The sequence below is a fragment of the Longicatena caecimuris genome (genome assembly GCF_004341945.1).
GTDB classification, from domain to species: Bacteria; Bacillota_I; Bacilli_A; order Erysipelotrichales; family Erysipelotrichaceae; genus Longicatena; species Longicatena caecimuris.
The window spans coordinates 1-115,343 of sequence record NZ_SMBP01000002.1; the positions used below are offsets into that span (position 1 = coordinate 1).

Here is a 115,343-nt window from a genome sequence, read left to right on the forward strand (position 1 = left end):
CTCACGATATGAAACTTGCAAGTCGCTCTTGGGTTCGTCGATAACTACGCCCCGAGGGATTTTCACCCTAGATATGTGGCATGCCCGCCACACATAAAAAATGCCATGCATTCACATGACATTTCTATAATATATGAGTATATAATTTTAAAACTATCAACTATGACAATTATGAATGGTCATAACGGCTCATATACAAAATCTAACATGGCGATATGATTATACTGCTTCTTCCCGCACCTTACCACAGATTGGATAATTCGCACAGCTTGGATTACAAGCCTTCTCAGCAGTCAAGCGTAGTTTAGCAGGTACCAAAGCAGTAATTTCATCATCATCATAACCAACCACAAAACTATTTTCATTAATCATAATCGGACGTTTTAATATAGATGGATTTTTCTGAATGATGCTGACAAGTTCCTTCACGGATAAATCATCTACATCCCGATGCAGTTCCTGAAACGCTTTACTACGCGTTGAGATAATATCTTCCGTTCCATTCTCTGTACGCTGTAATAAATATTTGATTTCATCTTCTTTTAACAACGTCGTGAAAATGTTTTTTTCTATGAATTTCATATCATTATCTTTCAGCCATTGTTTCGCCTTACGGCAGCTGGCACATCCAGGTGAGGTATACAAGATAATCATAAACAACGACCTCCTTTTTCTTTACTCTATCATTATAACGAATTGTTTATTAATAGAAAAGTTATTTTTGGATAATTTTTATTTTTCCCATTCCTTATACTTACCAGCTATCAATACGCTCCATCAATATTTGAAATACCCTAATTCTGAATTTTTTCCCTCTTCCTTCACCATATGAACAGCGCTATATCTCTTCTTTTTTTATATTTTCGCACATTACAACAAAGTTATTAGGCATAGCAAGTAGAATACCTCATGTTTGTGACTATACATGTTCAGAAAAAAATCACGAATCCTAAAGGATGAGAGTTATCTTTATGCTGACTGCTGTAGGCAAAGTATCTGAATTTAATGGTGCAACTAAAAAAGGTAGGCATATAAAACACTTCTTGCATCTGTACTATTTTTTATTTAACCTCTTGTCAAGTTTTCTCAATGATAGTATGATATACAGGAAAAGTACATGCGATGAAGAAGGTATAGTAAAATACAGAAACTGTTTATAGAGAACTGATGGTTGGTGTAAATCAGTACAGCCTGCTATTTGAAATGGAACTTTGGAGCATATTCCTTTAAGGAATCGGTGTCACCGTTATCGACAGAGTGATTCATCATAAAGAAGATGAATAAGAAGGCTGGTACCACGCATGCATCATGCGTCCTTATTGGGTACCTTTTTTATTTTAGGAGAGGATATATATTATGAAAAGAATGTTAAGTGGCATTAAACCAACCGGGCGATTAACACTTGGAAATTATATCGGAGCCATCCGTAACTTTGTCGCCTACCAGGATGATTATGAAATGTTTGTTTTCATCGCTAATATGCACGCCATTACAGTTGCCCAAGATAAAGCGGAATTAAAGAAAAATACCAGAGATGTCATTGCCCTGTATCTAGCATGTGGCCTGGATCCTGAAAAAACCACCATTTTCCTGCAGAGTGATGTACATGAACATGCCGAATTGGGTTGGATCATGACTTGTAATTCCTATATGGGAGAATTACAACGCATGACACAATATAAAGATAAGACTGCCAAGGGCGAGACCGGAATAACAGCAGGACTGTTCACATATCCTTCCCTTATGGCTGCGGATATCTTATTATATGATGCTGATTATGTTCCTGTAGGAGTTGACCAAAAACAACATGTCGAGTTAACCAGAAATCTAGCTGAACGCTTCAACAATCGTTATGGAGATACCTTTACCATTCCAGAACCTTTAGTCGCAAAGGTTGGTGCCAAAATTTATTCCTTACAAGATCCAACAAAAAAGATGTCTAAATCTGAAGATAATCCAAAAGGTACGATTGATTTGCTAGATGAGCCTGCAGTTGCACGTAAAAAGATTATGTCAGCTGTTACAGACTCTCTTGGCATCATTCAATATGAACCAGAAAAGCAGCCAGGCATTGCCAATTTACTGACGATTTTATCTTCTTTAAATGGCGAAGAAATTGATCATATCGTAGCTCGTTATGAAGGCAAAGGATATGGAGAATTGAAAAAGGAAGTTGGACAGGCTGTATTTGACTTTTTAACGGAATTGCAAATAAAGTACCATGAAATCATAAAAAGTGGTGCTGCTGAAAAAGTTATTAAAGAAGGTAATGAGAAAGCCAGCTATTTTGCGCATAAAAAATTAATGAAAGTAAAAAAGAAAATCGGTTTCCAGATCTTCTAAATAACCATTTTCCTGCTGTCGTACATGTAAACACCCTAATGTATCATGAAAAGGGGCACATGAGCGACAGCTTTTTTACTGGCATAAAAACAAAAAATATGTATAGAAACAAACCGTGTATCAAACAAATAGTGAACCAAAAGAAACCCTCTTGTATTTACACAATTTGCAAAAGATGCTAAACACGATGCATTCACCTGTAATAGGTAAATAATAAAGTACACAGCTAGCTGCAACATAAAAAAAGCTGATATTCATATAGGAATATCAGCATGGCTCTATTTACATTTTAATGATTCCCATAAAGAAACAGGCTAAGACAACAACGCCTAGAACAATACGATAATAGCCAAAGATCTTAAAGTCATGTTTCTTAATATAGCTCATCAAGAAGCGAATAACGATGACAGAAACGAGAAAGGCTACGATCATGCCCGTGCATAAGATTGCTAATTCAGCACCAGTAAAGGATAAACCAAATTTCAGCAATTTTAATAAGCTTGCGCCAAACATGACCGGAATTGCTAAAAAGAAGGTAAATTCTGCCGCAATTGTTCGACTGACCCCAATCATCAAGCCGCCTAAAATAGTTGCCCCGCTGCGTGAAGTTCCCGGAAAGATAGCTGCAATTAACTGGAACACGCCAATCTTAAGTGCGTCTACATAACTTAGTTCCTGCAAACTAGTCACTCTTGCCCGTTTATGACGGTTACGATTTTCAATAATAAGAAAGGCAATACCCACCAACACCAGCATTGTCGCTACGACCACTGATGTATACAGATATTTCTCCAAGATGTCATCAAATGCGATACCAACGATGGCAGCCGGGATACAAGCAACCAAAATTTTGCCCCATAAGTTCATGATATCATAGCGGATAAAAGGACGATTCTTATTTTTAAAGTTAAAAGGAAATATTTTATTCCAATACAGTAAAACGACCGCCAAAATCGCCCCCAGTTGAATGACTACCAAAAAAACATTCCAGAAGTTTTCTGATACTTTCATGGGAAGAATTTCTTCAAACAGGATCATATGGCCGGTAGAGCTGACGGGCAACCATTCTGTAATGCCCTCAAGGATTCCATATAGCGCAGCTTTTAAGATTTCTATAAACATGTTTTTCTCCTTTTAGATTTTTTTCATACTACCGCAAATTGCCATAAAACGCAAGTCGATAGTATCGTTTTTTTATAACGATTTTGTAAGGTTTTTAGGCCTTTTCCAAATATGCCCGCACCATTTCTTTAAACAATGTACCTCTGACCTCATAGTTAGGAAATTGATCATAGCTGGAACATGCCGGCGATAATAAAATGATATCTCCACTTTGGGCCTTGGCGATTGCGGTATGCAATGCCTCTTGCATTGTTTCAACAGTTTCCACATGCGTGAAAATTGGTTTAAATTGCTCTCTAGTTTCACCAAATGCGATACAGCATTTTACCCGATCATCATATTGTTTTAAATCTAGAAAGCTGATGCCTTTATCATGTCCTCCCGCTAACAGTAGGATATTTTTATCAAAGCTGCTTAAAGCTGCGGTAACTGCATGTGTATTTGTTGCTTTACTATCATTATAAAATTTAACCCCATCTTTTTCCCCAATATATTCTAAACGATGTTCGACTGGTTGAAAACTAGCAATCGTCGCTTGAATATCCGCTAAAGACACACCAAGCTTATAGGCCATACAGGCAGCGACCATCGCATTCGATAAATTATAATCACCGACAATAGGAAAACGGCTTTCTTCAAACAGCATGAGATCATGTAGCCATACCTTGCCATCTTTGCGATACAGATCCACATCTTGACGCGTTAATGAAAAATCAATAGTGGTACAAGGAATATTTTTCGCATAGGCAACTACTGTAGGATCGTCGACATTTCTTAAAAACCAGTCCTCTTTTTGACAATTTTCATATATCCGCATCTTGCTTTCATAATATGCTTCAACTGATGGCATATAATCCAAATGATCTGGTGCTAAATTACAGACAACGCTGACCTCTGGTGCAAAAGTTTCAATACCTAACAACTGAAAGTTGCTAAGTTCTAATGCCACATATTTTTCTTCCTCTTCAAAATCATAGGCCAAAGCGGATAATGGAAAGCCAATATTGCCTGCGACAATCGCATTCCCTTTTCTCTGCAGCATTTCATAGAGCATAGTCGTAATCGTGGTTTTGCCATTTGTGCCAGTAATCGCTCCATAATGAAAATGCGATGCATAACGATATCCGATTTCTACTTCGGTTACTATTTTAACTTGATGTTGAACAAAGTAGTTTACAAATGGCACTGTATATTTGATACCGGGATTTTTTACAATAAACGCGTAATCCTCGCGTTTTAATATATCCGGATGACCTTTTTCATAAACTTGGATACCACGTTCTTGCAATTCAGCTTTTTCTTTAATTTCCTGCATATCCGTGATGATGACAGCATAACCATGACGATTTAACAGTTTGGCTACGGCAACACCACTTTTGGCAGCACCGATAACTAATACACTTGGTTTCATATTACAGCACCCCCAGCCATAATCCAACAACCGCAAAGATTAAGCCGATACACCAAAACATCAATACGACATTGGTTTCCTTCATACCACCTAGTTCAAAATGGTGATGCAAGGGAGACATCCGAAATACACGTTTTCCGGTCGCTTTAAAGCTGGTTACCTGAATAACCACACTTAATAATTCCATCACAAAGACTCCGCCAATCAGCACTAACAAAATTTCCTGTTTCAGAATCATCGCACTAGCTGCCAACAAACCGCCAATGGCCAAAGAACCCGTATCACCCATAAAAATTTTGGCAGGATGAATATTAAAGCGTAAATAACCAAGCAAGGCACCACTTACCGCTAATAGAAACATCGCCAGATCATTGTTTTTTTGTAATAAAGCAAAGATGACAAATGGTGCAATGGCAATTAAGGAAGTTCCTGCACATAAGCCATCCAGACCATCTGTTAAATTCACCGCATTACTTTCACATGTAAACATAAAGAAAATCAAGATGAAATATAAGAACCCCAATTCCAGTGTCATATGGAGTACAGGAATCTGAATCGTAGTTTTTGCTATCTGGGTATAAGCAAAATAAAAGATTACTGCTAACACACTTTGCATCAAAAACTTCATGGATGGTTTTAAGCCATCGTTATTCTTCTTTACGACAATTAAGAAATCATCGATAAAGCCAATCAAAGCATATCCTAAATAGGCGAAGACGACAATGAGCATTTCTGGTGTTAGAAAAGCCTTATAGTTTAAGATGGCCATGACCAATATAGGCACTAGGACAAACACGATGCCGCCCATGGTTGGTGTCCCGGTTTTTGCCATATGGCTTTTTGGACCTTCCTTACGCACACTTTGTCCAAATTTAATTTTATGTAGAAACGGAATGAGCTTGGGCATTACCAACAGTGTCAATACCAAGCTACATCCGAATGCAAGTAAATATTTTATTTCCAAAATAGTTCCTCCTTCGCAAAACGTTTTCTTACACAGTCCGCATCATCGAAGGGGTACATCCTGCCTTCCACATCCTGTGTCTTTTCATTCCCTTTTCCAGCGATTACTATTATATCACTTTCTTTTGCTATTTTAATAGTGTATTTTATCGCAAAATAGCGATTTTCTACTACCTCATAATTTTGATAAGTGGTCTTACACATATCCAAAAGGATGGTAGATAGTGATTCATGACGTGGATTATCACTTGTAAAAATCGCCATATCACTATATTTACAAGCTGCATCTGCCATTAGTTTACGTTTGCTGCGATCACGCTCACCACCACATCCGACGATAATATAGAGCTTTCCTTGACAAATAGACCGTGCGAATTCCATTAATTTTTCCACAGCATCCGGTGTATGTGCATAATCTAATAAGACCGTATGTTTTTTTCCTTTCATCAATTCCATACGCCCACTTACATATGGAAGATCTTGACAGCTGGCAATCAGTTGTTCATAGGTGATATTAAGCATATGGCACAGGGCAATAGCTTCGGTTGTATTATAAACATTCATCTTGCCCAACAAAGGAATAACAAAAGAATATCCATTGATTGTAAAGATGGCGCCTTGTTCACTAAGATGCATATCCTCAATGGTGAAATGGGCAGCATCAAAGCCGATAGTTATGAGTTTAGCATCACTTAAGTGCTGTAATTTCATTAAATAAGGAAAATCCTTGTTTATGATAATAAAGCCATCTTTTTTCAAATAACGGCGTAACTTAAATTTTGTATACATATAATGTGTACGCGTGAAATGATAATCCAAATGATCTTGTGTAATGTTTGTATAAACAATAGCATCATAACTCATAAAACAAATACGATTCTGATCAATTGCATGCGAACTCACTTCCATAACAATATGCGTAAAGCCTTGTTGAATTGCTTCTTTTAGTAGATTAGCTAAAGTGAAAGAGTCCGGTGTAGTGTTTGGAATCGCTTGTATATGTTGATTATCATCTATCTCATGGGTGCCAATGCGAAAGGTTTTTTTCTGTTGTTTCCGTAAGATATGTGTGATGATACAGGCAACACTGGTTTTCCCACTCGTTCCACTGACACCAATCACACACAAGTGTTTACACAAATCACCAAAGTATAATTCAATCAGTGCTTGTGCAATCGCTTCTACATCTTCACACGCATAGACTTGTTCTTTTTCCTGATGAGATGTTGCTTCTACTTTTTGTCCATTTTTTCGCCATTTCCTTTTTTTATCACATAATACAACTGCGCCTTTTCGTAAAGCATCATCTATATAAGCAGCGCCATCATGGGTAATCCCTTTTCGACAGACAAACAGCCAATCTTTTTTAACTTTGCGACTATCATCACTGACACCTTGCAAGATGCGTGTGTCATCACATGCGATATGAAGCATGCCTAATAGTTCATTTAACCTTGTCATCGCCAAGATAGATCCAAACCTCCCCACCTTCTGCCGGAAGGGTCGTTCCATCTACCGGCATTTGTTCAAGTACGGTATCTCCCTCACCAAGAAAAGTGAAGGTCACACCTTCCTGCTGCACATCTTTTTTCTTTTTCCCAACAAAATTTTTAACTTTGATATTTTCAGTCTCTGGCCAAATTAACTTTTTGGGTATCTGTTTTTCCGCTTTTTCCACTTTTAAATAAGGAAGAATATCTTCATAACAAGATTTCGCAATTGGCGCAATGACCGTACCTCCATATAAAATATCATTTTGTGGACTATCGGCAGCAATATATAACACGATTTGAGGATCATCAATAGGTGCTGCGGATAAAAACGATAGAATATAATTACTTGTGGAATATACTCCATTTTCCGCTATCTGTGCTGTTCCAGTCTTACCACCTATCTTATAGCCTTCCATATAGGCAGGTTTTCCTCCCCCATTTGCCACAACGCTTTCTAATGCATAGCGCATAAGTTTACTTGTTTCTTCACTGATTACCTGACGTTTCTTGGTAGGTTTAAATTCTAGTATCGGATCATGGGTAATGGGATCATTAATGCTTTTGGTAATGTATGGTGTATACAAAGTGCCGCCATTGACAACTGCCGAAAAAGCCGTTACCAATTGAATCGGTGTTACACTCAGTCCCTGGCCAAAAGCAACTGTAGCCTGTTCTAGCTCACCCATCACTTCTTTTTTGAACATAATACCTTTACTTTCCCCCGGCAGATCAATGCCGGTCTTTTGTCCAAAACCAAATTTAGTCACATACTCATATTCCCTATCCAAGCCCATACGTCGTGAAATTTCCACAAAGCCCGGGTTACTTGAGTTTTCTAACACTTGAAGAAAGGTCTGATGCCCATGACCGCCTGCTTTCCAAGATTTAATGCGGGCACCGCCAACCATCTCATACCCCTTATCATCATAAGTGTCTTTAAACATATCATATAATTTCAATTCCAAACCACTTGCGAAAATCACGGATTTGAAAGTAGAACCTGGTTCATAACTTTTCCAAATCGGCAAATTCCGGTTGTAAACATCACTGGAATAATCTTTATAATGATTTGGGTCAAAATCTGGTTTTGATACCATAGCAAGCACTTCTCCTGTTTGCGGATTCATTGCTAATGCCAATGCTGACTTAGGATGATAACGTTTCATCAAATTATTCATTTCTCGTTCCACGATATCCTGAATTTTGGCATCTATTGTCAATTGTACATCCATGCCCCTACCGGGAGCTTCATAAGTTTCCTGATACAGTTCTACTTTATGCCCTTTCGCATCAAAAGGAATATTCAATCCTCCACTTTTGGCTGATAAAATATCATTATATTGTAATTCCAAGCCTGCCAGCCCCTGATTATCAATACCGGTAAACCCCAATACCTGAGCCAAATAGTTATTATTCGGATAGTTACGCAAAGAATCTTGTACCAGATAGACACCTTCCAAATCCATGGCCTCTAACTTGCGTGCTTTCTCATCACTAATCAACCGACCTTCTGGTTGGATTTTCTGTGTTGAGACATGTTTCGTAATTTTTGTTTTTATGGTTTTTTCGTCTGCGTTTAACACTTGTGCTAATTGTTTTGCGGTTTCATCAGGATGCTTAATCTGTGCCGGTACGACCATAACCGATGTCGATGGTATATCATGGGCCAATACCTTCCCTTGTTTGTCTAAGATAGAACCCCGCAAACCGGCAACGGTAAAATCACGTTCCCATAAATCCAATGCCTTCTCCATGATATCCGTATGATGAAAGATCTGTTCATAGCCCAGTTTTCCAAGGATGCAGCCAAAAATTACAACAGCGCATAGAAAGATGATGGAAATCCTTGTTTTGACCTTTCCTCGTATCATACACTCACCTCATTGCAGTGTATGCCTATTTCAGCAAAAACATGTCTTTGTTGTTTTACCTTCTTAACCATATCGCATTTTCATGCACCCTTATGTAACTATGTGCTCTTAGTACCATCTTGCATGATACAGTTTAAAACTTACCAATCCTGCAACAGCATCTATGCTAAACATGATGAAGGTGAAACATAGCCGATAGCCATATTCTTTCTTTATCATTTGTTTCTGTTTCAAACATTAAAAACAGTGATTCCTCTTTTAACGATTTACATAGATAAATCTTTTCCAAAGAGAAATCACTGTTTTTTTATTTCATCTTGACTTTAATAATCGTATCCTTACTAATGGTTTTCCCCGTCTTAACATTCTGAGAACGCACACTGCCGCTTCCTTCCATCTGTACCTCAATATGAGTCAGATTCCAAAAGGCAGTAATATCTTTTTTTGTCCAACCTTTCATATTAGGCATAGCGATTTTCGCCCCATCACTCAGCAAAAACATACGTTGATTGCTCATAATAGCATCTCCAGCTTTCGGAAATTGTGCTACGATACTATTTCCATTGCCAATAACAACGGTATCTATATCCATTTCCTTTAATTTCTGTTTTGCATAACGCAATGTGTGATTCACTAAAGATGGCATTGTATACTCTTTCCATTCCACATGATTTTGTTTTTTTGTTTCCTGATTCTGTCCCTCTTCCCCTGTAATGTTTTCCGCAACTAAAGCAGCCTTCATCACTTCTTTAAAAGGATCACCGGAATAGCTTAAATACTCAGAACTTTCAAACGCATAATAAACCATGACTTTGGGATCATCTGCCGGCGCCGCTGCCATAACAGAGTTCGTATAAATATCACCATACTGCCCGTGTTCATTGGCGATCTGTCCAGTACCGGTCTTTGCGACAATAGAAACATCGTCCATCCTATAACGTATATGACCAGTTCCCATTTTATCGTCAATTACCTGTTTCATAAGTTTCTTTACATAATCTGCACTCTTTTTTGAGATTGGCTGTCCTACTTGCTTTGTGTCATACTGTTGAATCGTTTTGCCACTGCTGGCATCAATAATACGTTCCACCACATATGGCCGCACCATCTTGCCATCATTTAAAATTGCTGTATAAGCCTGTGCCATTTGCAAAGCTGTTACAGAAATACCTTGACCAAAACCAGTATTCAGCTTTTCTGAAGCATAAGTAAAGTTCATATTTCCTTTACTGTTTTCCACAAAAGGAATATCAACTTTTTGATTAAATTTAAATTTATTCAATACATAATCCTGATAGATGCTTGGATCCATATATTTAGTAAGCAATTCACATATAGCGATATTACTGGATACAATAAAACCTTTATCAAATGAAATCGTGCCATAATTCTTGTTTAATGCATCATAAATCGGCTGAATACCGCCTACTTTTGTAGCACTTCGATAAATTTTTCCTTTTTCATCTGTACCAAAATAAAAGACCCCACTATCATATTTTTTATTATATGGATAATTACCGCTATCTAATGCGGCTGCGTAAGTAATGCCTTTCATAACCGAACCTGGTTCATATAAGTATTGACTTGGTACATCCAGATAATCTTTTATATCGCGCTTATTTAAGTCAAAACTCGGTAAACCAGCCCAGCCTAGCACCTTACCTGTTTCCACTTCCATGACCAGTCCCCAACCACGATCGGCTTTAACTTCTTTCATCGTTTTTTTCAGACTGCTTTGTAAAGCAAGTTGTACATTGCGATCTAGGGTAAGATACACATCATTTCCATTCTTCGCATATTTTTTCGTATATTTTGTTCCTGGTAAAATATTGCCATTGGCATCTTTTTGGTAAACCTCTATACCGTCTTCTCCTTGTAAAAAAGTATTCAACGATTTTTCCAATCCCATCTGTCCTTCGATTTGACCGCTTTGTTCATTATATTGTGCATAACCGATTAAATGCGAAGCAAATGTGCCCGTAGGATAACTGCGTTCCACTGACTTGGTAAATGTAATACCAGGTAATTCTAATGCTTCAATGCTCTCTTTTACACTTTTGGAAAGATTTTTTCCTTTTGTTCCTAGTTCAGTCTGATATTGTTTATTATCAATTGCATTTTGTAAGATATCACGTATAGAATCTTCCTTCATATCTAGCTTTGGTGCTAGTAAACGCGCCGTCTTATCCACATTTTTTACATATGCCGGCACATTGCCGATTCCTTTGCGACTTTTATCCAAAATCGCAACAAGCGTATAGGTATCTTCATCCTGTGCGATTACTTCTCCACCGCGATCATAAATCGTCCCCCGGTTTCCTTTTAATACCGTTGTGTTAGAGATATCGGGTTCTTTAAAATCTTTTACATTGACACCACTACGAAAATGCTTCTGCGTCACCATAGTAAAAAGCACATTTGATAAAATGAGTGTTGCTATTACCATCATGATGATTAGCAATCCTGCCAATGTACGATTACTTCTTCTAGGATTCATAGTCATCCACCTTTACTCATTGTTCTTCTTGTCCTCATCCCCCATGACAACGACCTGATCCTGATTCGTTTTAATGCCATCTTTTTCTGCCATGCCTAATACACGTTCACGATTTTCTAATTTATTTACTTCGTTTTCTAGACTACTAACAGTTTCTTTTAAGGTTGTTGCTTTTTCTTCTACCTTACTAGCTTCAATGGAAAGGTTATAGTTATACGATTTCAATCCGATACGCGCACCTAAAAATAACAGCACTGCCAGTGTCAACAGCAGTGTTGCCACACCTTCGATACGGAATCTTCTTTTTCGTTTTACTAATTTCGCCTTTGCCATTGTTACTTACCTTATCCTTTCTATAATTCTTAATTTCGCTGAATGACTGCGGTTGTTTTCCATCAGTTCTTCTTCTTGCGCGGTAATTGGTTTTTTGTTGATGAGTTTATAGGGCGCTTCTTCCATATCACTTGGTAAGATAGGAATGCGCTTGTCATATTGCTTAGGACGACTTGCTGTTTGGAAAGCCTCTTTTACGATACGATCTTCCAACGACTGAAAACTGATCACGCAAATTCGTCCATGAGGATTCAGCATTTGCAAGGCCTCTTGCAACACTTCTTCTAATTCCCGTAATTCATCGTTTACGGCAATCCGTATCGCTTGAAACACCTTTTTCGCAGGATGTCCTTTCTTATTCAGTACCTTTGCCGGAAGTGATGCCTTAATAACATCTACCAATTCAAAGGTTGTACGAATTGGTTTATCTATGCGTTTCTTTTCAATATTGCGCGCAATCTGTTTAGCAAACGTCTCTTCTCCATAGGTATAAAAAATCTTTACTAAATCTTGATAGCTCCAAGTGTTTACGATCTCATAAGCATTTAATGCCTGACTTTGATCCATTCGCATATCCAATGGAGCATCAAAACGATAAGAAAAGCCGCGTTCTGCTTCATCGAATTGGGGAGAACTTACTCCTAAATCCAGTACCAAACCATCAATTCTATTTACACCATAAGCCGAAAGTTCTTCTTTCAGATGAGAGAATGGGCTATGGATGCATGTGAAGTTATCTGCCACCTGCAATAGTCTTGGTGTCGATTCTTCAATCGCACTGGCATCACGGTCAAATGCATATAAGTGACCGTCAGGAATTTGTTTCAAGATCTCACAACTGTGTCCTCCTCGACCCAGCGTTCCATCCACATAAATGCCATTATGTTGTATATGTAGTCCTTCTATGCTTTCCTGCAGCAAGACACTGTAATGTTTGTTCATAATAGAAACTCCGTAAGATTTTCCGCAATCTCTTCAAATGCAGCATCACCATCTTCATCCAGTGGTTCCCAGCGCTCTTTGGACCAGATTTCCACATGGTTAGCAGCACCGATGATACGGCATTCTTTTGTCAGATCCGCAAGTTTGATTAATGAGGATGGGATTAAGATCCTTCCCTGTGCATCAATTTCACATTCTGCCGCTTTGCTTGTCATCATACGTACAAACATGCGGGCATCTTTCTTGGTGGATGGCAATTTCATCAGCTGTTCATAAATGAGCTGCCATTGTTCCTTTGTATAAATACTTAAGCAGCCGTCTAAACCGCGTGTGATGATGAGCGTATCGCCTAGTTCTTCACGGAATTTTGCCGGAATGATGATACGCCCTTTTTTATCAATATTGTGTGCGTATTCACCCATGAACATGACGTTTACCTCCACTTTCCACCACTTTGTGCTACTTTACTCCACCATTATATCGCTTTTTATGCTATTTGTATAGATAATTTCTAACTTTTATTTGTCGCTTTTTTACAAATGCTTACAAAATCTCCTTTCTTTCCAGTTTTTTCTGAGTATCTTATGTGGCATATAAGTTGAAATACGCAAGAAGCAGATGAATTCTCTCTTACATCATTTGTAAAACGAATTGCTTCTCAACAACATTTCTGTTTTTCTTATGCTTAACGCCGCAAAAAAAGCCATGGTGTTCCATGACTTTATCATTTTATTTCATTTCATCTTTTTTACTCCGACAAAACGATTCAGGAAAAAAAGTAACATTATATTTCATCAGCAATGCACAAGCAAATCCACACAACGCCAAATTGACAAGGTATAAGGTATATAGAAAACAGCAAAAGGTAGGATGCAAGCAAGACATCATGTAACGCCTCATAGGTCATAAAATTAATGGTGCTTCCTACAATCCATAACATCGATATATACAGAAAACGACTAAGTTTTATTCGTTTTCTAAGTAACAACCATTACGATAACTTTCTAGTACATAATTTTTCTAAAGCATGTTGCACATAAGGAGCATCCTCATCATTGATCAAAGCCATTAATGTATCTCCGGTAAATAAGACAGTATCTCCCTTAGGAATAATTTCGGCATTTCCTCGATGAATGCTGATAATCAGACATTTGCCCGGCCAGGCAATATCACTGACCTTTTTCTCACATACCTCGCTGCCGATTTCAATTGCGGCTTCAACGATATGTTTCTTTCCTTGAAACGCATCTAAATTCACACCATTCTTCCATAAAAGCTTATGCAATAAACTTTCATAAATGGGATCACAATTCAATATATTGGCCGTTAAGTAAGCACATAAGGAAACTAGCGCTAAAGGTAATAAATGCGTCAAAGTGCCACTCATTTCCGCAATCAAAATAATACCGGTAATCGGTGCTCGTACGATTGCCGCAAAGAAAGCAGCCATGGCCATGATAATAAAGTTTGCCAGATACATCTCAGGAATCTGAAAATACTGTATGGCGATAAGGCCATAAATGGCTCCTACAAAACTGCCGAGCACCAACAATGGGAAAAAGATGCCACCCGGTGCTCCACTGCCAAAGCTAGCTAAAGAAAAGATAAATTTTACTACCAGCAATAAAATCAAGGTTTTTAAGAGCAATGGCTCTTTTCCACTTAACATCTCGATCATCGTATGCCCACTGCCTAACACTTCAGGAAGGATGAGCATAAGCACACCGGCAATCATTAAAGGAATCAAAACACGATAATGGGCTTTTAGTCTTGGCACTTTTTCATACCAATCCTGAAACTTTAACGTCATCTTATTATATAGGACACCACATAAACCACAAATGATGCCTAACAACAGAATGCTTCCATAATAGCCTAATGGTAAAGTTTCTGTGACTACAAAATGAAATGCCGGTTCTAAGCCAAACACATATTGTGATAGAAAATCACCGGTAACACTGGCACACATGACCGAAACTAAAACAGAAACGGAAAAGTTTTTATGTACCTCTTCCAAGGCAAACATGACACCTGCCAAAGGCGCATTAAATGCCGCACTAAGTCCTGCCGCTGCACCACAAGTCAATAATAATTTTTCTTCCATCTTCACGCGATGAAAAATACGTGACATACCCTTGCCACCCATCGCTCCTAATTGAATACTTGGTCCTTCTCGCCCTAACGATAACCCTCCAAAAGCACATAAGGTCCCAGCAACAATTTTATAAGGCAATATTTTATACCATTTTTGATCAAGAAACGAAATGATTTCTCCTTCCACCTGGGGGATACCACTTCCTGAAATCAATGGTTCTTGTTTTAAACACCAGCCAATCAAAACACCAAGCACTAACAAAAAGAGAAACCACCCTATAATATAGAGAAGGTTATCCCAAATCACGGATGCCATAAAGGCAATAAACTGTTCCGCATAGCCTAATAGCAAACGATAGATAATGGCGATCAATCCGGCAAGTAATCCACAAGCCAAGCCTTCCATGATCAACACATATTTAAAATTTCCTTCACTCTCTAAAATATGACGAGTACTGCCCTTCTCCTTTTTCATGTTACTCCCTCTTTCCAATTACATAAAAAGTATAGCATTATCTTTACATAGTGACAAATACAAATCTTTTTCTCCTATGCAATGTGCTTTAGGAACACATATCTCATAAAACTTTTCCTTATCATCAAAAAAGACTTATCCCACACACTTTGATTACGATCATATGTGGTGATAAGCCTTTTCTATGATTTTCCTGTTGTTGCTTGTTTCTAATCGTATATGATTCAGCTTTTTAAAATAAGGACATCTGATTTTCTTCCTGTAAACCTTCTAAAACCCCCATCGACTCCAGTTTTTTAATCAGCGTACCACTTAAGGCGGTTCTTCGCTGTAAATCCTCTTTGGATAAGAATGCCCCATTCTTGCGAGCTTCCACAACAGTATCCGCAACACTTTCTCCCAAGCCATCAATACTGGTGAAAGGAGGAATAATGTAGTTAGGTCGTTCTGGATCGACAATAAAATCACGACTGGCGGAACGCATTAAATCAATATTAGCGAAATAATAACCACGCAATGTCATTTCCAATGCCAGCTCTAAAGTATTATAAGTATCCTTATCCTTCTTGGTGACATCCTTTTTCTGCGCGTTGTCATGCAACTTAAAGTCAATTTCCTGCATCTTTTTACGAATGGATTGTTCTCCCTTGATCATTGTTTCAATATCATATGCATCACAACGAATACTAAAGAACATACAATAGTAATATTGCGGTTCATGCACCTTAAACCAAGCAATGCGGATGGCCATCATGACATAGGCAACGGCATGGGCTTTCGGGAACATGTATTTGATCTTTTTACAAGATTCAATATACCAGTCTTCCACCCCGTTTTCTTTCATCTCCGGTATCCATTCATCCTTCAGTCCTTTTCCTTTACGAACACTTTCCATGATCGTAAAGGCCAGTTTTGGACGCAAGCCCTTGTGCAATAAATACACCATGATGTCATCACGACATCCGATTACGCTCTTCAATGTACAAATACCATCATCAATTAAATCCTTGGCATTGCCTAACCATACATCTGTACCATGAGATAAACCGGATATTTTCAATAATTCATCAAATGTGGTTGGACGTGTTAACTCCAGAATTCCACGAACAAACGGTGTACCGAACTCCGGTAAGCCGGCAGCTCCGGTTTCTTCGGTATTCTTACTAGTATCTATTTTTAATGCATCCACCTTAGAGAAGATACTCATGGTTTCTGGATCATTCATAGGAATGGTCGTTACATCAATTCCGCTCATACGCTCCAACATCTTCATCGCTGTAGGATCCACATGACCAAGGATATCAAATTTCAAGATATTATCATGAATCTGATGGAAGTCAAAATGCGTCGTCTTCCATTCCGCATACGGGTCATTGGCAGGATATTGTACCGGTGTAAAATCATGCACATCTAAATCCAATGGGACGACGACGATGCCACCTGGATGTTGACCGGTCGTTCGTTTGACGCCTTCACAACCTTTTGCTAAACGCAAGATCTGGGCATTGCGCATACTGCCTTCAATTCCCATTTCTTCCTCATAGCCTTTCACATAACCAAACGCCGTTTTTTCGGCTACCGTACCAATCGTACCGGCACGATATACATGGTCTTCACCAAACACTTCTTTGGTATAGGCATGGGCATTGGGCTGATAATCACCGGAGAAATTCAAGTCGATATCCGGCACCTTATCACCTTCAAAACCTAAGAAGGTTTCAAAAGGAATATCGTGTCCATCACCGCGAATTGTTTCTCCACAATTCGGACATTCAATATCTGGTAAATCATAGCCATTTAACACACTGCCATCGGTAAAGAACTTTACATAATGGCATTTCGGGCAGACATAATGAGGTGCTAAAGGATTTACCTCAGTAATCTCTGACATCGTAGCGACAAAGCTAGATCCTACCGAACCTCGCGAACCTACCAGATATCCATCATCCAAGCTCTTCTTTACCAATAAATGAGAAATATAGTAAACCACATAATAACCGGCGCCGATGATACTATCCAATTCTCGATTTAAGCGTTTCTCCACGATATCCGGTAAGACAGGACCATATTTCTTATGGGCATTTTCAAAACAGATTTCTCTTAGCTTTTGATCAGAACCTTCAATATCCGGTGGATATAAAGCATCCTTAACCGGACGTATCACTTCAATCTGATCCGCTATCGCCTTGGTATTCTTAATGACCATATCATAAGCACGCTGTTGACCCAACCAAGCATATTCTTTTAACATTTCATCCGTGGTACGCAAATGCTGATCCGGGCTTTTAAACTTGCGGCGACGTTCCTGATTGTAAATATATAAGGCATGGCGCATACCGCCAATCGCCTGAGAATTGATATAAATGTCACGAATCAGCTTTTCATTAGGATGCACATAATGCGCATCACTAGTTGCCACGACGATTTTTCCCATCTCTTCTGCCTTTTCCACGATGGACAGCAAGATTTCTTTTAACCGCGCTTCATCTACGATAGAATTGCGTTCAACTAAGAAACGATAGTTGGCAAGTGGCTGTATTTCGATGTAGTCATAAAACTGCATGACCTCCGCTAACTCTTTTTCACTGCGCGTCTGGGCCATGTCAAAAACTTCCCCATTCACACAGGAAGAGCCGATCAATAAATTGCCGTTCACCCGGCGCTTTTCTATTTCTTTACGAATGATGCGCGGTTCTGCGACAACATTTGCTGTACTTTTACGATTATAGCTTAAATATTCCGTATGCGAGAGTGTAATCAGCTCAAACAATTCCTTTAAACCTGCCATGTTTTTCGCAAGGATAGTCACATGCTTATCTCTGACTTTATTAAAACAATCAGGATCTTGCATATCTTGTAACTGTTTCAAGGTTTTGATATGCTTTAGATCATTTAACATATGCATAAAGACCTGAGCCAACACTTCAGCATCATAATCAGCACGATGGGCTACATCTTCATCATAGCGAATACCATACTGACGTGCCAGATTGCCCAAGCGATAACCTTTGCGATCCATCATACTGCGGGCCAGATCCAAGGTATCAATGACCGGATTCATTAATGGCTTACGGCCGATACGTTCTAATTCCGCATTTAAGAAGCCATAGTCAAAGCTGGCATTGTGGGCAACTAAGATACTATCACCGATAAATTCCAGAATCTCATCGACACATTCCGCAAACGGTTTGGCATTCTTCATGTTTTCTTCTGAAATATTGGTTAATTCAGTTGTGAATGCACTTAAGGCAATCGGTGGTTTGACAAACAGCTGTAAGCTTTTGATGCAGGTGCGATCTTTCATGATCTGCCCGCCAAACTCAATGATATGATCAAAGCGCGAAGATAAACCGGTCGTTTCTAAGTCGAATACACAATAGGTTCCCTTTTCCAGTTCCGTGTCATCCCCATTGCGCACGATCTGTAACATAGGGTCAACCATATTCATTTCCACACCATATAAGATCTTCATCGGTGTTTCACGTTTCTTGTTAATGCCATCAACCACCGTCTGTGCAGTAGGAAATGCCTGAACAACACGATGATCAGTCAACGCAATCGCATCCCAGCCCCATTCATTCGCTGTTTTGATATACTCACTGATATCACATACTCCATCCATTTCAGATAGCTTCGTATGTACGTGTAACTCTACACGCTTTTCTTCTGCTTCATCCACACGTTTGACTTCAGGTACCTTCTGGATCACATCCGGCATAAAGACCAGTTCACGAGAATAGGAATCAAACTCCACCCGTCCATATGCAACGACACAATCTCCAGCACCGATTTCATTAAGAACTTCTTTTGTGATAGAACCACGTTCAAAACGCTTCATGATGATGGCATCATCGTCATCCGCAATCCACAGTGTCTGAATATCCTTGCCATTTCGTAAAGTTCTTACTTCACTGTCAAAGATCTTCCCATGGATGCGAATATCATGACATTCTTCACTAATGTCATGAATGGAAAAGGGCACATACCCATCTAAGCCCTTTTTCTTTTTAGGTTTAAAGCTATAGGCTTTTTTCTCTTCATATACTTGTGTCGGCTTAGGCGCTTCCTCTTTCATCTTCACCGTTGGAATCTTTACGCTGACCTTCATTTCTTCAACCGTAATTGCCAATTGGAAGCCACAGTTTTTCAAAAACTCTTCAAGCAGATGTTTATTTTGAATTGCGATATCACGATCAGTTTCATTCGCAATATGATAAATCAGATACTTTTTCTCTAAGGATGGCAGACTGTCCTGAAAAATACGCAACGTTGGATGCAGACTGACAAAGTGCTGAATATATTCACTTACTTCTAAGATCGACGTATCACTGTTTTCTACGGTAAGATATACTTCGGTTTTACAACGAGTAATTTTTGCTAAACGCATACAAAAAACATGCCATACCTGAAAAGGCAATAGCTTAGGTAAGGCCAATTCCATATGCAAAACATTGCTGCGCTTGCGATATACCGGTTTCATGGTAAAAGAGCCTTGTTCAAAATAGACAAGATCGGGATTATCCTCTTCCATTTTCTTTACTAAATCAATCAGTTTCAGTTCCATCCAATTCCTCATTTCTTACGTTTCTTATGATATCATAAATCGTTCTTTAGCAAAAGTAAAAAGGCAAAGGATTTCGATTTTCATTTTTTCACATAAAATAAAAGCAGCCTCATTTTTATAAGCTGCTTTCTTTGTGATGAAGATGGTACATTCCTCTATAATATCAGGGTTTTTTCTTGATGATGATGGAAACACTCCCACTTACATCTTTATAATTGGGATTGGTAATTTTGTAATAAACCTTTGTTGTACCTACGCTTGTGCGTGTAGGTTTTATCTTCGACCATTTTTTCTTTGTATTGCTACGATAGTAGATTGTTGAATGGGGTTTTATCTGCGTCATACAAAGAGTATGCTTTTTATGGTCATAGTTGCCATTATATCCTTTTATCTTTGGCTTTTGCGTAGCTTTCGATACTGTGATATTGGCTTTGCCGGTGATTGTCTTTCTTGCATTAGGATTGCTAATTTTATAATACACGCTTGTCGTGCCAACGTTCGTTCTCATTGGCTTTTCCTTTGTCCAATCCTTTTTTAAGCTAGTGCGATAATATATGGTTGAGCCTGGTAGTGTTTTTGTGATAGAAATCGTATGTTTCTTTTCATCATATGTATGTTTATAATCATTGATACGAGCTTTGCAATTCGCTTTATGTACGATGATCTCTGCACTGCCATACATATCTTGCGCATAATGTGGATTCATCACATGATAGTAAACCATTGTTGTACCTGCATTTGTTCTAGTTGGTTTCTTTGAAGACCATCCACTCTTGGTGCTGGTACGATAAGTAATCGTAGAGCCTGCAGGTACATTTTGTAATGAGATACTGTGTGCTTTCCCATCATAACTACCTTTATACGCATTTACGTTAACAGGCAATGTGATTCCGCCTTTTTGTATCCTAAAGCTCTGTGAGGTCGTCAAGGCTATCCTGTTTATTTGTATCGGCGTTGTTCTTTCTGCTTTTTCTCCTTTTACCCCGCATACAGCATAAGCTGTATCACTAGGCTGTAATGCATAACCTTTTTTTAACTTTCGAAGAAAAAATGCCTGATTCTTTGTATCATCTATGTTTGTAAAAAATAAATCTACATTATTTTTTTGTCGCATAGAGGTCAGTAATTCTTTAGTTTTCGTATCTTTTATCGTATAGCTGCCATCTTTTTGACGTATAAATTCGTATATTCCTTTGTCATCATTTGTCGCTGTTTCCAACATTGCCGTATGGTTAACATTTTTTACATAGATATCACCAAATGCAATTTGGGCATAAAAATGCGTTCCTAGATTTTGCTTTGTCCCCATCAGATGATATGCTGCCGGATTCACTCCCACCGTATTAGAAACACTAGCAAAGTCACCATGTTGTGCATGTACTCTTACCCAGTAAGGTTGATCGGCAAATGCTTTGGTGAAGGTGAGTTTGCTTGTAACAAATTCGTCAGTTAATTCACATTCCGCATCATGACATACATCAATCTGATAAGTAGTAGCATCGGCTATTTTGTCCCATTGAAAAGTGTAATTCATCCCTGAACGGCTAACCCTTAGCTTCGGTTTAGCAAGATTGACGGCAGGTGTAAAATCGTGCAAATAGAGAAATCCTTGAAATCCCGGATAATACGTTTTTAGATATGCGAAGGTATTGGTCTGTGTGTAAAAGGCTTCCCCACCATAACTGGAATTGGAAATGGTCAGATATTCTCCTTCAATTTTTTCCACAATAGCCACATGACCTCCCCAATCTCCATTCCAACACATCACACTGCCAACCTTAGGTATAGAACCATACGCATAATAATGATGTTTTGCATTGTAATCGTACCATTCTTTCGCCATCCCGGTAGATAATTGTGGGGGTTCTCCTAATATTTCATAGGCTCTTCCCCACGCATATGCCGTACAATTGGGCATACCATAATCATATTTATAATATATATTTTGATCCGAATAATAATGAAAATCACTTTTTGAAGGTGCGCTGCTGCGAGCAAAGAAATAGGTCTTCGCTTTCAGCTGATATGTACCATTAACAAAGCTTGTTAAAACAGCTAAGGTGATTGCCAAGAATGAAACGATGAATTTCTTTAAAAAGCGCATACGTCCACTTCCTTTTATGTGTCTATTATATCAGTTTTCACCGCAAAATAACATATGTATCACACCAAATGATGGACATTTGTATTTTGATGTTATCTTTCACAAGAAAAAAGGCCAGTGTTTTTCTGGCCTTTCATCACACATTTGTCAAATATTTATATTCCATCTTATTATCCATATCCGCAACCACTAGGATATATTTTCCAGACTCCTGATGCATCTTTTACTAACATGATCTGCCATTCAGGATATTCACTGTTTTTATTTAATGTATCACTGCTAAAGTTGCCGGTTTTATAATCCATGAAAAACAAAAGGGTATCTGCTTTTGTATAGTACTCTCCATGTTCTTTTGATTGTTTATCCCCGGCATACACCAAACGTTCCATCGTACAATCTTCAAATGATCGTACAAAATCTTTTTTTATGACGTTTACCGCTTTTTCAAGTTCTAGTCTGGAATACTTTGTGGAAACTCCATAGTCGATCTCTACATCGTTGCTGATGGTTCCTTTACAGCCTGTGAAGATAACACAAAGCACAACACTCAACATAATAATACGGAATCGTTTCATACCCTTCCACCTTCCTTCTTCTTTATGATACCAAAAATCTATCTTTCATATCTTAATAAATCCTAAAGTATTTCTATTTATTCTGTAAGAAAAGAAGAGACAATTCATCTTGCCTCTTCAAGTTCATTTATTCTTCTACATACTTTCTTTTCTTGCGCAATACCGCTAAGACAGCTCCACTTAAGATAACCATGATACCTGCTGTTTGTGCCTGCGAAGTATCCCCTGTTTTAGGCGTATCTGTTTTGTCTGTTGTGTTAACTGGCTCTTTTTTGTGTTGCTCAATTGCTTTCAACTGTTGTAATGCTGTCACAAGTGTTTCATATGCTTGTTGAATTTCAACTTTTGTTGCATCTTTCTTTTGTAAGATGTTTTTAGCATCTTTTAATGCTTTTTCAAATGTTTTCCAAGATGTAGCGGTATAAGCACTTTCTTTTTTCTTTTCAGCTTTTTCAACTAAGTTTTGTAAAATCGCTTTGGCACTAGTTTGACTAACTGCCTCTAAGGATTGAATTGCTTTTTGAATATTCTTTACTTGTACTTTCACATCATCTTGACTTGCTGCAGCGTCGGCATAAACTTTTTCGGCTGCTTTGATCGCTTTCTGTAACTTCGCATAGCTTGCACTTGTAAAGCCCTCTGCCTGTATAGCTTTGGCTTCATCTAATGCTTTTTTCAGCTCTGCTTTGTTTACAACGATTGGTTTTTCTTCCTTTTCCAATGCTGCAATGGCTTTTTCGATTGCTGTTACTTGTGCATTTACAGCATCCTGTGTTGCCTTATCATCGGCATATACCTTTTCAGCTGCCTTGATTGCTTCTTGTAGTTTCGCATAGCTTGCACTTGTGTAGCCATCTGCCTGTACAGCTTTAGCTTTATCTAACGCTTTTTTCAGCTCTGCTTTGTTTACAACAATTGGTTTTTCTTCCTTTTCCAAAGCGGCAATGGCTTTTTCGATTGCTGTTACCTGTGCATTTACAGCATCCTGTGTTGCCTTATCATCGGCATAAATTTTTTCAGCTGCCTTGATTGCTTCTTGTAGTTTCGCATAGCTTGCACTTGTGTAGCCATCTGCTTGCATAGCTTTGGCTTTATCTAATGCTTTTTTCAGCTCTGCTTTGTTTACAACGATTGGTTTTTCTTCCTTTTCCAATGCTGCAATGGCTTTTTCGATTGCTGTTACTTGTGCATTTACAGCATCCTGTGTTGCCTTATCATCGGCATATATCTTTTCAGCTGCCTTGATTGCTTCCTGTAACTTCGCATAGCTTGCACTTGTGTAGCCATCTGCCTGTACAGCTTTGGCTTCATCTAATGCTTTTTTCAACTCTGCTTTGTTTACAACAATTGGTTTTTCTTCCTTTTCCAATGCTGCAATGGCTTTTTCGATTGCTGTTACCTGTGCATTTACAGCATCCTGTGTTGCCTTATCATCGGCATATACTTTTTCAGCTGCTTTGATTGCTTCTTGTAGTTTCGCATAGCTTGCACTTGTGTAGCCATCTGCCTGTACAGCTTTAGCTTTATCTAACGCTTTTTTCAGCTCTGCCTTATTAACAACAATTGGTTTTTCTTCCTTTTCCAAAGCGGCAATGGCTTTTTCGATTGCTGTTACCTGTGCATTTACAGCATCCTGTGTTGCCTTATCATCGGCATATACTTTTTCAGCTGCCTTGATTGCTTCCTGTAACTTCGCATAGCTTGCACTTGTGTAGCCATCTACCTGTATTGCTTTGGCTTTATCTAATGCTTTTTTCAGTTCTGCTTTATCTACAACAATTGGTTTTTCTTCCTTTTCCAAAGCTGCAATAGCTTTTTCGATTGCTGTTACCTGTGCATTTACAGCATCCTGTGTTGCCTTATCATCTTTCAGAACTTCCTTTGCTTTTGTTACAACTGTCATAAGATTCAGATAACTTTCTTCTGTATAAGCATCTGCTTCATACGTATCTGCCTGCTCGATGATCTTCTTCAAAGCTGTTTTATCAGCTTGTACAAAGACACATAGTTCTACTTCTTTTCCTAAAACTGTGCCTTTGACCTTGTAATCACCAGATACAGCAGTATCGACGTTGCTAAGATCCCAAGAAATCGTTTCTTTTAACACATTTCCATTATCCAATGTTACCATGACATCTTTTGGCAGTTTCGCTGTCACATCATTTTCTTTAAAGGCTACTAGTACCTCTTCAGGCAATGTAACATCGTTTACAACTGCTTGTGGGAATGCCACCTTTATATGATTAAAGACGGTTGTAGATCTAAAGGTTTGTACACCAATATAGCCATCTACAATATCTGCATCACTTTTCTGTGCAATCTGTAGATCATTCACATAATAGGTCAAGGTTCCCTTACCATCATAAGCAACCTTCAAATGATATGTATCCGCATCCACAATTGCTGGTGGTAATAGTTTATCAATATGCCAGTCTTGGCCATTCATATTTTTAAAGATTTTTGCGATTGCGCCATTTTCATTACGTTCCACATTTACACAGAACCATAATGATGTAGGAGCATTTTTATCTTTTACACCAAATACTAAACCGGCCGCAATACCTTCCTTGATGCTCATATCAGCTTCTAATACAAATGGCTGATCCTTAGAAATCTTCGTATCACTTAATTGGAAGCTATCTCCACCGGTATTTTTCCCTTCCATACCTTTTTCAGTGATTTCCCAAACCTCATTGGTATTCCAATTTGTGATATTAGAATCTAGTGATGGTACAATAGCTTGTACACTAACTTCATCACTTAACTCCCCTACCGTTGCCTGAATCCGATAGACACCGGCCTTTAAAGCTTTTACTGTAATACTGCCTTTCTCTTCTTTAACGATTTGTAAGCCTTCAGGAAGTGTCCACTTGATATCGTTCATTTCACTTGGATTTGGATACACATTTGCATCAACCGTGAACGCTGTATCTACATGAACACGCTCTTTAGCGGATACGTATAGCTGTGTTTTCGCCGTCTCACTTCCCGATTTTTTGCTATACATAGACTTCATATCATAAATCTTTAGATCATCAATCGTTACATCCCCATCGTTTGTGAAAAAGGACATGGCAATATTATGATTATCTTGATAAAGTGTTGTTGAAATATTTGCTTCACCATCATTACCAAATGCTTCTACAGCACCTTGATCAACTAAAATACGCAGTTTGATTTTATTTCCTTCTAATGGTGTCAACTGATAAGAGAAATTACCACTGTTCATATAATGACCAGCATTTCTAGCATCCAGTACCATCTTTTTATTTACCACATCGTATTTATAGATAAGTTCTTTTCCACCGCCTTGACGCAGTTTAAAGCCAAATTCTTTACTACTGCCTAGTGTAAACGTACCCTCTACATCATAGTAAATACCTGATACACCACGTAATATATTATCATCGTTTGCGGAAACTTTCTTATTTGTAATCTGATATAGGATATGTTCTTGGTCACGCAGTTTATTGACTTCTTCAACCACATTACTAGTTACTACATATTTACCATCACGATCGGTTATCAAACCATATTCCTGTGGCAGAGATTGTGACCCTTTATATATCTTGCCATCAAACTCTGTAAAGTCTTGCAGCCAGCTGATTCCGATTTGACGATTCTTTCCGGTACCATCTTCAAAGAATGTCATGGTTGCATATTTTCCAAAACCACGCCATGGATCCTCATTAGAATCCACATTGATACGATCGGTATCAGCTACCCATTTGAAAACATCGCCATCTCTTTCCATGTGACCGATGACATAGAAACCGGCACTACCGTTATAAATCCACTTCTGCTCACCGGTTCCATTCACTTTTGCAGGAATAAGCCCTGGACATTCTGAATAAATCTGATCACCATTTTTATACGTAAGATTTTGTGTGCGTGTCCATGTTTTCAAGTCTTCACTTGCAAACAGCTGGGCAGCGCCACCGGCAGTAATCATATACCATTTTGTATCCCCATCGATCTTAAATACTTTAGGATCACGGAAATCATTTCCACTAAGTGTATTTCCTTCATTTGGCAAGACTGGATTTCCTTCATATTTGATCCAAGTTGTTCCATGATCTTTTGAATATGCAATGGCTTGTGATTGTTTACCATTCTTTTCATTATGATAAGTAAAAATAGCTACTAATTTAGAATCCCCTTCTTGATTATCCGTAAAGAAACCAGAAGTGTTATCCTTATCTTCTACCGCAGATCCAGAGAAGATTAATCCAAGATCATCAATCTGGATACCTAGAGGCTGTTGTTCCCAATTCACGAGATCCTTTGAACGAACATGTGCCCATGATTGTTTATAAAAGTTATTATTTGGTGAATACTGATAAAACAAATGCCAATAGCCATCGGTAGAATCATATACCATACCATTTGGATCATTCATGAAATTGATTTGTGGTGTTACATGGAACTGCGCACGATTTTCTTGAGCTGCCAATTCCTCATTGCTAAACCATTTATTCACAGCAAATTGATAGTTTTTTGTAAAACCATCACGTTCAACACTGATCATGACATTGGCAAAGTTAGTTTCAAAATCATCAGCACGCAATGTATAAGCATCTTTCACTTCTTCACGTGGACGTGTCACGCGTAAATTGCGATCTTTTATCGTAATATAGACCTTTCCATTGCCACTAGGCTTCAATGTCACTTCATCAATACCGGCAGCTATATCCATACCATAAATAGTTGTGCCTGGATCAATAGCTGGTGTGATACTTACACCATCACTTAATGCAAGTGCTGTTAATTCTGGTTCTGAAATGTTTGGACGTTCTGTTTCATTTTGATAATATAAATTTTGATATACGACACTGCCATCCCAAGTAAGCAGGCCTAAATATCCATCACGATGACGATCATCCTGAACATGTGCAACCCCTTTTCCATTGACATAAGCATAAATATCAGAGCCAACTACAGTAACTTTCAAATCATAGGAACCATCTTCATTCGGTGCCACTTCACTTAGCGGAATTTCAGCTAAACTGCCACCTGTTGGAAATTCAAATAATTTGAAGATGTTATTTGTGTAATCGGCGTTAAATGCATAACAACCAGCTTTAGGATCGTTAGGGTTTTCGACACGGAACAATAAAGCTCCTGCGCCTTTACCATGTTTATTGACCGTATGCACCTGATAAGTAAAATCTTGACTTTTAGTATCGGATATGGCGAAGTTATCACCGGTTCCAGAGGATGTAAGACCATCCTCGCCTTTTGTCCAAATACCTTGAAGTCCTCTCAAATTTTCAATATTTGTTTTGAAATTATCTACGGTACGAATCGTTCTGTCCGTAAATTTTATGTTAGAATAGGCAGCTTCTGTTTTAAAGGTCAAAATACCGATATAGCCTCCTACCCATGCATCGATTTTACCTTCCATCTGATATAAACTGCCACCTTCACTTTGCACCTTATAAATAAAGGTACCATCTGCTTTTACATCCAGATCTAAGTGAATTTTCTTCGTGATATCATAATCTGTTAATTGGATTTGCTCGGCATAATCTTCTCCCGCCGGAACTTTGAAGACACGCATGATGTTGCCATCTTGTTCCCTAACAACATTGGCTCCTTTCCATGTAGTCGAAGGTTTATCTTTATCCCCTATGCCAAATACCAGAGCCGCTGAATTTTCACCACCAGCCGTGAGTTCAACATCAGCGCTGTAATGAAAATCATTGACCAACTCATTGATTTCATTACTTACCGCAAAGTTATCGCCACCCGTATTTTTTAAGAGAATGCGATTTTCTTGCACATCCTTTTCTCCCCCAATAAAATCAGATAGTGTCATTTCCTCTATGCTTTTTTGCATTTGGGAAACCATCTTTGGATTTGTGGCCGCTACGATAGAAGTTGGAGCGATGCTGCTTACCACCATCGAACAGGTCATGAGCACTGTTGCAGCTTTTAATACTTTTTTTGTCATTGTTTCTCCTTTCCCTTTTCTTTTTTACCCTGTGAGTACAGGTGCTATCCTCATTATAGAAAAAAGATCTTGTATTCACAAGTGAATTATGTAACCTCTTTCATTGACAAATGTAAGCGTTTAATTATTTTCTATATGATTATAAACTCAACAATAATGTTCTAAAAAGAACAAGGAAGATCGTTTATTTCTAACAAATTAATACCATATAAAACCGTTGCCGAAATTCTTACTTTTCTGATTATTTTCATACTATGTTTATTCTCATAGCCCGATGTGAGAATGCAAAATATTCACTTACTCTCACCTATATCATAGCCCATTATATGCGTAATTCTAGTTACGCTACGCGCATGCGAGCCAGCAAAAAAAATGATGCCCCTATAACGTATATTTTACACTACGTCATCCTAGCATCATTTTTATTTCTATCTGCCATATTTGGCATTATTTATATCATGAAAACACTCTTGTCTATAAATGTGCAATGATAGCATCTCGATAAGCTTGCGTAGTTGCATTGCCATGAAGATCAGGAGTGAGCACCTTAGCTTCCTCTAACACCGCATCAACAGCATTGCGAATCTTAGTGGCAATATCTTCCATACCTAGATTCTCTAGCATCATACAGGCGCTCCACAACAAAGCGGTTGGATTGGCGATATGCTTTCCGGCAATATCCGGTGCAGAGCCATGCACTGCCTCAAACATCGCATATTCACTACCCAAATTGCAGCTTGGCAAAAGTCCCAAACCACCAATTAGACCACTGGTAAGATCTGATACAATATCACCATACAGATTAGGCATGACCATGACGTCAAAGGTTTCTGGATGCATGACTAGCTGCATGCATACATTATCAACAATCTTATCATCTGCCTCAATATCAGGATATTCTTTGGCAATCGTTTGAAAAATATTTAAAAACAAACCATCACTCATCTTCAAAATATTCGCCTTATGCACACAAGTGACCTTTTTTCTTCCATGCTCTTTCGCATAAGCAAAAGCATCATGAATAATACGTTCACTTGCCTTGCGCGTAATGATTTTTGTCGCATGTACAGTATTTTCATCAATCTGTTCTTCCACTCCGACATACAGATCCTCTGTATTTTCACGAAATGTCACGATATCCACATTCTCAAATCTGGTCTTTACGGCGCTGTTTGATTTCGCAGGGCGAATGTTTGCGTAAAGGTCATACTTATTACGCAGCGTGACATTTAAGGAACGAAATCCCTTACCGATCGGTGTCGTAATTGGTGCTTTTAAAAGTACTTTATTTTTTTCAAAGGACGCAAAGGCAGCATCCGGAATCAGTTTCCCATGACGCTCATATTCTGCTGCCCCTACTTCAAAACACTCATAAGATAAGGGGGCTTTGGCAGCCTCTAAAATTTTTAAAACGGCATCTACAATTTCAGGCCCAATGCCATCTCCCTTAAATACGGTAATTGTTTTCATATACTAACGCTCCTCCATTTTTACATACTCTTTTACGGCTCCTACATATTTCGTAGCCGGGCGCATAATCCTGCCATCATATGCTTTATTTTCAATGTTATGTGCCAGCCAGCCGACAGTTCTTGCTGTCACAAACAATGGTGTATACAAATCTTCAGGTATGCCCATCATCTCATATACAAAACCACTATAGAAATCGACATTACTAGAGACATGAATGCCTTTGACATCCCATATTACCTCTTTGGCACACCGCTCAAAACGCTGATAGAATTCATATTCATTCGACTTATGCTTGCTTTCAGCCAGCTTTTCAATATAACCCTGCAACACCTCACTGCGCGGATCACTCAATGTGTAAATGGCATGACCCATTCCATAGATCAGACCGCTGCAATCATAAAACTCCTTATTTAATATGCGATACAACAATGCCTTGATTTCCACATCATTATCCGTATAGCCAATTTCACGAATAACTTCCTTCATCATGGAACTGACCTTTAAATTGGCGCCTCCATGACGAGGTCCTTTCATGCTGCCAATAGCACCAACGATCGAAGAATAAATATCAGTTCCGGTAGAAGAAATGACTACATTTGTAAAAGTAGAGTTATTCCCACCGCCATGATCTGCATGTACGATCAGCATCATATCCAAAATTCTAGCCTCTAATTCACTAAAGCGATGATCTTTCCTTAACATATATAAAATATTTTCCGCGATGGACAGCTTTTGCTGAACCGGATGGATGACCAATGATTTCTTATTATAGCGATGCATCTTGCTCTGATAGGCATAGCAGATGATGCTTGGTAATTTGGCCAAGATATTCAAGCCTTGCTCTAGCGTATTCTCCACGCTGATATCATCGGCAGCATCATCATAATCATAAAGTGCCAACACCGCTTGTTGTAAACGATTCATAATATTTTTACCCGGCATATGCAGAAATTTGGTTTCCAAAAAATCATCCGGCAATTCATAGTGATCCTTTAAAATCTTACAAAAATCTTGTAATTCCTCACGATTAGGCAGATAGCCAAACAGTAATAAAAAACAGGTTTCTTCATACCCACATACCTGATTTTTGCTAATATTCGCTATAATATCGCGAAGCTCGATACCACGATAATATAACTTCCCTTCATCATCTGTTTTCACTTCATCTACATATTTATAACCGACGACATCTGCAATGCGTGTCAGACCGACGCGAACCCCCGTACCATCATCATTACGCAATCCTTTTTTGACATTATATTTATGAAACAATTCATTAGGAATATCCGAATACTGTTTCGATTTTTGATAAAATGTGTGCAATGCATCAATCATAAGGCTCACCTCTCACTTTCAAGTTACTTTCAATATTACATCATATTTTTCATAAAATCAATGAAATATTTTCATGATTTATGATATAATGTTACCTGTATATGAGAAAGGAAGAGAATTTATGCCAACGATAACTGAGAAAATCATCAGCGCACATCTCATCGAGGGTGAGATGAAACGCGGCGAGCCAATCGCCATTCATATTGATCAGACATTAACACAGGACGCTACTGGCACTATGGCGTATCTGCAATTAGAAGCGATGGGCGTCGAGCAGGTAAAAACCGAATTGTCCATCAGCTATGTCGACCATAATACCTTACAAAGCGGTTTTGAAAATGCCGATGATCATAAGTATTTACAAACGGTCGCTATGAAACACGGTATCCGCTTTTCACGTCCAGGAAATGGGATCTGTCATCAAGTTCATTTGGAACGCTTTGCCATTCCCGGCAAAACATTATTAGGAAGTGATTCTCATACTCCAACTGCCGGAGGTATGGGAGCTTTAGCTATCGGTGCCGGTGGTTTGGATGTAGCCTGTGCCATGGCAGGTAGAGCTTTCCATTTAAACATGCCACATATTATCAATGTGAAATTACATGGTGCCTTGACAAAAGGTGTTTCCAGTAAAGATATCATCTTAAAGGTCTTACAGCTGTTAAGTGTAAAAGGCGGGGTAGGCAGTGTCATTGAATACAGTGGAGATGGCGTTGCCTCTTTAAGCATTCCCCAACGTGCTACAATTACGAATATGGGAGCAGAATTAGGCGCAACAACCTCCGTTTTCCCAAGTGATGAAGTAACAAAAGACTTTTTAAAAAAGCAGCAACGTGAAGAAGATTGGGTAGAAATCGTTGCAGATGAAGATGCGGTATATGATAAAGTCATTGAAATTGATCTAACAACCTTAGAACCAATGATTGCCATGCCCCATTCTCCGGACAATGTCCTGCCTATTTCTGAAGTACTAGGCTTAAAGGTCGATCAAGTTGCCATCGGCAGCTGTACCAATTCCTCTTATCGCGATATGATGAGCGTTGCTAACATTCTACAAGGTAAGACCATTGATGAAAATGTCAGTCTGGTCATTTCACCGGGTTCTCGACAGGTATTAAACATGATTGCCCAAAATGGTGGTTTATCAGCCATGATCTCTGCCGGTGCCAGAATTTTAGAAAGTACTTGTGGTCCTTGTATCGGCATGGGACAATCTCCTATTACCAATGCTTTATCACTACGTACCTTTAACCGTAACTTCTATGGAAGAAGTGGAACACTTAGTGCTAAAGTATGCTTAGTTTCCCCTGAAACCGCAGCTGCAAGTGCTTTAGCCGGTTATATCGTAGATCCAAGAACGATTGATTACACGATACCAAACGATCCTGAAACCTTTGCCATTGATGATTCCATGGTCATTGTACCAGATGCACAGACTGCAGCAGAAACAGAAGTTATCCGCGGTCCAAATATCAAACCATTGCCTATCAACACACCGTTAGATGATGTTATTGATAAGAAGGTCATGATCAAGGTAGAAGATAATATCACAACAGATCATATTGCCCCAGCCGGCGCAAAGGTATTGCCATATCGTTCCAATATTGAAAAGATCAGTGAATTTATCTTTATGAATGTCAAAGCAAGCTTCCATGATGATTGTTTACAACATGGTGGTGGCTATATTGTAGCAGGCGCGAATTATGGACAAGGTTCTTCTCGTGAACATGCCGCATTAGCACCTATGTATCTAGGTATCAAAGCCGTCATTGCCAAAAGTTTTGCCCGTATCCATCGTGCCAATCTGATTAACTTTGGCATTCTTCCATTAACCTTTGTGAATGAAAAAGATTATGATACCATTGATGAAATGGATGAATTAAAGATTGAACATCTATCAGATCTTCAAGTAGATGTGCCTTTACAGGTACAAAACATTACCAAAGGATACTATTTTGAGGTAGCACATCATCTTACGGCATTAGATATTGAAACCATCAAAGCCGGTGGTACCTTAAATCTGATTCGTCAACATCAGTAAGGATAACGCTACAATCAAAAGAATACAGCTTCTTATTAAAAATGAAGCATCAAGTACATTGAAAAAAGCAATTCCTGTTTTGTTAAAGGAATTGCTTCTTTTGTGTCTATCAGCAAAAGACTTATTATTTATGTAACCGTATTTAGCTGAAGATGAAATTTCTCTATTTTAAACTTTTTTCTTTTTCCTAAACTTTTGTTCACTTTCAGGATCCTTCACAAACATCAAGAAAATCATTCCTAACACCATCATAGGAATCAATCCCAGAATTCCATAACGCGTTTCTCCTGTTATCATAATGATGATGGATACCGCGATAGGTCCTAAAATAGCCGAGAATTTCGAGAACACAGAGAAGAAACCAAAGAACTCATTGCTATCTGCCTTATCAGGAATCAGTTTCGCAAAATAGGAACGTGATACGGACTGAATACCTCCCTGAAACATACCCACCAATAAAGCCACTAACCAGATAAAGGATGGATTGCTTTGTATCATGGCACCACAGCCAACCACCCCGATATATCCAATGATGCCGGCATAGATCATTTTCTTGGAGCCAAAATTTCCTACCAATTTACCAAATAAGATGGAGAAAGGACAAGCGATGATATTGATAAAGATAACAACTACTAAACTCATCGTATCCGTAATTCCCATTTCGGTTGCTAAAGATACTGCCATTTTAATGACCGTATTCACACAGTCGATATAGAAGAAATAAGAGATACAGAAAAGAAAGATATTTTTATTTTTCTTAACATCCCGAAAGGTATGCCACAAATGAGCGAACGATTCTTTTATTACATGAGGAACCGGTTCATGATAGTTCTTTTGTTTAACATTTTTTAACATCGGACGTGAATAAATCCACCACCATAAAACTGCCAATCCCATCGTTATTCCACATGCCATGCGATAGGTTAAAGTAAAGGAACCAATCACCAAGTCACCCGTTACTTTATCACCAAACAACGTAACTGCCGCAAAAGGAATGACAAAAATCAAAAACGGTAACACCGAGCCGATATACCCCCAGGCATAGCCGGCTGCACTGACTTTATCCACACGTTCATCATCACAAACATCCACGATGAAAGCATCATAGAAGATAATGGAACCATTATACCCCAACATGGCGATAACAAAAACAAGCAAAGCCATCTTGTAATCAATGAACGGCAAGGCTAAGGCAAAACCGCCAAAGATTCCCATATATAAGAAGAATTTAAACATTCGCATCTTTTTATCTTTATAATCTGCCATTGTACCTAAGACCGGCGATATCAATGCCAAAATAATCGCATAAATAGCATTTGCCCATCCAACATAGACACTGCTATCACCCGGTGTAATCTTCGCTATCAACAAAGGGAAAATCACCGTACAGGTCGTTAATACTTGTGCTGAATTACCGACATCGTATAATATCCAGCTGGTTTCCTCTTTCGTAAAGCCTAATTTTGTTAAAATTTTTGTGAACATACTTTCTTTCCTCTCTTATCTTTTATAGGTTGGGTAATGTTTTCATTTCCGCATGGATATGTTTCCCCTCAATTTCAACGATAGCATATCCGGCACCATTCATCCCAAAACTAAGCGAGCCTGGATTGATCAGGGTAACACCTTCATATTCCACACAACACTGCTCATGCGTATGACCGAAAAACAGCGTATCACAGCCCTGCCGTTTTGTATAATCAGACAATTTTTCATATAGGCGCCGCATGCATTCTTCCATCATTTCTTCACCGCTGAGATGTTGCATATGTAAAACCTCTTGTACGGTTTCTTCATCAAAACGATTTCCATGCATACATAGCACTTTCCGTTCTCCTAATGTAAAACGCAATTCCATGGGCAGACTGGTATGACGGTCATGATTGCCTCTGACAATATGAAACTGCTCTAGATACGACAAGGCAAAGCCCACATCTCCCATATGAAAATAGCCATCCATAAGAGGATATTGCAATATCAGATTACGAGTCTTTTCTAATTGTCCATGCGTATCACTTATCAGCAGGTATTTCATAACGTTTCCTCCTACCGAACTCTTCTTTTATTATAAACTGTTTTAGAGAAAGTTCCTATCCTAAATTGTTCGATTTACAAAGAATTTACAAAAAACAAAACGGTGCTAGGTAAGAAAATCAGTATCCTGTAAAGATGCATCCTGTATATTGATTACAAGGTCCATATCTGCGATTTTCACCTAGATATTCCAATTATTTCCTCACCTTATATTGATAGGAAAGTTTATGATTATCTACTTCCTATGATAAAATAAGACAAGCAAAAAAAGCTATCCAGATAGGACATATAATAAGAGGAGATGTAATCTTATTTCCGTTATAATGAATAGGAAAGGAGTCTACCCATGGATTGGAATACAAAATTACAAGATATTATAGATTATGTTGAAAACCATTTACAACGCGACCAAGAACCTATCAAGCAAGAGGAAATTGCCCAATTAGCTGGATGTTCCATAGGTTTTTTTCAAAAAGTATTTTCCTATATGTACGGTATTAGTTTTGCCGAATATGTTCGATCAAGAAAATTAACCTTAGCTGGCTATGATTTGAAAAGTACAAACTTAAGAGTCATCGATATAAGTTATCGCTATGGATACGATTCTCCTACTTCTTTTACAAAAGCTTTTCAGCAATTTCATGGAATCACGCCGACACAAGCAAGAAATATTGATGCCCAATTACGTGTTATCCCTAAGATGCAGATAGCTTTGAAGCAACGCTATACTTGGTCAATAAAACAAAAACCGGGGTTTCGTCTGCTCGGTAAGAAGATGCACTATAGAAAAGGGGAACAATATACAAAAATTCCTGCTTTCTGGAGCGAATGTCAACGAGATGGAACGTTTTCTCAATTGATAACGATGGATCAAGGTACACCACAAGGCGTATTTGGTTTATATCCTTATGAGAATTTTAACTCCGATAGGCAAAACTATTCTCTCATGGTTATTTCAGATGACGCTCTGCCCAAAGGCTATTACGAAATATCCATACCCGCAACCACCTGGGCTATTTTTGATTGTCAAGGTCCTGTACCACAAGCCATGCAAAATGGTTGGAAATATTTACACGAAGAATGGATCATGAAATATCCATTTCAACACGCAGCCTGTCCAGAACTAGAATGGTACAGCAACGCTAATGCCTATGACAGTAATTATAGTAGTCAGATCTGGATTCCCATTATTCATAAACACTAGAAGGAGAAAAACATGAAAACCGCATTTCACATAGAAGAAAAACAAAGCATACGTGTCGTAGGCTATTTCCTGGAAACAACAAATCAAAAGGGCGAAGCAAGAAAAGCCATTCCTGCATTCTGGTCTGCCATTCAAAAAGATCATCTGGATAAGAATTTACTTGCGATGGCAAAGGATAGTACACAAGGTCTTTTCGGTATTCATATTTATCAAAGTGACCCTTATGATACTCGTAAATTTACCTATATGATTGCTGTTGCAAGTGATCATGCTGTACAGGGGAATCTTTTTGCATATACCATTCCTGCAAGGACATGGGCAATCTTTCCCTGTACGAAAAAGACAATAGGAAAAACAGAAGCACAGGCAATTACAAAATGGCTGCCAAAGTCAAAATATAAACCTTTAAATAAAGGCTATATCACAGGAAGAATGAAAGCAGGAGCTCCAGATATAGAATATTATCATGCCGATGGCAACGTTGAGGTATGGATCGCCGTACAAGAAAAGAAAGGAGTGTAAATCTTATGAAAAAAAACATTGATTTCTCAGAATTTATGACAGCTGTATCGCAAGAAAACCATGCATTTATAGTAAATTTGCATCAAGAGCTTCTTCATCAGGGGTATAGGATACATATTAAAGAAGCCAGAAGTGGCTATGTCGCTGCTTATGTATTGCATAATAAGACAATTGCAAATTATATCTTCAGAAAAAAAGGGATGTTGATAAGAATTTATGGCGCTCATGTAAATGAATATGAAGCAGTTTTAGACACCTTGCCCTTGGAAATGCAGGAAGCCATTTCACATGCACCTGTTTGTAAACGTTTGCTTGATCCACATGCATGTAATCCGAAATGTTCTATGGGATACTCTTTTTTTATGAAGCATGCGTATCATCAGAAATGTCGCAACGGTGCTTTTATGTTTTTGCTTCATCCAGATTATCATCCATATATTCAATCGCTTGTATTACATGAAGCAGAGGCATATAGAAAGGAACTTATGTTGTCCCAGTGATAAGTATGTAATGCACAATTCTTTATCAGAATAGTGACAAGATGAATCATGACACATACAGACATAAAAAAACTTCAAACCTTACGTCTGAAGTAGTCTGTTCCATTGGTGCGGGCGACAGGACTTGAACCTGCACGCGCGAAGCACTAGATCCTAAGTCTAGCGTGTCTGCCAATTTCACCACGCCCGCATTGCTTAAATATGATAGCATATTTTTATTTGCTTGGCAAATACTTTTTTAGAAACTAGTTTTTTCTTGGATCGTATCATGTTCATTTTATCCTTCTATCACGTTATCTGATTATTTAATGGCTGTTATGAATGCCCACTGCAATTTCATCCTCTCTTTCATAGACAGGCTTCCCTTTTAATTGCTTTTTATAGTTCCAGCAAGCTATGGCATCCTGTAAACGGCCATTTTTATGATCAGCAAAATAAGCACGTATATACGCATTATACGCAAATTGCTCGCCAATCTTTAAATCCTGCGTTGACTTATCTTGTAAAAGCTGGTGATATGCTGCGATAGCATCGGCATAAGTCTTTCCCGCATGATGTTTCAACCATTTCTGAAAGGTAACACAAAAGGTAAATGACGATCCTATATGTTGTTTAAAAAAAGTCCGATGTTTCTCACTGCAAATAATATTAGGTTCAATAAGCGTCGTCAAATAAAGATCATCGTGGATGGCTTTTTTTATTACCCGTTTGCTTGGCTGTAAACAACAACCAGTCTCTAAGAAATAAGCAATCCGTTTCGTCAATTCTTGTTTATTGCCTGATGTAGGAAGTCCAAGTTCCTTACAAAAAGCCACTAACTCCTCTTTTAAATAATAGTAGGAAGAAAAGGTTTCGGCATTCATAAATTTGCTGAGCTCAGGTTTTTCCATACGCCTATCTTATCCTTGTTTATCTAGGGCATTTGCTAGATCCTGCATATAAGTTTCCTGTTGTTTTTGTAGAAAGCCTTTTATAAATGGTTTCATATAAAATTTTTTCACCCTTACTTCTTCTGTAAATATCACTTGTGTCCCAGCATCTGTATCATAAAGACAACCTTCCCAAGAGCCACTCATATTCTTATTCTCAATAGAAAACGCATATACCCGATAAGGTTCTTTCTTAGTAATGGTAAAGGTGGTTGTGATACCATCCAAAGATCTTTCTTGAAACTTTTGATCATCCAAAACTTTTATTTCACTTATATCACTGCGCCAAGCATACGTGTCCAATGACGTCATCAAATTCCATACTTGTTGTATGGGATATGGAAATACTTTTTTTATTGTTGAAACAGTCATAATAAACATTCCTCCTTTATTTTCTTAAACGACGATTCGCCTTACCATAAATATCTGCGTATGCAGACGTTGCACAATGTGATATATATATTTTAACAGTAAAAATCGCCATTTCAGCTTCTTTATTACCAGAAATTGTCCTTTGCTAACGTCAATCATCGTTCCCTGTTTGTTTAACCATCCACATATGAAAAGCGAATAGGTTATTTTATTGTATCATAATCACAAAGCAACACAATATAAAGTACAATATGCTTGTTGGTTTTTATCTTTTATCACACTACCTTTTTGATAGGATACCCTATTTTTTTATTTATGATATCACTGTAAGTCATCCATACACATAAAAAATTGGTTATTATTTTATGTCTTAACTTATGCTTTATAAGTTTTCACATTCCATCGATAGACATCTTACCTATATATTATACAATGTCATATAGGACAACATCCTGTCATATTAACCATGATTTTATCAAAGGTTCATCATCCTATGAATTTTTTACTTTTTGTTTTGTTCATAGAAAAGATATAATATTTACATGATGATGACTTCGCAACATCTATACCATGAATGAGAAAACGAGGATGCGGCTATGACAACTGACATAGCAGAATTAGATTAGATATGGCATTAAATAGTATGCATATGTATTTTTGAAGTGATTCGCAGCAATTAATATACACTTATTTTGCTAACAGTGAAGCCTTTTTGGGCATTAAAGCAGAATCAATTTAACAGGATATTGCCTCTTACAGTACAATGCCTGTTGACGCATTTGAAAAGCAGTATCAAATTATTCTGATGACCGTGCCATAATGGATATAGCTTTTCGAATATTTATTGAAGCTATTCTGCTTCTTATGTAAATAAAGCTTTATATCCGGTGGAGAAATAAAAAGCTTTTATTGCTAATTTCATGCTTTTAAAGATACCCCATTAGTTACAACTTTTTGCGTTCTTTGCCAATTGGGTACGGATACTATCGCATTTATAAATGATATATACTAAAATTAACCATACACGAGGTAAAGGATATTTCATCTTATATATTCAGAAACTATTATAAAGAATTATGTGAAGAAAAATCATAAATAATAAACTTGCGATAGGTTTAGATATGACTGTTTCTGAATAGCTTGATATTCAAAAATGAACGTATCAGCATTTGATGGTGCATAGCAGTATATAAATTTTTAAATCATATATTTAAAATATTGTAACATTGTTATGAGTTATTTTATTGTAACAATGCTTTTTTGTGTCTAACTTGAAAAAGTTAATAGTAAATCAAGAGATCGTGAAGCAAATTTTAAATGACCGTTGACATTAGTACGGATTCGTACTAATGTATAAAGGTACGAATCCGTACTATAAAAAGGAGGCTATTATGCAAATTCGAGAACAAATCAAATTAGTCAATATTGCTCTAAGTGGAACATTAGATTTATATAGGATATGGGCTAAAAAACATCAATTAAATTATAATGCTCTAGTCATCTTATATACTCTAAATGATTATAAAAAATGCACACAAAAACAAATCTGTGAATGGTGGGCTTTACCAAAACAGACTGTACATGGTATTTTATTGGACTTTGAAAAAAAAGGATATATCACTATTACAGCCAGTACTAAAAATAAAAGAGAAAGACTCATTGCATTTACTGAAAACGGTGAGATATTCGCTTCTTCTATTTTGAATAGATTATACCAAATGGAAGAAAACGCCATGCATAAGTTAGGAGAAGAAAAAAGAAAACAACTTATTGAGAGCAATACAAAATACTATGAATTACTAAAGGAGGAAATAGAAAATGGATAAAACATTGGCTAAAAATTTTAACTTTGCTTCATTACTATCATTTGCCATACCAAACGTAATTATGATGATAAGTCTATCCATGTACATTATCATAGATGGCATGTTTGTTTCTCGTTTGATTGGAACTACTGCATTATCAGCAGTTAATATGCTTTATCCTGCTATCTGTTGCGAAATGGCCATTGCCATTATGATTGCAACTGGAGGTAGTGCTATTGTTGCAAGAAAGATGGGCGAGGGAAAACAGAAAGAAGCACAAAATAATTTGAGTTTTCTTATCGTCGTCGAGTTATTAATAGGGATTTCTATTGCTATATTGGGAAATTTATTTACTTCAAATATCGTTTCATTTTTAGGTGCCAGTTCAACACAAGCTCCATTATCAATTACTTATGCAGAAATTATATTTACATTTGCACCAGCATTTTTTCTACAAACTGCTTTTCAGACCTTCTTTGTAACTGCTGGAAAACCATCATTAGGATTGGTTGTTACAATATTAGCAGGGATAACAAACATAGTACTGGATTACGTTTTTATGGCACCATTAAATATGGGAATTGCAGGTGCGGCAGCTGCAACAGGAATCGGCTACTGCATTCCTACTATTGTCGGTATACATTTTTTCTTGACTGCTAAGCATAATGCGCTGTATTTTGTCCGACCTAAATTTGATAGCAGAGTACTATTGCAGTCTTGTACAAACGGCTCATCAGAAATGATAACAAACTTAGCAAATGCAGCTACTACATTTTTATTTAACTATACTCTATTACAGTTTTACGGAGAAAATGGTGTTGCCTCTATAACGATTATTTTATATTTTCAATATATTTTTACAGCGCTCTATTTTGGCTACGCTAATGGTATCGCACCAATTCTGAGTTATAAGTTTGGAAATGATGATAAAATGCAATTGAAATGTATCTTTAAAAACAGTATCTTGTTTCTAATCATTAGTTCAATAGTAGCAAACATATTAATGCATATATTCTTGACAAGAGCATTAACTATTTTCACTGTTGCAAATAGTGATGTTTATAACATAACATTGCATGGGTTCAATATTTACTCTCTAGCATTTACTATTATGGGATTAGGTATTTTCTCATCTTCTATGTTTACAGCTTTTTCTGATGGTAAAACATCGGCGATTATATCATTTTCCAGAACATTTATTTTCATCATAGGTGCTATTCTTATTCTCCCAAAGATATTTGGCGAGATTGGTGTTTGGATAGCTGTTCCAATAGCAGAGATATTAGGATTCATCATAGCTCTTTTTTATCTAGTTATGAATAGAAAAAAGTTTTCTTATATTTAAAAGATCTTAAATTGAAAAAATTGTTTTAATCGTTGTTATAGTTCTTATCAATTCCCCTCAGTAATAAGATAAATGGGGCAGCCATGATTATGGCGGTGATACTGTTCACAATGATGAAGATTTTATGACTTCATGTAGCTTTAAAATTTCGGACAATGAGAGCGTTAAACTAGTAGACTACTAGATAGCTGATAGAATATGATGATTATCTTATGAGCTGTGCTCACCCGTCAATTTATAAAATTAAGTATTAACGTCATCATTTTTACACATGAGTATATCGTTTCTCAGTTTATTGAAAGCAGAAGTGAAAACTTCTTATTTTCTGCTCATACCTTTGATGACAAAATACCCTTTTAGATTTCTCAATCCCCCTAAAATCATACAAATGAATTTTCAGCATGGTAAATAAATATTAAATATAAATGAACAGAGACAGTGATATGAATTTAATTTTTCTATTTGAAAAGAAAGTATTAAAATCATGAATAATCCATGTACTCAATGATATAAACTTCCTTATACTTGTTCCAATATTAGATATAAATGGTAATACATTGACTTATTTTATTCAGTTTTTGCAATCATAAAGTTTTCCGGTAGCTCTTCATCTTCCTGTAACACACCTTCATCGCATAGGATACCGTCAAAACGACTAAAGTCAGTAAAACTGCAAAAACCTTTGATTTTAGTTTTACTGGAATCAATAAGCAAATAAGATTGTTGAGCAAGCTGCATGGCTTGCTTTTTTACTGCCAGTGTATCCATTTCTGCTGTATAAACCTTATGACGCAATAAGTCAATACCGGCACAGCCAATAAACGCAAAATCAAAGTTAAAGCGTTGCAAAGTTTCTAACGCTATGGGGCCCACTGCCATCTTATATTCCGGTATCAGTTTACCGCCTACTGCGAATAATTCAGCCACATCACTGTCAAAATGCTCTTGAATCAAGGTACTATGAGTAACGATTTTAATCTTTTTCGTTTGCAAATATGAAAGCATTGGAAAAATACTGGTACCTCCATCCAAAAAAACACAATCCCCATCCTTGATGAATTCTGCTGCTTGCTTACAAACGCGGTTTTTTTGTTCAAAATGCAGCTGTAGGCGATCGAGCATACGGCTTTCATCATTCTTTGACAGGATATCCGTTTTCTGATTTTTTTTGGCTCCGCCATGTATTCGTATCAATAAGCCTTGCTTTTCCATTTCTTCTAAATCTCGACGTATCGTCACCTCACTCACAGCTAATTCCTGTGACAGATGCCGAACATTCACACACCCTTTGGCATTGAGCTTAGTCAGGATGTAATCATTTCTTTCATGTGCCAGCATGTACTTCACCTCAATATCTTGTTTCATTATACTATAAATTTGTTCTTTTGCGTATCCAACGCGAAGAAATAACACACAATGGATAAAAATAAAAGGAAAGTCTTACGCGTTCATCCATCTGATTTTAGCAAGACTTTCCTAGATTGCTAACAAGTTATTTGATTTTCCGTGCGAGCAATAATGGCTTCTTGTGCTTGTGGCATCAAAGAGATGAATTGTGCACAATATCCGGCTACACGTACGATTAAATCGCTATGCTTTTGCGGATGTTTCTGCGCATCACGCAAGGTTTGGCTGTCAACGACATTAAACTGATTATGATAAATGCCTTTGCGTGCAGATACATACAGAAAGTCAACAAACTTTTTTAAATTTTCATCTCCCTGCAATGCCGCAGGTGCAAAACGCATATTTAACAATTGCCCGGCAGCCACCATATGATTTGGCAATTTTGCTACCGAATTAATAACCGCAGTAGGTCCTTGGGTATCACTTCCCTGTGTTGGTGAACACCCTTCATTTAAAGGAGTCCCGGCATAACGCCCATCCGGAGTTGCCCCTACCACAAACCCATTTGGTACATAAGAGGTGATATTACTAGTAGACATCGTATAACAGCTTACCTTTGGCCCTTTTCCTTTACGCAGCGTTTCATAATCAGACAATAAAGCAAGATAAGAATAGAAAACATCCGCTACGATCTTATCAACCTCATCCTGATCATTGCCAAATTTAGCAGCCTTTTTAACAAGCTTATGAATCTTACGACTTGCTTCTGTTTGCCAATTATCATGCATGGCGGCAAGTAATTCTTTCATGGTAAATCGTTTATCTTCAAAGACCAACTTTTTTATTGCATAAAGTGAATTTCCAACGACACTGGGTCCAATATTAGATTGTGATATCACATCATAGCGGCATCCGCCTTCTTTTAAAGTCTTCCCTAATTTTAAGGAATCTTGAATCAGACAGCTAGCAAAAGGATCGGCATCATAAACAGCTAATGAAGCATCACAGATAGCATCACATTGTACACTGATGTCGGAATAAAACTTTAAATAGGTCTTCCAAGCCTGCCACAGCTCTTCATAATTTTGGAAATCGACAAAGGCTTCCTCACTTGCTGTATATGGCAACATACGGATACCACTTGCTGGATCATAGCCATTGTGCAACATGATTTCTAACACTTTTCCCCAGTTAACATAGGTCATGCCCGTAGCTCGATGGCCATATTTACCAGGTACACCGGTTTCCACGCAACCAATCGGACAATAATCCAAGGCATCTTCTTTAGGAATGCCCAAAGAAAGCAGACCGGCCACTGCTGTTTCATCATGAAACATACTCGGCATGCCACAGCCGGTGCGAATAAGCTTAGCGCATGCCTCAACAAAAGAACGTGGAGAATCCTTATGGTAACGTGCCGAAAAATTAGGTTCTGCCAGAGAGCATAAATGCATCGCCTCAATACATAAATAGGATAATGTGTTTGTGCCATCTTTTCCATTCGGCATAAGACCACCCACAACCAGATTGGAATAGAGTGGATATCCTTGTGAAAACCGTGTATGGCCATATGGACGTACCTTATTACAAGAGGAATTCATAAGGAACATATGCGTGATGATTTCTAATGCATTTTCCTTTGTTAAGATTCCTTTCTTTATATCCTGCTCATATAAGTCCAGCATATATTGATCAAAACGTCCATAACAGAAAGAATGTCCATTGCTCTCGATCATTTGCCAGATATGAATCAGATAGACGATTTCACAACCTTCATGAAAACTACGTGCTCCCTGTTCTAACATGGTTGCGGCCATATCACTTAATTCTCGATATTCCATCTGTTTCGCAATATCTTTACATGTTTTGGCCTTTTCCTTAAAATAGATCGCAAATCGCTTACAGTATTGCAAAGCTGCCTCTAAAACTAGAATGACTGCCTCATAGTAAGCTTTTGAAGAAGCACTGATGTCATCTTTTTGCAATGCTGTTTGTGCCTGTTGAATGAAATAGCGAAAACCATAACGTAAAACCATGGCATGATCAGGTACGATATGTCCATCCCCACTCATGGAGATACCACCACGATGCAATACTCCCTGTTTCTCTGCCAAACGGATATCATCACTTATATGACGGTTTACTTCATCTTCATGGGTATGGGACAACCAAAAAGGCGCGATGTCTTTGATGTCCTGCTTTACCTGTTCACTGATGGTAAATACATCACCATCGCGCTGAGCAAAGCTGTCTAATTCATCTAACACCCACTGTATGGAATATTCAGGATAAATCGGAGCGGCAAAATTGCACGATGCCATATTTCCAAAGATCAAAGAATCCTCTTCTGCATAAATACTCATATGTGTAAGGGTATAAGCAAATGCCTGCGCTTTGCGCAAAATATAAGGTTCTCCTTCATTGTTCTGAAATACTTGTGTATACAGTTTTGCCCGCTCACTGCAAATGGAAGCCTTACGTTTTTCCATCTTATTGCGCAAACGCTTTATACGTGCTCGATCAAAACGTTGTTCCTGTAGTGGCTCTATCAGCCAATCTTCCTTCATTGCTCTCACCTTCTTTAATAATTATAACATCCATATACGAAAGACAGAAAGCACAACACTCTCTGTCTATCATTTTCTTATTTTTTATCCAATCCTAAAACTACCGGTACAGAACGATAGCCCACGCCCATACGATCAATGCCCATATCAATGAGTTGTAAGAAGTGTTCTCTTGTACGAATACAGCCACTTCCCTTCACCTTACATTTTCCATTAACTTCTTCCATCATGACTTTAATGATTTCACAAGTTGCCCCATGTGCCTCATATCCAGTTAAAAAACCGGTACTCGTTTTTACAAAATCAACACCTGCTTCTATGCAGCATTTACAAGTCTTTCTAACCTGTTCTTCATTTAAAGCATCGGTTTCAAAAATAACTTTTAATGCTCTTCCATAGGAATGTGCTAATTCGGCACATGCTTTTAAATCCGCTGTAACAGCATCATATTTTCCACTGCGAATATGCCCGAAATTAGCGACAACATCAATTTCCTTTACGGTGTCATATCGAGCAACAATTTCAATTTGTTTTAATTTAGATTCAGTAGAACTTGTGCCAAAAGGAAAATCACATACAGGACAAAGCATCGTATCGCTGCCCTTTACGATAGGTTCACATAAATCCATATATCCCGGGTTGATGCAGATGGTTGCACAGCCAAGTTCCACACCATCTTTTGTTAGAGCGATGATTTCTTCTTCCGTAAACTCTGGTTTCAAAACCGAATAATCAATATAGGCTGCTAATTCTTTTACTGTCATTTCATTTGCTTTTTTGTTTGGTTTCATATGTTATTTCTAGAGAATCGTACATTCTCCTTCCTCCTTACTTGTATAATAGAACATTTCCAATCATTTGTAAAGCACTTTTTGTTGTTTTATTTACGTTTTAATGTTCGATTGCTTTCGTTTTTAGCATTTCTCGATATTTTCCCTTACCCTCTTCATCAGCCTCTTTCTTTTCTATTCCACATAAGATACATGTTATTCACAAAATTGTCATAAATCTATGATTAAATACGCGAGAAAAAACAATATGGTGTATAATAAGGATAATAAACGCTTGTTCACCTAGGAGGTAGGACATTATGAAAAACATAAAAAAATTAGGGGCAATCCTATTGAGTACCTTATTCCTAATGAGTAGCTGTAGCTCTAACAGCAATCACGGTTTATCTGCTGATCAGCCTGTCACTTTACGTTTATGGCACTATTACAGCGGTTCACAAAAAGAAGCTTTCGATGATCTTGTTGAAGAATTTAATACAACCGTCGGAAAAGAAAAAGGCATTATTGTCGATGCTATCGGAAAAGGAAGCATCAGCAATATCGCAAATGATGTGAATAAGTTATTAAAAAATAAGGAAGAGACGGAAAAACTGCCTAACATGTTTGCCGCCTATCAGGATACCGCACAGATGGCTATGAATGAACATAAATTGGTATCTATGGAATCTTACCTTAGCGAAAAAGAAATTCACACATATGTAGATGGATTTTTAAAAGATGGTCGCTATGTTGGCAGCGATGAAACCATGCTGTTTCCAATCGCTAAGGCCAGTGAGGTCATGATTATTAATAAAGAAGAATGGGATCGTTTTGCTAGCGCCACTCATGTGAGTAAGGCGGATCTTTCCACATGGGAAGGCTTAGCTAAAACAGCGGAATTGTATTATGAGTATAGCAATGGCAAAGCCTTTTTTGCCCGTGATGCTTTGGCAAATTATCTCATTTGTGGTGCACATCAGCTACAAGATGATATCTTTCAAGAAAAGGATGGGAAAGTAGCTTTTGCCATCAGTGATAAAACATTGCGTCGTCTCTGGGATAATTATTACATTCCTTTTATAAAAGGATACTATGTAAAAAACGGACGTTTTGCCAGTGATGATATTAAAACAAAAGATGTGATTGCTACCGTTTCTTCAACGGCTGGAGGAACCTTTTATCCCAACGAAGTCATTGATGAACATGGGGATAAACAAAAAGTGAGTTATCTGGTATTGCCAACACCACATTTTGAAAATGCCCAAAATGCGGTCATATCGCAAGGTGGTGGCATAGCCATAACAAAAGCAGATGAAACAAGCGAATATGCCTGCATCGTCTTCTTACAATGGTTTACGGAAACAAAGCGTAATATTACATTTTCTGCAGCATCCAGTTATCTGCCTGTTAAAAAAGAGGCAAACACCTATCAAACATGGGAAACGACCTTGAAGAAACATAATATGAACCCTAACAACTTATTAAAGGATATTGTTAAGACAACGATGGATGAGGTCAATGATCAAAAACTGTATGCAGCAAATTCCTTTGATGGTTCTTATGAAGCACGCAGCTATTTGGAAAAAGCTGCTAATATGAAAGCCATTGAAGATCAAAAAGCTATTCAGAAAGAAATACAAGCAGGTAAGAGCCAAGAAGAAGCCATGGCTTATTATCTATCAGATGAAAACTTTGCCAAATGGGTACAGCAATGCCGTAAAGATATGGAAGCTCTATTACAAGGGGATAAGGCACAATGAAGCAACGGCATGTGCATTCATTATTTCAACGCCTGTTATTAACTCTGATTATTTTGGTCTTGCTCATATCTTCGATTTTCTTTATCTCCCTTCTTAACAGCAGTGCCTTGCAAGATTTAAAGGCCAGCAGTTTTAACCTGTTTGATCAGCGTGTCATGTATCGCAGTGACGCCATTCAAAAAAACTTAAATGAACGCTGTTTAGATACAGATGATGTAGCCATGATCATCTCTGCTACACATCCACTTTATGAGCATAGAAAAACATTAACATCGCCTTACTTAAATGAAGATATTTTAAATCGGCTGCATAGTTTAACCAAAACCAAAAAAATCAACGGCATTTACCTTATTTTAGACAAAGAGGTTTTTCACAGTAAAGAATATCCAGCCTTTTATCTGCAAGATGCTTCCCCCGAAGAATCTTTCAATGATAAAACAGATATTACGGCCAAGTATGGTGATGCTGCCTTATTAAAACAAAATGACTTTATCTTAGATCAGAATTGGAAACCCTCCCTTACGATGAAGGAAGACGAGGATACATTCGATTTTTACTTTAAGCCAAAAAAAGCTGCGGAAGAAAACCCTCAGCTGAACATGTTGAACTGTGGCTATTGGAGCACTAGTTCACATATGGCTGACTCCCCTACTCCCTTACTTAGTTACAACATTCCTTTATTCAACCAGGATCATCAGGTTTATGGTGTACTGGGTATCGACCTTTCCGTTGAGTATCTAAAGAACTATCTGCCCTATGAAGAATTAAATGATCATAGTAAAAAAGCCTTCCTTTTGGCCAATCGAGAAAGCGATGATGCCTATCATATCATCCTATCGAATGGACCAGCCTACAGTGCTTATTTGAAATACGATACATCCATCGTATTAACGGATGCCCCTTATGGGAAACGCATCAGTGCTCCGGCACTCAGTGATGATACCCTTGCTTGTGCTCATCAGCTAAAGCTTTATTCATCCTTTAGCCCATTTCAAGATACCCTTTGGTATTTAATCGGTGTTGGTTCTGAAGATGAAATCTTTTATTCAACAAAACAAATTCATCAGCTTTTGCTATATGCCTGTATCACCGCTTTAATCATTGCGACACTGGTAGCTTTATATGGCAGTATGCTGTTTACGAAACCGATTCGCGCTTTAGCCACAAGACTTCGGCAAACACCGGTAACAACCAATAAGATTGAACTGCCGAAAACCCATATCAAGGAAATTGATGAATTAAGTGCTTCCATTGAAGATCTAAGTTATCATTTGCATGGTGCAGAAACTCGCTTATCCTATGTCCTACACACAATCGATATCCCAATTGGAGCTATTGAGATATATAATGAACGTAAAGTTTTCTGTACAGAAAAAGTAGGAACATTGTTGGGATTTCGTGATCCTTCAAAAATGGAATACACGTTTAAAGCTTTCATGGAAGAAATACAGCTTTTTAATAAAAAAATCATCTCTAGCGAAAAACAGATAAATACAGAACATAGGACCAGTGACATCTATCTGATACATGTTACAAATTCCGCAGAACAAACATGTTGGCTGCGTTTCCTCATCAATCGTGTCGAAGGAAATCGTGTGATTGTCGTCAGCGATGTGACTTTGGAAATACAAGAAAAAGAACATCTGATGTATGAACGTGATCATGATGTGCTGACCCAACTATTGAATCGCAGAGCTTTCCGTGTCCATTGTGAAGCAATACTGAAACAAGCTGATTTGAAAACCTGCGCCATGGTATTATGGGATCTTGACAATTTAAAACTTGTTAATGATACCTACGGTCATGATGCCGGTGACCATTTGATTTGTGCACTTGCAGATGTACTACAAAAGGAACGCGGACCTAACTGTATCGCAGCTCGTATGGCTGGTGATGAATTCCTCTTATTCTATCACCATTTTGAAAATGAAGAAGCCATTTTGAAACATATCCGTCATATTCATGAAGTTGTTAATGAAACGAAAATGCATTTCGGCAATGACGATATTACCCGTGTAAAAGTATCTGCCGGCATTTCTTGGATGCCAAAAGATGCTATGGATTTTGATACCTTGATAAAACATGCAGATTTTGCAATGTATGAGGTAAAAAACACACAAAAAGGAAATATCCGTACCTTTAGTGAAGAACATTATCTTCACAACAACTTAATATTTGATGGCCGTCAGGAACTGATGAATATCTTAGAAGAGCAACGTGTCAGCTATGCTTTCCAGCCAATTGTTGATGCCAAAACTGGTGCTGTACTAGGTTTTGAAGCCCTTATGCGTCCTAATAGTGATATTCTAAAAACCCCATCCGATGTCATGCAAGTCGCCAAAACACAAAAACAATTGCACCGTGTGGAGTATATGACCTGGACACAATCTTTATCCCATTTCAGTCAACAGGTAGCGATTGATAAACAATGGAAATTATTCATTAATAGTATCCCTAGTATACCGATGCTTGACGAAATTAAACAATACCTAGAAGAACACTATCATGAATATCTTTCCAAAATTGTTATTGAATTATTGGAAAGCGAAGAAATCGAACATTCCTATATGCTAAGCAAACAAGACTTCTGTCGCCGCTGGCATGCCCAAACAGCTTTAGATGACTTTGGTAGTGGCTATAGCAGTGATCATCGCTTATTCAACGCACAAGCAGACTATGTCAAGATCGATATGGAATTCATTACAAATATCGCCCACGATAAAGGACGCCAAATGCTTGTAAAAAGCGTTGTCAGCTTTGCTCACAGCCATGATATCAAGGTAATTGCAGAAGGCGTTGAAACACATGAGGATCTGGTATATCTGATACAGCACGATATCGATTATCTTCAAGGATATTATATTGCAAAACCTGCTTATGCTATTAAAGATATTGAAGAAAGCAAACAGCAAGAAATCCGCGCTATTTATAAAGCGGTATAGAAGAATCGAAAAGCGATTCTTCTTTTCTTATGTCTTCCTCAAGATGCCCTATGATGGCGTAAAGGAAAATCCTATGCAAACAAACTTTGACATAATTTCACAAAATCTTTTTAGCACTCTAGTGTTGACAGTGCTAAAACAAGTGCTATAATATAAGCGAAGATAAGGTAAGACCTTATCGGGTAGTGTTTCATAAATATGAAAACAAAAAAAGAGGCGATGTATATGAAACGGCTGCCAGGATTATTCAATGACTCATTCGATGAAGTGTTTAAAGATCCTTTCTTTTCTCGCAATATGGAGTATATGAAAACCGATATTCGTGAGAAAGATAACACCTATATCTTGGAAGTAGAACTTCCTGGATATCAAAAAGAAGATATTCATATGGAATTACAAAATGGATATCTCAGCATTCAAGCTGCCCATCATCAGGTAAAGGAAGATAAAGATGATAAGGGTAATCTGATTCGTCAGGAACGCTATAGCGGGACATGCAAGAGAAGCTTTTATGTCGGTGATAACCTGATGGAAAGTGATATCCATGCCAGCTTCCAAAACGGTGAATTAACAATTACATTCCCTAAGGAGGCTCCTGAAAAGGTCGAAGAATCACGTTTCATCCCAATTGAGTAACGTATAAAAAAGGAAGGTGTATCGTATGATGAAATTATTACCAGGTTTATTTAGTGATGCATTTGATGACATGTTTTATGATCGCAGTAATATGAAAACCGATATCCGCATGAAGGATGGCAACTATGTATTGGATATGGAATTGCCTGGATATCAGAAAGAAAACATTCAGATGGAACTTAAGGAAGGCTATTTAACTATCCATGCATCCCGCAATACAACAAATGAAGAAAAGGATGCCAAAGGCAATCTGATTCGCCAGGAACGTTTCTCAGGCTCTTGTTCAAGAAGTTTCTATATCGGTGAAGGCATTACGCAGGAGGATATCAAAGCAAGCTTTGATAACGGAGAGTTGCATGTGCTGATTCCAAAAGAAGCGCCTAAGAAGGTCGAAGAAAAACGTTTCATTCCAATTGATTAACTATGCTAAACAGGGTATTGAAAACCCTGTTTTTCTTTTTGTCAATGGACAAATTGATAGAAATATATGCTATACTAATACCATGAGGTGAAAAATTTTTATGAAATCATGGACAAAGGATGCAGTGTTTTATCATATCTATCCACTAGGTTTTTGTGGATGTGAGCAGTTCCATCAAGAGCAACAAACAAGTCGTATTTTAAAAATTAAAGAATGGATTCCCCATTTACAAAAAATGCATATCAATGCCTTATATTTAGGGCCTGTATTTGAAAGTTATGAACATGGTTATGATACAAGTGATTATCGCAAAGTAGACAATCGGTTAGGCAGCAATGCTGATTTTCGAGAAGTTTGTGATGCTTTGCATAAAGCCGGCATTCGCATCGTATTAGATGGCGTTTTCAATCATGTAGGGCGTTATTTTTGGGCATTTCGTGATGTTATGGAAAAGCGTGAACAATCCCCTTACTGCAATTGGTTCCATAATCTAAACTTTCAATGGGATAACCCCATGCATGATGGATTTACCTATGATACATGGGAAGGACATTACAATTTAGTTAAATTGAATTTACAAAATGAAGAAGTTGTTCAGTATTTATTAGAAAGTATTGCGATGTGGATGGATGATTTCCACATTGATGGTTTGCGCTTAGATGCTGCAGATTGTATTGACCCTGCCTTCTTTCGACGCTTAAAACAATTTTGTGAAGAACATAATCCTGATTTTTGGTTAATGGGTGAGATTATCCATGGTGATTATAACCGTTGGGCAAATCCGGATATGTTAGATTCAGTAACCAACTATGAATGTTATAAAGGTTTGTATTCTTCACACAACGAAAAGAATTATTTTGAAATTGCTTATTCCTTAAACCGTCAGTTTGGTGGTAATGGAGGTATTTATAAGGATCTAGTTCTATATGATTTTGTGGATAATCATGATGTAAATCGTTTAGCTAGTACGGTAAAGGAAGAACGTGATCTGGCAAATATTTATACCATGTTATATGCAATGCCGGGGATTCCATCAATTTATTATGGTAGTGAATATGGCATCAAAGGCACAAAACATGATGGCAGTGATGCCGATATCCGCCCTTGTTTAACTTTGACAGAGCTTGCGACAGAAAATACGGCATTATTTTCTCATATCTGCAAACTGGGAAAAGCTTATGACGCTTTACCGGCCTTAAAGCATGGCGATTATCAGCAAGTCATCGTGCGCAATCAACAGTTCGTCTTCGCTCGTAAAACGGCTGAACAATGCGTATATGCAATTTTCAATGTCAGTGATGAAAGTGCTGATATTGATTTCCCAGTACAATCTGCACATTTATATGACATGTTAAATGAAAAAGCCTACAATTGCTTGGAACATCATTTTATCATTTCAATGCCTGCTAAAAGCTCCATGTTGCTGGTGGAGAAGGAAGATGTAGCAGCTGTTTCTTCAACACCAAGTGATAAAGCAGTAACCTTGCACAACACAGAAACACAAAATGAAACTACGACGAAAAAGAATGCATCTGCGCAGGATGTAACAGCTATGCCAAAAGTTCCGCTTCCAATAGCAGATGGTTATCAAGAAGAAGATGCATCACAGCTTGCCATAACAACACCTTCTATTCCTCTTGGCGTTTATCAACACTACAAAGGAAAACGTTATGCTTTATTATATATTGCAAAACATTCAGAAAATGAAGAAGCTTACGCGGTTTATCGACAGCTGTATGGGGATGGTAAGGTATGGGTAAGACCATTGCGTATGTTTGTTGAAGAGATTGAAGTTGATGGTGAGAAAACACCTCGTTTTACGTATCTTAAACCCTAGTAAAAAAAAGTCCAAGCGGACTTTTTTTTATACATTATCATTTTTCATACTTTATCATATTAAATTATGCAAGATAGATGCCATACAATAACTTCTTATGACAAACCTTTGTCCATCTACCAAATACTCTAGATGATAGCTTTTTTAAATTCTGGATTATTTCATAATGACTTATTTACCATGTGCTGCAATAAGCTGCAAGGTTGTTTGAATACAAACATCCTCTTTCGTGCTGACTTCATTAACGGTCGTTGACTTAACGTGCACATCCGGCTGTGTCTTGATCTCATCGTTGATATTTCCATCTTCATCTACACCTAAGCATATAGCCATACGTATCACTATGCCGCTGTTAGGCAATGCAAATAATACAGGATCACTTCCAATACCATCTCCACCACTCACTCCTCCAACAATCGTTGCTGCTTTGCTTTGTTTTAGAAAGTTAGCCAGCATTTCACTAGAAGAGTACACATTTTCATCAATCAATAGATAGATTGGTTTCTTAAAACGAATGCTATCTTTCGCTGGTACCACCTTCATATCACCTACAATGCCATGTGAGAATTGAGAAAATTCTGATTTTGGGAAGCGGATGTTTGGAAGTTTCATATCCGTAATACGTTCTCCTTCGATCATGTTGGCATATTCCCCATCTTTCAGGAAGACATAAGAAGTTACCGTGATTGTTTTATCCACGATCTTTGGCAATAACATTTCAGACCAATATAGCGAGTTCCCTCCACCATTGCCCCGGATATCCAAGATCAATGCCTTTGCGGATTGATTTGCTTTTAAAAAGGAGGCTAGCATTTCTTCATCTTTTTTACTCGTTTCCAGAGATAACATTTTAGGAATGCGGATATACATAACCTGTCCATCTAATAGAAGTGCTTTTGCATTTACCGTAACATTCTCATCCGTTGCTGCATTTGGTAAAACATAATCACAGAACTGCTTCTCATCAAAGCCATAGTGTTCATAAACAGCTTTTGTTTTCAACTTTTTTATCATCTGATAACGATAATCCCGAGGTTGTTTCGCAAAACTTTGTTCATATAGTTTCATGGTATACATCAGCGATTGTGTATCTTGTATGCGCTGTGTATGACCATTGTGTAATTTTTCCAATACACCATCAATAATATTCTCAAAATCATTCATAGATGTACAACTTTCCACCTTATCACGTGCTGCTTTTTTTGCCTTCTCCCATTGCAAATTAGACAAACGTTCACTCATTTCTAAAAATGGATAATTTTCTTCAATGGTTTTGATGAAATAATCAAAATCCTTCAGATATTTTTGTTCGTTAGTACGGGAACAACCGCTTATGAATAGTACCAAAAGTAGTGATATCATCATGATTTTACGCATACACTTCTATCCCCTTTCAACCTGTTTTTCTTTTATCTTCATAAGTACTTTATTTTTAAGCTCTTTGATACATTCATAGGATAATGGCATAGCTGCCTTAATCTCTTCGACAAAGGAAGTTGGAAAGTAGGTTGCCGTTTGTAAAACTGACAACAACATCATTTCGCGGCAATTTTTGATAATAAAGCGGCAAACTTGCTCATCCTGAATGTGTGTGAAAACGACCTTTTCAAGGAAAACCCAAAGTTTTTCCAATAAGGCTTTGCGTTCTACCTTATTACATATAGTAGCTAAGGTATGATGGTGATGCTGATCATCTTCTACAACATCTTGTAAATCATCTGCTACCTGTAAAGTAAAGCCAAACAGCATACAAAACTCCTGTTGCACATCACTTAAATGCCCGTCGATTAAATAACCATCCGCTAAGACGCTAGTACCACCTTTCCAAATGGAAATTTCAAGTACGTCCTTCTCAGGTATCGTTTGCTGTTGACGCAAAGATTGTTGCTGTCCCTCTTGGATCAAATATAGGCTTTGATACACATCTTGATAACTTGATGGTGCATACTGATGTTCTATTTTTTCCACCAATTGATGCATCTTATTGGCATACGGATGTGCAAAAGCTTCTGTATGATGATGCAGTCGCCGCATGAACCAGTGATTAAAAGCCTTCTTTTCTTCCTTATCCATAAGGGTATCGTCTAACACATTATCAGAATATGGATACAGCATACTATAACCAAACATGGCTTGATGATATTGTATGGGTTTTTGAAAAGCAACTTCTAACATCCAAATGATCCACATATTGCGTAGTGCCTGAAATACCTCTTCAGCGTGAAGATTTTCATCAAAAGCTTTCGCATCTTCAATAAATTTTTGGGTGCAAGTTTCAAATTGTTGCTGATCTTGTTTAGACATCCAAGAGATATCAACGAATGCAGGAAGCAATGCTTTAATTTCCTGCACATCCTCTGTCATATGACTAAGCTGTTCCTGTAGTTTTGCTTCATTATGTTTTCTTTCCGTTTCATCATATGGTGGAAAAGAAAGTGGCTTTCCAGAAGTTTGCTTCCAAAACAACTTTGTGCTTTCGCATAGTGTCTGAATATCACGCATGATCAAAAGCGATTTCCACACTGCCAGCCTGGCAGTCAATATCTAGTTGATTTTTCGCATCATTACGTACACTGATTTCATTCGATAATCCACTATAGTCTTGCTCTCCAAGTTCAACAGAGCCCACTTCATTTTTTATCTGATACCCATACTGATTCTCTTTATCTTGTAAGTACAGATTTACACTACCGGCCTGACAATCAATTTTCGTTTTACCGCGTAAATCACCGGAAACATCAATACTTCCTGCCTGTACATCAAATTCGCTGTGCTCACTCACCATTTCTTTCATATCTATGCTGCCCGCCTGCGCTGACAGTTCCATTTTACGTGAAACTTGTACCTTTTGCATTTCTACTTCTGTAGCGTCACCATCTACTATCAGATCTTTTAAACGCAGACCTTGAACCGTTAAATGACCTGCGGAAGCATCAATTTCTAACTTTTTCAATAAGTCCTCTTTTTTCAATGTGATATCCAAACGTGCTTTATGTAGAAAATGTTTATTTTTCACATCTACTTTCATGGTATTTGTACTCCTAGAAACACTAACCTGATTTTCATAAATATTGGAAAAACGCAAGCTGTTGTTATCACCCACACGTATCGTTGTGTTCACGGCTGCTACGTTTAATTCTAACTTGTCTACATCATCAAAAGTTTGTGAGAATGTTTTCGTTTTTGAAATGTCTTCAGCGACCTCTTCAAGGTGAATACCAAAGCTACCATGAAAGGGCCACCAAGGAGCTGTTTGGTTATCAACTCGTAAATAGGCAATATCCCCATTTTGCACAATTCCCATGCCAATGCAGAAAGCACCGATGATGACACAAATTATGGAAATGATTAAAGTTACTTTTATCCCATTATGCTTTTTCATAATGCTTTCCCTCCTTTGCTTTGTGATAAAGGTTTGTTACAAGTCGCATGAATGCCGGCAACAAAGTACGAATCAACCAGATAAATAATAAGAGCAGCAAGATTCCCAATCCGATACATAACAAACCTCCGCCAATGGCAATCAATGCATTGCCTGGTGTTTCTAAATGATAAAATCCATTAACAAGTAAGGGAAAGCCTGTAAATGCAATCGCTCCTACGGATGCAAGACCGGCGATAGCAAAGGCTCCTATTGTTATAAATAGAGCAAATATCACTGCAACCAATGCCAACAGCAAAGGCAATGCGATGGGTAATGCACAGATACCAAGAATAATTGCAATAATGCTTTTTAGAGAAGATTTCTTGGTTGTATTTTGGTCATTTGCAAATGTCGTGTTATGACGTCGTATTTCTGCATCAGCTCTTATCTGTGCCGCAAATTTGTAAGGTGAACCAAGATCGGCTATGACCTGTTGCTCATTCCCTTCACCTGCATCATCAAAATATTCTTCACAATAAGATAATGCATCTTCTATTTCATCTTGTGATAATCCCTTTAAACGAACCCGAAGTTCTTCTAGATATTGTTGTTTACTCATCACAAACGCCTCCCTCTAAAATGTCTGTAATTTTACTGGAAAATTGTTTCCATTCCTCAACATATTCCTCATATTTGACTCTTCCTGTTTCTGTTAAACGATAATATCGTCTATTTCTGCCCATATGCTGCTGGTCATATGTCTCTAAATACCCATCTCGCATCAATCGACGCAAAACCGGATATAGTGTAGATTCACTCACGCTCATCACTACTTTTACTTCCTGGGTAAGCCGATATCCATATGTGTCTTCTTTATGCAAGGTCGCTAAGACACAAGCATCCAGCAATGCTGATCCAAGCTGAAATGTCATATACATCACCTTTCTTCCATAATATTATACATCGTATAGTATTATAATTCAATATATATTATATTTTAATTAATTAAATATGTAAAAACGCATAACATATAAAAATGCAGAGCTATTAATCATAAGCCATCTACTCTTATGAAAGAAACATTGTTGATGTAAAAACCTTAGTATACTCTTAAAATAAATGCGCATTTTTAAAGATTACCATAAGTAAGTAAAAAGTGTATTAAGCTCCATCTGATAAATAGTCTGGCGGATATTAATTTTTTACAAAAAGTTCTTGACGCTTAAAACCTATTTTGTTATAATTACGTGGCAACAGTTAAATGGCGCGTTGGAGAAACGGTTAACTCACATGCCTTTCACGCATGCACTCACGGGTTCGAATCCCGTACGCGTCACCAGTTAAATATATAAGGTAAGTTCAAGTGAACTTACCTTTTTTCAATAAGCGGGATGAGAAACACGTTACGGCTGTTTGGGCATGTGAGTTTTGATAAGCATATAAAAAAGACTGTTGTTTTTGATCAACAGTCCTTTATGCTCAACTATTTATTAATAATATCCATGATATTCTGATAATATGTGTAGCGTCCATCTACGTACTGTAAAGACTCATAAGCCAACGCTTTTGCTTTATTAAAGTCAATATCTTCATAAACAGATGCAAAGCGATAATAGATATAATCTTTGATTTGATTATCTCGTAAGATATAACCATAACATTCATCACCATGCTGGAAATCACCATGCTTGATATATAAATCAGCAACATCCATCAAAATACGCAACTGATATTTTGTAAATAAATCATAATATTGAGATAATACGGCATATGCGAAATCTTCATAAAATTTCACATCGTCATACTGCCAATCTGGCAATATAGCATATGCCAAATCAAAGAAGTGTGCAACAAATGCATCAACATCTGCACCAATCAATTCGCTGACAATCGCTGAATCCCCTATATTCTTGCGCTGACCAATCATTAGCAATTTTTCACAAATCTTAAATTCCTTCAGATATTCAGCAGCATTTACTTCAGCATCTTCACTGATTGTAGTCTTAACCGCTGTATTCATATCCTTCTTAATATCTTTATAATCCATTGCTTTAATGTCCATAGTATCAGCCACCTTACCTAAAGTTACAGCCACTAAGTCGGTATCATAACCATCTTTTTCGTAAGCAAAGTCTGCATTCTTTAAGTTATTTCCCTCAATGATATCTTTCTCTAGTTTCTTAATGTCAGCCTCATCCATCAAGAAACGTGCATAATCTTCATACACATGCTGTACACCCATGGCTTGCATACGCTGGATGCATTCTTCTAAAGACAACACTTCATAGACAGCAGTTTTTTCCTTCTTTGTTGGTTTTTTGGCAGCTTTCTTAGCAGCTGGCTTCTTTTCCTTAACTGTCTCCGTTTTTTTCACAGCCGATTTTTTTTCTTCTTTCGCTTCTACTTTTTTCGTTTCCGCTTTCTTTGTACTCTTCTTAACCGGTGTTTCTTCTTTTTTAGGTTCTTCCTTAACGCTCTTTTTAGTAGCAGGCGTTTCTTTCTTCGCCGCTTTGACCGTTTTGGTTTCTTCCTTTTTCACCGTTTTTGCACTCTTTGTTTCAGCTTTCGCACTCTTTGTTTCAGCTTTTGTACTCTTTGTTTCTGCTTTGGTTTCCTTTTTTACGGTTTTCTTAGGTTCTTCTTTCACAGTTAGTTTTTCTGGTTCCTTTGCTACCGTAATTTTTTCTGGTTCTTTTGCAGCTGTGATCTTTTTAGGTTCTTTTGCAGTCGTAAGTTTTTTAGCCTCTGGTTTTACGGCAATACTTTTAACTTCTTCGCTCTTTGTTTCTTTTTTAACAGTTTCAGCTTTTGCTGCAGCACTTTTCTTTGCTGTTGCTGTCATTTTCTTTTTACTGGTGTTTGCCATGTGTAATTCCCTCCCACATTTTCTTTTTATATATAAATACGAAAGTATACCGACGTTTACGAACGAATATGTATGATACACATTCCATTGTTATTATAGCATAGTTAAATGTCGTATTTAAGTAAGAAAAGGGGAATCCTTTACTTTTTGGCATTTTTTTCGTGATTTTATCCCGTTTTTCACATATTTCCATCCAACTTTGAAAAAAATTCATCTGATTTTCACATATTTATAAAATTTTTTTGAGATAATCTATCTGTATACTAAAAGGCGTAAAGAAAACATACTTAAAGGAGGAGCAGTATATGAACGAAAATGAAAACAGTAATGTCGAAAACATGAATAACAAAGATGAAAACAAGTATGATGAGACTGTAGTAAATGAAACAGTCACTGACACTGAGGAAGAAACAAGTACTCAAAAAGAGCCAGTAAAAGAAGAAACGACGTTAGAAGAAGATGTAAAACAAGAAGAAACCACTTCGACTGAAGAAGCACTGACTGACAATGGAAAGCAGCCAAAAGTGCCTTTCATAAAAAAGCATAAAAGCGGTGTTATGATGTCAGGTTGTTTCCTGTTGGCTTTAGCCGGTGGATTTGGCGGTACTTTAGCTGCCAATCATATCAATGGTAATGGCGGTGTCATCATGTATCAATCTGCCAACACCACAAAAACTACAACAACAGCAGCCAATGGTGACACGATGAGCATTAAACAAATCACCGAAGCTGCCGCAAACAGCGTCGTTGAAATTAAAACCGAATCGGTGTCCACGAATAGTTTCTTTCCTCAAGCAGTATCATCTGGAGCCGGTAGTGGTGTTATCTTAACCAAAGATGGCTATATTGTCACGAACAACCATGTCATTGATGGTGCTGATAAAGTCACTGTGACAACAAAAGATGGAAAATCTTATAATGCTAAATTGATTGGGACCGATGCATCCACCGATTTAGCTGTCATTAAAATCGAAGCCAGCAATCTTTCTCCTGCTGTAATGGGAAAATCCAGCAAGTTGGAAGTTGGTGATACGGCGGTTGCTATCGGAAATCCATTAGGTGAATTAGGTGGAACCGTAACTTCTGGTATCATTTCTGCTTTAGATCGTGAAATTACCGTTGATAATCAGAAAATGCATTTATTACAAACGAATGCTGCTATCAATCCAGGTAATTCTGGCGGTGGTTTGTTTAATGATCGAGGTGAACTGATAGGTATTGTTAATGCCAAATCCAGTGGCAACAATATTGAGGGTCTTGGTTTTGCTATTCCGATTGACCGAGCGAAAGATGTCATTGAAAATCTGATTGAAAATGGGTATGTAAAAGGCCGTGCTTCTTTAGGAGTTACCCTTTCAACCGCAACAAATCCTTATGGTGAAAGCATGTCTGCTGTTTACATCGCTAAAGTGGAAAGTGGTAAAGCCGCAGACAAAGCAGGTTTAGAAGTCGGTGATCAGATTTTAAAGGTAGACGGTAAGAAGGTTAGCGATATTGCGGATGTAAAAACTGCCGTAAATAGTCATAAAGCCGGAGAAACCATGACAATGAATATACTTAGAAATAATGAAACGAAGACCATCAAGGTGACACTTGGTGAAGCTGACGCATCAACAACCACTTCCAATAATGAAAAATCGCAACAATCCGATCAACAAAATGGGATGGATCCATTTTCCAACTTTAATTAATCGCTATATAAAAACTGCACATGACGATATGTGCAGTTTTTGATTTTCACTATAAATAAATTACTATATCAGCTTTTTGCTTTGTGTCACAAAACTTAGAATTATAGCATGGGAAGGAATATAAAAAGGCAAACTAATTTGCCTTTTTATATATGACGATTCTGAATAAGAAATTTTTCCGTTCCTCATGAAATGATGATTTAGCATCATTACTTAATGATCTCTGCCGGTTTCCCTGATCCAATCACCAAGCTTTGGTAACAATTCATAAAAGGTTTTTAAGTTCTTCAGTTTCCATTCCCAATTAGGTGAACCTATTGTCCCCGGTGTATTGATCCTGCCTTCTTTTTTCAATCCCAGAATATCCTGTACTGGTAAGATGACAACTTCTGCTGCACTATTTAAGCAATAGCGAATAACCAGTTCGTGGAAATTACGGTTTTCATAGCCACAGTTGTGAAAATATCTACGCAGTGCAATTTTACGGTTTTGCGGTAAATCTTGATAAAAACCTTCCAGCGTATCATTATCATGAGTGCCAGTATATAAAATCACATGCTCTCTGCGTTTTTTCTTTAATTGCTTTGGAACCAATTCAAATTCAGCAACATTCATTCCTAATAAGTGATAATGATCTCGCAGCTTATGCACCTGCTTGCGCAAATCACCCAAATCTTCAGCGACGATTTGAATATCAGGCATCTGACGATATACTTCATCAAAGAAGTCATAAGCCGGTCCGCTTATCCATTCTCCAACCTGTGCCGTAGGACATTCCACCGGAATCTTCCAATACGTATCAAATGCCCGAAAATGATCGATACGGGTGATATCAAAGTTGGCAGCACTCCATGCTAAGCGCTTCATCCAGAAATCATAATGCTGCTTTTTCATCTGTTTCCAATGATAAATTGGATTTCCCCAACGTTGACCATCCTCACTGAAATAGTCAGGTGGTACTCCGGCGATAAAAGTTGGATAACCATCTGCATCCAATAAGAATTCTTCTTGACGTTGCCACACATCGGCACTGTCTAAACCGACATAGAATGGCATATCACCCATAATCTTAACACCTTTGGCATTCGCATATTCTTTTATGCCTGCCCATTGTTTATAAAAGATAAATTGTAGAAACTCCTCATAACGGATTTCATTTTCAAGGCTTTGTAAAGAGTAGTGGCGATCAATGATCCACTCCCGTTGCTCCTTAGGCCATTGTTGCCAAGGCTTATCATCATTTTGTTTCTTTAAGGTAATAAAGACCGCATATGGATACAGCCATTCTGATTGTGACGTAAACAGTTGATACTCTTGTTCAAACTCATGAAAATTTTTTTGAAACGTTTTAAATGCCTTTCTTAAATAAGGCTCTTTGAATTTGCGCACGCCTTCATAATCTACACGTTCACTAAATTTATTATAGTTACGAATAGAGCTTTGTTTTAAAAGGCCATAATCAGCTAATGTATCTATACTGATGTATAGCTCATCTCCGGCAAAGGAAGAATACGGCTGATATGGTGAATTCCCATATCCGACAGGATTCAATGGCAATATCTGCCAAATATGAATATGCTGCTTTGCGATTGCATCAATCAAGCGATACGTATGCTTGCCAAAATCACCGATACCCTGATTTGACGGCAGTGAAAAAATCGGTAGTAAGATTCCTGTAGTCCGTTCCATGTGACCCCTCCTCTAAGACAATTTCCAGATATCCCTGTCATACTCTTGAATCGTTCGATCACTAGAGAAGAAACCGCTCATAGCGATATTCATCAGCATTTTTCTGCCCCAGTCCGTTTGCTTTTCATAATCTTGCAACATCTTTTCTTTACATACTATATACTCTTCTACATCTAACAATGTCATGAACCAGTCCTTATGAATTAATTCATGATGCAACCGTGTTAGACTGACCGGATCTCCAACACGTAGCATTTCATCACTGATAAGGAAGTCAACCAACGTTTTTACATGTTCACTTCCTTCATAAATATCCTTTGCCACATAATCTTGGTTTGCATAATGAGCGATTACAGTATCGCTATCTTTGCCAAAGGTATAGATATTCTCTTGACCTACCAAGGCCGCTATTTCCACATTCGCACCATCATTTGTGCCCAATGTCACAGCGCCATTTAACATGAATTTCATATTACCGGTACCACTGGCTTCTTTCGATGCAAGTGAAATCTGTTCAGAAATATCACTGGCTGGGATGATGAATTCAGCTTCACTGACATTATAGTTTTCAATAAAACACAATTGCAGATATGGAGATACCTTTTCATCCTTTGCGATAAGTTCTTGCAAACATAATAAAGCATGTATGATGTCCTTGGCAATTGTATAGGCGCAGGCTGCTTTCGCTCCGAAAATTATGTTGATCGGACGTGGCGGCAGTTCGTTGTCACGAATTTGCAAAAGCTTATGAATAATATATAACGCATTCATTTGCTGACGCTTATATTCATGCAAACGTTTGACCTGTGTATCAAAAACAGCATAAGGGTTTAAGGTTATTTGCTGTTTCTTTTTCATATGCGCAATCCATTCCATTTTCTTTTCCTGTTTAATTGCCATAATATCTGCAATTACGGTTTCATCATGCGCATACTTTACCAATTCTTTTAATATTTCAGGATGGGAAGATGGATCTTTTTTCAACAAATCACATAAATAATGATGTAGTTGCGTATTACATCCACTTAGCCAGCGTCGAAAGGTAATACCATTCGTCTTATTGTTAAATTTCGTAGGATATAAGGCATAGAAATCTTTCAATTCGCTTTGTTTTAATATATCAGTATGAATGGCCGCAACACCATTGACACTTTTACCGATATGAATGTCAATATTGGCCATATGCACATTGCGGTTTGCATCTATAATAGCAGTACTTGCTTTTTTACTGCGTTCTTTCATCATCACATCCAGTGCTTCTATAATATTCATTAATTGTGGTACAACGTCTTGCAAGTAAGCATAAGGCCAGGTTTCTAATGCTTCGGCTAAGATCGTGTGATTTGTATATGCACACATACCGGAGACGACTTCAATAGCTTCAGCAAGCAATAGACCTCTCTTTTGCAAAAGACGAATAAGTTCTAAGATTACCATTGTCGGATGGGTATCATTGATTTGAATGATGACATGTTCATGCAGATGGCGCAGATCCCATTGGTGTTGTAAAGCTTCTTCTAAAATCATCTGGGCAGCACAGGATACCATAAAGTATTGTTGATAAATCCGTAACTTTCGGCCTGCTTCATCACTGTCATCCGGATATAAGAATAACGTTAGATTTTTTTCAATGGCTGTTTTATCAAATTGGATACCATCGTGAACAATTGATTCATCAACACTTTCTACATCAAATAGATGCAAGGTGTTGCGAGTACCATGCTCACCGATGACTTCCATATCATATAAGATTGGTTTCAGCCAGCCGTTTTTATAGGGAACGCGATAATTGACTTCTTTTTTCGTAAACCAGGAAGTTTTACCGATCCAGCGATTTGGTAATTCTACTTGTTTATTGTTTTCAAATTTCTGTTCAAATAATCCAAAATGATAATATAAGCCGATACCGTCTCCATTGCGCTGTAAGGATGCAATTGAGTCAAGGAAACAAGCAGCCAATCGGCCTAAACCTCCGTTCCCTAAGGATGGTTCCATTTCCTCATCTTGAATCTGCGACCATGCAAATCCTTCTTTCTGCACCAATTCTTGCATTTCATCTAATAAACCTAAATTAACTAAATTGCTTGTAAGCATCTTTCCTAACAGAAATTCTGCTGAAATATAGTAGAGCTTACGCTCACTTTGGTGTATTGGTGCCGATTGCATCTGCGCTTTTACATAAGCTTGAATCAGCTCATACATTCTGGTTGCGCTTAAATGGTTATATTTACGTTTTTCCTGTTGGATATGTTGTTGCAGATCCTGCAGTTTCTTTATCATAGCTCTTCTCCCTTCGCATATGTAAGTGTTATCATTATTCTTATTTTAACACAAATTTATCTATTTTTGGCTGAGAAATGAAAAAAGTACAGATTTTTTCATTCTGTACTTTTTTCACCCTATTTATTTCTAACCTAAAGCTACATCCATGACCATCATCAAAAGGAAACCAAACATCACGCCAGCTGTTCCCGCATGGGTATGTTCTCCTAAATGCGCCTGTGGTATTAGTTCCTCTACTACGACATACAACATGGCACCTGCCGCAAATGATAACAGCCATGGCATGACCAATGTCGCACCCTGCACAATGGCAACGGTCGCAATTCCTGCTATGGGCTCTACGATACCGCTTAAGGAACCATATAGGAATGCTTTGCCATTTGAACATCCTTCTTTCTTTAAGGGAAGCGAAATAGCCGCGCCTTCCGGAAAGTTTTGCAGGCCTATGCCAAGAGCTAAGGAAATGGCTGCCGCTAATGTTACCGATGCCCCAGTTTGTAAAGACATGGCAAATGCTAATCCTACTGCCATGCCCTCTGGTATATTGTGCAATGTTACGGCAAATACCAGCAAGGTTGTTCGCTTTAGTGAAGATGTTGGACCTTCCGGTTTCTCACTGCCTGGATGCAGATGAGGTAAAGCATGATCTAAGCCAAACAGAAAAATACCACCTAGGATAAAACCTCCAGCTGCCGGAAGCCAAGGAATCATCCCTAATTCTTCTGCTTGTTCCATAGCAGGGATTAATAAGCTCCAAACACTTGCGGCTATCATGACACCTGCCGCAAACCCAAGAAAAATTGATTGTACATTTGCTTTTATATCTTTACGAAAGAAAAAAACCATTGCCGCACCCAAAGTTGTCATAAGAAAGGTAAAACCAGTTCCCAGTGCCGCTAACAGATATGGATTTGTAATTTCCATCATAACACCTCACTTTATTACATATAGTATAGCGTAAGTAAGCTAAAGATAACATTAAAACGCCCAAAACCTTCCTTTTTCTTACCAAATATGTGTATGTTATGATTTTTCATATCTGTTTCCAAGTAAAAACCGTAACATCAATAGAAATGATACGGCATTTTCTATACTGTTACGGTTATATACTTATTTATCTTACATTTCTTTTGCAAATGTGAAATGATAGTTCAAAAGATCCTTTAATAATTGAATAGAGGCATTCATTTCTGACTCATCCATTGTTTTAATAACCTTAAAATTATGCAACAACATACCTTCATCAAGTTTATATTCACTGCTGAGATAATTTGCCCAGCGATCCGCCTCTTCTTTTTGTTTTTGTGCTAAGATGCCTTCCGATACAATCACACAATGATACTCCTTATAATTAACAGGAACCGCCCATTTGATCAAACCAGCATGACAAGAATAAATACATTCTTTATCAATCTGGCGTGCATTTTCATACGTTTCCTTAGTACATTCTTCACACTTTTCCAATGCCTTGCTTGAAATCTTAAGACATTTACAAAAATAATTTTTCTCTGATGCACTCTGAATCACCGTATTATCCTCAACGATATAAGAGCGCAGTCCGGTAATTCTCTGATAATCATCTAGCGCATGTTTTACTATTTGCTTTTCATCCATCATCTTTATCACCCTTTATCTTTCCTCTTCGTACTTTCAAATATATCATATTTTCATAAAAATGGCTACCGGATTCCGTTATATTGTAAACGTTTCCATATCTTTTCTAATCTTTTGGATACGCTTTGCATATGCTTTTACTTCATCTCTTTTACATAATTTCTCTACTATATCATATTGATCCCACATATGCATCGGGATGATATGCTTTGCATCACTATACTGCATAAAACAGCTGACACCTTTATAAAACCCTTTAATAAGACGTGGATCAACTGGTAAAAATGCCACATCCATCTGGTAACGACTAAGTTTTTTCATTGCTTTACGATATGCTGTTTCCATTTGTTGAGCCTCTTCTTCACTGTCTTCCTCACCCCAATCCCACCAATTTAAATCTCCAGCATGATAGATGATATTTTGTTCACACATCACAAGGAAAGCAACACCTTCATCTGTGGATGCAATCGTTTTTACTTGCAAATCATCCACTTCATATATCTGGTCACAAGCGCATACCAAAACGTCCTTACGATCCTTACAAGGAACATTATCACTGATCAGATAATGTACATCTGGATGAATTTTGGCTAATGTGAAAATCGCTTCATGGAAATGATCTTCATGATGATGAGAGACAAAGACATATAGTGGCTTATCTTTCGGTAGTTCACAAAGTGGCGTATTGACCCAATCAAACAATAGCAGATGATGTTTTAATTCAATAAGAAAGGCACTGTGATGTAAATACGTAATTTTCATGAGTAACTACCTCCGCTTTTCTATATCTTATCTTAAGTTTTAAAAATACACAATAAATTCATATTTTCATGCTACTTGCCAAATGCTTTCTGCATAAACTATAATAGCATCATAACAGAAAGGAGTGTTTATTATGAACGCTTTACAAATCATAGAGCCAGAAAAACTGCATGGAGATGTCTTTACCATGATTGGCAAAGAGTGGATGCTGGTAACAGCAAAAAAGGATGGACGTGTCAACACCATGACCGCTTCCTGGGGTGGTATGGGAATTTTATGGAACAAAAAAGTCGCTTATATCTTTATCCGTCCGCAACGCTATACGAAGGAATTTATCGATGGAAGTGAGCGATTGACATTATCCTTTTATGATGAAGAATATCGTAAGCAATTAAGTTATTGCGGTACTGTTTCGGGAAAAGATGAAGATAAGATCACAAAAGCCGGTTTCCATATTGCTCATCATCATGATGTTCCTTACTTTGAAGAAGCGAATACGGTACTGGTATGCCGTAAGCTGTATGCACAAGAATTAAGCGAAGCGTGCTTCTTGGATAGCTCCTTAATTGAGAAAAACTATCCATTAAAAGACTACCATACGATGTATGTCGTTGAAATTGAAGAAGCCCTAGCACGCTAAAAACACAAAATAAAAGATGGAATGTATTTCTTAAAAAATACACTCCATTTTTTTACATATGTTCAATAATTTCAACTTCGACTTTCTTCTCACTTGGATAATATTCATAAGTGATTTTAGCCAGATTGGTATCTCCTAAATTTTTGGTAAGAACACGCGTAATATTATCCGTCAATGTTTTCGTATCATCTTCTGATTCACAGAAATATTCAATCTTCGTCGTCACAAATTTTCGAGTCGTCACATTTTTAGAGATTTCTTCACTCAAACGAATTGCATTTTTCATAACATATACTCCTTTTTTTCTATATTATATTACCACTAACTTTATGATTTAGGAAGTCCTTTCCCTCGATATTTACGATTATGATGAAACTGTGATGGCCCCGTTATCCTCACTCACATACGTGAATGTTTCATCGGAATAATTCATTTTGACATTCTTTAACAGCTTTTTAGGCTCTTTTTCAACATAAAACGAAATTCTTTCTTCATCAGATAACTGTTGATATATACCATAACTCAATAAATAATGGCAAATACTTTCTAGTTTGTCATCACTTAAAGCATCATGCACATACAGTTTACTCGTACGAACATTATCTTTCGTAATTCGTGTTTCGTATCGATAGGATATTTCCGGTTTATCAATTAGCAGACTGCTTTCCTCTGTTCCATCAAAAGGACATGCCCCCGCTACATCCTGCAGTTCCATGCCCAATTGTTGTTGCGGAAACACAATCACATGAGTTATCGCCTTATCATTCAAAAAACCGTTGATGACATAATCGCTTGGATTCGTAAGGATGACCTTACCTTTTTCAACGCTACAATCAATTTTCGTAACCGGATGATCGTTCACCAATGCATCATTGCTTAATTCTGTATAGGCACTGTCATTATTATAATCTTCAAACTCATGCGACGATGATGCAAAGACGTTATAAGCAATGAAAGCAATAAGCAATAGGACGAAAATGATGATCCCCATAGCATTTTTCAATATAGTTGATGGCCCTTGGCGCTTATCTTCTTTATAAATATGAGCTTGGCGCTGCCGTTTTCCCCTTTCAAACTTCATTCTGGGGTGTTCAAATTTCGGCTTTTCAAATTCTGGATGTTTAAATTCTTTATACTCATAGTTTGGATGCTGTGCTTGCCGCTCATAGGAAGCCGCATTTTCAATTGTCTTTTTTTCTTTTTCCTTCTGCTCATTTCTATATTGACGTTCTTCATTTGATGCTATATCATCCTCTACGATATAAAGGTTCTTTTCATGATAACGTTCACTGATTGGCTTTGTGTGTCTGCCGCAGATCTCACAAACCGCATCATTTGTCTTTGCTCCGCAGCTTGGACAATAGCGTTGTTTCTTTTCCATATCATTACCCCTTAAGTACACCACTTACGGTATATCCCTTTTTATTATTATACTATAATTTCTGATATTTTTTACAATTGATATTGATAGTTTGAAAAAATTTATGAATTAGTGAAAAAAAGAACATAAAAGAGGTATAATGGTATAGAGAATAAAACAGGAGGAACTCTTATGAAACAAGTTATGTATGGAATTGAGATCGCTGATGTGAATGATTTTGGCGGATGGGTAGGTTATGAACCTGTAAAGGAAGAGATGGCAACCGTTTTAAATCATCACATGTATCTGTTTTTCCAAAACGAATATCATATCCGTCAATTTGCGGAAGGACGTAAATTTGTCATTAATGTAAAAGACGATTCTTTTGGTAAAGTTGTGGATAATGCGCGTATCATTAAGGCTATTGTAGAATATGGAACACCATTAAGCATGAATGGTTATGAAATAAGTGCTCCAGCGTATGCACGCAATATCGTAAAACCATTAAGCCGTGCTACCCACTTCATTCCTGAGAAAGATATTTATAGCTTTGCGGATGAACATTATAAAACGATGAAGACAGACTTTAACTATATCACTGATTTAATGCGCCGCACTTCTATTGAAGAAGTAGATGTATTGCTAGGCAGTATCTCTTTTGTAAATAAGAATTTATTGTATCATTATCCACATTACTTTATTGTTGGTGACAGCCAGATCAAAGTATTAGATGATGATTACCAAATTGCTGAGTAAATGATAAAAAGCCGATTACGGCTTTTTTCATAATTGTATAGGCTTAAAGTCTTTTTTGGTGTTTGTGAAATAATAGCCACGTAACAATCCCCACCCCTAATACAGCACTTAGTTTTTTCATATTATCACGTTCCTTTCTTGCTATCAGTATAAAGAAGGAACGATAAAAAGACCATCGAATATGCTTACAATAGTCTTACAAAATCGTTAGTTGAAAGTAAATCTTGACTTATCTTCCTGTCAATCTTAAAATATACCGTATAAAAGGAGGTTTTATCTATGCAACCAAAAGGAAAAGCCATCGCATCAATGAGTGTGGGTATTGTAGCAACCTCCATCAGTGTCATAGCAATGATCCTTCCCTTTTTTTGGATGGTAGCAGGGATCTTAACAGGGGTCATCGCCGTCATTTGTGGTATTATCGCCATTGTATTAAGCAATCGCTCCTTACATAGCGGCAGAGCCGTTGCCGGTTTAGTTACCGGTATTGTGGGCTGCAGCATCGGCGGCATTGTTGTTATCTTATGCAGCGTGTTAGTTTATTTCTTTTCCTTCTCATTAATGTAGATACCGTATGTGGTATCTTTTCTTTTTATCTGACATCTGTTAAAATGAGAACGCAAAAAGAAAGGAAGATCCTTATGAATACACGAGTAGAACATGACTCCATGGGTGAAATAGAGGTACCTGCTGATCGCTATTGGGGTGCGCAGACCCAGCGCAGTTATCAGAATTTCAAGATCAGCGATGAAAAAATGCCATTTGCCGTAATCTCTGCATTTGCCCATTTAAAAATGGCAGCCGCAAAAGTTAATTTAAAAAATGGCACTTTAAATGAAGAGAAAGCCGAAATGATCTTACGTGTCTGTGATGAGATCCTAACCGGTAAACTGGATGAACACTTTCCTTTATCCGTTTGGCAAACCGGCAGCGGCACCCAGAGCAATATGAATGTGAATGAAGTAATTGCAAATCGTGGGAATCATTTAGCTGGTAAAAAACTACTGCATCCCAATGATGATGTAAATCAATCACAAAGTTCTAATGACACCTTCCCCAGTGCCATGCATATTGCGGCAGTAACCGTATTACAAAAAGAGGTGCTTCCAGAAATCAACGAAATGATCCTTTGTATGAAACAACTAGAAAAAGAGTATCATGATATTATAAAAATAGGACGCACCCATTTGCAGGATGCTACCCCTTTACGTTTCAGTGATGAAATCAGTGGATGGCGTGGAATGCTGGAAAACAATGTGGATATGTTGCAAAAAGCAATTGACTCCTTAGGTAAGCTTGCCATCGGAGGTACAGCGGTAGGTACAGGACTAAACGCTCCTGAACATTTCGATGAAGATGTCAGTGCCCAGCTTTCACAGCAGCTGGCAATGTCGTTTATTGCCGATCCCAATAAATTTCATGCCCTAACGGCAAAAGATGACTTAGTTTTTGCTCATGGTGCTATCAAAGCATTGGCTGCTAATTGTATGAAAATAGCCAACGATATCCGTTGGTTGGCAAGTGGACCGCGCTGTGGCTTGGGTGAAATCCGCATTCCTGAAAATGAGCCGGGCTCCAGCATTATGCCGGGAAAAGTAAATCCTACCCAATGTGAAGCGATGACCATGTGTGCTGTTCAGGTCATGGGCAATGATGCGACGATTGGCTTTGCGGCAAGTCAAGGCAATTTTGAGTTGAATGTTTTTATGCCGGTCATCATCTATAATTTCTTGCAATCTTGTACACTGCTGTGTGATGCTTTACGTTCCTTCCGTATTCATTGTGTAGCAGGTTTACAGCCAAATCAGGAAAAGATGGAAGCGTACCTACAACAATCTTTGATGCTCGTAACTGCCTTAAATCCTTATATCGGCTATGAGAAAGCTGCCAAAACAGCCCGTTATGCTTATGAAAACGATTTGACCTTAAAAGCAGCCTGCCTGCATTTAGGCTATCTTGATGAAGAGCAGTTTGATCGTTACGTAGACGCTAAAAAGATGGTGAAGTAGCTGACTTTGCATCTAGCATGCAATCCTACATTCTTATATTTTATATACCTTACAAGCTGTTTCATACAACAGCTTGTTTTTGGTTTGTTCATCCATAGCAAGAGATAACGCAAATTGTAAATGATCCAATTGATTGCATCCTGCATAATCAGAACCAAACATGATACGATTAGGATGCTTGTATAAAAATTTTTCTATTTCTTTCTTCATGCTTGGCAAGTAGATCCATTGATCAGCTAAGCTAGACATATCAAAGATCATATTTGTTGTATCTTCATAAGCCGCAAAACAATCCGCTACATCCGGATAATGGCAATGACAGCAAACAAAGGTGATGTCAGGATGCTGTTTTACTGCCATTTGTGTACTGGCTAAGCAAGCGTAAGGTGAGGTATGTCCTTCACTGTGATAAAGGATAGGTACTTGATAAGTTCTTGCTAAATCATAAACCGGTAATAATCGTTCATCATACAGATAAAACTGCTCATGTCCGCAAAATAATTTTATGCCAACGACACGTTTCTCCTGTAAATATTTTTCTAAGAGTCTTAGTTGTTTTTCATAGGTAAAGAAAGGACTAATGCCTCCAACAATCGCAATATGTTCATCATGGGCAAACAATTCTACACATTCCTGTAAGGAGCCTATCGTGCTTTCTAAAGAAGAATCGCTGATAACGATACCTTTCGTAATCTGATTGGTTTGCATTTCTTTTAATAGAGTACTTCTTTTATCCGCAAAAGACTTACAATCATAAGGCAAATGCATATGCGCATCTAAGATGTTTCGTTTCATTTTCTATATCACCGATTCCCTTCTTAAAAAACATATTATTTATAAGTATAACACAGTTTTTATCATTGGCCTTTTATCCTTTATCATCATTTGTATGCAGTTTATCTAATTGTCTTTGCGTTATCCTCATATGCAATAGCTATTCTAGAAAAAATGCTAATGTTCGAGGCATGACTGATTTGCGTTATCCTCATATACAATAGCTATTAGCACTTTAGCACTCATTTGAAACTGCAATACCATGATAACGCTGCATTATCAAAAAACCGGTTTGCTTATCACAGTTACATAAACTGTGTCTGGCAAATCGGTTTTCTTATGCATCAGCATCCATATTCTATAAATAGCATTTTATGCTTATTTGTGTCACCTATATTTTATTTACGGGCTACTCCACTTTCGCGAGCTGCCTGCATTACTGCTTCGGCTACAGCATCAGCCACACGTTTATCCAAGGCACTAGGAATGATATACTCCTTATTTAATTCTTCTTCCTGAATCAGGGAGGCTATGCCATAAGCAGCAGCTATCTTCATCTCTTCATTAATATCACTCGCCTGTACAGCTAAAGCTCCTTTAAAGATTCCTGGGAATGCCAATACATTGTTGATCTGATTTGGAAAATCACTGCGACCGGTACCTACCACAGCTGCCCCGGCTGCCAAAGCTTCATCAGGCATGATTTCAGGAATTGGATTCGCCATAGGGAAAACAACAGCACCTGCTTTCATAGAACGTACCATTTCCTGGGAAACAATATGTGGGGCACTTACCCCAATAAAAACATCGGCATCTTTCATAGCATCTGCTAGTGTTCCCTGTCGCTCACACTTGGTGATAGCCAAGATTCTCTGTTGGCCGCTAGTTAATGCACTGTGGATGTTTAAAATACCTGCTTTATCTACCAATAACACTTCACCAAAGTGCATATCTAACAATAGTTTCGCAATGGCACAACCGGCACTACCGGCGCCATTGATAACGATACGTACACTGCCCATGGGCTTGTTTACGACCTTTAACGCATTTAACAGTGCGCTGGCTACAACAATGGCTGTACCATGCTGATCATCATGAAAGACAGGAATATCACACACTTCCTTTAAACGTTTCTCTATTTCAAAACAACGCGGTGCAGCGATATCTTCTAGGTTAATACCGCCAAAGCTACCTGCTAATAAAGCAATTGTATTTACAATTTCCTCAGTATCTTTACTGCGGATACACAATGGTATCGCATTTACTCCGCCAAATTCTTTAAACAAGACACACTTACCTTCCATGACCGGCATACCGGCTTCCGGACCAATATCACCTAAGCCAAGCACAGCAGTTCCATCGGTAATAACTGCTACTGTATTCCCTCTACCGGTTAAGGTATAGCTTTTCTGTGGATCCTTTTGAATTTCCAAACAAGGTGCTGCAACACCGGGCGTATAGGTCAGTGACAAATCATCACGATTTGTTATTTGCATTTTCGGCTGAATATCTAGCTTTCCCTGCCATTGTGCATGCAGGCGTAAAGATTCTTTTGCATAATCCATAAAGTGATCACCTTTCTCTTTCGTTTTCTATTTTAGCATAAAGTATTATCATATATATACAATATTTTTTTGTTTTATAATCTTACCAATTTACCTACAAGTTCACAAATAAATTAATTCCTACTTGTAGCGTTCATTTCACCATCTAATTTTATAAATCATTCATAATCCTCTTGAATACAACCACACTAGGAAAAAAGGAGGATGTCTTATGAAGCAAGCACAAGTTTTGTATCAAAACCGTATACAAAATGAATCTAGTTTACTGACGTTTGATGTTTTGGCAGATTTACATATCACTTTACCATGGCGCAACCTTCATTTAGAAACGGCATTGGAAGATATTTGGCAGCGTGATGTGAAACATGTCGCCATCGTCGGTGATTTTACAAATAACGGTTATGCTTTTCAGTGGAAAAATGTCCTTTCACAGCTACAGGAATTTCCTTTTCAATATGCGATTGCTTTGGGTAATCATGATATTTACAATATACAACACCGCGGTATTCATATTCATCCTTTATATCGTTCTATGATTCTACGCCATCATAAACATGTATATTATGATGAACATTGGAATGGGATTCATATCTATGTTTTAAATCCCCAGCTTGCCACAAAGCAGCATGGCATCTTATTTCAAGATCAATTAACATGGTTAAGGCAAAAACTAAAACAGGATGACCCAACAAAACCCATTTTACTCTTTTGTCATCATCCTCTTTCAGACCTTTACGTAAACAGTGACAGTCAAAAACAAAAAGAAGAGTTAAAAATGATCTTACACAAGTATCCCAACATTTGTTATTTCAGTGGGCATTTGCATAACGATGCAGCATTATGTGAAAAAACATATGCTCATTGTTTTTTCATTGATGTTCCGGCGTTTCAACATGTTGAAACAGGTGCAAAACAAAAAGGCTGCGGTTATGAAGTGCAGCTTTTCCATGACTTCTTATCCATTCGTACCAGAGATTATTTAAACCATGTATGGATGGCATCACAGCATTATATTCTTGCTCTCAACAACCACCGTGTTTATGTGATGGACGAATAGGCTCCTTACTTGCCAATTGTGCAATAAAGATGAGTACGAAGGCAAATAATAAAGAAATAAAACCAAAGATAAATGTTAAAAGAATGAATAGTAATGGCAATAAAAATAAATAACGTTTGCGTTGCTTCGCCCAAAGATACTGTACATAGGCGCATAGAATGACAATTGCTCCTATACATATCAGGAATAGATAGCTCATCGTAATTCCCCCTTCTTGCTAGTACAGTATATGAAGAATTCACAATGGAAAACACAAAAAAAGTGTTTCCCCATCATCTCTCTTATACAGAAAGATTGCTCTGGTTATCACACTTTATTTATCATCGACAGGATGTTCATTCACTTTTAGTAAACGTTCCTGCAGCGTTTCTCTGACATAAGCCGTATACGCTATGGATTGTATCGTATTGCGAATCAAATCTACGATAGCACTTCCTTCATCATCACTTGGAATATGCCGCACCTTTTTATGCGAAAAAATACAGGTCAGACAGCATTCTAATTCAGCACAAAAATAATCGTATGCTTGATCCTGTGGATATTTTTCAACCTGTACACTGATCAGATTACTGATTTCCTCCATGGAATACACTGTCTTTAAGATACACACAACAAATAAATAAGCTACATGGCGTTTCATATAACGCTTTTTTATTGGTGCATTGACAATGCCATGTTTGACATAGTTATTGATCATCGTACTTGTAATGGGTTTCCCTTGATGTGGCTGGGTAAACAGCTGCAAGGAGGAGTTTAAAAGGGTTACAACTTGATCCATATATAAATCCATATCCGGCAGCTCTTGCCATCGCGGACAATGAAAACCTAAAAATCCCTGTTCATCTTTCATCTTATCACCATCTCTATATTAACATTGTCAAAATAAATTGTCAATTGATATAAATAGCTAAAACATCTGTACTTTAAAACTAAATGAAGCCTTTATGAAAGATGCATCATCCCATATATAATAAACACTTACATCCTGAATTTCAACAGCTGTTTCTTTCCTATAAAAGCTGCTTTTTCCTTTGCCCTTCTCGCTTTATAGCATCTTTATGTTTTCTTAACATCCTTTTTAAGAACTTCATGCCATCTTTATATCCCATCTGCTAAGATGATGGCAAAGAAAGTGAAGGTATTGTATATGAAATTTATAAAACACCATGGATACACGTCCATTCTGATTGCCGGCTGTGGCCGTTTAGGCTCTTGTATGGCTTCCAGTTTAAGTCAAGAAGGCTTTGATGTAACCGTGATTGATAAAGATGAAAAAGCATTTCGCCGTTTAAGAGAAACGTTTAGCGGCTTTCAGGTTATCGGCGATGCGAGTGATCTTGACATGCTGCGAAGCTGTGGCATAGCTAATGCAGATATCGTCGTTGTTGCTACTGATAGTGATAATGTCAACTGTATGATTGCTCAAATTGCCAACATGATCTTCCATATCCAACAAGTATATATTCGCTTAAATGATCCGGATAAGGAAGAATTGTTAAAGGATACAAATATTCAGGCAATTTATCCGGCAAAATTAAGTATGCAGGAATTTATCAGAATCAGTCATATTCAATTAAAGGAGATGTATGCATAAATGAAAATCGTAGTAGCCGGAGGTCGCAATAAAGCAGACTTCCTGATTGGTTCACTTTTAGAAAAGCAAAATGAAGTCATCGTCATCAATGATGAAGAAAGCTATTGTGCTTATTTATCTGAGAAATATAACATTCCCATCATCACCGGTAATCCTTGTAAACGTTATATCTTAGAGGAAGCAGATATTGAGGATGCTGATATTTTAATTGCGCTTCGTCCCAGTGATGCAGACAATTTGACCATCTGTCAATATGCCAAAAAAAGTTTCCATGTGAAAAAAGTTGTGGCAACCATTGCCAATCCGAAAAATGTAAAGGTATTTCGATCACTTGGTGTCAATACCACGATATCTGCTACCTATACGATATCGAAAATCATCGAACAAGCGAGTACGATTGAAAATCTTGTGAATTCGCTTACGCTAGCACATGAAAATATCGTCATGAGTGAATTGTTGCTAACAAAAGACTGTAAGGTTATTCATCATAAGATCAAAGATCTACACAATATGCCAGCCAATGCCATCATCTGCTGCATCTTACGTAAACTACAGATGATCGTGCCCAATGGAGATACCGAATTATTAGAACAGGATAAGCTGCTTATCCTAAGTGATTCCCAAACGCAAGACAGCGTATTATCCATCTTTTCTCAAGGAGTTTCTTTATGAATATTACTACGATACAACCACAGCCTATCCAAGGCTATCGTTTAATTCTAGGTTATTTAGGTATGCTATGCATGTTGATTGGTGGCATTACCCTGTTACCGTTGCTTACGTTATTCTTTTATCCGCAAGATGGAAAAGAAGCAATCTATTTTCTGTTACCGGGTATGATCGCTATCTTGGTCGGTTTTCTTTTCTATCAACTGATTCGTGGCAAGGAAAAAGGCAGATTAGCCCGCAATCAGGATGCTGTCATTGTTGTTTCTTGTTGGCTGCTTGCCATTGTAATTACCGCATTCCCTTTCATGTTAAGCGGTCATTATGATTTTACCAGAGCGGTCTTTGAAACGACCAGCGGCTGGAGCACTACCGGGTTAAGCGTTGTCGATGTAACGCATACCTCACATTTATTTCTCATGCATCGCAGTACCATCCTTTTCTTTGGTGGTGTAGGGTTGGTAGTAATCATGCTTTCAGTATTAAGTGATACATATGGTATGCGTCTTTATAATGCGGAAGGTCATAGTGATCGTCTATTGCCGAATGTCATAAAAAGTGCTCGCATCATTCTCATCATCTATTTTTGTTATATCAGTGCCGGTGTGGTATTATACGTTATCTGCGGCATGCCAATCTTTGATGCCATCATCCATTCCATTGGTGCTTTATCTACCGGTGGTTTCTCGAATCAAGCCGATAGTATTGCACATTATCACAGCATTTCGATTGAGATTATTACGATGGTCTTAATGATTTTAGGAAACATTAATTTTCTTGCCCATTTATTTCTATTACGAGGAAAATTTCGTAATTTCTTTTATTACTGTGAGATTCGCTTTCAATTTATTCTCATTGCCTTTGCTATTCCAATTATTGCTTTCCTTTTGGTTAATAACTTACAATATCGATTTGGAGATAGCTTCCGTTTGGCAGCCTTTCAAGTCATCTCTGCTTTGACAACAACCGGCTTTCAAACCATGTCTTCCTTTCAGGGATTGCCTGCCTCTTTCATGCTTATTATGATCATCTTACAGCTGATTGGTGGAGGTATCGGTTCTACGGCGGGAGGTATCAAGCAATATCGTGTTTATGTCATGGTAAAACATGTCATATGGCATCTTCGCTCGCTGTTTCATTCCCAAAAAATGCTTTACACCCATAAGATTTATAAGGTTGAACGTAAAGAAAAAATTGAATCCGCAGAAATCTTATCCTGTTCTACCTATATCTTTATGTATCTGGTTATTTTTCTCTTAGGAAGTTTGCTGTTGAGCCTTTTTGGCTTTTCTTTACAAGACGCCATGTTTGAATTTTCCAGTGCCCTTAGTACGGTCGGCTTATCCACCGGCATCATGAATTATCATGCTGCTGATGCCATCTTATGGATTGGAACCTTTGGGATGTTTGTGGGAAGATTAGAGATTTATGTTGTCATCATGGCCCTTTTACGACTGCGTAAAGATGGACATCACTATCTGCATACACTGAAAAAAGCTTAGAAATCTGTTATAATGAGGTCATGAAAATGAAAAATAAAAATATCACAACGCTTTTGCGTCATTTCTTTATCACCACAGCAATCATTTTTATATGCACACTTGTTTCTTTATTCTTTGTCGAACTGCATATCCGTACTGAAAATATCATCATGATTTATTTGCTGGGTGTCCTTTTTATCGTCATCGAAACAAAGCAGCTGGTATGGGGCATCGCTTCTAGCTTCATCAGCATCATCACCTTTAATTATTGCTTTACCCAGCCGTTATATTCCCTGCATATCCATGATCCGAATTATATTATCACCATCATCATCTTCCTCATTGTTTCCATCATCACGAATATTTTAATGGGAAAATTGCAAAAGCATGCGGCGATTGCTCACTATAATGAGCAACAGACATTGGCTTTTTATGAAATATCCAAATCCTTTTTAAATCTTTCCGGAATCCAAACAATTTTCATGCATACTATACATGCTCTTTATGAATATCAAAATATCATAAGTGTCTTATACTATTATGATGAAAAAAGTAAACAGCTGCAACGTTATCAGGATGATGCTATGCCTCTGGCATTACATGTTGTTGATGAGCTTGCCACATGGTGCTATAAACATCAAAAAGCTTGCGGACATGCTACTGCCATAAATGGCAGTGAACAATGGAGCTATCATCCACTATGCCATGGTGAAGAAATACTTGGTGTATATGCGATTTCTCATACCCCAGAGCTTACTAAAGAAAATGAATTATTCATTCATACGCTAATTGCACAAATGGTTATGGCTTTAGAACGTGAACAATTATATGCACAGCAGGAACAAAGCCGCATTGCTATTGAAAAAGAGAAACTACGCAATAATTTACTACGTTCATTATCACACGATTTGCGTACACCGTTAACGAATATCGCTGGTTCGAGTGCCGTATTGTTAGAAAATGATGATGTTTTTGACTCTGAAATGAAAAAAAAGCTGATGAAAAGCATCAGTAGCGATGCTCAGTGGCTAACTCAATTAGTAGAAAACCTGTTAAATATGACGCGTATCCAAGATGGTCGTTTGTTATTGAGCAAGCGTTGTGAAGTTGTAGATGATATTATTTGCGAAGCTTTACAACGCTGTGAATCACGTAAAGGAAGTCATACCATTTCTGCTCATCTTCCTGAAACAATACAATTAGTAAATATGGACGGACAGCTCATTATACAAGTGCTGGTTAATTTTATTGATAATGCGATCAAACATACTCAACCAACTTCCCATATTGATATTTCATTTACACAAAAGAAAGGAAAAGCCTGTTTTGAAGTGAGTGATGATGGCAATGGCATCCCTGATAACATGATCGATACACTTTTTGACAGTTTTGTAACTACGAAAAGTGAACGTTCAGACGCAAAACGCGGTGTTGGTCTAGGCTTATCCATTTCCAAAGCGATTATCGAAGCACATGGAGGAACCATTTACGCTCATAATAGAGCAGATGGACATGGTGCAATATTTGGTTTTTACTTGTAAGGAGGATTTTCCATGAAGGAAAAAATATTATTGATAGAAGATGATAAAAGTATTCAACGATTTTTACGTATCTCATTAGAAACAAAGGATTATAAAGTTATCAGCGCTGAAACAGGTATTGAAGGCATTTCCTTATATATGACAGATAACCCTGATTTGATCTTATTGGACCTAGGACTTCCTGATATTGATGGAATGGAGGTACTTTCTCAGATACGCGCACAGAGTGAGGTTGCTATTTTAGTCGTATCTGCGCGTGGACAGGAACAGGAAAAAGTGGAAGCTTTGGATCATGGAGCGGATGATTATATCACAAAACCATTTCATATAAATGAGTTATTAGCACGTGTGCGAGTAGCTTTACGCAAGAAAACAAGTGATGTTATCAAAACAAAAGTATTTACGATGGATACATTGAAAATTGATTTTGAGAAATATAAAGTATATGTTGAGGATAAAGAAATTCATATGACGCCTATTGAATATAAATTACTCGTATTATTAGTTGAAAATGCCGGTAAAGTTTTAACACATAGCTTTATTATTCGTAAGATTTGGGGATATAGCACAACTGAGGATTCCCAATCCTTGCGAGTCTTTATGGCAAATATTCGTAGGAAAATCGAAAAGGACAGTGCCCATCCTCGCTACATCATCACGGAAGTCGGTGTAGGATATCGTTTTGTTGAATCATAAGCAGAAGGGGAATATTCAAAAAACTCTTTATCTGCAGCATATTCCTCTTATTTCATGTGCGATGGTTTGGTATCGATGACAGATTTCATTATACTATATATGATAGAAATCAAAGATGCGGCTACGCACACACCTATTACACTACCGATAATTTCTAGCATCATGATCGCCTTCCTTTTTACACCTTTATCTTAACGAAAAAGTCATCAATGTGCTGTTAGGATTTGCGAAAGCGTATTAAGGTGAGGTTAAGAAACGATACATCTGAAGTATGATGTATCCTATTAGGCATTTTCATCCTTATATGAAACAAGTACAGCATAAAAAAAGCGATAAATAATACGCTTTTTCCATCTTAGATGATTAAAAAGCCTTTAGCATGATTATCCTTCATTCAACTATGCTTTTTACAGTATCATTAAAATAAGAAAATTACCATATTATATCGCTTTTTGATTATAACGTGATTTCGTTTACCAAATTGGTTTCAAATAAGGCTTTCACCACTTTTGGATCTTGACTCTTTCCCAATGCCCACATTAATTTTGTGAGCGCTGCTTCACTTGTCATATCTAAGCCTTGTATCACACCTTTTTGTAATACTTTCTGTCCCGTTTGATAGATGGAGAAATCGCTATTTTCATAAAGGCATTGACTGCATGCAACTACGCTGATGCCTTTTTCTACCATCATTTCTAGTTTTTGGATCAGATCGCGGCGTTTAAAATGCATCCCACCTGCACCAAAAGCCTCAATGACCACGCCTTTATAATTCATCTGTAACAACATATCGAAGATATCAGGATTGATTCCTGGAGTTAGTTTCAACAAAAATACTTGCTCACATAATGTTTCATTGAGTCTAAATTTACCACGAGGATGTATCAATAATGGTTGTTGTAGCGTCATACCTCTAGCGCTAACCAAACCAACTGGCGGAACATTTACACTTTCAAATGCATTTAGATGCATTGTTCTTACTTTAACCGCTCTGGTGCCAAGAATCAGCTGACGATTAAAACAAACATATACCCCTGTTAAAGCATCCTGCATAGCTGCATGAAACGCACAGCGAATATTGTCAACACCATCACTGAGGGGATGTTGTAAGGGCAATTGTGAACCTGTCACAATGACCGGGATGGGTAGATTTTCCAACATAAAGGATAAAGCGCTTGCCGTATATGCCATGGTATCTGTACCATGCGTCAATACAATACCATCATATTCTGGTACAACTTCGTAAATACGTTTTGCTATTAACAACCATTCTTCCGGTTGCATATTACTGGAATCTAGGCGCAATAAATCTTCACAGTAAATTTTTGCGTATTGCTGATGATGCCCTAAATATCCAATTAACTCTTCACTTGTTAAAGCAGGTACTAAACCTTCTTCACTTTCACTAGAGGCAATGGTTCCTCCTGTTGTTAAAAATAATATTTTTTTCATATTGTTTTATCACCTTTTCATCTTTTTAATTATACCTAAAACAAGGGGAAACTTCTATTCCTTTTCATTCGATATTCGTATTTTATGAATGTCGGTTATCGGCACTTTGAGGCATGGCCGTTTCTGCTTGATTTAATAAAAAGAATTTTTCAAAAAAGTTGAAAAAAGTATTGCGTTATCATATTCTATATGATATTATAATATGGCACTTGCGAAGTGCGATAAATAGATTGTGGCGCGTTGGAGAAACGGTTAACTCACATGCCTTTCACGCATGCACTCACGGGTTCGAATCCCGTACGCGTCACCATGTGCCTTAATAGCTCAGTTGGTAGAGCATCCGGCTGTTAACCGGCAGGTCACAGGTTCAAGTCCTGTTTAAGGCGCCATATAACAAAGCAAGCCTTCTATAGAAGGCTTTTTTTGTGCATACAATTTGTACATACCAATGAATGAATCTGTGACCTTCCTTTGTAAGAGGATGCTCGTATAAGACGCATCAGCACTTCGCAAAGTACTCATAAGTGATCAAGAGATACGATCAAGGTAGCCTTCTTTATTTGTAACTCACGTATCTCACAAAGTAATCGATAAGTTAAAATAACAATAAAATATCTTTAGGATTGGTAAAGATGTAATCCGCCTCACTGGTTATATTCGACTGTTTCCAATTAGCGAAACCACTACGCATACCGGCAGCCTTTGCACAGCGTATATCGGTTAACATATCGCCAATATAAAGACAATTAGCTTTATCGGCACCACTTACTTCTAAATATTTATAAAGTGGTTCTGGATCAGGCTTATGTTTTGCGGTATCATCCGCACATAGTATGATTGAGAATCGTTTATCGAACTGGAAAGGAGTAAAATATCGATCATATTCTTCCTTACTGCGAGAAGTGACAATGCCTAACGTGCATCCTTTTTGTGTCAGTTCCCAAAGCATATCTTCCATACCATCAAAGTACTTCATTTCTTTTGCAAATCGTTCATATTGCTTGATCCAATGTTGTTCAAAATCATCCTTTACATCCACTTGCAATTTCGCTAAAGCAGCTTTGCTGGTAATGCCTAAAACCACACGTAACGCTTCTAATGTAAAATATCTATTCACCTGTGCTTGTAACGTCTGCTGCCACGTTTTTAGCACAGCCTCTTCGCTATCAATTAACGTACCATCTAAATCAAAAATTACATGTTGCTCCTTCATCCCTTTTCCTCCTCATATATGTTAAGTATAACACGGTTTTTCTTCTTTATGATCATTGCAAATTTTTTCTTCACCTTTAAAAGTTTTCGTCATCTTCATCATCTTATAATTATATAACACCAAAGGCTTAACTTCATCTGTAAATACCACATGCTTTTCATTTGATTCTAACATAGTTAGCTTTAGCAAGTTTTTCTATTTGCTCTTGGTTGTTCCCTTCTTTTATCATCCCTTTCTTTTAATATAAGAAAACCCTATAAGCTTAGCACGTTTTTTTATCGTGTCTATCTTATAGGGTATCACTTAATGATGAGTTCCCTGTAAATTCCTAATAGCCTTACCTTTTCAATCGCCATAGGATCACTTCCTGCTTCTTACCTATTTATAAGACTTTTGCCTAAACCAATTAGGATATCCATCCTCCTAATCACTTAGCTGTGTCCCACCTTCATAAGCAAAACTTAATTTTCAGAGAACACACACACCTTCTTCATCTCTATAAAATTAGCATAGCTCTATCAATTTATTCGCAATGCATAACTTCATATTCATCTGCTTAAGACCATCCGTAAATTTCACATGCATCATGCCATCCGCAATTTTCATGATTTTTCCTTCACCAAGCTGCACATGACGAATCATCATCCCTCGTTTAAGAGAAGTCGGTCGCAGTTTTTTAGCAGTAGGTGTTGCAACTGTCGCTGTTTCATTCCTTTTTTCTTCTTCCATCTTTTCATGTAGTTCATACAGATAAGGAGATATTTCCAAACGATGTGTCGTACAACGCTTGCTGGCCAAAAACTCCAGTTCATGCTTCGCTCTTGTCATCCCATGATAAAACAACATTCGCTCTTTCTGACTATCTTCTTTTTGAGGAAGAATCCCACGAATACAATCTAAAATGCATACACGATCGTATTCATAACCTTTTGCATCCGCTAAAGAGCAAATCGTAATACGACTGATAGGATCTGCCTGATAATCTTTTAATGCACCTAAATGATATAGGAATTCATCCGGATCTTCATATCGCTGTGCCAGTATCTCAAAAGCTAAAATAACAGGAGCATTCATTGCGATTCCTTCTTTGCGTAAGGTTTCGTTATATCCCATTTTCTCTTTAATAAAGATGACCATATCCAAAGTAGATTTATTTTCAGCCATGCGAATCCGTTCCATTAAAGAAGCTAATTTCTTCTTACCTGCTTGTTTATAGCTGCTTTCCATAAGTGCCTGATATACATCTACCGCTTCATCTGCTTTTAAACGTTCACTGACTTCTAATAAAACACGTTTCGAGATATCCAATCCCATGGCTTCATATACCTCATAAAAAGCTCGCATATCTCTAGGATCTATTAAAAGTTCAATAAAGTTCCACATATCTCTAACAAACTTATCTTGTAAGAAATGCTTCATATTGCCCTGATAACTGAATGAAATACCTTTTTCTTTAAATAATTCAATCAAAGGTACTGCCATTGCAAAATCGTGGTATAAGAAAGCCGTTTCCTCTTCGTCTTCTACCTTTTTCAAGGCATAGGCATATAATTTAGATAAATCCGCAAAACCTTTGAACTTTAATTCACATGTTTCCTGTGAGATACTTTGCAGACCTTCTTTATCTTTATAATAAAAACGATTGCAGGCATCTGTAATTGTCGCATTATTACGATAATTACCATTTCTGGTTAAGATTTCCCCATTGGTATAGGTCTGTGTAAAGGCATCTAAAGCCTGTGGATAAGCAGCTCTATGCTGGGCAATGGAAACATCCATATCGGCACATAAGAATAACTCATGTGTTGAAGATGAAACCATCTTTAGTAACATATGCGCAAGAAAACTCAGTTCCTGAGCATCGTCCACGTGAACAAAGTGACAATGCTTTTTCACATCTTCTAATAGCACCGTATCTTTTACTAAAATCTCCGTAGCAACGGCTAAAATATCATCATAATCATAAATATCTTTTTTATCCTTGAACTTTGCATATTCTTTGTATAACGCAAGAAAATCAAGGTTCTTCCTATCCGCTATCATGATTTCTGCTATCTGTTTTTCCGGCATCATCAAATTGCGACATTCACTGATCTTCCCCATTACTTCGCTGCATTGTTCCTTTGTTAAGGTAATGGCAAACATATCCTTACATAAACGACGTATCACACTGCTCATATCACGATAAGCCTTAGGTAACAATCTTCCTGTTGCTTCGCAATGACGACGAATCAGCGCATAAGCAAAACTATAGATATCCACAAAAGATGGTATTTCACCATCATCCCCAAAATAAAAGCGATACTGTTTCGTCATCTCTTTTGCCATACGTTTATCATAAACAATATTCAGCATTTCTTCCTTTTGCGCCATCTCACTCTTCAATAGGTAAGCAATACGGCTCAAGAAAAGGAATGTTTTACCACTCCCTGATTTACCTTTCACAAGCATTGGATGTTGCTGCAACGTCAATAAAGCTACTTGTTGTTCATCCAGTTTTAGATCATATTCTTCTAAAAATTCTACTTCTGTCATACACTCACCTTTTCAAATTCTTACAGTAAAACATTATAACGTATAATCCCTTAAATATCTAACATTTTCCATCTATTTTTCTGCTTTTTTACTACTTTCCAAGTGTAACCTCTTACAGTCTTTTCGTTATATCTTCATCTGCATCTTTCCCTGTTTTTTTTCTTCTATACATCTAAATTTACCCTTTAGACGATACCCACCTTGCTGATTAACCAAACATTTCTACACTTTTTTCTTACCTATGCAGATGGCTCTATGTTATAGTTGCATATCAAGACTCATGACATAATATAAACGATGTTTTTGGAAACGATCCTCATGACAAAGCACTCGGTGTTTTAGAATAGCTGAATTTAACACATGGGGTTCCTAATGGGATGATGGTAAGTTAAAATTCTTCCTTACAAATCATACTAGGCTTCATTTCGCAAGTTACTTTTATATTTATCCTTTAGGTAGCTTTAAATAAGGATGTGGATGATTCTATAATTCATATGGTAAATTAAAGTAATTCAACAAACCGATATACATGGCAAAGGCAAAACGGAACTGTTCATTTTTAAGTTTCACCGCATCCTGAGGATTGCTAAGGTATGCCAGTTCTACCAAGATCGCTGGCATGGCTGTTCTACGCAATACATATAATGAAGGATTTGCTCTTACCAGATTATCCTTTGTGCCAACAAATGCAACAATGGAATCCAATTCTTCATGAGCCAATTCAGCTGCTGTAGATTCTAATGAATATACATATACCTCTGTTCCATTGATAGCTGGATTGGGATTAGAATTCACATGGATACTGATAAAATAATCTGCCGGCCAATCATTGGCCATATCGACACGCGCACGTAAGGAGGAACTCTGATCGGTTCCTACCACTGTATCTAAGGTACGTCTAGATACACGAACATCAAAATTGGAATCGGCAAATAACAAAGCAGCCAGATAAATCCCGACCCAATAGGTTACCTCAGCTTCCACAACTCCATTTCCACTTGCTCCTGCATTGACGTTCCCTATGTTATGTCCTTGATCAATAAAAATTTTAATCGCCATAATTTTCCCTCTTTTCTTTCTTATCGTATGTAAAGTGAGTGAAATGGTCTGGTATAGTTGCCTAGACTGCATGTAAGAATGCAGAAAAATACATGTTCTTTTTTCATCAGACTGTTATAATGAAAGCACGAGGTAAATAAGGATATAAACACATCGAAGTGTTGATTCTTTACCGGAAAGGAGAATACATGCCACTGTTTAAGAACAGCAGCATGTAAGAAAAAAAGAATGAAAGAAGTAACGATTCGCGGACAGCGGGTTCCTTCCCTTATGCAAGGTTGTATGCGCATATCCAATCTAAGTGAAACACAGGTGGATGCTTTACTACATTTTGATCTTGAACATGGGATAAACTTTTTTGACCATGCTGACATCTATGGTGGAGAAGGTGTTTGTGAAACTATTTTTGGGAATGTGCTGAAAAAACAGCCTGCCTTGCGTGATAAGATGTTTATCCAAAGCAAATGTGGTATTCACCGCAGTGAAACCAATCACTATGATTTTTCTAAGGACTATATCATCGAATGTGTGAATAAGAGCTTAGAGCGTCTACAGTGTGGATATTTAGATTATTTGTTATTGCATCGTCCTGATGCGTTAATGGAACCTAAAGAAGTTGCTGATGCCTTTGATGCGTTATACAGCAGCGGGAAAGTACGTCATTTCGGCGTTAGCAATCATAATCCTTATCAAATTGAACTATTAAAAACGGCGCTGCAACAGCCACTTGAAATTAATCAGATGCAGATGAGCCTTCTGCATACCCCGATGATCGACGCTGGTTTGAATGTAAATACATTTGACTCTCATGGTATTGAACGAGGCGCTATGACCTTGGATTACTGTCGTTTGCATGCGATTACCATGCAATGTTGGTCACCTTTCTTATATGGGATGTTTGAAGGCAATTATCTTGATAATCCAAAATTTCCAGAAGTGAATCAGCGGTTACAGGAATTAGTAGATCATTATCATACAACAAAGGCAGGTATTGCAATTGCCTGGTTACTACGTCATCCTGCGAATATGCAGGTGGTACTTGGTTCATGCAATACCTCACATATCAAAGATATCATCGATGCAAGTGATATCGTATTGACGCGTGAAGAATGGTATTCCCTTTATGTAGCTGCACAAAATCCTTTGCCATAGGCTTTAGATTTTAAAGCTGAATGGTTGAGAAAATTTATCAAAGAATTAGCATATGTACATCACACATATGCTTTTTTAACAGAAATTTTACATTTAACGATTGGTTTTTGATGACTTTCCTGTATAATAAAGGTCATGAAAGGCGGTTATAGTAATATGATTTTAAATTTCATTCGTGGTTTTTGTATGGCATTGGCAGACAGTGTTCCTGGCGTATCAGGAGGTACCGTAGCTTTCCTGCTAGGTTTTTATGATAAATTTATTGGTTCTTTAGATGCATTAGTTGCAGGTTCTATGCAAGAAAAAAAAGAAGCAATCATCTTCTTAATTAAAATTATGGTTGGCTGGGTCGTTGGTTTCTTAATGGCAGTCAGTATTCTTGCGAGTATCTTTGATGCTCAAATTTATAAAATTAGTTCTCTGTTTATGGGCTTTATCCTTTTTGCCATTCCGATTGTTGTTAAAGAGGAAAGAGCAAATATGAAGTTTAATGCCAGTAGTATTATTGCCGGTATTATCGGTATTGCCATTGTCGCATTGATTACATATTTTAATCCGATTGCTGGGCAAGGTAGTACAGTGGATCTAAGCAGTTTAAATATATCTTTAATTTTATATGTATTTGTTGCAGCGATGTTTGCTATTTCGGCAATGGTGTTGCCTGGTATTAGTGGTTCTACCTTATTATTGATTTTTGGACTCTATGTTCCTATTATCAGTGCTGTTAAAGCGGTGATTAGCTTTAACTTAGATTATCTGCCAATCCTGATTGTCTTTGCATTGGGGATCTTAGCGGGAATTGTTTCAGTAGTGCGGGTTATCAAATGGGCTTTAGATAAACATCGTTCGATTATGATATTTCTAATAATTGGTATGATGATTGGTTCTTTTTATGCCATCATCATGGGACCACAAACATTGTCAACACCAAAAGCACCATTGAGTTTTAGTTCCTTTGATATTTTATGGTTTGTAGTTGGTGGACTTATTATCTTTGGTTTACAGAAGATGAAGGATGTTACAGAAAAGGCAGAATAATACGTTATTATGGAAGGTAAATCCAAAGTGGGTTTGCCTTTTTTATTTGTAAATACTTACATATAGATATCTGAATTTCTCGTAAGAGGTACGACCGATTATCCTCAACAATTTTTCATCTAAAATCAACAAATTCAACTCACGTACCTAACAAGAGGTACGACCAAGACATCACCTCGATGGTGTCCGTCGAAAGAATTTCAACTCACGTACCTCACAAGAGGTACGACCGTCAAAGGTAACAAATAAGTTATCACTTGGACATTTCAACTCACGTACCTCACAAGAGGTACGACTTTGGACTCAATATGCACTTTACATATATGACTGATTTCAACTCACGTACCTCACAAGAGGTACGACCATCATCCTGAAAAAATCATCATTTCCACGAACATTTCAACTCACGTACCTCACAAGAGGTACGACGCATACAATGATGTACATCCCATATCATCTCCGATTTCAACTCACGTACCTCACAAGAGGTATGACTCCTACACAATTGGTGCTGGTGCCTCTGTAAAAATTTCAACTCACGTACTCACAAGAGGTACGACGGTGATGTTGTCAAAGAAAAGAAGACATTAACTATTATTTCAACTCACGTACCTCACAAGAGGTACGACCTCTGCTAAACGTTCTATTAGTTGTACTATATCCATTTCAACTCACGTACCTCACAAGAGGTACGACGCGAAGTTCACAACTGCAATAAACAAATTTCCTATATTTCAACTCACGTACCTCACAAGAGGTACGACAAAGATTAATCATGCTAGCTCAAATATTAAAAAAATTTCAACTCACGTACCTCACAAGAGGTACGACAGAAGCAAAACCGAAAGCGGCCAAAACAGACAAATTTCAACTCACGTACCTCACAAGAGGTACGACGGAGCATCAGAGGACGATATGAAGCTCCTACTTATATTTCAACTCACGTACCTCACAAGAGGTACGACGAGATATTGCCCTTATAAAATGATGGAGGTTGATATTTCAACTCACGTACCTCACAAGAGGTACGACTGCAGCATCATTATCGAAGATGGTTATGTGAAAATTTCAACTCACGTACCTCACAAGAGGTACGACGTTGCACCTACACCAGCAATAGCATTTGTTTTTTATTTCAACTCACGTACCTCACAAGAGGTACGACGGAGAAGTCGATTTCGCTGATGAATTTAAGGATATTTCAACTCACGTACCTCACAAGAGGTACGACCTCTTTTGCAAGATCACAGAGAGCACTCTTGAATATTTCAACTCACGTACCTCACAAGAGGTACGACAACATAATCCATTTTAAGAGCATATGAAAATATATTTCAACTCACGTACCTCACAAGAGGTACGACCTAGAGTATTCAAAAGTTCCAAAAGCATTAAAAATTTCAACTCACGTACCTCACAAGAGGTACGACAACTCCGCACCAGAAACACTAGATACGTTAGCAATTTCAACTCACGTACCTCACAAGAGGTACGACTACAGTTGATCAGAAACTAAAATTCTTTGATAAAATTTCAACTCACGTACCTCACAAGAGGTACGACCCAAAGCGGCTGGGGCAAGGGCATCATATATGATTATTTCAACTCACGTACCTCACAAGAGGTACGACATTTCGCCATCCTGAAACCGCACCAGCTAAATCAATTTCAACTCACGTACCTCACAAGAGGTACGACAAAGGATCTGATAAATGGTCACATACAAATAAAAATTTCAACTCACGTACCTCACAAGAGGTACGACAAACTTTTCATTTATTTCAATTCCTATAAAATTATTTCAACTCACGTACCTCACAAGAGGTACGACTACAGTGTACCAGCTGTTTTAGTAAAAGGGCTCATTTCAACTCACGTACCTCACAAGAGGTACGACGCGAAGTTCACAACTGCAATAAACAAATTTCCTATATTTCAACTCACGTACCTCACAAGAGGTACGACATATTAAATCACTAAAAGAAAAAGAGAAATCACAATTTCAACTCACGTACCTCACAAGAGGTACGACAAAACGATTAAGCAATCATTATCCACCTTTATTATTTCAACTCACGTACCTCACAAGAGGTACGACACTTGTACCTGTTACGTTGAATAATTTAGCAATAATTTCAACTCACGTACCTCACAAGAGGTACGACCACAAAAATATCATATTCCTTTCATTTTTTGATAATTTCAACTCACGTACCTCACAAGAGGTACGACAGCAAATATTGCTTTTAATCTTGACATTAGTAACAACATTTGCATTAAATTAACATTAAAATTGAATTTCTATCAAATAAAAGCATAAAAACCCAATTAAAATAATCAAAAATAGGTGCGAATGTCCTAAGAAATTTATGTTAGCTTTACATTCGCACCAACATTTAAAAAATCAAAGGTTCCGTAACAACGAATGATGGTTTTGCTCCTATATGAATAATCTTATTTTTATAATTATTCCCTAAAAGATAGAATCGTAGGCTGTCTTTACTTTCATCGATTTCATTAGATAATATATGCTGCAATTCAACATATTCTTTTTGATTCACATTGCATTCAAACACTGAATTCTGTACTCGCAATCCATAATTCAAACAATGCTTAGCTACCTTCCTTAAACGTTTTCTTCCAGCTTTATCCTCTGTATTCACATCATATGTTATTAATACCATCATAATCATCACTTCCACAAAAATGGTGCATATTCATCTAAATCACCTCTTAAGTACCGAGCTAATAATTGTGCTTGTACAAAAGGCACCATACCCCATTCAATTTTTTCTTTTAGATAAGGATGTGTAATCTGTTCGTTTTTCTTGTTTTGCCAAGTTGCCAGAAATATTCGTCTACCTTCTTTATTTAAAAGAACAGCATTATTTTCTTTCTTTATAAAATGAGCACTTGTTAAAATTTTCTTATTTATAAGTGTTATAACGAATCTGTCTACCATGATAGCTCTTAATTCTTCCATAAGATCTAAGGCTAATGAAATTCTGCCAGGTCGATCTTGATGTAAAAAACCAACATAAGCATCTAACCCAACACTTTCACATGCGGAAGCACAATCATGAGATAACAATGTATAACCAAAAGAGAGTAATGCATTTACGTTATCTTCTGGCGGTCTTTTATTTCTGCCATGAAAGAAAAATACATCTTTTTGCTGTAATATGAGTTCATCTAATACACCAAAATAGGCAACAGCAGCTTTTCCTTCAAAGCCCAATAACATTTTATGATCATTTGCACTTTGTAAATCGCACAAACATTCCTGCATGATGGAAGCAGCATTTTTAATAGCATTAACATCCACACGCATCGCGTGATCACGCACTACCCTAGCTAATACCCACTTTGCATTATATATCTTTCCTATCAACATATTTTTCGCGATGGCAAGACTTTCCATCTCTGAATCAGATATCCGATATTGTTTTTTTCGCAATACCACATTACCGTATTGCTCACCATTTACTCTAGCTAAAAAGCGTCCATGTGAACTCAAAAAAGTCAATGCAATATTTCTTTGAGCACAAGCGTGCATTAAGCCTGGGCTTGCCCCTGCATAACCAAAAGTGATAATTCCTTCTAAATTATGAAAAGGTATACGTTTTTCTTTATCATCACCTATTTGTATCTTTACCGTTTCACCATCTAGCGATAAATAGGCATCTGGTGACGTAATATATAAAATATTATTTAATTTTTTCATCTTCTGCTTCCTCATGCAATTTTCTCTTGATGTAGGTATTCACTGATTCTTTATTAGCTATCTCAGGCAGACAAATGTTTTGTAAGGAACATCGTTTGCATTTTGCTGAAGGTTTTACTTTAGGTGTATAAGATTTTTCATAATATGCATGCATCTCTTGAAATGCGCTTTCTACTTGTTTCCGTAATGCTTCTGAAAACTCCACTTCTTCTCTCCTAGCAATTTCATGATAAAACAAATATCCTTTGTCAATATTGCAATCAAACATTTCTTCTAAAGCGATTGCCTGTGTACATAATTGCAAACGATCCATTTCAGTTGTTTTAGGTTTTCCTTTTTTATATTCCACAGGATAAGGTTTCCATGTGCCTTCCCTATTGAATAATTTTACCCCTTGCTTATCTTTATGAAATTCCACCACATCACAAAATCCATGTGCTTTTAATGCATAAGAGTGCACTTCTAAACTTCTTGTGATTAAGATATCTCCTCTTTTTTCAGTAAATGATCCATCGTGGGCATGTTCATGAACTATCGATCCTAAAACTGTTAAATCGTTATCTTCCCACTCTTTTTCAATGTGTATTAATGCCCACTGTCTACGACAAAAGGAAAAGTGCTGAATACCTGCTATATCAAGGAAATCTACATCTTCCCATTTATTCATAAGTTTCAGGTTTTAAATCAGGATAATCTTCCGTATAAATTTCATAATCATTTATATCAGAAGACATGCTTTTCTTGACATCTATCTTTAAAGTACGATGAACCTTTGCAGATGAATATTGGCCATTTGCACAATTATGCTTCCACCAAAACATCTTTAGCACTTCCATACTACCATCAGGACGTGCAGCAGAACAATCATTTTCAAATAATGTACGCAGTGCCTCCTTAATAACCTCAGCATCTTCTTCGCTAAAGCCTGTCTTTTCTGCTAATTGACAATTAATACTTCCCTTAAATACATAAATACCAAAATCTACACGATGCTTTGTCCCCATGGTGTCTGAGCTTTTCTTATCACCACTTTCACCATTTACGCTCTTTGTAATCTGCAATTCAGATACTTCCGCCGGTTCAATGCTATATGCTGATTGTACAGATACTGGACCTCTAACACTGACACTGACGCCAGCTGTTGAACCTTTTTCTTTAAAGGCAAATACTTGCCCAAAACTTCGTACATCTAGCCATGATTTACATGCAGCTTCTGCATAAAGTCCTCTATTCTTAGCTTTCTTTGCAGCTACGACTTGCTCATTATTATCGGCTCTTTCTTTTAAACTATCATATCCATCTGTTGCTCTATCTTCAGATTGTACAAAAATATCGTATCCCATATCTTGCATACGATTTCTGATTTTTCTTTTAATACAAACATCAGATACTTCTCCATACCCATCTAAGGTCGTTCTTGGACGGTTTCCATTTAATGGATCACCATTAGGATTCGCATAGCGAACAGAAAATACTACTGCAAAATCAATCTTGTTTTTTAAGGTACTCATATTATTTATCCTCGCTTTCTTCTTGTTTATTTGTTTTATATCGCAATTCATCAAGCTGTGCGCAATAGCTTAAAATAAAACATTTGTCTAATGCACCATCCAACTGATATTTCTCTTCATTCAGTAGTGTGTTAGCCAGTTCATTCATTTCTTTGTTCAAGACTTTAAAACGATAATTTTTATTCTTTCTTAACCTTACCTGGTAAGGTTGTAATCTTAGATAAAGTTGTTCCCAAGTTTCTAAAGGTCTTAGCTGAAAGCGTCGCATATAGCGTTCCGCATTAGTTTCTCTATCTCTTACGCCCATAGTTTCTAAAGCTTCTTTTTCTACTTCTTGCGCATAAGCAAGTAAGCGTCCCCATAAATAACTAATATCCTTTTTTTGTTTATCTAGTCCCATGATCCAGGCCTCCTTTTCTGACGCTATATCATTCAGATATTTTCTTATAACAGCACAACCGATATGTAAATCAGCATCATATTCTCCACTTGACATAGTATAGGGTTTATATAAGCGTTGGCAAATATGATCCACTAATGCATAAGGCAGTTTACGTCCATCCATGATACAGCTTAATAATTCCTTTGTTGTTGCTTTTTCTATTTCTTTTTTAACGCTATTACCATATGCGCAATGGATAATACTCTTAATCGAAGGCGTGCCGGTGTAACGTATACGTTGGTAGATTTCTTTCCCTTTTGCATCCATATGTTTTTCAAAACGAATAACATTTTGCCATGCACAGGATGCATACCACTTGCCTATACGTTGTAAGAAAGCAGAGCCTTTTAATTCACTGTAATACGAAATTGAAAGTCTTCCTGTAGTGGCAGAATCTAAAGCCATAATGACAACATCTTCATCTGGATCTTGAAATCTTTTGGTATAGTATCCTGATAATGCTTTATTTAATGCAAACGCATAATCTTCCTGTATATCTATTTTAATCTCATTTCCATCATCAAAATCAAAGATATTGTCTAGTGGGTTGATAAGCTCAACTTTTCTTAATCCCCATGCAACGATGGCTAATTCACCAGAACCATATAGCTTTCCTTGACGTTCAATCAGCCATTTCAAGGCATTATGTATTTTCTGGGATGCTTCATAGCCAATACCTGCACATTGTGCACTATCAGTTAATAGTCCTAAGTAAGTGAAATTGGTTGTATCATTTGATGATATCAATTTCGCTTTATCAGCAACATTGCGTATCTTATTAGGATGTTTTGTAGATAGTGAGGTATTTTCCCCACTAATATAGCAAAGCCCTTTTTTTTCAATCATCGGTTCATAGTATGCAGAAAAAGACTTTATTAAATCTGCTTCCATCCATAGTTTATGAAAGTGCTCATCTTCATCCTCTACAATAAAACGAAGTACTGCACTGCTCTGTTCTGTTACTAAATTGAAGATATCAATGCTATCTGTGTCAATCATACGTTTTTTGCTAAGTCTTCCATTCTCATCAACAATCAGAATGCCTTGCTCTACAAGATCATGCAACAATGTTCCTTTATCCAAATATGTATAAAGCGTTTCTAAAAGTAATGTTCCCGGTTTTCCTTGTGCCGATTGGATCCATGCCTGCAGTTGTTGCATATAAATCGCATGGCTATCATAAAGCTTTTTTTCATCCGAATATTGTGCAAGATTTTTTGCCATGAAATAAAGCTTATCAAACAGTGGGTGGGGAACCTTGTTGGCATCCTTACCCGAACGACATGAAGAATCGATGGTACTTGGTATCATTGTTTTCGCATCCGCTTTCTGAATAAGTTCTGCTTGTATACTGCCATCATGAAACAACGTACATTCGATATGTGCACTTACGGTTGTATAACCAATTGGTAATAATATCCGATGATTATTATCGGCAATTCCTACCTTATCCAAACAATTATCATAAGTTTCACATAGCTTTACCGCCCAGCTCATACCTCATCACCATCCTTTAAGAAGGAAAAATTCTGACCGGGAATGAACAGCTTTTCTTCTTTCATAACACGCAAATCATTTTGAATAGGACAATCCTGTTGTTGCGGGAATTCAATAATGCCATGCTTCATCTGTGGATAGAAGAACAGCGCTCTTAATTTCTCATCCGCACTTTGCTCCGGATATTGATAACTATGAAACATTAAGCCAAACGTCATGGCCGCAACATCATCGTAAGCTGAGCTTCCTTCTCCAAATATGCATGGTTTTACTTCTGCAACACATTCTCTGGTACCAAGAAATACATCACGCTTGCCACCTTTTTCCAGCATACGTTTAGCAATTTGATAATGTTTATCTTCGTTGCGATCTTGTTTCAAATCGGGACGATTTTCATTCCATACAAAATGTGCTTCAATCTGATACTCTACATCATACAAATAGGTGTAAAGGGATAGCGAATTCCCTTGCGATTTGCTGATGGCACCATCATAAACCAAAGGCCGCATTCCTTTTGCTTCTGTTTGAATTTGTTTCATCACACGACACTTATCGATAATCCATTCGATAGTTGGCTTCCAATATATTGCTTCTACAATACCTCGTAAAGCACCATAGGTTGGAATTTGATATGACATCTTTTCTCCGCCCATACGTGTGATAGGATCCGTAAATAATGCATATCGTCCCTGCACTTTAAATTGAATTTTATTTTCTTTCATATTTCATCACTCCTTTCTTCATAGAAAATAACCATCTTTTTGCGCCATCATGTGAAAACCACATGTTTCATCATAATAACCATCATTCAGTATCATCACCCCCAAGTCTTTTATAGTTATAAAGCAATCTTGATAGTAATTCCCTTGTGTGTATACTTCAATGCTATAACGCTGTGCTTGTTTTAATAACATATCAATGCGATTATAATCTTTTATATCCGCACATAATTCTGTGATGATGTCTTCACCTTTACCATATGGTACGATTACCGTTGTTGTTGCATTAGGTATTACTTCAAATAAATCACCAGCTTTACGAAAAGCTTGCCGCATAACACATTGTTTTTCCTTATCATTACTAAATTGCTTTATACTTTGTTCATTTTCTGACAATAAATCATATAGATTGTAAGTCACTTGTCCAACTTTTTTAATATAATCTGTTTCGATGGCTGATTCGCTCTTATAAGCAGAAAGGTTTTCATAGTAATATTTATAATAGCAATGCAATGTCTTTTGTGATGCGATATTATTATCATATTGAAGTGGATCATCTCTGAATTTTTTCAATACTCGAAGGGTCATTGCTTTTGCTCTGGCAATTTCTGATAGTCTTGATAAATTTTCATCAGCATCAGAAAAAATATACGTAATCCCTTCTTCATATTCACGATTTCGATTACAGCGTCCAGCTGCTTGAATAATACTGTCTAAACCTGTACAAGCACGCCACACAGTTTCAAAACTTAGATCCACACCTGCCTCAATCAAAGATGTGCTGACACAAATGACTTTCGTATCTTTCTGTAAAGCTGCAGTCATCTCTTTAATCATATCTTCTTTATGCTGTGCACACATTGTATTTGCCAAGAAGAATATTTTATAATCTTTATCTAAAAGAGTTTTAAGTTCTTGGTAAACATCATAAGCTCTTTTCTTTTGGTTTAGGATGATTAGAGCTGATTGGCGTAATTGTATATCCTCGCTAATGGCCTTCACTAATTCATCTGTGTGCATTATACACTGTGTCTTATCTTCATAGCGGACACGTTGAAAAGCTTCATTATATATTTTTAAATGAGAAAGTATTTCTTCATAAGGAGGAATAGCGTTTAATTTATTTGGAGGAAATGGCTGTGTAGCAGAACACAATAAAACAGTAGACCCACAAAATTCTGTTAAATAGTCAATAGCTGTTTGAAACATATTCTTACAAGACAGTGGTAATGATTGAATTTCATCGAATATCAAAATCGCATCTGTCAATTGATGCATTCTGCGAATATTTTGTTTTGACCCATGGAAAAGTGCATTTAATACTTGCACATAACTTGTGATGATTACCGCATGATCCCAACGTTCTGTGAATAGTTGATGCTGTTCATCATCAATAACAAGACTAGAATAGTGCTCTAAGATGATGGCTTCATCCTTTTCGTCCAATACATCTCTTAGGTTAGCTGCATTTTGCGTCAATATTGACAAATAAGGTATTACATAGTAAATATGACGAATATGTTTATGTTTTTTTGCATGTGCTAATGCAAATCGTAAACTTGCTAACGTTTTTCCAGAACCAGTAGGAGCAGCCAGTGTGTAAATTCCTTGCTTTTTTTCTCCGGCCTGATAACATTCTAGAGATATTTGATTTCGTAACTGATTGATTTCTGTTTGCTTGTTTCCTTGTTGAAGAGTTAAAAGATGTGCATTTAGTTTTTCTTCTAATGTTTCCCAGATATGCAGGCGGTTCTTTTCAAAATAGGGAGGTTGAAGTACATTATAAGATAAAGTAGGATGATTCATGAATAAATATGTATCATAGCAATCTGCATCTCGTAATGCACTTTGTAATAAGCGCGTTTGCAATCCTAATTGAAAATACAAAAGTGTTCCATTTTTCTTTTTACAACCTTGCTCTTCTAAGAATGGTTTTAATTTTATTACATGTTCTTTCATGCGTAAAAAGAGTGTTTGATATTGTTGTACAGCCTCTTGAATGAGTGTTTGCAAATACCTTTTATCAAATATGCTGAAAAAGGTATTTACGCTTTCTTCATAATCTAATATTTCTTTCTTTGTCATTATTTTTGAATGAAAAGGCATTTCTTTATCCGGATTATACATATCATAAAGTTTTGAATGATGGGATAATATGATTAAACTTACGGATTCTATAAAGCATTTTTGTATAACTTCATTAGTATTCTTCAAATTATAGAAATGATCATATAGATAAATAGCACCTGCAAAAGCATGATTTATTTTTTCATTTGTGTCTTCATCTTTCATTAAATATGCTTGAAAAGAGGATTTAGCTTTTCCTAAATCATGCAGTATTCCGCTTAAATAGCCAATTTTATCAAGTTCACAAGTGGTTAAAAAAACTTGGCATAAAGCTGCTGTATTTTCTTCATGCTGTTTTAGTGTTTGTGAATATTCTGTTTTTTTGATGCGATGTGCTAAGATTGGATTATTCATATATGCCCCACTTTTAATATGCTTTCATTATACCACAATCACTTCTTCAAAATAAATTAGATAATATATGTTTTATCCCACAAAAGATAACACTTATAAATTTAGCTATAATATTTTCTTTTGCCATTATTTCGAGCTTAATCTCTTTTTCTTTTTTATGATAACCTGAACAATCTTCTTCTTTTGATTTATACTCTGCCTTCATAACTCTCTCCTTCTTTTTTATAGTTCTTATTTCATATTATTTTATCACAATTTTTTTTATTGTCAAATCTTCTAAACAAGAAAATATATCAATACAAAGCAAAAGCTCCGATTTTGAATAAATCGGAGCTTTTGCATTACTAAAATGATATGAAATAAATTTCAACTCACAGCTCTTATAATTTAGTCATATATCTAAATATAAGAACCGACTTTAATAGTATAACACAGCCTTAAACTCTTTTTATTTACTTTTATAAAAAATCATTGATATTAAATCTTTTTGTACAATAATAGCTTGAGGTATTATCTTTATAATTGAAATTTGACAATTCTTTCTTTTCTGTTTAAAATATGTAAACTACATATAAATTATATAGAAGGTGAAAATATGAATATTTCTATGTATACGTATCAGAAACAAATTGAACGAATTTATCGCAAATTAAACCATCGTTCTACTGATTTTCTACGTCCTTACTATGAAAAATACCAAATAAGTGAACTTCAATACCGTGTTTTATCCCATATTCAAGAACATACCGCTTGTACAATAGGTGCCTGTGCAAAAGCCTTGCAACAAGATGCAGGCAATATGTCTGCAACCTGCAAAAAATTAGAAAAATTAGGATATATCTTTCGTAAACGTAGCGTGAGTGATGAACGTGTGGTCTTATTATATCCTACAGAATCTGGAAAAGCTTGTATTCATACGATCCATGATGCCATGTATCAGCATTATCAAAAACAATGGAATCATTATAACGATAAAGACAAAGAACTCATCGTAAATGGATTACAAAAGTTAGAACAATTTATAGAAATGATAAATGAAAAGGAGGATCCTCATGAATAAAAAAGGTGTCTTATTCGATATGGATGGTACTCTCATCAATACCTATGAAAATATCAATTTCAAGCAAGCATTAAGTGAATTAAAGACTGTCCAAAAAACATTGATATTAAAAGTTTTAAAATCACGCGTGCGAAGCTTCTCAGAAATGGAACAAAAGATCCGTGAAGAGGTAGAAAATCCACAAGAAGCTCAAGATTTAATTGATCGTGTTATGGAATTCTTATTAAACCATTATGATCATGCGCCTATGAAAAATGAAGCTTTGACCTTCCTGCATTATCTGAAGCAAAAAAATTATAAAATATGTCTATGTACAAACAATGCAACTGATGTGGTCAATCACATCTTAAAACACAAACAAATGACTCCCTATTTTGACTATGTTATTACTTCTCAACAAGTAACACGCAGTAAACCAGATCCTCAGATGTATCTAGAGGCATTACATAATGTTAATCTTAAAGCAGAAGAATGTGTAATTTTTGAGGATACAGAAAATGGTGTACAAGCTGCAAAAAATGCCGGTATTGATGTTATTGTTGTGAGTGATAAAGAAAAACGCAAGTTTGCAGATTGTCCGATTATCATACAAGATTATTCTGATAAACGTCTGTATGAATTATTCTAGGAGGATATCGTATGTTCTATATCTTATGTTTCTTCGCTTATAGCTTTTTAGGTTGGGTATGTGAGTGTATCTATTGCAGCATTCCTGCCAAGAAATTCATAAATCGTGGATTTTTAGAAGGACCCTACTGTCCAATTTATGGCTGTGGAGCTATGCTTGTTATTTACCTGCTCACACCTTTTGCCGCTAAGCCACTGCTTCTATTTGTAGCAGGCATCCTTGTTACAAGTGCACTTGAATACATAACCAGTTGGCTGATGGAAATGTTCTTCCATACAAAGTGGTGGGATTATTCAACATATCCTTTTAATATCAATGGACGTATTTGTTTAAAAAACTCTACGCTTTTCGGTATTATGGTCGTATTTGTTTACTATGTATTGCATCCATTTGTAAATGATTCAATAAATCTTTTGCCGCATCAGGCACAAGCAATACTCTGTATCTTGTTAATTATCCTTTTCACCTATGATGGTGTATCAACACTTATGGCACTACTACGCAAAAACAAGGATTTCCTGGAAGTGGAGAACAGTATGAAAGAATTGGTCAAAGAGTTTAAAACAGCTCAGATTTTTCCACTTGAAGAACCTATAAGTGAAAGTATTCGCCGCGTTTTAGATAATACTGACGCTGATGAAATTTTATTATCACATATTCAAAAAGTTCATGATATGGTAGATTCCCTGCATCAAAAACGTAAACACACACATGAGCGTTTAAGCAAAGCTTTCCCTAACAAAAAAGAAGCTTTAACTAGAACAAATATTGAAGCATTATTTAAAACAATACACAATCACTTACATCATTAATCTATGTAAACAATGAGCATTAGAAACATTAACCAAAAAGATTGGAAAAGCTTTTCTTCGTGCAAATTCATATAGTATAAGATGTACTATAGCATCCAATTTTGTTTTGACTATTAAATGGACATATAATTGCGGCTTTTATAAATTTATTGCATTTTCAAAAAACATAAGGAGAATATCATGTATATAAAAAAATCAGATATTTGTACCATACCAAATTTACTTACTATGCTACGCATAATTCTTGTACCTATTTTCATATATTATTATATGCAGGATGAACAACTGATAGCAGCTTTTCTTATCCTCGCATGTGGCTTTACTGATTTCTTAGATGGCTATATTGCAAGGCATACGAATGCAATAAGTGAAATAGGTAAAATGTTAGATCCATTTGCAGATAAACTTCTGCAGTTTGCTATTGTATTTGTACTGCTATTCAAGATTCAGCATATGAAATGGGTGTTTCTGTTATTCATGGTCAAAGAAACCAGTATGTTCTTATGTTGGCTGTATATGAGAAAAAAAGGCGGTTATATGAACGGTGCGCAGTGGTTTGGTAAGGTATCGACGGCAGTTTTCTATGTTACAATGTTTCTGCTGCTCTTGTTGCCAATTAAAAACACGATTTACTCAGATATCCTTTTGCTCATTACAACCATATTCTTACTGATTTCGTTCCTGCTTTATATGAAAACCTATTTCGCTATGTTTCATAAAATGAATCATTCATAAAGGAGGGTGCAGAATGGATACAGAAAAACAACGAGCCTTTATCATTCGTTTTCTGTATTTTTCCATTCTAATGCTCCTTTTTTATGTCTTTTTTCAATATATCATCCCCTACCTTTTGCCATTCATTCTTGGTTTTTTCATCGCCTTTATGTTACGTCCCATTATCCGTATTTTTGTAAGACTTACAAAGGGACATGAAAAGTTTTGGAGCATTGTTATCATTTTATTTTTTTATGCATTATTAGGTATTATATTAAGTTATTGCGGTATGAAGATATACTTTTGGACGCAAGATGTGCTTATTAAAATACCCGAATGGTATCAAAACACGATGGAACCCTTTCTTCAAGATTCTTTCTCTCATGTCCAAGTAGTTTGGAAGGATTATGATGGAGCGATATCAAGTGCTATCACGTCCATTTGGGAAGGCCTACAAAATTTTCTTTCAGGATTTGTTACTGATTTATCGCAAAATATTCTAAGCATATTAAGTAATTTACTATCTTCAGTACCTAAATTCCTTTTAACCTTTTTTATTGCCATATTTTCTAGTTTCTTTTTTACTTCTGATTACCATAACCTTTCTAATTTCTTTTTCCAACAATTCTCACCAGAAACACAAAAAATCATATTATCTATACGTTATTTTGCCACTCATACCTTTTTAAATATGTTTATAGCTACAATCAAATTAATGCTATTAACATTCTTTGAATTAGGCATAGGTCTTTCTATTTTAGATATAAAAAAAGCCTGGCTGATAGCCTTAGGCATTACGGTTTTTGATGTACTTCCCGTATTAGGTACCGGAGGTATTATGATACCTTGGATTCTGTTTTCTTATGTCCAAGGGCAACATAAATTAGCCATAGGATTATTAATATTATATTTAATTATTACTTTAATACGTAATATAGTAGAGCCTAAATTAATGGGAAAGCAGTTAGGACTGCATCCTTTGTTAATGCTGTTATGTATGTATGCAGGCGGTAAATTATTTGGTGTGTTTGGATTTATGTGCATGCCGATGGTGTTACTAATCCTTAAAAATCTTAATGAAGAGGAAATTATACATTTGTATAAATGTTATAATTTACATGAATCAAAATGCAACATATCAACTCACGCATCTCACAAGATGCGACAATAGAAACGAATATCACGAATTGGCAACGCCGGCAATTTCAACTCACACATCTCGCGAATACGATCTGTAAAGATGATACTTTTATGAGCTACTTTTTTGTATTTCAACTCACACATCTCGCGAATGCGACCGTTCCATAGTGATAGCACTAAGTAAATACTCGGATTTCAACTCACGCTTCTTACAAGATGCGACCTTTTGCAGATTCCTTTTTCAATGTTTCTTTCAGATTTCAACTCACGCTTCTTACAAAATGCGACTGGTCCACCAGCAGGAGGTAAAACAACATATGTTAAAATTTCAACTCACGCTTCTTACAAAATGCGACCGTGCGGAAAGAGCCACTGCAAAAAACCTAAAGATTTCAACTCACGCTTCTTACAAAATGCGACTGTAAAAATATATGTCCAAGTTCATGTAGTATTAGATTTCAACTCACGCTTCTTACAAAATGCGACGGATGGATGACTCTACTGCGATTAAAGGACATGAATTTCAACTCACGCTTCTTACAAAATGCGACATCACCAACCGTTATATTGGTACTAATAAGATTTTTATTTCAACTCACGCTTCTTACAAAATGCGACTTAGGTTCCTTACCTGATGGTTTGTGTAGAACTGCTATTTCAACTCACGCTTCTTACAAAATGCGACAGCAAATTTTCATTAAAATCATATCATTTAAAGAAGAAACGCTTAACATTAATATAATTTTAGAAAAATAGCTCTATAAATATCAATATTAATATGACAAATTGGTGCGAATCTCCTAGCATTCTACTGTACGCTTGTTATTCGCACCAATTTATCTAATATCGATTTTTATTCCCACTCAATGGTCGCCGTAGGTTTTGGTGACAGGTCATAACAAACACGATTCACATTCTTAACTTCCTTCAAGATACGATCCGTTATCTTCAACAATACCGGCCAGTCAATCTGCTCAATCGTCGCCGTCATAGCATCCACCGTATTCACCGCACGTAAAATCACAGGATATTCAAAACATCTCGCATTATCACGTACACCTACAGATTTAAAATCAGGCACAACTGTGAAATACTGCCAAACCTTTTTATCCAATCCAGCATTATGGAATTCCTCACGCAAGATTGCATCTGCCTCACGCACTGCCTCTAAGCGTTCCTTCGTAATAGCCCCTAAACAACGCACACCCAAGCCTGGGCCAGGGAACGGCTGACGGAATACCATCTCATCCGGTAATCCCAATTCAAGACCACATGCACGTACCTCATCCTTAAACAGCTGACGCAATGGTTCCACTAACGCAAAACCAAGATCTTCAGGCAATCCTCCAACATTATGATGAGATTTGACCATTTTTGCTGTTTTTGTACCGCTTTCGACAATATCTGGATAAATCGTACCCTGTGCTAGGTAATCAATACCCTCTAGCTTTCTTGCCTCTTCTTCAAATACACGAATAAATTCCGTACCGATAATCTTACGTTTCTTTTCAGGATCCGCAACATTTTCTAATTTTCCTAAGAATCTTTCACTCACATCAACATAAATCAGATTCGCATCCAATTGATTTTTAAACACTTCCACAACACTTTCTGACTCACCTTTGCGCATCAAGCCATGGTTTACGTGTACACATACTAATTGTTTACCGATTGCTTTAATCAATAAAGCTGCCACAACAGAGCTATCCACACCACCAGATAATGCCAGTAATACTTTTTTATCCTTTACCTGTTCACGAATCAACTCTACCTGATCCGCGATAAAGTTTTTCATATTCCAATTTGTTTCACATTTGCAGTCATCAAATACAAACTTCTTCAAAACTGCAAGACGCTCTTCCTTATCCTCACTCCATGCATTCAATACATCCTCACATGTTGCCAACGCATGCGCAACTGCCATTACCGGATAACCGTGTTCATAAACGTGCGCATCAACATCAATACGTTCCCCATCTACGATATGATTAGGTCCACCATTGATGATAATACCTTTCACATTTGGCAATTTTGCCAGTTCTTCCTTCGTGATATCATGTGGATAAATTTCACTATACACGCCTAATTCACGAATTTCACGAGCTAATCTAGTGTTTTCACTGCTGCCCAAATCTAGAATTACAATCATGTCTTGTTTCATATTCATTTTCTCCTTCTTTTCTTCATAAACAGTTTACCATAATCTGTAAACGGTTGCACGATTGGATTGTAATTTCTATTAGAAAATCTTACATCTTTCCTCATGCATGCCTTTTACGTAAAGAAAAGTGCTGAAATCCTTTGTTTGACCTCAACACTTTTACGCAAATTACACAACACATATCACAGTATCATTACACAGATATCGTGGTAATCATTTTCCATAGTACCTTTAAACACCATCTTCTATCATAATCTTTTTTGCTCGATTTCCTTTAATCACAAAGGAAAGTTCACAGAATTCTTCAAACGTTTCTTCCATTACCTGCTCAATCATATTTTGTGTATCTTCATGAATCTGTTTTTCCTTGAAGAATGCTGTAATCGCCTCTTGATAATTATTTTTATACTTTGTATTCAGCTGTTTCCAATTTACATCCTTAAAATATGATAAGATTTCTTTTCTTATCGCTACCTTTCCTTGCATCAACGCGACTGCTATGATTGGATAGCCTGCATAATGCTGCCAAATAGTCGCATTATCATTCGAAGAATAGGTGTTTTCTAAAAAGCGTACCGTATACTTTTTCGTATAATCACTGGAAGTTACATACGCTTCATCCTCTTTCATTTCTACTCTGCCATCTGCAACTGCACTATACGCCTCATAAACTTTTGCTAAAGGTGATGCTATCATTGAGAAACCTCCTCCTTCATCTGTTGTTATATTGGTTATCACAACATGAATCATTCTTTTATCACTTTTTTATTTAACATTCGCATAACTTGTTTGGCTGCTTTTTGTACCTTATCCTCCTGACACATAGCACATTCATTAATAAAATCTTTCCACTCCTTAGGATAAGCACTTTTACAAAACCAATCCTTCAAAAAACCTAATATTTGACGTCTAGCGACCATTTGACATGGTATCGATATTTGTCCATGATGATAAAACACATGATTTTCAATGTTTTGCGCACATATAAGAAGCTTCTTTTCCTCTTCGGGAAACCATTGCAACAAAGCCGGCATCCCCTTGATTGTATTCCCAAAAGCAGCGATTTCCTGTGTCATCAGAGTTTCCATATAGCATTCCCGAAAACAAGCAGCCATTTCCTGATTTCCCACCTGCATCAGCATGGCAATGATGGAAATCATCCCATAACGCAAAAAAGCATTTTCATGGTGCAATAACCTTTTGCATTGATCATGATATGCAAAGACTTCCAAGGGCTGATGTTTGGCAAATTCCATGACTACTTTTTGCGCTTGGTATTTTAAAGCAGATGGATCATATTCCATGATGTCGCACAAATCTTTTAACACTATAGGATCATTTTGCAAACACCGATAGGTTGCGACTGCATCTTTTTTGGCTAATTCTCTTTTTAAATCTTCTACTCTTCTTTCTACTCCATCTTCTAATATGCTTCCCTTTTTATTTTCTGACATTCTTCCCTTGTCATCTTCTGATATCCTTTCGCTTCCATCTTCCGACAGTTTCTCATGATCTCCTTTAACCACTTTTACAGTTTCCTTTTCACTTTCCTTTCCTGCTGCCAACATTCTTTCATCCCCTTTCATATGGCACAACGATCTTTGTTACATATTTATCCGGATTTCCCTTTAACACGATACCCGGTCCTTTTTCATAATGCTGCCAATATGGCAATTGCAGATGCAAATGATGTTCTTGCGCATAATCCAGCAAGGCTTTATAGCCGATGTGTAGTGTTTCATAGCTGCCGATATGATATAAAGAGAGAACTGGCCGTGCCTGAATCTGCCCGATAAAAAAATCATTAGGAACTGTTTTTATCTCTTTCTTTAAAGCTACACACAGTCTGCTTGCCATCATTTCATCATAAGCCTCCTCAAAATACATTTGAAAGATAGCACCTTTTGTGTTTCCTTTTAACTCTTTATACAAGCGTTGGACATAAGTTTTGATTTTATCATAGCTACCTTGAAAAGGAATAGCGGCATACTGAATCTTTTCGCATATTTCTTCCTGAATTTGATACAGGGCATTGGCCTGCTTCGTGAAATCGCGTTCTTTTAGATAGCTTTCCATTGCTTTCATACAAGCTTTTTCTTCCAAAATATTTTTCTTGATCAATGCCATCTTTTCTTGAAGATAATAACAGATGTCCTCATCATTCTCACAGTTTTGTAAAACATCCTTCATTTCCTGGATAGAAAAATGAAATTCTCGCAGCATGATAATTCGTCTGGCTGTTTCATAATCCTTATCGCTATATAAGCGGTGTTGTTGCTCATTGCGTTGACTTGGTACCAATAGTCCTTCCTCATCATAATAACGTAAAGCTTTTATGCTAAGTTGCGTGATATTAGAAAATTCGCTGATTTTATACATGATAGACCTCCCTTCCTCTTTACTGTAACACCTCCCCTGCACAGGAGGGCAAGCAGTTTTATCCTTTTTATCTGTCGTTTATTTTCTTTTATTGTACCATGTATCGCATACAGAAAACAGCTTAGAAAAAACAGGAGCGTTATGCCTCCTACACACTCCTGTTTCCCTTGCCTAGATTTTTTCAAAGACCGCTGCCGGTGCTCCACAGATTGGACAAATATAATCCTGTGGCAATACTTCTCCTTCATAAAGATAGCCGCAAATACTACAACGCCAGCCATGTTTTTCTGTTTGTTCTTGATAACTGGATGCTTTCTTTGGTGTCGTTCCATTTTTTACCTGATGATAATACGCATAGGTCATGACTTCTTCCTCGCTTAAGACCTCCATATCAACAACCTCACCAACAAAGATTACATGACTTCCCACATCCAGGTGGGATACGACCTTGCAAGTATAGTAAGCACAGGTATGTTCACTGACATATGGAATCTGTTGCCTATCTTCCCGATGAGCTATCCCCTCATACTTATCGATATCCTTTCCGGATTGAAAACCAAAACGACGAATCACATCCATGTCAATGTTTTGACTTATGACAACCGCATTAAATTTACCGCTTTTTTCGATAAGCTGCTCGGTATAGTTTTCTTTATTTAAGGTAATGCTGAGTTGTACCGGTGATGAAGTCACCTGTTGTAATGTATTTGCCACACAACCGCTTGTTTTATCTTCATAGCTGCTAGATATGATATACAAACCACAACTTAATTTATATAAACTTTTCTCATTCATATGAAATCCTCCTATTTTTATAATGCTAGTATGTATGAAAACTATACATATGTCTAAAGTTTTGCTCATGATATAATAAATGAACCTGTCTTATGCCTGCAACCGCATGTTGTTTGCTAGCCTTTAAGTAGATATAATCATCTTCATTTATAAAATGTTTAAGAAAAGTTAAGAGAAAATTATAAAAATATATGTCATAATAAAGATGTCTTTTCTTACATTTCTATTAAGACAACAACATGCAAAAAAGCTTTTTCATGCCAATATGAATGCAAAAATAGTCAGTCAGAATTTTACCTAATTCGACAAATGTCTGATATAATGAAGAAAATATGAAAAACTATAGGGTACAGGAGGATTTACATGACACAATATAAAAAAAGCAGAAGAAGTCACATACGATGGGATCGTTTGGCAATTATTATGGCCGGGATCATCGTTATTGTGGCTGGAATCTTTGTGGGGATCAAGATGTTAGCAGCCAATCCATATGAAAAATATGATGCTTATAATGAAAAGACTAAATTATATGGGGAATTGCAACATGATAGTCTGAAGGAAGAAGATGTTTATTATCTATCTGTACATTATCCTGAATATCAAGAAAAAGCGATGAATGATCTTGTCGCTAACTATCGAAAAAAACATATAAAAGTAGATAAAAAGCATAGCGGCATGCAATATATTATGGTGGATTATGACAGTAAACTGCTATATGACAGTTATATCACATTAACTTTCCATCAAGTTATTAAAGATGAAAATGATAAAGTCTTAAAGAAAGAAGACGTATCTTATAATTACGATATTAAGCGTAAAAAATTAATGGATGTAAAAGATGTTTTACGCCGTGATTATATTGTGATGATGAAAAAACTGGCAAAGGAAAATGGTTTTAAAGAAGATCAGATAAAAATTGCAAATTTGAACAGCTTCATTTTGCAGGATAAGAAAGTCTCCTTCTATTTTGACGCAAATGCATCAAAAACATTAGATGTTGTTTATGAAGATCATAAACCATACATAGCTTTGACAAATGCTAAAATTCCTTCTTATTATATGAAAGATCCTATCATCCCAGCTGCGCAGCCAGCTGTGAAAGAAGGAAAGAAATTAATTGCCTTTACCTTTGATGATGGACCGGCTAGTGAAAATACGAAAGCGATTATGGATGAATTTGAAAAATATGGTGGACGAGCAACTTTCTTCATGTTAGGACAAAATGCGGATCTGAATCCAGATTTAGTAAAAGAAGTATATAAACGCGGACATGAAGTTGGTAACCATTCTTGGGATCATTCACAAGGTATCGCTGTAACAAATACGTTAACCAAAAAACAAGTAAGTGAAGAAGTTTATAAACCAAATGATATCATCTTTAAAGCAACCGGCTTTGAGCCTCGTTATTTCCGTCCGCCTTATGGAGCAATTGGTAATACATTGGATTCCGTATGTGGTTTAGATATGGTTGGTTGGGATATTGATTCCTTGGATTGGCAAAATCATAATCCGGAAATGATGACAAGTATTATTAAAAAAGGTGCTTCCGTTGGTTATGAAGTTGTCTTAATGCACGATATTCATAAAGAGACTGTAGAAGGTGTTAAAAAGGTGTTAAAAGAATTGGATGCACAAGGTTTTCAATTTGTGACAATTGATACCTTGATGAAACAAGATCGTAAATATCTAACGGCTTACAATAATGAGCGGATGCATAATATTGTGATTACTTCCAATGTAGGAAAGTAATACTCACCTTATTCAATTAATCTTTGATTCTTTAAAGAGTTCCAACACAGGAACTCTTTTTTTCATACATTATGCATATTCAATATCATCATGATGTGAACAAGTAAAGAAACAAAATCTTCCTATGAATTATCATGACAATTGCTTTTTTAAACATCGCTTTTCTCCTCTATCATACGATACTATCATCAACCATGCATTCGCGATACATGTTCCTCATTTCTGTGCTATACTGATAGAAAAGGAGGCATCATGTTATGTTAGAGGAACTATTTAATCGTGTTAGTATTCGCCATTATCAAAATCGTGAAGTGGAACAAGCAAAATTAGAAGAAATGTTAAGAGCTGCCATGAATGCACCAACTGCCAGAAACACACAGAGCTGGCGTTTTCTAGTCATCACGAATAGAGAAACATTAAATCATATGACAGAGCTTCAGCCTTATACCGGGATGATGAAAGAAGCCTATTGTGCGATTCTCGTTATGGGAGATCGCAACGCAAATCCAGTCGATGAATATTTGTATGTAGATGCTGCCGCTGCCATTGAAAATATGTTGATTGAAGGTGTGCATCAAGGCCTTGGCACTTGTTGGTGTGCCGTTGGTCCTTCAAAAGAGCGCATTAGCAAGTTTAAAGAGTATTTCCATTTAAAAGATCATCTATTGCCTGTTGCTGTCGTTGCTGTTGGATACAGTGCAGAAGATAAGAAAAGAATTGATCAGTATGATCCTGAAAAGGTTAGCTATTATCGATAGTGTTTATGTAAGCATTTCTTTCAACTGATTTCTAATAAGCCCTTCATGATTGAAAAGATGACAAAAAGAAAAAAAGATATAAAAAAGTGTTTAAAAAAACGTAGCACATCATTTCTTTTATAGACAACGTTTTCTTTATTTACGTTGTCTACTTAGAAGTGATCATATCTTTTCATGCTACGTTTTTTCTTATTGCTTATATCATTTCCAATCAGCTTTCAGCATACCTAAAAGCTTTAAATCTGTTTTTTGCGCATGTATACCTAATCTCCGGTATATTGCTTTATCCATGCGGCATCTGCTTCAAAGTTGTCATGCTTTCCATTTTGATAAGTCGCAACCATTAACTTGATGTCATCTTCTTGAATGACAACATATGGAAATTCTGAAATATTTGTGGAAGCGCCACAATTCCCATCCTTATCCATAGCAATCACACTGATCGCATCACAGGTACGATTGGCCATCTGCATGCGTTTTACATGTGCATCTAATACTGTATCGACAGCTGCTTGTACAGACATACCTGCTGCCATGGCATCGACTATGCGAATGGATAAGCATCCACGCATGATATCTTCTCCCAATCCAGTAGCTGCAGCACTTCCATACAGGGCATCACTGTAAAAACCGGAACCGATGATTGGAGAATCTCCTACACGTCCTTCATGTTTCATAAACAATCCGCTGGTAGATACTCCTGCTGCTAGCTCATCCTGACACTTTCCTAGCACACAAACTGTATCATGTCCTTCATATGCTTTTAATTCCATGTCTTCTTTTTGTTTATCTTGCCATCGTTTTTTACTTTGAGACGTCATGTGATTTTGAAAAGCAAAACCTTCTTCTTGTGCAAAGGCCTCCGCACCCTTGCCTGACAGTAAACAATTTACTTTATAATCACTTAGCTTAGCCGCTACCGCAATTGGACTTTCAACATTTTCAACTTCGATGATACCACCAAAACCAAGCGTATTTCCATTCATATAAGCACTATCCAACTGTACGTGTCCCTGCGCATTTGGCAAACCGCCATGTCCAACTGAGATAAATTCTTCTCTAGCTTCTACATCCTGAATAGCAGCTAAGATTGCCGCCTGTACAGAGCCATCCTGCTGCAATATATCTTTTGCCTTCAGCATTCCATCATACGACATTTTCCATGTCGAAATCATTGCCTTATTCATCTTCGATTACCCCTTTTCATACTACTTTATCACGATTGTAAAAGGCCTTACCATTGCTTTTTAACAATAACCTTTTACCATTTTAACGCTGTTATCATAGCATAAATCCATACACTTGCAAAGTTACAATTGACATCAGAAACTAGATG

Annotated in this window: 92 protein-coding genes, 4 tRNA genes, 3 CRISPR repeat arrays and 1 other annotated feature; of the genes, 35 read left to right on the plus strand and 61 right to left on the minus strand. The window is 37.1% G+C overall.

Annotation, left to right across the window (positions count from 1 at the left end):
- Nucleotides 1-219: 219 nt before the first annotated feature.
- Nucleotides 220-654 (minus strand): transcriptional regulator Spx, encoded by a 435-nt coding sequence (gene spx / locus EDD61_RS01610; protein ID WP_008687546.1) that lies wholly within the window; start codon nucleotides 652-654, stop codon nucleotides 220-222.
- 459 nt (nucleotides 655-1,113) lie between these two features.
- Nucleotides 1,114-1,321: a binding site (T-box leader), on the plus strand.
- Between the two features lie 35 nt (nucleotides 1,322-1,356).
- On the opposite strand from spx, the gene trpS reads away from it, so the two are divergent.
- On the plus strand, nucleotides 1,357-2,343 hold the full coding sequence (gene trpS / locus EDD61_RS01615; protein WP_008687545.1) for a tryptophan--tRNA ligase: 987 nt from the start codon (nucleotides 1,357-1,359) through the stop codon (nucleotides 2,341-2,343).
- A gap of 282 nt (nucleotides 2,344-2,625) precedes the next feature.
- On the opposite strand, the gene EDD61_RS01620 is transcribed toward trpS, so the two are convergent.
- The 16 genes from EDD61_RS01620 to EDD61_RS01695 form a co-directional block, all read right to left on the minus strand.
- The gene (locus EDD61_RS01620) at nucleotides 2,626-3,465 is read right to left on the minus strand and encodes an undecaprenyl-diphosphate phosphatase (RefSeq protein ID WP_117548505.1); all 840 of its coding nucleotides are present in this window, start codon (nucleotides 3,463-3,465) and stop codon (nucleotides 2,626-2,628) included.
- A gap of 94 nt (nucleotides 3,466-3,559) precedes the next feature.
- On the minus strand, nucleotides 3,560-4,876 hold the full coding sequence (murD, locus tag EDD61_RS01625) for a UDP-N-acetylmuramoyl-L-alanine--D-glutamate ligase (protein ID WP_132223491.1): 1,317 nt from the start codon (nucleotides 4,874-4,876) through the stop codon (nucleotides 3,560-3,562).
- A gap of 1 nt (nucleotide 4,877) precedes the next feature.
- On the minus strand, nucleotides 4,878-5,840 hold the full coding sequence (gene mraY, locus EDD61_RS01630; protein ID WP_008687540.1) for a phospho-N-acetylmuramoyl-pentapeptide-transferase: 963 nt from the start codon (nucleotides 5,838-5,840) through the stop codon (nucleotides 4,878-4,880).
- Nucleotides 5,831-7,300, minus strand: coding sequence for a UDP-N-acetylmuramoyl-L-alanyl-D-glutamate--2,6-diaminopimelate ligase (locus tag EDD61_RS01635; RefSeq protein WP_132223728.1), 1,470 nt, complete (start codon nucleotides 7,298-7,300; stop codon nucleotides 5,831-5,833). The genes mraY and EDD61_RS01635 overlap by 10 nt, the downstream gene beginning before the upstream one ends.
- Nucleotides 7,284-9,203 (minus strand): penicillin-binding transpeptidase domain-containing protein, encoded by a 1,920-nt coding sequence (locus EDD61_RS01640; RefSeq protein ID WP_008979410.1) that lies wholly within the window; start codon nucleotides 9,201-9,203, stop codon nucleotides 7,284-7,286. The genes EDD61_RS01635 and EDD61_RS01640 overlap by 17 nt, the downstream gene beginning before the upstream one ends.
- Nucleotides 9,204-9,510: 307 nt before the next feature.
- Nucleotides 9,511-11,700 (minus strand): penicillin-binding protein, encoded by a 2,190-nt coding sequence (locus EDD61_RS01645; protein WP_132223494.1) that lies wholly within the window; start codon nucleotides 11,698-11,700, stop codon nucleotides 9,511-9,513.
- Nucleotides 11,701-11,712: 12 nt separating this feature from the next.
- Nucleotides 11,713-12,033 carry a hypothetical protein gene (locus EDD61_RS01650; protein WP_008687532.1) on the minus strand — a complete coding sequence of 107 codons (321 nt, stop codon included), beginning with the start codon at nucleotides 12,031-12,033 and terminating at the stop codon, nucleotides 11,713-11,715.
- Between the two features lie 6 nt (nucleotides 12,034-12,039).
- Nucleotides 12,040-12,975 (minus strand): 16S rRNA (cytosine(1402)-N(4))-methyltransferase RsmH, encoded by a 936-nt coding sequence (gene rsmH / locus EDD61_RS01655; protein WP_132223498.1) that lies wholly within the window; start codon nucleotides 12,973-12,975, stop codon nucleotides 12,040-12,042.
- Nucleotides 12,972-13,403 (minus strand): division/cell wall cluster transcriptional repressor MraZ, encoded by a 432-nt coding sequence (gene mraZ, locus EDD61_RS01660; RefSeq protein ID WP_008687528.1) that lies wholly within the window; start codon nucleotides 13,401-13,403, stop codon nucleotides 12,972-12,974. The genes rsmH and mraZ overlap by 4 nt, the downstream gene beginning before the upstream one ends.
- 563 nt (nucleotides 13,404-13,966) lie before the next feature.
- Nucleotides 13,967-15,544 carry a ClC family H(+)/Cl(-) exchange transporter gene (locus EDD61_RS01665; RefSeq protein ID WP_008687527.1) on the minus strand — a complete coding sequence of 526 codons (1,578 nt, stop codon included), beginning with the start codon at nucleotides 15,542-15,544 and terminating at the stop codon, nucleotides 13,967-13,969.
- Between the two features lie 232 nt (nucleotides 15,545-15,776).
- The gene (locus EDD61_RS01670) at nucleotides 15,777-20,108 is read right to left on the minus strand and encodes a PolC-type DNA polymerase III (protein WP_132223501.1); all 4,332 of its coding nucleotides are present in this window, start codon (nucleotides 20,106-20,108) and stop codon (nucleotides 15,777-15,779) included.
- A 163-nt stretch (nucleotides 20,109-20,271) separates the two neighbouring features.
- Nucleotides 20,272-22,212: a CHAP domain-containing protein gene (locus tag EDD61_RS01675; RefSeq protein WP_132223504.1), complete on the minus strand. Its 1,941-nt coding sequence runs from the start codon at nucleotides 22,210-22,212 to the stop codon at nucleotides 20,272-20,274.
- A 170-nt stretch (nucleotides 22,213-22,382) separates the two neighbouring features.
- The gene (locus tag EDD61_RS01680) at nucleotides 22,383-22,787 is read right to left on the minus strand and encodes a hypothetical protein (RefSeq protein WP_132223507.1); all 405 of its coding nucleotides are present in this window, start codon (nucleotides 22,785-22,787) and stop codon (nucleotides 22,383-22,385) included.
- A 127-nt stretch (nucleotides 22,788-22,914) separates the two neighbouring features.
- Complete coding sequence (locus EDD61_RS01685; RefSeq protein ID WP_132223510.1) at nucleotides 22,915-28,740, minus strand: GH32 C-terminal domain-containing protein; 5,826 nt, start codon at nucleotides 28,738-28,740, stop codon at nucleotides 22,915-22,917.
- Nucleotides 28,741-29,214: 474 nt separating this feature from the next.
- On the minus strand, nucleotides 29,215-30,210 hold the full coding sequence (locus EDD61_RS01690) for an isocitrate/isopropylmalate dehydrogenase family protein (RefSeq protein WP_008687515.1): 996 nt from the start codon (nucleotides 30,208-30,210) through the stop codon (nucleotides 29,215-29,217).
- 3 nt (nucleotides 30,211-30,213) lie between these two features.
- Nucleotides 30,214-31,548: a citrate synthase gene (locus tag EDD61_RS01695; RefSeq protein ID WP_008687513.1), complete on the minus strand. Its 1,335-nt coding sequence runs from the start codon at nucleotides 31,546-31,548 to the stop codon at nucleotides 30,214-30,216.
- A gap of 121 nt (nucleotides 31,549-31,669) precedes the next feature.
- On the opposite strand from EDD61_RS01695, the gene EDD61_RS01700 reads away from it, so the two are divergent.
- Nucleotides 31,670-33,589, plus strand: coding sequence for an aconitate hydratase (locus tag EDD61_RS01700; protein ID WP_132223513.1), 1,920 nt, complete (start codon nucleotides 31,670-31,672; stop codon nucleotides 33,587-33,589).
- A gap of 168 nt (nucleotides 33,590-33,757) precedes the next feature.
- Here the strand turns inward: EDD61_RS01700 and EDD61_RS01705 are convergent, their stop codons facing one another.
- Both EDD61_RS01705 and EDD61_RS01710 read right to left on the minus strand, forming a co-directional pair.
- On the minus strand, nucleotides 33,758-35,074 hold the full coding sequence (locus EDD61_RS01705) for an MFS transporter (protein WP_008687509.1): 1,317 nt from the start codon (nucleotides 35,072-35,074) through the stop codon (nucleotides 33,758-33,760).
- A gap of 22 nt (nucleotides 35,075-35,096) precedes the next feature.
- Nucleotides 35,097-35,624, minus strand: a complete 528-nt coding sequence (locus tag EDD61_RS01710; RefSeq protein ID WP_008979420.1) for a metallophosphoesterase family protein — start codon at nucleotides 35,622-35,624, stop codon at nucleotides 35,097-35,099.
- Nucleotides 35,625-35,969: 345 nt separating this feature from the next.
- Between EDD61_RS01710 and EDD61_RS01715 the strand changes: the two genes are divergently transcribed.
- Genes EDD61_RS01715 through EDD61_RS01725 form a run of 3 tightly spaced genes read left to right on the plus strand, consistent with a single transcriptional unit; the run spans nucleotide 35,970 to nucleotide 37,849 of the window.
- A complete protein-coding gene (locus EDD61_RS01715; protein ID WP_008687504.1) occupies nucleotides 35,970-36,827 on the plus strand; it encodes an AraC family transcriptional regulator in 858 nt (285 codons plus the stop codon).
- Between the two features lie 12 nt (nucleotides 36,828-36,839).
- A complete protein-coding gene (locus EDD61_RS01720) occupies nucleotides 36,840-37,349 on the plus strand; it encodes a GyrI-like domain-containing protein (protein WP_132223516.1) in 510 nt (169 codons plus the stop codon).
- Between the two features lie 5 nt (nucleotides 37,350-37,354).
- On the plus strand, nucleotides 37,355-37,849 hold the full coding sequence (locus EDD61_RS01725) for a hypothetical protein (protein WP_008687499.1): 495 nt from the start codon (nucleotides 37,355-37,357) through the stop codon (nucleotides 37,847-37,849).
- Nucleotides 37,850-37,955: 106 nt separating this feature from the next.
- Here the strand turns inward: EDD61_RS01725 and EDD61_RS01730 are convergent.
- From EDD61_RS01730 to EDD61_RS01740, 3 genes are all read right to left on the minus strand, one after another.
- A tRNA-Leu gene (locus EDD61_RS01730) sits at nucleotides 37,956-38,039 on the minus strand.
- Nucleotides 38,040-38,154: 115 nt separating this feature from the next.
- Nucleotides 38,155-38,739 carry a DUF6434 domain-containing protein gene (locus tag EDD61_RS01735; RefSeq protein ID WP_132223519.1) on the minus strand — a complete coding sequence of 195 codons (585 nt, stop codon included), beginning with the start codon at nucleotides 38,737-38,739 and terminating at the stop codon, nucleotides 38,155-38,157.
- Between the two features lie 9 nt (nucleotides 38,740-38,748).
- Nucleotides 38,749-39,150, minus strand: a complete 402-nt coding sequence (locus EDD61_RS01740; RefSeq protein ID WP_008687494.1) for an SRPBCC family protein — start codon at nucleotides 39,148-39,150, stop codon at nucleotides 38,749-38,751.
- Between the two features lie 1,391 nt (nucleotides 39,151-40,541).
- Here EDD61_RS01740 and EDD61_RS01745 point away from each other — a divergent pair.
- Complete coding sequence (locus EDD61_RS01745) at nucleotides 40,542-40,976, plus strand: MarR family winged helix-turn-helix transcriptional regulator (RefSeq protein ID WP_008687492.1); 435 nt, start codon at nucleotides 40,542-40,544, stop codon at nucleotides 40,974-40,976.
- Nucleotides 40,969-42,300, plus strand: a complete 1,332-nt coding sequence (locus EDD61_RS01750) for an MATE family efflux transporter (protein WP_008687490.1) — start codon at nucleotides 40,969-40,971, stop codon at nucleotides 42,298-42,300. The genes EDD61_RS01745 and EDD61_RS01750 overlap by 8 nt, the downstream gene beginning before the upstream one ends.
- 567 nt (nucleotides 42,301-42,867) lie before the next feature.
- Here EDD61_RS01750 and EDD61_RS01755 read toward each other — a convergent pair.
- The 3 genes from EDD61_RS01755 to deoC all read right to left on the minus strand — a co-directional run bounded on the left by EDD61_RS01755 (nucleotide 42,868) and on the right by deoC (nucleotide 47,005).
- A complete protein-coding gene (locus tag EDD61_RS01755; RefSeq protein WP_132223522.1) occupies nucleotides 42,868-43,638 on the minus strand; it encodes a DeoR/GlpR family DNA-binding transcription regulator in 771 nt (256 codons plus the stop codon).
- Between the two features lie 146 nt (nucleotides 43,639-43,784).
- Nucleotides 43,785-46,214: a glycyl radical protein gene (locus EDD61_RS01760; RefSeq protein ID WP_132223525.1), complete on the minus strand. Its 2,430-nt coding sequence runs from the start codon at nucleotides 46,212-46,214 to the stop codon at nucleotides 43,785-43,787.
- Between the two features lie 77 nt (nucleotides 46,215-46,291).
- Nucleotides 46,292-47,005: a deoxyribose-phosphate aldolase gene (deoC, locus tag EDD61_RS01765; protein ID WP_008979425.1), complete on the minus strand. Its 714-nt coding sequence runs from the start codon at nucleotides 47,003-47,005 to the stop codon at nucleotides 46,292-46,294.
- Nucleotides 47,006-47,304: 299 nt separating this feature from the next.
- Here deoC and EDD61_RS01770 point away from each other — a divergent pair, with 299 nt between their 5' ends.
- From EDD61_RS01770 to EDD61_RS01790, 5 genes are all read left to right on the plus strand, one after another.
- A complete protein-coding gene (locus EDD61_RS01770; protein ID WP_132223528.1) occupies nucleotides 47,305-48,744 on the plus strand; it encodes an extracellular solute-binding protein in 1,440 nt (479 codons plus the stop codon).
- Nucleotides 48,741-51,686, plus strand: coding sequence for an EAL domain-containing protein (locus EDD61_RS01775; RefSeq protein ID WP_132223531.1), 2,946 nt, complete (start codon nucleotides 48,741-48,743; stop codon nucleotides 51,684-51,686). The genes EDD61_RS01770 and EDD61_RS01775 overlap by 4 nt, the downstream gene beginning before the upstream one ends.
- A gap of 225 nt (nucleotides 51,687-51,911) precedes the next feature.
- A complete protein-coding gene (locus EDD61_RS01780; protein WP_008687481.1) occupies nucleotides 51,912-52,322 on the plus strand; it encodes an Hsp20/alpha crystallin family protein in 411 nt (136 codons plus the stop codon).
- 25 nt (nucleotides 52,323-52,347) lie between these two features.
- Nucleotides 52,348-52,743 carry an Hsp20/alpha crystallin family protein gene (locus EDD61_RS01785; protein ID WP_132223534.1) on the plus strand — a complete coding sequence of 132 codons (396 nt, stop codon included), beginning with the start codon at nucleotides 52,348-52,350 and terminating at the stop codon, nucleotides 52,741-52,743.
- A gap of 100 nt (nucleotides 52,744-52,843) precedes the next feature.
- Nucleotides 52,844-54,580, plus strand: coding sequence for a DUF1653 domain-containing protein (locus tag EDD61_RS01790; protein ID WP_132223537.1), 1,737 nt, complete (start codon nucleotides 52,844-52,846; stop codon nucleotides 54,578-54,580).
- A gap of 171 nt (nucleotides 54,581-54,751) precedes the next feature.
- On the opposite strand, the gene EDD61_RS01795 is transcribed toward EDD61_RS01790, so the two are convergent.
- The 5 genes from EDD61_RS01795 to EDD61_RS01815 are packed head-to-tail and all read right to left on the minus strand — an operon-like array spanning nucleotide 54,752 to nucleotide 58,876.
- Entirely contained in the window at nucleotides 54,752-55,957 is a 1,206-nt protein-coding gene (locus EDD61_RS01795; RefSeq protein ID WP_132223540.1) for a S41 family peptidase, read from the minus strand.
- Nucleotides 55,958-55,963: 6 nt separating this feature from the next.
- On the minus strand, nucleotides 55,964-57,082 hold the full coding sequence (locus EDD61_RS01800) for a hypothetical protein (protein WP_132223731.1): 1,119 nt from the start codon (nucleotides 57,080-57,082) through the stop codon (nucleotides 55,964-55,966).
- Nucleotides 57,075-57,962, minus strand: a complete 888-nt coding sequence (locus EDD61_RS01805) for a DUF4097 family beta strand repeat-containing protein (RefSeq protein ID WP_132223543.1) — start codon at nucleotides 57,960-57,962, stop codon at nucleotides 57,075-57,077. Before EDD61_RS01805 ends, EDD61_RS01800 begins: the two co-directional genes overlap by 8 nt.
- Nucleotides 57,949-58,563 (minus strand): DUF1700 domain-containing protein, encoded by a 615-nt coding sequence (locus EDD61_RS01810; RefSeq protein WP_008687474.1) that lies wholly within the window; start codon nucleotides 58,561-58,563, stop codon nucleotides 57,949-57,951. The genes EDD61_RS01805 and EDD61_RS01810 overlap by 14 nt, the downstream gene beginning before the upstream one ends.
- Nucleotides 58,556-58,876, minus strand: coding sequence for a PadR family transcriptional regulator (locus EDD61_RS01815; RefSeq protein WP_008687473.1), 321 nt, complete (start codon nucleotides 58,874-58,876; stop codon nucleotides 58,556-58,558). Before EDD61_RS01815 ends, EDD61_RS01810 begins: the two co-directional genes overlap by 8 nt.
- A gap of 331 nt (nucleotides 58,877-59,207) precedes the next feature.
- Between EDD61_RS01815 and EDD61_RS01820 the strand changes: the two genes are divergently transcribed.
- A tRNA-Glu gene (locus tag EDD61_RS01820) sits at nucleotides 59,208-59,283 on the plus strand.
- A gap of 144 nt (nucleotides 59,284-59,427) precedes the next feature.
- Here EDD61_RS01820 and EDD61_RS01825 read toward each other — a convergent pair.
- Nucleotides 59,428-60,810: a neurofilament protein gene (locus EDD61_RS01825; RefSeq protein WP_132223546.1), complete on the minus strand. Its 1,383-nt coding sequence runs from the start codon at nucleotides 60,808-60,810 to the stop codon at nucleotides 59,428-59,430.
- A 305-nt stretch (nucleotides 60,811-61,115) separates the two neighbouring features.
- On the opposite strand from EDD61_RS01825, the gene EDD61_RS01830 reads away from it, so the two are divergent.
- On the plus strand, nucleotides 61,116-62,501 hold the full coding sequence (locus EDD61_RS01830) for a S1C family serine protease (RefSeq protein ID WP_008687471.1): 1,386 nt from the start codon (nucleotides 61,116-61,118) through the stop codon (nucleotides 62,499-62,501).
- 213 nt (nucleotides 62,502-62,714) lie between these two features.
- Here the strand turns inward: EDD61_RS01830 and malQ are convergent, their stop codons facing one another.
- From malQ to EDD61_RS01855, 5 genes are all read right to left on the minus strand, one after another.
- Complete coding sequence (malQ, locus tag EDD61_RS01835; RefSeq protein WP_008687470.1) at nucleotides 62,715-64,190, minus strand: 4-alpha-glucanotransferase; 1,476 nt, start codon at nucleotides 64,188-64,190, stop codon at nucleotides 62,715-62,717.
- A gap of 12 nt (nucleotides 64,191-64,202) precedes the next feature.
- On the minus strand, nucleotides 64,203-66,470 hold the full coding sequence (glgP, locus tag EDD61_RS01840) for a glycogen/starch/alpha-glucan family phosphorylase (RefSeq protein ID WP_117548257.1): 2,268 nt from the start codon (nucleotides 66,468-66,470) through the stop codon (nucleotides 64,203-64,205).
- A gap of 129 nt (nucleotides 66,471-66,599) precedes the next feature.
- Nucleotides 66,600-67,400, minus strand: a complete 801-nt coding sequence (locus EDD61_RS01845; RefSeq protein WP_008979438.1) for a ZIP family metal transporter — start codon at nucleotides 67,398-67,400, stop codon at nucleotides 66,600-66,602.
- 192 nt (nucleotides 67,401-67,592) lie between these two features.
- On the minus strand, nucleotides 67,593-68,090 hold the full coding sequence (locus EDD61_RS01850) for a PocR ligand-binding domain-containing protein (protein WP_132223549.1): 498 nt from the start codon (nucleotides 68,088-68,090) through the stop codon (nucleotides 67,593-67,595).
- 75 nt (nucleotides 68,091-68,165) lie between these two features.
- The gene (locus EDD61_RS01855; RefSeq protein ID WP_132223552.1) at nucleotides 68,166-68,849 is read right to left on the minus strand and encodes an MBL fold metallo-hydrolase; all 684 of its coding nucleotides are present in this window, start codon (nucleotides 68,847-68,849) and stop codon (nucleotides 68,166-68,168) included.
- 133 nt (nucleotides 68,850-68,982) lie between these two features.
- Between EDD61_RS01855 and EDD61_RS01860 the strand changes: the two genes are divergently transcribed.
- The gene (locus EDD61_RS01860; RefSeq protein ID WP_132223555.1) at nucleotides 68,983-69,489 is read left to right on the plus strand and encodes a flavin reductase family protein; all 507 of its coding nucleotides are present in this window, start codon (nucleotides 68,983-68,985) and stop codon (nucleotides 69,487-69,489) included.
- A gap of 52 nt (nucleotides 69,490-69,541) precedes the next feature.
- Here the strand turns inward: EDD61_RS01860 and EDD61_RS01865 are convergent, their stop codons facing one another.
- Nucleotides 69,542-69,775, minus strand: a complete 234-nt coding sequence (locus tag EDD61_RS01865; RefSeq protein WP_008687461.1) for a hypothetical protein — start codon at nucleotides 69,773-69,775, stop codon at nucleotides 69,542-69,544.
- Nucleotides 69,776-69,853: 78 nt separating this feature from the next.
- Entirely contained in the window at nucleotides 69,854-70,870 is a 1,017-nt protein-coding gene (locus EDD61_RS01870; protein WP_132223558.1) for a stress protein, read from the minus strand.
- A gap of 171 nt (nucleotides 70,871-71,041) precedes the next feature.
- Between EDD61_RS01870 and EDD61_RS01875 the strand changes: the two genes are divergently transcribed.
- The 3 genes from EDD61_RS01875 (at nucleotide 71,042) to fumC (ending at nucleotide 73,614) form a co-directional block, all read left to right on the plus strand.
- Complete coding sequence (locus EDD61_RS01875) at nucleotides 71,042-71,605, plus strand: hypothetical protein (protein ID WP_008687457.1); 564 nt, start codon at nucleotides 71,042-71,044, stop codon at nucleotides 71,603-71,605.
- Between the two features lie 279 nt (nucleotides 71,606-71,884).
- Nucleotides 71,885-72,172 carry a hypothetical protein gene (locus tag EDD61_RS01880; RefSeq protein ID WP_132223561.1) on the plus strand — a complete coding sequence of 96 codons (288 nt, stop codon included), beginning with the start codon at nucleotides 71,885-71,887 and terminating at the stop codon, nucleotides 72,170-72,172.
- Between the two features lie 74 nt (nucleotides 72,173-72,246).
- On the plus strand, nucleotides 72,247-73,614 hold the full coding sequence (gene fumC, locus EDD61_RS01885; RefSeq protein WP_132223564.1) for a class II fumarate hydratase: 1,368 nt from the start codon (nucleotides 72,247-72,249) through the stop codon (nucleotides 73,612-73,614).
- A 33-nt stretch (nucleotides 73,615-73,647) separates the two neighbouring features.
- Here the strand turns inward: fumC and EDD61_RS01890 are convergent, their stop codons facing one another.
- Nucleotides 73,648-74,409, minus strand: a complete 762-nt coding sequence (locus tag EDD61_RS01890) for an amidohydrolase family protein (RefSeq protein ID WP_132223567.1) — start codon at nucleotides 74,407-74,409, stop codon at nucleotides 73,648-73,650.
- A gap of 377 nt (nucleotides 74,410-74,786) precedes the next feature.
- Nucleotides 74,787-75,953, minus strand: coding sequence for an NAD(P)-dependent malic enzyme (locus EDD61_RS01895; protein WP_132223570.1), 1,167 nt, complete (start codon nucleotides 75,951-75,953; stop codon nucleotides 74,787-74,789).
- Between the two features lie 211 nt (nucleotides 75,954-76,164).
- On the opposite strand from EDD61_RS01895, the gene EDD61_RS01900 reads away from it, so the two are divergent.
- Nucleotides 76,165-77,010, plus strand: coding sequence for a metallophosphoesterase family protein (locus tag EDD61_RS01900; protein ID WP_119983552.1), 846 nt, complete (start codon nucleotides 76,165-76,167; stop codon nucleotides 77,008-77,010).
- Here the strand turns inward: EDD61_RS01900 and EDD61_RS01905 are convergent.
- A complete protein-coding gene (locus EDD61_RS01905) occupies nucleotides 76,976-77,209 on the minus strand; it encodes a hypothetical protein (RefSeq protein WP_008687450.1) in 234 nt (77 codons plus the stop codon). The two genes, EDD61_RS01900 and EDD61_RS01905, sit on opposite strands and share 35 nt — an antisense overlap.
- 114 nt (nucleotides 77,210-77,323) lie before the next feature.
- Entirely contained in the window at nucleotides 77,324-77,860 is a 537-nt protein-coding gene (locus EDD61_RS01910; protein WP_132223573.1) for a DUF1836 domain-containing protein, read from the minus strand.
- A 297-nt stretch (nucleotides 77,861-78,157) separates the two neighbouring features.
- Between EDD61_RS01910 and EDD61_RS01915 the strand changes: the two genes are divergently transcribed.
- From EDD61_RS01915 to EDD61_RS01935, 5 genes are read left to right on the plus strand one after another with little or no spacing between them, the layout of a single operon-like run.
- Nucleotides 78,158-78,604 (plus strand): potassium channel family protein, encoded by a 447-nt coding sequence (locus EDD61_RS01915; protein ID WP_132223576.1) that lies wholly within the window; start codon nucleotides 78,158-78,160, stop codon nucleotides 78,602-78,604.
- The gene (locus tag EDD61_RS01920) at nucleotides 78,605-79,276 is read left to right on the plus strand and encodes a potassium channel family protein (protein WP_132223579.1); all 672 of its coding nucleotides are present in this window, start codon (nucleotides 78,605-78,607) and stop codon (nucleotides 79,274-79,276) included. It begins immediately after the preceding gene.
- Nucleotides 79,273-80,772, plus strand: coding sequence for a TrkH family potassium uptake protein (locus EDD61_RS01925; protein WP_132223582.1), 1,500 nt, complete (start codon nucleotides 79,273-79,275; stop codon nucleotides 80,770-80,772). The genes EDD61_RS01920 and EDD61_RS01925 overlap by 4 nt, the downstream gene beginning before the upstream one ends.
- 26 nt (nucleotides 80,773-80,798) lie before the next feature.
- Nucleotides 80,799-82,292 (plus strand): ATP-binding protein, encoded by a 1,494-nt coding sequence (locus tag EDD61_RS01930; RefSeq protein ID WP_132223586.1) that lies wholly within the window; start codon nucleotides 80,799-80,801, stop codon nucleotides 82,290-82,292.
- 12 nt (nucleotides 82,293-82,304) lie between these two features.
- Complete coding sequence (locus tag EDD61_RS01935; RefSeq protein WP_008979454.1) at nucleotides 82,305-82,988, plus strand: response regulator; 684 nt, start codon at nucleotides 82,305-82,307, stop codon at nucleotides 82,986-82,988.
- A gap of 456 nt (nucleotides 82,989-83,444) precedes the next feature.
- Here the strand turns inward: EDD61_RS01935 and EDD61_RS01940 are convergent, their stop codons facing one another.
- Nucleotides 83,445-84,440, minus strand: coding sequence for an asparaginase (locus tag EDD61_RS01940; RefSeq protein WP_119983557.1), 996 nt, complete (start codon nucleotides 84,438-84,440; stop codon nucleotides 83,445-83,447).
- A 234-nt stretch (nucleotides 84,441-84,674) separates the two neighbouring features.
- On the opposite strand from EDD61_RS01940, the gene EDD61_RS01945 reads away from it, so the two are divergent.
- Nucleotides 84,675-84,750 (plus strand) — tRNA-Glu (locus EDD61_RS01945).
- Between the two features lie 3 nt (nucleotides 84,751-84,753).
- Nucleotides 84,754-84,829, plus strand: a tRNA-Asn gene (locus tag EDD61_RS01950).
- Nucleotides 84,830-85,035: 206 nt separating this feature from the next.
- On the opposite strand, the gene EDD61_RS01955 is transcribed toward EDD61_RS01950, so the two are convergent.
- The 3 genes from EDD61_RS01955 to EDD61_RS01965 form a co-directional block, all read right to left on the minus strand.
- Nucleotides 85,036-85,653 carry an HAD family hydrolase gene (locus EDD61_RS01955; protein ID WP_119983558.1) on the minus strand — a complete coding sequence of 206 codons (618 nt, stop codon included), beginning with the start codon at nucleotides 85,651-85,653 and terminating at the stop codon, nucleotides 85,036-85,038.
- Nucleotides 85,654-86,157: 504 nt separating this feature from the next.
- Nucleotides 86,158-88,188 (minus strand): UvrD-helicase domain-containing protein, encoded by a 2,031-nt coding sequence (locus tag EDD61_RS01960; protein ID WP_132223589.1) that lies wholly within the window; start codon nucleotides 88,186-88,188, stop codon nucleotides 86,158-86,160.
- Between the two features lie 483 nt (nucleotides 88,189-88,671).
- Nucleotides 88,672-89,247: an N-acetylmuramoyl-L-alanine amidase family protein gene (locus EDD61_RS01965; RefSeq protein ID WP_008687437.1), complete on the minus strand. Its 576-nt coding sequence runs from the start codon at nucleotides 89,245-89,247 to the stop codon at nucleotides 88,672-88,674.
- 228 nt (nucleotides 89,248-89,475) lie between these two features.
- Here EDD61_RS01965 and EDD61_RS01970 point away from each other — a divergent pair, with 228 nt between their 5' ends.
- Nucleotides 89,476-90,399, plus strand: a complete 924-nt coding sequence (locus tag EDD61_RS01970; RefSeq protein ID WP_132223592.1) for an aldo/keto reductase — start codon at nucleotides 89,476-89,478, stop codon at nucleotides 90,397-90,399.
- Between the two features lie 156 nt (nucleotides 90,400-90,555).
- Nucleotides 90,556-91,437: a DUF368 domain-containing protein gene (locus EDD61_RS01975; protein ID WP_008979460.1), complete on the plus strand. Its 882-nt coding sequence runs from the start codon at nucleotides 90,556-90,558 to the stop codon at nucleotides 91,435-91,437.
- A gap of 131 nt (nucleotides 91,438-91,568) precedes the next feature.
- A CRISPR array of direct repeats spans nucleotides 91,569-91,933; the repeat unit is 33 nt; unit sequence ATTTCAACTCACGTACCTCACAAGAGGTACGAC.
- Nucleotides 91,934-92,033: 100 nt separating this feature from the next.
- Nucleotides 92,034-93,669: direct repeats of the CRISPR family, unit length 33 nt; unit sequence ATTTCAACTCACGTACCTCACAAGAGGTACGAC.
- A 164-nt stretch (nucleotides 93,670-93,833) separates the two neighbouring features.
- Here the strand turns inward: EDD61_RS01975 and cas2 are convergent.
- The 8 genes from cas2 to EDD61_RS13710 are packed head-to-tail and all read right to left on the minus strand — an operon-like array spanning nucleotide 93,834 to nucleotide 102,016.
- Nucleotides 93,834-94,124, minus strand: a complete 291-nt coding sequence (cas2, locus tag EDD61_RS01980) for a CRISPR-associated endonuclease Cas2 (RefSeq protein ID WP_165877188.1) — start codon at nucleotides 94,122-94,124, stop codon at nucleotides 93,834-93,836.
- Nucleotides 94,125-94,129: 5 nt separating this feature from the next.
- A complete protein-coding gene (gene cas1c, locus EDD61_RS01985; protein ID WP_132223598.1) occupies nucleotides 94,130-95,161 on the minus strand; it encodes a type I-C CRISPR-associated endonuclease Cas1c in 1,032 nt (343 codons plus the stop codon).
- A complete protein-coding gene (cas4, locus tag EDD61_RS01990) occupies nucleotides 95,145-95,828 on the minus strand; it encodes a CRISPR-associated protein Cas4 (RefSeq protein WP_132223601.1) in 684 nt (227 codons plus the stop codon). The genes cas1c and cas4 overlap by 17 nt, the downstream gene beginning before the upstream one ends.
- Complete coding sequence (gene cas7c / locus EDD61_RS01995) at nucleotides 95,821-96,672, minus strand: type I-C CRISPR-associated protein Cas7/Csd2 (protein ID WP_020991121.1); 852 nt, start codon at nucleotides 96,670-96,672, stop codon at nucleotides 95,821-95,823. The genes cas4 and cas7c overlap by 8 nt, the downstream gene beginning before the upstream one ends.
- Before the next feature lies 1 nt (nucleotide 96,673).
- Nucleotides 96,674-98,611: a type I-C CRISPR-associated protein Cas8c/Csd1 gene (cas8c, locus tag EDD61_RS02000; protein WP_132223604.1), complete on the minus strand. Its 1,938-nt coding sequence runs from the start codon at nucleotides 98,609-98,611 to the stop codon at nucleotides 96,674-96,676.
- Complete coding sequence (gene cas5c / locus EDD61_RS02005; protein ID WP_132223607.1) at nucleotides 98,608-99,333, minus strand: type I-C CRISPR-associated protein Cas5c; 726 nt, start codon at nucleotides 99,331-99,333, stop codon at nucleotides 98,608-98,610. Before cas5c ends, cas8c begins: the two co-directional genes overlap by 4 nt.
- Nucleotides 99,334-99,351: 18 nt before the next feature.
- A complete protein-coding gene (cas3, locus tag EDD61_RS02010; RefSeq protein ID WP_132223610.1) occupies nucleotides 99,352-101,811 on the minus strand; it encodes a CRISPR-associated helicase Cas3' in 2,460 nt (819 codons plus the stop codon).
- 46 nt (nucleotides 101,812-101,857) lie between these two features.
- Nucleotides 101,858-102,016 (minus strand): hypothetical protein, encoded by a 159-nt coding sequence (locus EDD61_RS13710; RefSeq protein WP_165877189.1) that lies wholly within the window; start codon nucleotides 102,014-102,016, stop codon nucleotides 101,858-101,860.
- Between the two features lie 390 nt (nucleotides 102,017-102,406).
- Here EDD61_RS13710 and EDD61_RS02015 point away from each other — a divergent pair, with 390 nt between their 5' ends.
- The 5 genes from EDD61_RS02015 (at nucleotide 102,407) to ytvI (ending at nucleotide 106,196) form a co-directional block, all read left to right on the plus strand.
- Entirely contained in the window at nucleotides 102,407-102,871 is a 465-nt protein-coding gene (locus EDD61_RS02015) for a MarR family winged helix-turn-helix transcriptional regulator (RefSeq protein WP_132223613.1), read from the plus strand.
- On the plus strand, nucleotides 102,864-103,499 hold the full coding sequence (locus EDD61_RS02020; RefSeq protein WP_008979469.1) for an HAD family hydrolase: 636 nt from the start codon (nucleotides 102,864-102,866) through the stop codon (nucleotides 103,497-103,499). Before EDD61_RS02015 ends, EDD61_RS02020 begins: the two co-directional genes overlap by 8 nt.
- Before the next feature lie 11 nt (nucleotides 103,500-103,510).
- On the plus strand, nucleotides 103,511-104,311 hold the full coding sequence (locus tag EDD61_RS02025) for a putative ABC transporter permease (protein ID WP_132223616.1): 801 nt from the start codon (nucleotides 103,511-103,513) through the stop codon (nucleotides 104,309-104,311).
- Between the two features lie 180 nt (nucleotides 104,312-104,491).
- Nucleotides 104,492-105,046 carry a CDP-alcohol phosphatidyltransferase family protein gene (locus tag EDD61_RS02030; RefSeq protein WP_132223619.1) on the plus strand — a complete coding sequence of 185 codons (555 nt, stop codon included), beginning with the start codon at nucleotides 104,492-104,494 and terminating at the stop codon, nucleotides 105,044-105,046.
- A 13-nt stretch (nucleotides 105,047-105,059) separates the two neighbouring features.
- Nucleotides 105,060-106,196, plus strand: coding sequence for a sporulation integral membrane protein YtvI (ytvI, locus tag EDD61_RS14225; RefSeq protein WP_412768750.1), 1,137 nt, complete (start codon nucleotides 105,060-105,062; stop codon nucleotides 106,194-106,196).
- On the opposite strand, the gene EDD61_RS14230 is transcribed toward ytvI, so the two are convergent.
- The 6 genes from EDD61_RS14230 to EDD61_RS02060 form a co-directional block, all read right to left on the minus strand.
- Entirely contained in the window at nucleotides 106,178-106,300 is a 123-nt protein-coding gene (locus EDD61_RS14230) for a hypothetical protein (protein ID WP_412768751.1), read from the minus strand. The genes ytvI and EDD61_RS14230 overlap by 19 nt on opposite strands.
- Before the next feature lie 57 nt (nucleotides 106,301-106,357).
- A CRISPR array of direct repeats spans nucleotides 106,358-106,850; the repeat unit is 31 nt; unit sequence ATTTCAACTCACGCTTCTTACAAAATGCGAC.
- Between the two features lie 168 nt (nucleotides 106,851-107,018).
- A complete protein-coding gene (guaA, locus tag EDD61_RS02040; RefSeq protein ID WP_132223622.1) occupies nucleotides 107,019-108,326 on the minus strand; it encodes a glutamine-hydrolyzing GMP synthase in 1,308 nt (435 codons plus the stop codon).
- A 231-nt stretch (nucleotides 108,327-108,557) separates the two neighbouring features.
- The gene (locus EDD61_RS02045) at nucleotides 108,558-109,022 is read right to left on the minus strand and encodes a hypothetical protein (protein WP_132223625.1); all 465 of its coding nucleotides are present in this window, start codon (nucleotides 109,020-109,022) and stop codon (nucleotides 108,558-108,560) included.
- A gap of 50 nt (nucleotides 109,023-109,072) precedes the next feature.
- Nucleotides 109,073-109,894, minus strand: coding sequence for a hypothetical protein (locus EDD61_RS02050; protein WP_132223628.1), 822 nt, complete (start codon nucleotides 109,892-109,894; stop codon nucleotides 109,073-109,075).
- Nucleotides 109,895-109,898: 4 nt separating this feature from the next.
- Nucleotides 109,899-110,705 (minus strand): MerR family transcriptional regulator, encoded by an 807-nt coding sequence (locus EDD61_RS02055; protein WP_119983569.1) that lies wholly within the window; start codon nucleotides 110,703-110,705, stop codon nucleotides 109,899-109,901.
- A gap of 171 nt (nucleotides 110,706-110,876) precedes the next feature.
- Nucleotides 110,877-111,500 carry a flavin reductase gene (locus EDD61_RS02060; protein ID WP_132223631.1) on the minus strand — a complete coding sequence of 208 codons (624 nt, stop codon included), beginning with the start codon at nucleotides 111,498-111,500 and terminating at the stop codon, nucleotides 110,877-110,879.
- A 363-nt stretch (nucleotides 111,501-111,863) separates the two neighbouring features.
- On the opposite strand from EDD61_RS02060, the gene EDD61_RS02065 reads away from it, so the two are divergent.
- Together EDD61_RS02065 and EDD61_RS02070 are read left to right on the plus strand one after the other, a co-directional pair.
- Nucleotides 111,864-113,249, plus strand: a complete 1,386-nt coding sequence (locus EDD61_RS02065; RefSeq protein ID WP_132223634.1) for a polysaccharide deacetylase family protein — start codon at nucleotides 111,864-111,866, stop codon at nucleotides 113,247-113,249.
- A gap of 257 nt (nucleotides 113,250-113,506) precedes the next feature.
- On the plus strand, nucleotides 113,507-114,007 hold the full coding sequence (locus tag EDD61_RS02070) for a nitroreductase family protein (protein ID WP_132223637.1): 501 nt from the start codon (nucleotides 113,507-113,509) through the stop codon (nucleotides 114,005-114,007).
- A 263-nt stretch (nucleotides 114,008-114,270) separates the two neighbouring features.
- Here EDD61_RS02070 and EDD61_RS02075 read toward each other — a convergent pair whose 3' ends face one another.
- Nucleotides 114,271-115,194: an isoaspartyl peptidase/L-asparaginase gene (locus EDD61_RS02075; protein ID WP_132223640.1), complete on the minus strand. Its 924-nt coding sequence runs from the start codon at nucleotides 115,192-115,194 to the stop codon at nucleotides 114,271-114,273.
- Nucleotides 115,195-115,343 lie beyond the last annotated feature (149 nt).

What these genes read in the sequence shown, in the direction of transcription:
- EDD61_RS01895 (WP_132223570.1), bottom strand. Translation starts at nt 75,953, where the DNA reads ATGGATTATGCAAAAGAATCTTTACGCCTGCATGCACAATGGCAGGGA.
- glgP (WP_117548257.1), bottom strand. Translation starts at nt 66,470, where the DNA reads ATGATAAAGAAACTGCAGGATCTGCAACAACATATCCAACAGGAAAAA.
- mraZ (WP_008687528.1), bottom strand. Translation starts at nt 13,403, where the DNA reads ATGTTCATGGGTGAATACGCACACAATATTGATAAAAAAGGGCGTATC.
- EDD61_RS01750 (WP_008687490.1), top strand. Translation starts at nt 40,969, where the DNA reads ATGGATAAAACATTGGCTAAAAATTTTAACTTTGCTTCATTACTATCA.
- cas3 (WP_132223610.1), bottom strand. Translation starts at nt 101,811, where the DNA reads ATGAATAATCCAATCTTAGCACATCGCATCAAAAAAACAGAATATTCA.
- EDD61_RS01965 (WP_008687437.1), bottom strand. Translation starts at nt 89,247, where the DNA reads ATGGCGATTAAAATTTTTATTGATCAAGGACATAACATAGGGAACGTC.
- EDD61_RS01935 (WP_008979454.1), top strand. Translation starts at nt 82,305, where the DNA reads ATGAAGGAAAAAATATTATTGATAGAAGATGATAAAAGTATTCAACGA.
- EDD61_RS01790 (WP_132223537.1), top strand. Translation starts at nt 52,844, where the DNA reads ATGAAATCATGGACAAAGGATGCAGTGTTTTATCATATCTATCCACTA.
- EDD61_RS01775 (WP_132223531.1), top strand. Translation starts at nt 48,741, where the DNA reads ATGAAGCAACGGCATGTGCATTCATTATTTCAACGCCTGTTATTAACT.
- EDD61_RS01975 (WP_008979460.1), top strand. Translation starts at nt 90,556, where the DNA reads ATGATTTTAAATTTCATTCGTGGTTTTTGTATGGCATTGGCAGACAGT.
- cas1c (WP_132223598.1), bottom strand. Translation starts at nt 95,161, where the DNA reads ATGAAAAAATTAAATAATATTTTATATATTACGTCACCAGATGCCTAT.
- EDD61_RS01685 (WP_132223510.1), bottom strand. Translation starts at nt 28,740, where the DNA reads ATGACAAAAAAAGTATTAAAAGCTGCAACAGTGCTCATGACCTGTTCG.
- EDD61_RS01870 (WP_132223558.1), bottom strand. Translation starts at nt 70,870, where the DNA reads ATGGAAAAGAAACAACGCTATTGTCCAAGCTGCGGAGCAAAGACAAAT.
- trpS (WP_008687545.1), top strand. Translation starts at nt 1,357, where the DNA reads ATGAAAAGAATGTTAAGTGGCATTAAACCAACCGGGCGATTAACACTT.
- EDD61_RS01645 (WP_132223494.1), bottom strand. Translation starts at nt 11,700, where the DNA reads ATGAATCCTAGAAGAAGTAATCGTACATTGGCAGGATTGCTAATCATC.
- EDD61_RS01910 (WP_132223573.1), bottom strand. Translation starts at nt 77,860, where the DNA reads ATGAAAGATGAACAGGGATTTTTAGGTTTTCATTGTCCGCGATGGCAA.
- EDD61_RS01845 (WP_008979438.1), bottom strand. Translation starts at nt 67,400, where the DNA reads ATGATGGAAATTACAAATCCATATCTGTTAGCGGCACTGGGAACTGGT.
- EDD61_RS01960 (WP_132223589.1), bottom strand. Translation starts at nt 88,188, where the DNA reads ATGACAGAAGTAGAATTTTTAGAAGAATATGATCTAAAACTGGATGAA.
- EDD61_RS13710 (WP_165877189.1), bottom strand. Translation starts at nt 102,016, where the DNA reads ATGAAGGCAGAGTATAAATCAAAAGAAGAAGATTGTTCAGGTTATCAT.
- EDD61_RS01785 (WP_132223534.1), top strand. Translation starts at nt 52,348, where the DNA reads ATGATGAAATTATTACCAGGTTTATTTAGTGATGCATTTGATGACATG.
- EDD61_RS01740 (WP_008687494.1), bottom strand. Translation starts at nt 39,150, where the DNA reads ATGACTGTTTCAACAATAAAAAAAGTATTTCCATATCCCATACAACAA.
- EDD61_RS01680 (WP_132223507.1), bottom strand. Translation starts at nt 22,787, where the DNA reads ATGAAACGATTCCGTATTATTATGTTGAGTGTTGTGCTTTGTGTTATC.
- EDD61_RS01860 (WP_132223555.1), top strand. Translation starts at nt 68,983, where the DNA reads ATGAACGCTTTACAAATCATAGAGCCAGAAAAACTGCATGGAGATGTC.
- EDD61_RS01675 (WP_132223504.1), bottom strand. Translation starts at nt 22,212, where the DNA reads ATGCGCTTTTTAAAGAAATTCATCGTTTCATTCTTGGCAATCACCTTA.
- EDD61_RS01695 (WP_008687513.1), bottom strand. Translation starts at nt 31,548, where the DNA reads ATGATTGATGCATTGCACACATTTTATCAAAAATCGAAACAGTATTCG.
- EDD61_RS02055 (WP_119983569.1), bottom strand. Translation starts at nt 110,705, where the DNA reads ATGTATAAAATCAGCGAATTTTCTAATATCACGCAACTTAGCATAAAA.
- malQ (WP_008687470.1), bottom strand. Translation starts at nt 64,190, where the DNA reads ATGGAACGGACTACAGGAATCTTACTACCGATTTTTTCACTGCCGTCA.
- EDD61_RS01955 (WP_119983558.1), bottom strand. Translation starts at nt 85,653, where the DNA reads ATGAAGGAGCAACATGTAATTTTTGATTTAGATGGTACGTTAATTGAT.
- cas8c (WP_132223604.1), bottom strand. Translation starts at nt 98,611, where the DNA reads ATGAGCTGGGCGGTAAAGCTATGTGAAACTTATGATAATTGTTTGGAT.
- EDD61_RS01755 (WP_132223522.1), bottom strand. Translation starts at nt 43,638, where the DNA reads ATGCTGGCACATGAAAGAAATGATTACATCCTGACTAAGCTCAATGCC.
- EDD61_RS01815 (WP_008687473.1), bottom strand. Translation starts at nt 58,876, where the DNA reads ATGACATTTCAGCTTGGATCAGCATTGCTGGATGCTTGTGTCTTAGCG.
- EDD61_RS01925 (WP_132223582.1), top strand. Translation starts at nt 79,273, where the DNA reads ATGAATATTACTACGATACAACCACAGCCTATCCAAGGCTATCGTTTA.
- rsmH (WP_132223498.1), bottom strand. Translation starts at nt 12,975, where the DNA reads ATGAACAAACATTACAGTGTCTTGCTGCAGGAAAGCATAGAAGGACTA.
- EDD61_RS01635 (WP_132223728.1), bottom strand. Translation starts at nt 7,300, where the DNA reads ATGACAAGGTTAAATGAACTATTAGGCATGCTTCATATCGCATGTGAT.
- EDD61_RS01940 (WP_119983557.1), bottom strand. Translation starts at nt 84,440, where the DNA reads ATGAAAAAAATATTATTTTTAACAACAGGAGGAACCATTGCCTCTAGT.
- EDD61_RS01650 (WP_008687532.1), bottom strand. Translation starts at nt 12,033, where the DNA reads ATGGCAAAGGCGAAATTAGTAAAACGAAAAAGAAGATTCCGTATCGAA.
- EDD61_RS02060 (WP_132223631.1), bottom strand. Translation starts at nt 111,500, where the DNA reads ATGAATGAGAAAAGTTTATATAAATTAAGTTGTGGTTTGTATATCATA.
- EDD61_RS01880 (WP_132223561.1), top strand. Translation starts at nt 71,885, where the DNA reads ATGCAACCAAAAGGAAAAGCCATCGCATCAATGAGTGTGGGTATTGTA.
- EDD61_RS02075 (WP_132223640.1), bottom strand. Translation starts at nt 115,194, where the DNA reads ATGAATAAGGCAATGATTTCGACATGGAAAATGTCGTATGATGGAATG.
- EDD61_RS01915 (WP_132223576.1), top strand. Translation starts at nt 78,158, where the DNA reads ATGAAATTTATAAAACACCATGGATACACGTCCATTCTGATTGCCGGC.
- EDD61_RS01855 (WP_132223552.1), bottom strand. Translation starts at nt 68,849, where the DNA reads ATGAAAATTACGTATTTACATCACAGTGCCTTTCTTATTGAATTAAAA.
- ytvI (WP_412768750.1), top strand. Translation starts at nt 105,060, where the DNA reads ATGGATACAGAAAAACAACGAGCCTTTATCATTCGTTTTCTGTATTTT.
- cas7c (WP_020991121.1), bottom strand. Translation starts at nt 96,672, where the DNA reads ATGAGTACCTTAAAAAACAAGATTGATTTTGCAGTAGTATTTTCTGTT.
- EDD61_RS01825 (WP_132223546.1), bottom strand. Translation starts at nt 60,810, where the DNA reads ATGGCAAACACCAGTAAAAAGAAAATGACAGCAACAGCAAAGAAAAGT.
- fumC (WP_132223564.1), top strand. Translation starts at nt 72,247, where the DNA reads ATGAATACACGAGTAGAACATGACTCCATGGGTGAAATAGAGGTACCT.
- EDD61_RS01905 (WP_008687450.1), bottom strand. Translation starts at nt 77,209, where the DNA reads ATGAGCTATCTATTCCTGATATGTATAGGAGCAATTGTCATTCTATGC.
- EDD61_RS01690 (WP_008687515.1), bottom strand. Translation starts at nt 30,210, where the DNA reads ATGAAAACAATTACCGTATTTAAGGGAGATGGCATTGGGCCTGAAATT.
- EDD61_RS01745 (WP_008687492.1), top strand. Translation starts at nt 40,542, where the DNA reads ATGCAAATTCGAGAACAAATCAAATTAGTCAATATTGCTCTAAGTGGA.
- EDD61_RS01670 (WP_132223501.1), bottom strand. Translation starts at nt 20,108, where the DNA reads ATGGAACTGAAACTGATTGATTTAGTAAAGAAAATGGAAGAGGATAAT.
- EDD61_RS01620 (WP_117548505.1), bottom strand. Translation starts at nt 3,465, where the DNA reads ATGTTTATAGAAATCTTAAAAGCTGCGCTATATGGAATCCTTGAGGGC.
- EDD61_RS01665 (WP_008687527.1), bottom strand. Translation starts at nt 15,544, where the DNA reads ATGAAAAAGGAGAAGGGCAGTACTCGTCATATTTTAGAGAGTGAAGGA.
- cas4 (WP_132223601.1), bottom strand. Translation starts at nt 95,828, where the DNA reads ATGAATAAATGGGAAGATGTAGATTTCCTTGATATAGCAGGTATTCAG.
- EDD61_RS01770 (WP_132223528.1), top strand. Translation starts at nt 47,305, where the DNA reads ATGAAAAACATAAAAAAATTAGGGGCAATCCTATTGAGTACCTTATTC.
- EDD61_RS01800 (WP_132223731.1), bottom strand. Translation starts at nt 57,082, where the DNA reads ATGCGTGATATTCAGACACTATGCGAAAGCACAAAGTTGTTTTGGAAG.
- guaA (WP_132223622.1), bottom strand. Translation starts at nt 108,326, where the DNA reads ATGAAACAAGACATGATTGTAATTCTAGATTTGGGCAGCAGTGAAAAC.
- murD (WP_132223491.1), bottom strand. Translation starts at nt 4,876, where the DNA reads ATGAAACCAAGTGTATTAGTTATCGGTGCTGCCAAAAGTGGTGTTGCC.
- EDD61_RS01890 (WP_132223567.1), bottom strand. Translation starts at nt 74,409, where the DNA reads ATGAAACGAAACATCTTAGATGCGCATATGCATTTGCCTTATGATTGT.
- EDD61_RS02020 (WP_008979469.1), top strand. Translation starts at nt 102,864, where the DNA reads ATGAATAAAAAAGGTGTCTTATTCGATATGGATGGTACTCTCATCAAT.
- EDD61_RS01875 (WP_008687457.1), top strand. Translation starts at nt 71,042, where the DNA reads ATGAAACAAGTTATGTATGGAATTGAGATCGCTGATGTGAATGATTTT.
- EDD61_RS02025 (WP_132223616.1), top strand. Translation starts at nt 103,511, where the DNA reads ATGTTCTATATCTTATGTTTCTTCGCTTATAGCTTTTTAGGTTGGGTA.
- EDD61_RS01920 (WP_132223579.1), top strand. Translation starts at nt 78,605, where the DNA reads ATGAAAATCGTAGTAGCCGGAGGTCGCAATAAAGCAGACTTCCTGATT.
- EDD61_RS01970 (WP_132223592.1), top strand. Translation starts at nt 89,476, where the DNA reads ATGAAAGAAGTAACGATTCGCGGACAGCGGGTTCCTTCCCTTATGCAA.
- EDD61_RS01760 (WP_132223525.1), bottom strand. Translation starts at nt 46,214, where the DNA reads ATGAAGGAAGATTGGCTGATAGAGCCACTACAGGAACAACGTTTTGAT.
- EDD61_RS01850 (WP_132223549.1), bottom strand. Translation starts at nt 68,090, where the DNA reads ATGATGGATGAAAAGCAAATAGTAAAACATGCGCTAGATGATTATCAG.
- EDD61_RS01810 (WP_008687474.1), bottom strand. Translation starts at nt 58,563, where the DNA reads ATGAGTAAACAACAATATCTAGAAGAACTTCGGGTTCGTTTAAAGGGA.
- deoC (WP_008979425.1), bottom strand. Translation starts at nt 47,005, where the DNA reads ATGAAACCAAACAAAAAAGCAAATGAAATGACAGTAAAAGAATTAGCA.
- spx (WP_008687546.1), bottom strand. Translation starts at nt 654, where the DNA reads ATGATTATCTTGTATACCTCACCTGGATGTGCCAGCTGCCGTAAGGCG.
- EDD61_RS01710 (WP_008979420.1), bottom strand. Translation starts at nt 35,624, where the DNA reads ATGAAATACCTGCTGATAAGTGATACGCATGGACAATTAGAAAAGACT.
- EDD61_RS01865 (WP_008687461.1), bottom strand. Translation starts at nt 69,775, where the DNA reads ATGAAAAATGCAATTCGTTTGAGTGAAGAAATCTCTAAAAATGTGACG.
- EDD61_RS02050 (WP_132223628.1), bottom strand. Translation starts at nt 109,894, where the DNA reads ATGTTGGCAGCAGGAAAGGAAAGTGAAAAGGAAACTGTAAAAGTGGTT.
- cas2 (WP_165877188.1), bottom strand. Translation starts at nt 94,124, where the DNA reads ATGATGGTATTAATAACATATGATGTGAATACAGAGGATAAAGCTGGA.
- EDD61_RS01805 (WP_132223543.1), bottom strand. Translation starts at nt 57,962, where the DNA reads ATGAAAAAGCATAATGGGATAAAAGTAACTTTAATCATTTCCATAATT.
- EDD61_RS01830 (WP_008687471.1), top strand. Translation starts at nt 61,116, where the DNA reads ATGAACGAAAATGAAAACAGTAATGTCGAAAACATGAATAACAAAGAT.
- EDD61_RS02015 (WP_132223613.1), top strand. Translation starts at nt 102,407, where the DNA reads ATGAATATTTCTATGTATACGTATCAGAAACAAATTGAACGAATTTAT.
- EDD61_RS01725 (WP_008687499.1), top strand. Translation starts at nt 37,355, where the DNA reads ATGAAAAAAAACATTGATTTCTCAGAATTTATGACAGCTGTATCGCAA.
- EDD61_RS01795 (WP_132223540.1), bottom strand. Translation starts at nt 55,957, where the DNA reads ATGCGTAAAATCATGATGATATCACTACTTTTGGTACTATTCATAAGC.
- cas5c (WP_132223607.1), bottom strand. Translation starts at nt 99,333, where the DNA reads ATGAAAGAAAATAAAATTCAATTTAAAGTGCAGGGACGATATGCATTA.
- EDD61_RS02065 (WP_132223634.1), top strand. Translation starts at nt 111,864, where the DNA reads ATGACACAATATAAAAAAAGCAGAAGAAGTCACATACGATGGGATCGT.
- EDD61_RS01640 (WP_008979410.1), bottom strand. Translation starts at nt 9,203, where the DNA reads ATGATACGAGGAAAGGTCAAAACAAGGATTTCCATCATCTTTCTATGC.
- EDD61_RS01900 (WP_119983552.1), top strand. Translation starts at nt 76,165, where the DNA reads ATGAAGCAAGCACAAGTTTTGTATCAAAACCGTATACAAAATGAATCT.
- EDD61_RS02070 (WP_132223637.1), top strand. Translation starts at nt 113,507, where the DNA reads ATGTTAGAGGAACTATTTAATCGTGTTAGTATTCGCCATTATCAAAAT.
- EDD61_RS01780 (WP_008687481.1), top strand. Translation starts at nt 51,912, where the DNA reads ATGAAACGGCTGCCAGGATTATTCAATGACTCATTCGATGAAGTGTTT.
- EDD61_RS01720 (WP_132223516.1), top strand. Translation starts at nt 36,840, where the DNA reads ATGAAAACCGCATTTCACATAGAAGAAAAACAAAGCATACGTGTCGTA.
- EDD61_RS01715 (WP_008687504.1), top strand. Translation starts at nt 35,970, where the DNA reads ATGGATTGGAATACAAAATTACAAGATATTATAGATTATGTTGAAAAC.
- EDD61_RS02045 (WP_132223625.1), bottom strand. Translation starts at nt 109,022, where the DNA reads ATGATAGCATCACCTTTAGCAAAAGTTTATGAGGCGTATAGTGCAGTT.
- EDD61_RS01735 (WP_132223519.1), bottom strand. Translation starts at nt 38,739, where the DNA reads ATGGAAAAACCTGAGCTCAGCAAATTTATGAATGCCGAAACCTTTTCT.
- EDD61_RS02030 (WP_132223619.1), top strand. Translation starts at nt 104,492, where the DNA reads ATGTATATAAAAAAATCAGATATTTGTACCATACCAAATTTACTTACT.
- EDD61_RS01705 (WP_008687509.1), bottom strand. Translation starts at nt 35,074, where the DNA reads ATGTTCACAAAAATTTTAACAAAATTAGGCTTTACGAAAGAGGAAACC.
- EDD61_RS01700 (WP_132223513.1), top strand. Translation starts at nt 31,670, where the DNA reads ATGCCAACGATAACTGAGAAAATCATCAGCGCACATCTCATCGAGGGT.
- EDD61_RS01930 (WP_132223586.1), top strand. Translation starts at nt 80,799, where the DNA reads ATGAAAAATAAAAATATCACAACGCTTTTGCGTCATTTCTTTATCACC.